The sequence below is a fragment of the Streptomyces sp. NPDC090442 genome, assembly GCF_044769405.1.
Taxonomy (GTDB): Bacteria; Actinomycetota; Actinomycetes; order Streptomycetales; family Streptomycetaceae; genus Streptomyces.
The window spans coordinates 1-115,343 of the sequence record NZ_JBIVXW010000024.1; the positions used below are offsets into that span (position 1 = coordinate 1).

Annotated in this window: 79 protein-coding genes and 2 pseudogenes (1 of these 81 running past the window's edge); 37 read left to right on the top strand and 44 right to left on the bottom strand. The window is 71.4% G+C overall.

Annotation, left to right across the window (positions count from 1 at the left end):
• The 6 genes from ACIQU6_RS18345 to ACIQU6_RS18370 form a co-directional block, all read left to right on the top strand.
• Positions 1-2,150: type I polyketide synthase (locus ACIQU6_RS18345; protein ID WP_403482656.1), on the top strand; the 2,150-nt coding region annotated here is incomplete at its 5' end.
• Between the two features lie 327 nt (positions 2,151-2,477).
• Positions 2,478-3,233: a thioesterase II family protein gene (locus ACIQU6_RS18350; protein ID WP_403482657.1), complete on the top strand. Its 756-nt coding sequence runs from the start codon at positions 2,478-2,480 to the stop codon at positions 3,231-3,233.
• A gap of 389 nt (positions 3,234-3,622) precedes the next feature.
• Complete coding sequence (locus ACIQU6_RS18355; protein ID WP_403482658.1) at positions 3,623-6,523, top strand: AAA family ATPase; 2,901 nt, start codon at positions 3,623-3,625, stop codon at positions 6,521-6,523.
• Between the two features lie 101 nt (positions 6,524-6,624).
• On the top strand, positions 6,625-9,381 hold the full coding sequence (locus ACIQU6_RS18360; protein ID WP_403482659.1) for a LuxR C-terminal-related transcriptional regulator: 2,757 nt from the start codon (positions 6,625-6,627) through the stop codon (positions 9,379-9,381).
• Entirely contained in the window at positions 9,371-12,151 is a 2,781-nt protein-coding gene (locus ACIQU6_RS18365) for an ATP-binding protein (protein ID WP_403482660.1), read from the top strand. Before ACIQU6_RS18360 ends, ACIQU6_RS18365 begins: the two co-directional genes overlap by 11 nt.
• 458 nt (positions 12,152-12,609) lie before the next feature.
• Positions 12,610-13,191 (top strand): PAS domain-containing protein, encoded by a 582-nt coding sequence (locus ACIQU6_RS18370; protein ID WP_274910675.1) that lies wholly within the window; start codon positions 12,610-12,612, stop codon positions 13,189-13,191.
• A gap of 767 nt (positions 13,192-13,958) precedes the next feature.
• On the opposite strand, the gene ACIQU6_RS18375 is transcribed toward ACIQU6_RS18370, so the two are convergent.
• Positions 13,959-15,032 carry an Lrp/AsnC family transcriptional regulator gene (locus ACIQU6_RS18375; RefSeq protein WP_403482661.1) on the bottom strand — a complete coding sequence of 358 codons (1,074 nt, stop codon included), beginning with the start codon at positions 15,030-15,032 and terminating at the stop codon, positions 13,959-13,961.
• A 122-nt stretch (positions 15,033-15,154) separates the two neighbouring features.
• Between ACIQU6_RS18375 and ACIQU6_RS18380 the strand changes: the two genes are divergently transcribed.
• Complete coding sequence (locus ACIQU6_RS18380) at positions 15,155-16,375, top strand: M20 family metallopeptidase (RefSeq protein WP_403482662.1); 1,221 nt, start codon at positions 15,155-15,157, stop codon at positions 16,373-16,375.
• A 99-nt stretch (positions 16,376-16,474) separates the two neighbouring features.
• On the opposite strand, the gene ACIQU6_RS18385 is transcribed toward ACIQU6_RS18380, so the two are convergent.
• Positions 16,475-17,128, bottom strand: coding sequence for a DUF4360 domain-containing protein (locus ACIQU6_RS18385; protein ID WP_403482663.1), 654 nt, complete (start codon positions 17,126-17,128; stop codon positions 16,475-16,477).
• Between the two features lie 277 nt (positions 17,129-17,405).
• On the opposite strand from ACIQU6_RS18385, the gene ACIQU6_RS18390 reads away from it, so the two are divergent.
• Positions 17,406-17,963 (top strand): Uma2 family endonuclease, encoded by a 558-nt coding sequence (locus ACIQU6_RS18390; RefSeq protein ID WP_403482664.1) that lies wholly within the window; start codon positions 17,406-17,408, stop codon positions 17,961-17,963.
• A 35-nt stretch (positions 17,964-17,998) separates the two neighbouring features.
• Here ACIQU6_RS18390 and def read toward each other — a convergent pair whose 3' ends face one another.
• On the bottom strand, positions 17,999-18,688 hold the full coding sequence (gene def / locus ACIQU6_RS18395) for a peptide deformylase (protein WP_403482665.1): 690 nt from the start codon (positions 18,686-18,688) through the stop codon (positions 17,999-18,001).
• A 116-nt stretch (positions 18,689-18,804) separates the two neighbouring features.
• Here def and ACIQU6_RS18400 point away from each other — a divergent pair, with 116 nt between their 5' ends.
• On the top strand, positions 18,805-19,395 hold the full coding sequence (locus tag ACIQU6_RS18400) for an ArsR/SmtB family transcription factor (RefSeq protein ID WP_403482666.1): 591 nt from the start codon (positions 18,805-18,807) through the stop codon (positions 19,393-19,395).
• Between the two features lie 30 nt (positions 19,396-19,425).
• Here ACIQU6_RS18400 and ACIQU6_RS18405 read toward each other — a convergent pair.
• From ACIQU6_RS18405 to ACIQU6_RS18420, 4 genes and pseudogenes are all read right to left on the bottom strand, one after another.
• Positions 19,426-19,971, bottom strand: a pseudogene (locus ACIQU6_RS18405) (MFS transporter); the annotation flags it as partial.
• Positions 19,972-20,010: 39 nt separating this feature from the next.
• Positions 20,011-20,841, bottom strand: a complete 831-nt coding sequence (locus tag ACIQU6_RS18410) for an NAD(P)H-binding protein (protein WP_403482667.1) — start codon at positions 20,839-20,841, stop codon at positions 20,011-20,013.
• 155 nt (positions 20,842-20,996) lie between these two features.
• Positions 20,997-22,232: an acyltransferase family protein gene (locus tag ACIQU6_RS18415; RefSeq protein ID WP_403482668.1), complete on the bottom strand. Its 1,236-nt coding sequence runs from the start codon at positions 22,230-22,232 to the stop codon at positions 20,997-20,999.
• Between the two features lie 55 nt (positions 22,233-22,287).
• Positions 22,288-22,980 (bottom strand): TetR family transcriptional regulator, encoded by a 693-nt coding sequence (locus tag ACIQU6_RS18420; protein ID WP_403482669.1) that lies wholly within the window; start codon positions 22,978-22,980, stop codon positions 22,288-22,290.
• 235 nt (positions 22,981-23,215) lie between these two features.
• On the opposite strand from ACIQU6_RS18420, the gene ACIQU6_RS18425 reads away from it, so the two are divergent.
• From ACIQU6_RS18425 to ACIQU6_RS18460, 8 genes are all read left to right on the top strand, one after another.
• Complete coding sequence (locus tag ACIQU6_RS18425) at positions 23,216-23,809, top strand: GNAT family N-acetyltransferase (protein WP_403482670.1); 594 nt, start codon at positions 23,216-23,218, stop codon at positions 23,807-23,809.
• A 1,039-nt stretch (positions 23,810-24,848) separates the two neighbouring features.
• A complete protein-coding gene (locus tag ACIQU6_RS18430) occupies positions 24,849-26,153 on the top strand; it encodes a phenylacetate--CoA ligase family protein (protein ID WP_403482671.1) in 1,305 nt (434 codons plus the stop codon).
• On the top strand, positions 26,150-27,475 hold the full coding sequence (locus tag ACIQU6_RS18435; protein WP_403482672.1) for an MFS transporter: 1,326 nt from the start codon (positions 26,150-26,152) through the stop codon (positions 27,473-27,475). The genes ACIQU6_RS18430 and ACIQU6_RS18435 overlap by 4 nt, the downstream gene beginning before the upstream one ends.
• Positions 27,472-28,674 (top strand): GNAT family N-acetyltransferase, encoded by a 1,203-nt coding sequence (locus ACIQU6_RS18440; RefSeq protein WP_403482673.1) that lies wholly within the window; start codon positions 27,472-27,474, stop codon positions 28,672-28,674. Before ACIQU6_RS18435 ends, ACIQU6_RS18440 begins: the two co-directional genes overlap by 4 nt.
• Positions 28,671-29,837, top strand: coding sequence for an acyl-protein synthase (locus ACIQU6_RS18445; protein ID WP_403482674.1), 1,167 nt, complete (start codon positions 28,671-28,673; stop codon positions 29,835-29,837). Before ACIQU6_RS18440 ends, ACIQU6_RS18445 begins: the two co-directional genes overlap by 4 nt.
• Positions 29,834-32,410, top strand: a complete 2,577-nt coding sequence (locus ACIQU6_RS18450) for an acyl-CoA reductase (RefSeq protein ID WP_403482675.1) — start codon at positions 29,834-29,836, stop codon at positions 32,408-32,410. Before ACIQU6_RS18445 ends, ACIQU6_RS18450 begins: the two co-directional genes overlap by 4 nt.
• A 137-nt stretch (positions 32,411-32,547) precedes the next feature.
• Positions 32,548-34,047: a carboxylesterase/lipase family protein gene (locus tag ACIQU6_RS18455; RefSeq protein ID WP_403482676.1), complete on the top strand. Its 1,500-nt coding sequence runs from the start codon at positions 32,548-32,550 to the stop codon at positions 34,045-34,047.
• Positions 34,048-34,179: 132 nt separating this feature from the next.
• The gene (locus tag ACIQU6_RS18460) at positions 34,180-34,821 is read left to right on the top strand and encodes a GPP34 family phosphoprotein (protein WP_403482677.1); all 642 of its coding nucleotides are present in this window, start codon (positions 34,180-34,182) and stop codon (positions 34,819-34,821) included.
• Between the two features lie 314 nt (positions 34,822-35,135).
• Here ACIQU6_RS18460 and ACIQU6_RS18465 read toward each other — a convergent pair whose 3' ends face one another.
• Positions 35,136-35,774: a TetR/AcrR family transcriptional regulator gene (locus ACIQU6_RS18465; RefSeq protein ID WP_403482678.1), complete on the bottom strand. Its 639-nt coding sequence runs from the start codon at positions 35,772-35,774 to the stop codon at positions 35,136-35,138.
• 77 nt (positions 35,775-35,851) lie between these two features.
• Between ACIQU6_RS18465 and ACIQU6_RS18470 the strand changes: the two are divergent.
• Positions 35,852-37,183: pseudogene (locus ACIQU6_RS18470) on the top strand (MBL fold metallo-hydrolase); the annotation flags it as partial.
• Between the two features lie 110 nt (positions 37,184-37,293).
• Here ACIQU6_RS18470 and ACIQU6_RS18475 read toward each other — a convergent pair.
• The 3 genes from ACIQU6_RS18475 to ACIQU6_RS18485 form a co-directional block, all read right to left on the bottom strand.
• Positions 37,294-38,265: a GNAT family N-acetyltransferase gene (locus tag ACIQU6_RS18475; RefSeq protein ID WP_403482679.1), complete on the bottom strand. Its 972-nt coding sequence runs from the start codon at positions 38,263-38,265 to the stop codon at positions 37,294-37,296.
• Positions 38,266-38,790: 525 nt separating this feature from the next.
• Positions 38,791-39,891, bottom strand: coding sequence for a barstar family protein (locus ACIQU6_RS18480; protein ID WP_403482680.1), 1,101 nt, complete (start codon positions 39,889-39,891; stop codon positions 38,791-38,793).
• A gap of 73 nt (positions 39,892-39,964) precedes the next feature.
• Positions 39,965-40,954 (bottom strand): GlxA family transcriptional regulator, encoded by a 990-nt coding sequence (locus ACIQU6_RS18485; protein WP_403482681.1) that lies wholly within the window; start codon positions 40,952-40,954, stop codon positions 39,965-39,967.
• Between the two features lie 76 nt (positions 40,955-41,030).
• Between ACIQU6_RS18485 and ACIQU6_RS18490 the strand changes: the two genes are divergently transcribed.
• On the top strand, positions 41,031-41,627 hold the full coding sequence (locus ACIQU6_RS18490) for a cysteine hydrolase family protein (protein ID WP_403482682.1): 597 nt from the start codon (positions 41,031-41,033) through the stop codon (positions 41,625-41,627).
• Positions 41,628-41,707: 80 nt separating this feature from the next.
• Here ACIQU6_RS18490 and ACIQU6_RS18495 read toward each other — a convergent pair whose 3' ends face one another.
• The 3 genes from ACIQU6_RS18495 to ACIQU6_RS18505 all read right to left on the bottom strand — a co-directional run bounded on the left by ACIQU6_RS18495 (position 41,708) and on the right by ACIQU6_RS18505 (position 46,342).
• Positions 41,708-43,822, bottom strand: a complete 2,115-nt coding sequence (locus ACIQU6_RS18495; protein ID WP_403482683.1) for an alpha/beta hydrolase — start codon at positions 43,820-43,822, stop codon at positions 41,708-41,710.
• A gap of 398 nt (positions 43,823-44,220) precedes the next feature.
• Positions 44,221-44,898, bottom strand: coding sequence for an ABC transporter ATP-binding protein (locus ACIQU6_RS18500; protein WP_403482684.1), 678 nt, complete (start codon positions 44,896-44,898; stop codon positions 44,221-44,223).
• A gap of 1 nt (position 44,899) precedes the next feature.
• Complete coding sequence (locus ACIQU6_RS18505) at positions 44,900-46,342, bottom strand: ABC transporter permease (RefSeq protein WP_403482685.1); 1,443 nt, start codon at positions 46,340-46,342, stop codon at positions 44,900-44,902.
• A 188-nt stretch (positions 46,343-46,530) separates the two neighbouring features.
• On the opposite strand from ACIQU6_RS18505, the gene ACIQU6_RS18510 reads away from it, so the two are divergent.
• The 5 genes from ACIQU6_RS18510 to ACIQU6_RS18530 all read left to right on the top strand — a co-directional run bounded on the left by ACIQU6_RS18510 (position 46,531) and on the right by ACIQU6_RS18530 (position 51,712).
• Positions 46,531-47,193 (top strand): response regulator transcription factor, encoded by a 663-nt coding sequence (locus ACIQU6_RS18510; protein ID WP_403482686.1) that lies wholly within the window; start codon positions 46,531-46,533, stop codon positions 47,191-47,193.
• Entirely contained in the window at positions 47,190-48,431 is a 1,242-nt protein-coding gene (locus ACIQU6_RS18515; RefSeq protein ID WP_403482687.1) for a sensor histidine kinase, read from the top strand. Before ACIQU6_RS18510 ends, ACIQU6_RS18515 begins: the two co-directional genes overlap by 4 nt.
• Positions 48,432-48,557: 126 nt before the next feature.
• The gene (locus ACIQU6_RS18520; protein ID WP_403482688.1) at positions 48,558-49,178 is read left to right on the top strand and encodes a PadR family transcriptional regulator; all 621 of its coding nucleotides are present in this window, start codon (positions 48,558-48,560) and stop codon (positions 49,176-49,178) included.
• The gene (locus tag ACIQU6_RS18525; RefSeq protein WP_403482689.1) at positions 49,171-50,751 is read left to right on the top strand and encodes an FAD-dependent monooxygenase; all 1,581 of its coding nucleotides are present in this window, start codon (positions 49,171-49,173) and stop codon (positions 50,749-50,751) included. The genes ACIQU6_RS18520 and ACIQU6_RS18525 overlap by 8 nt, the downstream gene beginning before the upstream one ends.
• Positions 50,732-51,712 (top strand): zinc-dependent alcohol dehydrogenase family protein, encoded by a 981-nt coding sequence (locus ACIQU6_RS18530; protein WP_403482690.1) that lies wholly within the window; start codon positions 50,732-50,734, stop codon positions 51,710-51,712. Before ACIQU6_RS18525 ends, ACIQU6_RS18530 begins: the two co-directional genes overlap by 20 nt.
• Before the next feature lie 217 nt (positions 51,713-51,929).
• Here ACIQU6_RS18530 and ACIQU6_RS18535 read toward each other — a convergent pair whose 3' ends face one another.
• Both ACIQU6_RS18535 and ACIQU6_RS18540 read right to left on the bottom strand, forming a co-directional pair.
• Complete coding sequence (locus tag ACIQU6_RS18535) at positions 51,930-52,451, bottom strand: hypothetical protein (RefSeq protein WP_403482691.1); 522 nt, start codon at positions 52,449-52,451, stop codon at positions 51,930-51,932.
• Between the two features lie 246 nt (positions 52,452-52,697).
• Positions 52,698-53,159 carry a hypothetical protein gene (locus ACIQU6_RS18540; RefSeq protein ID WP_403482692.1) on the bottom strand — a complete coding sequence of 154 codons (462 nt, stop codon included), beginning with the start codon at positions 53,157-53,159 and terminating at the stop codon, positions 52,698-52,700.
• Positions 53,160-53,469: 310 nt separating this feature from the next.
• Here ACIQU6_RS18540 and ACIQU6_RS18545 point away from each other — a divergent pair, with 310 nt between their 5' ends.
• Positions 53,470-54,753: a M20 family metallopeptidase gene (locus ACIQU6_RS18545; RefSeq protein ID WP_403482693.1), complete on the top strand. Its 1,284-nt coding sequence runs from the start codon at positions 53,470-53,472 to the stop codon at positions 54,751-54,753.
• 90 nt (positions 54,754-54,843) lie between these two features.
• On the opposite strand, the gene car is transcribed toward ACIQU6_RS18545, so the two are convergent.
• The 3 genes from car to ACIQU6_RS18560 form a co-directional block, all read right to left on the bottom strand.
• The gene (gene car, locus ACIQU6_RS18550; protein ID WP_403482694.1) at positions 54,844-58,305 is read right to left on the bottom strand and encodes a carboxylic acid reductase; all 3,462 of its coding nucleotides are present in this window, start codon (positions 58,303-58,305) and stop codon (positions 54,844-54,846) included.
• Between the two features lie 91 nt (positions 58,306-58,396).
• Positions 58,397-59,593 carry a cytochrome P450 gene (locus ACIQU6_RS18555; protein ID WP_403482695.1) on the bottom strand — a complete coding sequence of 399 codons (1,197 nt, stop codon included), beginning with the start codon at positions 59,591-59,593 and terminating at the stop codon, positions 58,397-58,399.
• A 160-nt stretch (positions 59,594-59,753) separates the two neighbouring features.
• On the bottom strand, positions 59,754-60,539 hold the full coding sequence (locus ACIQU6_RS18560) for an SDR family oxidoreductase (protein WP_403482696.1): 786 nt from the start codon (positions 60,537-60,539) through the stop codon (positions 59,754-59,756).
• A 417-nt stretch (positions 60,540-60,956) separates the two neighbouring features.
• Here ACIQU6_RS18560 and ACIQU6_RS18565 point away from each other — a divergent pair, with 417 nt between their 5' ends.
• Positions 60,957-62,045 carry an NADH:flavin oxidoreductase gene (locus ACIQU6_RS18565; RefSeq protein WP_403482697.1) on the top strand — a complete coding sequence of 363 codons (1,089 nt, stop codon included), beginning with the start codon at positions 60,957-60,959 and terminating at the stop codon, positions 62,043-62,045.
• Positions 62,046-62,119: 74 nt separating this feature from the next.
• On the opposite strand, the gene ACIQU6_RS18570 is transcribed toward ACIQU6_RS18565, so the two are convergent.
• The 6 genes from ACIQU6_RS18570 to ACIQU6_RS18595 form a co-directional block, all read right to left on the bottom strand.
• On the bottom strand, positions 62,120-81,355 hold the full coding sequence (locus tag ACIQU6_RS18570; RefSeq protein ID WP_403482698.1) for an SDR family NAD(P)-dependent oxidoreductase: 19,236 nt from the start codon (positions 81,353-81,355) through the stop codon (positions 62,120-62,122).
• Positions 81,352-83,337, bottom strand: a complete 1,986-nt coding sequence (gene asnB, locus ACIQU6_RS18575; protein ID WP_403482699.1) for an asparagine synthase (glutamine-hydrolyzing) — start codon at positions 83,335-83,337, stop codon at positions 81,352-81,354. Before asnB ends, ACIQU6_RS18570 begins: the two co-directional genes overlap by 4 nt.
• A 20-nt stretch (positions 83,338-83,357) precedes the next feature.
• Complete coding sequence (locus ACIQU6_RS18580) at positions 83,358-83,609, bottom strand: acyl carrier protein (protein WP_403482700.1); 252 nt, start codon at positions 83,607-83,609, stop codon at positions 83,358-83,360.
• Between the two features lie 3 nt (positions 83,610-83,612).
• The gene (fabD, locus tag ACIQU6_RS18585) at positions 83,613-84,458 is read right to left on the bottom strand and encodes an ACP S-malonyltransferase (RefSeq protein WP_403482701.1); all 846 of its coding nucleotides are present in this window, start codon (positions 84,456-84,458) and stop codon (positions 83,613-83,615) included.
• A 71-nt stretch (positions 84,459-84,529) separates the two neighbouring features.
• A complete protein-coding gene (locus tag ACIQU6_RS18590) occupies positions 84,530-85,459 on the bottom strand; it encodes a LysR family transcriptional regulator (protein ID WP_403482702.1) in 930 nt (309 codons plus the stop codon).
• Positions 85,456-85,581, bottom strand: a complete 126-nt coding sequence (locus ACIQU6_RS18595; RefSeq protein ID WP_403482743.1) for a transposase — start codon at positions 85,579-85,581, stop codon at positions 85,456-85,458. Before ACIQU6_RS18595 ends, ACIQU6_RS18590 begins: the two co-directional genes overlap by 4 nt.
• A gap of 795 nt (positions 85,582-86,376) precedes the next feature.
• Between ACIQU6_RS18595 and ACIQU6_RS18600 the strand changes: the two genes are divergently transcribed.
• Together ACIQU6_RS18600 and ACIQU6_RS18605 are read left to right on the top strand one after the other, a co-directional pair.
• A complete protein-coding gene (locus ACIQU6_RS18600; protein WP_403482703.1) occupies positions 86,377-86,727 on the top strand; it encodes a helix-hairpin-helix domain-containing protein in 351 nt (116 codons plus the stop codon).
• Between the two features lie 421 nt (positions 86,728-87,148).
• On the top strand, positions 87,149-87,349 hold the full coding sequence (locus ACIQU6_RS18605) for a LuxR C-terminal-related transcriptional regulator (RefSeq protein WP_403482704.1): 201 nt from the start codon (positions 87,149-87,151) through the stop codon (positions 87,347-87,349).
• A 118-nt stretch (positions 87,350-87,467) separates the two neighbouring features.
• Here the strand turns inward: ACIQU6_RS18605 and ACIQU6_RS18610 are convergent, their stop codons facing one another.
• The 8 genes from ACIQU6_RS18610 to ACIQU6_RS18645 all read right to left on the bottom strand — a co-directional run bounded on the left by ACIQU6_RS18610 (position 87,468) and on the right by ACIQU6_RS18645 (position 95,355).
• Entirely contained in the window at positions 87,468-88,439 is a 972-nt protein-coding gene (locus tag ACIQU6_RS18610) for a hypothetical protein (protein ID WP_403482705.1), read from the bottom strand.
• 392 nt (positions 88,440-88,831) lie between these two features.
• Positions 88,832-89,743, bottom strand: coding sequence for a DMT family transporter (locus tag ACIQU6_RS18615; protein ID WP_403482706.1), 912 nt, complete (start codon positions 89,741-89,743; stop codon positions 88,832-88,834).
• 2 nt (positions 89,744-89,745) lie between these two features.
• On the bottom strand, positions 89,746-90,672 hold the full coding sequence (locus tag ACIQU6_RS18620; RefSeq protein ID WP_403482707.1) for a RimK family alpha-L-glutamate ligase: 927 nt from the start codon (positions 90,670-90,672) through the stop codon (positions 89,746-89,748).
• A 72-nt stretch (positions 90,673-90,744) separates the two neighbouring features.
• On the bottom strand, positions 90,745-91,479 hold the full coding sequence (locus ACIQU6_RS18625) for an SDR family oxidoreductase (RefSeq protein ID WP_403482708.1): 735 nt from the start codon (positions 91,477-91,479) through the stop codon (positions 90,745-90,747).
• A 34-nt stretch (positions 91,480-91,513) separates the two neighbouring features.
• Positions 91,514-92,629, bottom strand: a complete 1,116-nt coding sequence (locus ACIQU6_RS18630; RefSeq protein ID WP_403482709.1) for a homoserine O-acetyltransferase — start codon at positions 92,627-92,629, stop codon at positions 91,514-91,516.
• Positions 92,630-92,685: 56 nt separating this feature from the next.
• A complete protein-coding gene (gene cysK / locus ACIQU6_RS18635; protein ID WP_403482710.1) occupies positions 92,686-93,663 on the bottom strand; it encodes a cysteine synthase A in 978 nt (325 codons plus the stop codon).
• A gap of 100 nt (positions 93,664-93,763) precedes the next feature.
• Positions 93,764-94,582, bottom strand: a complete 819-nt coding sequence (locus ACIQU6_RS18640) for an arginase family protein (protein ID WP_403482711.1) — start codon at positions 94,580-94,582, stop codon at positions 93,764-93,766.
• Positions 94,579-95,355: a YqcI/YcgG family protein gene (locus ACIQU6_RS18645; RefSeq protein WP_403482712.1), complete on the bottom strand. Its 777-nt coding sequence runs from the start codon at positions 95,353-95,355 to the stop codon at positions 94,579-94,581. The genes ACIQU6_RS18640 and ACIQU6_RS18645 overlap by 4 nt, the downstream gene beginning before the upstream one ends.
• A 317-nt stretch (positions 95,356-95,672) precedes the next feature.
• Here ACIQU6_RS18645 and ACIQU6_RS18650 point away from each other — a divergent pair, with 317 nt between their 5' ends.
• Positions 95,673-96,626 carry a UbiA family prenyltransferase gene (locus ACIQU6_RS18650; RefSeq protein ID WP_403482713.1) on the top strand — a complete coding sequence of 318 codons (954 nt, stop codon included), beginning with the start codon at positions 95,673-95,675 and terminating at the stop codon, positions 96,624-96,626.
• Here ACIQU6_RS18650 and ACIQU6_RS18655 read toward each other — a convergent pair.
• On the bottom strand, positions 96,557-97,372 hold the full coding sequence (locus ACIQU6_RS18655; RefSeq protein ID WP_403482714.1) for a LuxR C-terminal-related transcriptional regulator: 816 nt from the start codon (positions 97,370-97,372) through the stop codon (positions 96,557-96,559). The genes ACIQU6_RS18650 and ACIQU6_RS18655 overlap by 70 nt on opposite strands.
• Before the next feature lie 674 nt (positions 97,373-98,046).
• The gene (locus ACIQU6_RS18660) at positions 98,047-98,628 is read right to left on the bottom strand and encodes a helix-turn-helix domain-containing protein (protein WP_403482715.1); all 582 of its coding nucleotides are present in this window, start codon (positions 98,626-98,628) and stop codon (positions 98,047-98,049) included.
• A 37-nt stretch (positions 98,629-98,665) separates the two neighbouring features.
• On the opposite strand from ACIQU6_RS18660, the gene ACIQU6_RS18665 reads away from it, so the two are divergent.
• A complete protein-coding gene (locus tag ACIQU6_RS18665; protein ID WP_403482716.1) occupies positions 98,666-99,943 on the top strand; it encodes a serine aminopeptidase domain-containing protein in 1,278 nt (425 codons plus the stop codon).
• Between the two features lie 280 nt (positions 99,944-100,223).
• Entirely contained in the window at positions 100,224-100,712 is a 489-nt protein-coding gene (locus tag ACIQU6_RS18670) for a GNAT family N-acetyltransferase (protein WP_403482717.1), read from the top strand.
• Positions 100,713-100,731: 19 nt separating this feature from the next.
• On the opposite strand, the gene ACIQU6_RS18675 is transcribed toward ACIQU6_RS18670, so the two are convergent.
• The 3 genes from ACIQU6_RS18675 to ACIQU6_RS18685 form a co-directional block, all read right to left on the bottom strand.
• A complete protein-coding gene (locus ACIQU6_RS18675; protein WP_403482718.1) occupies positions 100,732-102,036 on the bottom strand; it encodes an APC family permease in 1,305 nt (434 codons plus the stop codon).
• Positions 102,037-102,345: 309 nt separating this feature from the next.
• A complete protein-coding gene (locus ACIQU6_RS18680; RefSeq protein ID WP_403482719.1) occupies positions 102,346-102,573 on the bottom strand; it encodes a hypothetical protein in 228 nt (75 codons plus the stop codon).
• Between the two features lie 91 nt (positions 102,574-102,664).
• Positions 102,665-102,874 (bottom strand): hypothetical protein, encoded by a 210-nt coding sequence (locus tag ACIQU6_RS18685; protein ID WP_403482720.1) that lies wholly within the window; start codon positions 102,872-102,874, stop codon positions 102,665-102,667.
• 116 nt (positions 102,875-102,990) lie between these two features.
• Here ACIQU6_RS18685 and ACIQU6_RS18690 point away from each other — a divergent pair, with 116 nt between their 5' ends.
• From ACIQU6_RS18690 to ACIQU6_RS18705, 4 genes are all read left to right on the top strand, one after another.
• The gene (locus ACIQU6_RS18690) at positions 102,991-103,830 is read left to right on the top strand and encodes a helix-turn-helix domain-containing protein (protein ID WP_403482721.1); all 840 of its coding nucleotides are present in this window, start codon (positions 102,991-102,993) and stop codon (positions 103,828-103,830) included.
• Complete coding sequence (locus tag ACIQU6_RS18695) at positions 103,827-104,015, top strand: DUF397 domain-containing protein (protein ID WP_403482722.1); 189 nt, start codon at positions 103,827-103,829, stop codon at positions 104,013-104,015. Before ACIQU6_RS18690 ends, ACIQU6_RS18695 begins: the two co-directional genes overlap by 4 nt.
• Positions 104,016-104,667: 652 nt before the next feature.
• Complete coding sequence (locus ACIQU6_RS18700; protein ID WP_403482723.1) at positions 104,668-105,441, top strand: class I SAM-dependent methyltransferase; 774 nt, start codon at positions 104,668-104,670, stop codon at positions 105,439-105,441.
• 69 nt (positions 105,442-105,510) lie between these two features.
• Entirely contained in the window at positions 105,511-105,843 is a 333-nt protein-coding gene (locus tag ACIQU6_RS18705) for an NUDIX domain-containing protein (RefSeq protein ID WP_403482724.1), read from the top strand.
• A gap of 28 nt (positions 105,844-105,871) precedes the next feature.
• On the opposite strand, the gene ACIQU6_RS18710 is transcribed toward ACIQU6_RS18705, so the two are convergent.
• The 6 genes from ACIQU6_RS18710 to ACIQU6_RS18735 all read right to left on the bottom strand — a co-directional run bounded on the left by ACIQU6_RS18710 (position 105,872) and on the right by ACIQU6_RS18735 (position 114,078).
• The gene (locus tag ACIQU6_RS18710; protein WP_403482725.1) at positions 105,872-107,437 is read right to left on the bottom strand and encodes a Na+/H+ antiporter; all 1,566 of its coding nucleotides are present in this window, start codon (positions 107,435-107,437) and stop codon (positions 105,872-105,874) included.
• Between the two features lie 332 nt (positions 107,438-107,769).
• Complete coding sequence (locus ACIQU6_RS18715; protein ID WP_403482726.1) at positions 107,770-108,579, bottom strand: SDR family NAD(P)-dependent oxidoreductase; 810 nt, start codon at positions 108,577-108,579, stop codon at positions 107,770-107,772.
• Between the two features lie 371 nt (positions 108,580-108,950).
• Positions 108,951-109,364 carry a DUF3592 domain-containing protein gene (locus ACIQU6_RS18720; RefSeq protein ID WP_403482727.1) on the bottom strand — a complete coding sequence of 138 codons (414 nt, stop codon included), beginning with the start codon at positions 109,362-109,364 and terminating at the stop codon, positions 108,951-108,953.
• Between the two features lie 61 nt (positions 109,365-109,425).
• Positions 109,426-111,966 carry an ATP-binding protein gene (locus ACIQU6_RS18725; protein WP_403482728.1) on the bottom strand — a complete coding sequence of 847 codons (2,541 nt, stop codon included), beginning with the start codon at positions 111,964-111,966 and terminating at the stop codon, positions 109,426-109,428.
• 190 nt (positions 111,967-112,156) lie between these two features.
• The gene (locus ACIQU6_RS18730; protein WP_403482729.1) at positions 112,157-113,671 is read right to left on the bottom strand and encodes an FAD-dependent monooxygenase; all 1,515 of its coding nucleotides are present in this window, start codon (positions 113,669-113,671) and stop codon (positions 112,157-112,159) included.
• Complete coding sequence (locus ACIQU6_RS18735; RefSeq protein WP_403482730.1) at positions 113,668-114,078, bottom strand: hypothetical protein; 411 nt, start codon at positions 114,076-114,078, stop codon at positions 113,668-113,670. Before ACIQU6_RS18735 ends, ACIQU6_RS18730 begins: the two co-directional genes overlap by 4 nt.
• A 132-nt stretch (positions 114,079-114,210) precedes the next feature.
• Between ACIQU6_RS18735 and ACIQU6_RS18740 the strand changes: the two genes are divergently transcribed.
• Positions 114,211-114,732: a MarR family winged helix-turn-helix transcriptional regulator gene (locus ACIQU6_RS18740; RefSeq protein WP_403482731.1), complete on the top strand. Its 522-nt coding sequence runs from the start codon at positions 114,211-114,213 to the stop codon at positions 114,730-114,732.
• A 170-nt stretch (positions 114,733-114,902) separates the two neighbouring features.
• Positions 114,903-115,343 carry the 5' portion of a GNAT family N-acetyltransferase gene (locus ACIQU6_RS18745; protein ID WP_403482732.1) on the top strand. 189 nt of this gene lie beyond the right edge of the window, so the window shows 441 of its 630 coding nt (coding positions 1-441); the start codon lies at positions 114,903-114,905; its stop codon lies beyond the right edge, outside the window.

Genomic DNA, 115,343 nt, shown 5'->3' on the forward strand with positions numbered 1-115,343 from the left:
CGCCTGCCGGTGAGGGGGCGGTGTCGGTGAGTGCGGTGGACCCGGCGGGTGAACCCGTCATCTCCATCGACTCCCTCCGCACCCGCACCGTGACCTCGGAACAACTCCGAGCCGCCGAGGGCGGAAGCGGCGCGTTCCAGGACTCCCTGTTCCACGTCGACTGGACGGAGATCCCGGCCTCGCCCGCGCCCTCGTCCCCGCCGGCGTCCGCGGCCCTCGTCGGAAGCGACCCCTTCGGTCTCGTCGAGGCGCTCGCGGACACCCTGACCATGGTCGCGGAACCCGGCGGCCTCACGGCACTTGCCGCGTCCGAGGGCCCCGTGCCGAACGTGGTCCTCGCCCCGATCACGGGCGTCTCGGCCGATGAGGGTTCCGTGGACGTGCTCGACGCCGTGCGGGAGAGCACGGCACGGGTGTTGGAGCAGATGCAGCAGTGGTTGGCGGACGACCGGTTCGCCGGGGCGCGGTTGGTGTTCGTGACCTGTGGTGCGGTGTCCGTGAACGGGAGCGGAATCACCGACCTGGCGGCCTCGGCCGTCTGGGGCCTCGTCCGCTCCGCACAGTCGGAGAACCCCGGCTGCTTCGGCCTGATCGACCTCGACCCAACGGCGCATGCGATCACAGGGACAGGCACAGTCACCGCAACCACCCCTGCCCTCCTCACCTCCGCCCTCCTCGCCACCACCACCGAACCGCAACTCGTCCTTCGCGGTGCGGCGTTGAAGGCCGCCCGGCTGGCGCGGGCCGCCGCACCGGAGGTCGTCGGCTCGTCCGGCGTCGAGGAAACGGCCGCCGACGAGTCCGCGGTCGAGACGAACCGGCGGCCCGGCACCGTGCTGATCACCGGTGGCACCGGTGGTCTGGGCGGGCTGCTCGCCCGGCATCTCGTTGCCGAGCGGGGCGTGCGGAGCCTGGTCCTCGCCAGCCGCAGCGGGCTCGCGGCCGACGGGGCCGAGAAGTTGGTGGCCGACCTGGAGGCGCTGGGTGCCGAGGTGTCCGTGCGGGCCTGCGACGTCGGCGATCGGCAGGCGGTCGCGGAGTTGGTCGCCGGCGTCCCGGAGGGGCGTCCGCTCACCGGGGTCGTGCACACGGCGGGCGTGTTGGACGACGGCGTGATCGGCTCGCTCACCGCCGAGCGGCTGGCCACCGTCCTGCGGCCGAAGGCGGACGCCGCCTGGCATCTGCACGAGGCGACCCGCGGCCTGCCGTTGGACAGCTTCGTGGTCTTCTCGTCCGCGGCCGGTGTGCTCGGCGGTGCCGGGCAGGCCAACTACGCGGCGGCGAACACGTTCCTGGACGCGTTGATGGCGCAGCGCCGCGCGGCCGGACTGCCGGGCGTATCGCTGGCGTGGGGTCCGTGGGACCGGGCCGGCGGCATGACCGGGACGCTGTCGGACGCCGAGGCCGAACGGCTCGCGCGCGCCGGCATGCCGCCGCTCGCGGTGGAGCAGGGGCTCGCGCTGTACGACGCGGCCGCGGCCGGGGAGCGGGCGCTGATGGTGCCGGTGCGGTTGGAGTTCGCCGCGTTCCGCGGGCTCGCGGAGGTCCCGGCGTTGCTGCGGGGCCTGGTCCGGGCGCCCGCCCGGCGCGCCGCGGCGGCCGGTGCGGCGCCCTCCGCCGACGCGCTCACCCGGCAACTCGCCGGGCTTGGCGCGGCGGAGCGGGACGAGGTGCTGCTCACGCTGGTGCGCGGCCAGGCCGCGGTGGTGCTCGGGCACGCCGACGGTTCGGCGGTCGGTGCGAACCGGCAGTTCCAGGAGCTGGGCTTCGACTCGCTGACCGCCGTGGAGTTCCGGAACCGCCTCAACGCGGCCACCGGACTGCGCCTGCCGGCCACCCTGATGTTCGACTACCCGACGCCGACGGACGTCGTGCGGCATCTGCGCGGCCGCCTCGTGACCGAGGAGGCGACGGGCGCGGGCTCGGTGCTCGCGGTGCTCGACAACCTGGAGGCGATCCTCGCCGGTCTGTCCCTCGACGACGAGGGGGAGCACCAGTTGGTGGCCGGCCGGCTGGAGGTCCTCAAGGCCAAGTGGGCCGAGCTGCGGCACACGGGGGCGTCCGCGGGCGGCGGCGAGGACCTCGACATCGAGGGGGCGACCGATGACGACATGTTCGCCCTGCTGGACGACGAACTCGGGCTGAACTGAGCGGTTCCGCAGCGGGAACGCCACGGCGCGGTGGCCGGATGTGAGGTTCCGGCCACCGTGCGGCCCTTGCCGGTCTGGTCCGATGCCCTCACCGGCTCTTCTCCGAAGAAAGGCAAAGAACTAGGGAATCACCCACAGTCCGATCATGTCCAATGAATTCCGCGGCTCGGAAAACCCGTTGCGGGCCGCAGAGTTACGGTGTGCTCATGCGTCCGCGCCGCAGCGGCGGTGCACCACCCGCGACGCCGCGGCAGGTCCCCGCCGCGGCGTTCGGCCGCTGTTGCCGGGAGGCGTGTGCCGCTCGGTTCGTCCCTAGGAGGTCCCCCCATGACGACGCCCACCGAGGAGAGCCTGTGGGCCCGGTGCTTCCACCCGGCGCCAAACGCCCCCACCCGGCTCTTCTGTTTCCCGCACGCGGGCGGCTCGGCCTCCTTCTACTTCCCCGTTTCCGCCCAACTCTCCTCGGTCACCGAGGTGTTCGCGATCCAGTACCCGGGGCGTCAGGACCGGCGCAAAGAGACCGGTGTCGGCGATCTCGCCACCCTGGCCGACCAGGTGTACGAGGCGCTGCGGCCGCTGCTGAAGGAGCGGCCGAGCACGTTCTTCGGGCACAGCATGGGCGCGACCCTGGCCTTCGAGGTGGCCCGCAGATTCGAGGCCGAGGGCGGTGAACTGGCCCACCTCTTCGCCTCCGGCCGCCGGGCCCCCGCGCGGGTGCGCGAGGAGGCCGTCCACCGGCGGTCCGACGACGGCATCGTCGAGGAGCTGAAGCTGCTCGCCGGGACGGACACCGCGCTGCTCGGCGACGAGGAGATCCTGCGGATGATCCTGCCCGCGATCCGCAGCGACTACCAGGCCATAGAGACCTACCGTTGCGGTCCGGACGTCACGGTCCGGGCGCCGCTGACCGCCCTCACCGGGGACCGCGACCCCAAGACCACCCTAGACGAGGCCGAGGCGTGGCGCGGCCACACCACCGGGGCCTTCGACCTCAAGGTGTACCCCGGCGGTCACTTCTTCGTCAGCTCCGCCGCCCCGGAGGTCCTCGGGCTGCTGCGCGAGCACTTCACCGCCCACGGTTAGCGGGCGGCGTTCCCCGTTCCCGGCGGTCGGCAGCGGCCGGCCCCGGGACGGATTTCACGTGTCTGGCGGGTGATGCCAGGCACCCGATGACCCGCGCCGTGTCGACCCGCGAGGATGCGGCCAGGGCGCCTGGCGCGCGGACCGATCCGTTCCGTTTACCGGGTGGACCTTCGACATTCTGTACGGAGTCCGTCAAATGTCAGACAGGTCCGGCCCGTTCATCCCTCACAGCATCATATGATCTTGTGGTGGGGCATTACCGAGCGTGCTGCCGGCACGCTCGGTGAGTGACACCCGGGCGGTCCGGCCGTGCGCGCAACCGGGGCGCCACGGACCTGGCAGTGACGGCGCGAGGTCGGCTCCTGTTCTCACCCCAGGGGGAGGAACGCGTGACGCGGAATCAGCCCGGTTCGCCCGGCTTACTGACCACGCTGGTGGGACGGGACGAGGAACTGCACACCCTCGCCCGGCACGCCGAGGCCGCCCGTGCCGGACGGGCCGGCCTGATACTGCTGCACGGTCCCGCCGGCATGGGCAAGACCAGCCTGCTGCGGGCCTTCACCGCCGGCGGCGCCTGCCGCGGCATGACCGTTCTGCACGGCACCTGCGGCGAGACCGTCGCGGGCGCCGGGTACGGCGGCGTCCGCGAACTCCTGGGCGGGCTCGGCCTCAGCGATGAGGAGGCCCGGCACTCGCCGCTGCTGACGGGGCTGGCCGCGCGCGCCCTGCCCGCCCTCACCGACGACCCCGCCGGCCACGACGTCGCCACCGCCGCCTACCCGGTACTGCACGGCCTGTACTGGCTCGCCGCCCGCCTGATGACCGAACGGCCGCTCGTCCTCGTCCTCGACGACGTGCACTGGTGCGACGAACGCTCCCTGGCCTGGATCGACTTCCTGTTGCGGCGCGCCGAGGACCTGCCCCTGCTGGTCGTCCTGGCCCTGCGCAGCGAGGCCGAGCCGGTCGCGCCCGCGGTCCTCGCCGACCTCACCGCCCAGCGCCGCCCGACCGTCCTCGGGCTGGATCCGCTCGGCCCGGACGCCGTACGGGAGTTGGTCCGCCGGGTCTTCCCCGGCCCGGCCGCCGCGTCCTTCGTCGAACGCGTCGGAGCCGTCTCCGGAGGCAACCCACTGACCCTCGCCCGCCTCCTCGACGAGCTCCGCACCGAGGGCGTCGCTCCGGACGACGCCGGGGAGCGCCGCGCCGCCGAGGTGGGCGGTCACGTCCTCGCCCGTTCCGTGCGCAGCCTGTTGGCGGGCCGACCGCCCTGGGTGCGCGACGTCGCCCGCGCGCTCGCCGTACTGGGCGAGGAGTGCACCGAGCTGCTGGCCGCCCTCGCCGGCGTCCCCGCCGCCACCGCCGACGAGGCCCTGTTAGTGCTCCGCCGGGCCGGCATCCTGGCCACCGACCGCATCGACTTCGTGCACGACGTGGTCCGCTCCGCCGTGCTCGACGACATCGCCCCGCCCGCCCTCGCCGAACTGCGCACCGGCGCCGCACTGTTGCTCAGCGACGCCGGCCGGCCCTCCGAGGAACTCGCCGGCCAACTGATGCTGCTCCCCGAGCTCGACCAGCCCTGGATGGCCGGGGTGCTGCGCGACGCCGCCGCCCAGGCCGAGAGCCGCGGCGCCCCGGAGGCCGGCGTGCGCTGCCTCTACCGGGTCCTGGAGGTGGAACCGGACAACGTCGCGGTGCGCATCCACATGGCCCGCGCGCTCGCCGAGATCAACCCGCCGGAGGCCATCCGCCTCCTCAAGGAGGCCCGTTCGCTCGCCACCGACGTGCGCACCCGCGCCCAGGTCGCCGTGCAGTACGGCTTCACCTGCCTCGCCGTGCAGGAGTCCCCGTCGGGCGCGCGCATGCTGGCGGAGGCGCTCGACGAGTTGGAGGCCGCGCTCGGCCCCGAACCGGGCCCCGCCGACCGGGAACTGCGGACCCTGGTGGAGTCCGCCCTGCTCATCGTCGGCGCCGACGAGAAGGCCACCATCGGCACCGTCCGCGAACGGGCGGCCCGGCTCACCGCGCCGCCCGGCGACACCCCCGCCGAGCGACAACTGCTGACCATGACCACCGTGTTGACCGCCATGGACGGCCGGGACGCCCGGGCCACCGCCGACCAGGCCCGGCGCGCACTGCGCGCACCCGGCGTCGAACGGGAACCCTGGTCGCTGCTCCCCGCCTCCTTCGCGCTGGCCCTCGCCGACGAGATCACCGACGCCCAGTACGCGCTGGACCTGATGCTCCAATACGGCCAGGACAACGCGGCCGTCTGGACCTATGTCCTGGCGCTCTCCACCCGTGCCCTGCTCCACCACGACGTGGGGGCCTTCCCCGACGCCCTCGCCGACGCCCAGACCGCCATGGAGATCATCGGCGAGGAACGCTGGGGCGACAGCGCCGTGTTGCCCCGCGTCGCCCTGGCCACCGCCCTCGTCGACCGCGGCGAGCCCGAGCGGGCCGAACGGGTCCTCGACGGCATCACCCGCGACCGGCTCGAACGCTTCGTCATCGAGTACCACTGGTACCTGATGGCCCGGGCCCACGCCCGCTGGGCCAGCGGCGACCTGCACGGCGCCCTCGCCCTCTTCCTCGCCTGCGGCCGGTCCCTGGAGGAGGCCCGGGTCAGCAACGCGGCGTTCGTGCCGTGGTGGGCCGAGGCCGCGGCGCTGTCGGCCGTGCTCGACCGGCACGGCCAGGCACGGGAACTGGCCGCGTTCGGCCTGGAGTCGGCCGAGCGCTGGGGCACCGCCAGCAGCCTCGGCCTGGCCCGCATGGCACAGGGCGTCGCCCGGCCCGACGGCGCCGGCATCGAGCACCTCACCGAGGCGGTCGCCCTGCTCGCCGACTCGCCGGCCCGCGGCATGGAGGCCCGCGCCGAACTCCTCCTGGGAAACGCCCACCTGCAGGCCGACGACCAGCGCGCCGCGCGCGAACACCTGCGCGCCGCCGCCGACCTGGCCCAGCGCTGCGGCGCCGTGTCCCTCGGCGACTCAGCCCGGAAGCTGCTGGTGAGCGCCGGCGGCCGGGTCCGCAGAATGGCCACCTCACCGCTGGACATGCTCACCGGGATGGAGCGCACCGTGGCGGACCTGGCGAGAACCGGGGTCAGTAACCGGGACATCGCCGAGACCCTGTTCGTCACCGTACGGACCATCGAAACGCATCTCACCAGCGTCTACCGGAAGCTGGGGGTCGCCGGCCGGACGGAGCTGTCCACCGTACTGGAGACCAGGATCACCTTCGGCCCACAGTCGCCGGCCTGGGTCTCCCAGGCGCGCGGCCGCGGTTGAGACGAACAGGACGAGAGGTAGCGGTGCACCGGAGCAAGGCGCGGAACGATCCGATCACCTGCAAGCCGCAGTGCCCACCGGACGCTCACGGCGATCCCACCATGCTGCTCGAATGCGGCCGGGAGCAGAGACTCGTCCGCGACCTCCTGCACCGCCTCGGCCAGGGCGCCGGAGGCGTCCTCACCCTCACCGGACGGCCGGGCCATGCCCAGAACGCCCTGGTCCACTGGGGCGCGTGCCGCGCCGGACACAACGGCCTGCGCGTCCTGCGGGCCCAGGCGACACCCGCCGAACGGGAGTTGCGGCACGGCGCGGTCCTGCAACTCCTGGCCGCCCTGCCCGGCCTCGACGACGTCCAGGACGCGCTGATCGACCCCGACGACCACCGACCAGCGCCCGGGATCGATCAGGTGCTGCGCGCCGCCCGCACCGCGCCCGCCCTGATCGTGATCGAGGACGTCCAGTGGCTGGACCCGGCCTCGCGGAACTGGCTCGGGGTCCTGTTGCGGCGCCTCGACCCGCAGGTCCCGCTCGCGGTGCTCGCCAGCAGTTGCGGCGCGGCCCTCGTCCCCGACGGGGACGCCGACCCGACGTCCCGCACCGCCGCCCCCGTCCAGCGCGTCGTGGTGCCGCCGCTCACCGACCGGGGGGTCGCGGCCACCGTCCGCGCCTGCTGCGGCGTCCCGGGCGACGAGGAGTTCGTGGCCGCGCTGACCTCCGCCACCGCCGGGAACCCGGCCGTCCTGCGGGACGTGCTGCGCGAGTTCACCGGCCACGGCCTGGCCCCGGTCGCCCACCGCCTGCCCGAACTGCACGCCCTGGCCGCCGGCGTCGTCGGCGACCACACCGTGCGCGCCCTCGACGGACTGCCCACCGAGGCGAGCGCCGTCCTGCGGGCCCTGGCCGTCTGCGGCGACCTGCTCGACTTCCCCCGGGTCCGCGCCCTCGCCGGCTCCCGCGCCATGCCGGAGGACCGCATCCGCACCCTGCTGGAAAACGTCGGCCTGACCGTCTCCGTAGGCGACAAGGTGCACATTCGCTTCCCCGCCTCCAAGGCGCGCGTCATCGAGGACATGCCCGCCGCCGAGCGCGCCGACCTGTACTCCCGCGCGGCCCAACTCGCCCACGGCTCCGGCGCCAACGACGAGGACATCGCCCATCTGGTGCTGCGCTCACCGCGGCTCGGGGCGCCCTGGGTCGTGTCGCTGCTGCGCCGCAGCTTCGCCGCCGCGCTGCGCAGGGAGGACCACCACCGCGCCTGCGCCTGCCTGTCCCGGGCCCTCCAAGAACCCCTCGACGCCCGCGCCCGCAGCCGGCTGACGCTGGAGCTGGCCGCGGTCGAGGCCGTCGCCCGGCCGGAAGCCAGCGACCGGCGCCTGGGCGAACTGGTCCGCAGCGCCGAGACCACCGAACTCCCGCCGCAGGACGCGGGGTTGTGCGCCCGCGCCATCGACCTGGGGTTCGCCCGGGGCAACAGCGAGTGGGCGCGCCGCACCGCGGGCGAGACCCTGCCGGGCGCCGCCCCCACCGACCGCGAGGACCTGGTCGCCCTGTTCTGGCTGGCCACCCCCCAGGACGACGACGAGCCGATGGTCCCCGAGGTGCCCCCGTTGCCCGACCGCCCGGTGTCCCCGGCCCAGGCGGGCGCCCGCGCCTGGCAGCTCGTCACGGTGGGGGAGGGCGCGGACAAGGCCCGGAAGTTGGCGCGGATCGCCCTCACCGGGGACGCCCGGGAGGCGCTGCTGATGCCGCGCCTGGCCGCCTGTGCGGCACTGCTGACTACCGACGACCACGACGAGGCGGGCGACGCCCTCGACGCGCTGCTGGCCACCGCCCGCCACGCGCACCTGCGCAGCATCGCCGCCCGCGTGCTGGCCCTACGCGCCCGACTGCACCTGTGCGCGGCCCGGCTGGAGGCCGCCGAGCGCGACCTGGACAGCGCCGAGCGCGCGCTGCCCCCGGGCAGTTGGCACTCCCGCGCGCTGCCCAACCTCATCGCGACCCGCATCGTGGTCAGCATCGAGTCCGGGCGCGCCGACCGGGCGCGTCAACTCGCCGAGACCCCCGTGCCCGCCGACGGCGAGGAAGGCGCGTGGTGGCCCTCGCTGCTCTTCGCCCGCGCCCGACTGGCCGCCGACGACGGCGACTGGGAGGAGACCCTGCGGCTGTCCCGGGAGTGCGGGCGCCGGCTGCTGCGGCGGCGGTGGACCAACCCGGCGCTGCTGGGCTGGCGCCCGTTGGCCGCCGAGGCGTGCCTGGAGACCGGCGACCGGACCGAGGCCCACCGCCTGCGCGACGAGGAACTGTCCCTCGCCGACCACTGGGGCACCGCCGCCGCCCGCGGCAGCGCCCTCCTGTGGACCCAGCGCCTCTTCGACGACGACCGCGACCGGGCCGCCCGGCGCGCCCGCGAGACCGCCGCCCTGCTGCGCGACTCGCCGGCCCGGCTGGCCTACCTCTGGAGCCGGCTGCGCCAAGTCGGCGCCGAAGCGGCCCACGGCGACAGCGCGGCGGCCGCCCGTTGCCTGGAGGAGGTCTCCCGCACGGCCGCCGTCCACCCCGCCAGTCGCCTCGCCACCGCCGTCCGCGCCCTGACCATCCCGGCCCTCGCCGTCCCCGCCGTGTCGCCCGCCGTCGTCCCACCCGGATGGCGCGCCCTGACCGAGGCGGAGAAGAGCACCGTTCTGCTCGCCGCCCGCGGCCACGGCAACCGCCAGATCGCCGAGCAACTCGCCGTCAGCAGGCGCACGGTGGAGCTCCGGCTGAGCAACGCCTACCGCAAGCTCCACATCGGCGGCCGCAAGGAGCTCTACCGACTGCTGGAGGCGTTGGAAGGGCCGGTCGCGGATGCTTCTTGAACGGGAGGACGCACTAGCCCGGTTCCGGGCCGCCCTCGACGCGGCGCAGCGGGGCGTCCCCTCGCTCCTCCTGATCACCGGCCCCCTCGGCAGCGGACGTTCGGAACTCCTGCGTCGACTGCCCGAACTCGCCGGCGACGACGCCCGCGTCCTGCGGGCCAGCGCCGCCTGGCGGGAACGCGACTACGCCTTCGGCGTCGCCCGCCAACTCCTCGACCGCCTCCCGGACACGGCCGACGACACCGGACACCCCGGATGCCTCGCCGACGCCGAGTACACCAGTCGCTCCATAGGCATCGACAACCACCTGGACACCCCCGACCCCGCGGTCTCCGAAGCCGTTCTCCAGGCCGCGCACGCGCTGCTCACCGACGCCGCCCGCAGCCGGCTGCTGTTGATCCTCGTCGACGACCTCCAGTGGGCCGACGCCCCCTCCCTGCGCTGGCTGGCCCACCTCGCCCGACGGCTGCACGGCCTGCGCGCGCTCCTCGTGTACACCCTCGCCGACGGCGACCACCGGGCCCGCCACCCCCTGGTGCGCGAGGTCGCCGGCGCCGCCCGCGCCGTACTGCGCCTGGCCCCACTGTCCCGGGACGCCACCCGCGCCCTGCTCGCCGGGCCGCACGGCCGCCCGCCGCAGGACGCCCTGGTGCGGGCCCTGCACGACGCGTCCGGCGGCAACCCACTGTTCCTCACCGCCTTCCGCAGCGCCCTGGACGCGTCCCTCCTGCCCGGCTCCCACGAACTCGCCCTCACCGTAAGGAAACTGAGCCCGCCGGCGCTGCGCGACCGGATCGCGGGTCACCTGCGGATCCAGTCGGAACCGGTCCGCGGCGTCGCCAACGCCGTTGCCGCCCTCGGCGACCACATCGACCCCGCGCTCCTCGCCCAACTCGCCGGCGTCGACGAGATCGGCTTCTCCGGTGCCCGCCGCGCCCTGGTCGAGGCCGGCCTGCTCGCCCGCGGACGGGACATCCGCTTCGTCCACGGTGTGGTCCGCGACGCCGTGGACTCCCTCCTCACCCTCGGCGAACGCGAGCGCTCCCACAACGCCGCCGCCGATCTGCTGTACCGCTGCGGGCGCCCCACCGAACAGGTCGCTTCCCATCTGCTGGCCGTGGTCCACCCCGGCCGGCCCTGGTCGGAGACCGTCCTGCGCGCCGCCGCCCTCAACGCACAGCGCGCCGGCCGCCCCGCCGACGCCGCCCGGTACCTGCGGCGGGCCCTGCTGCACCACCGCACCCAGGACGACAGCCGCGCCCGGCTCCTGATGGACCTGGCCACCGCCGAACGCGCCCTCGCCCCCGACGCCTGCGAGCGCCATGTCAGCCAGGCCGTGGCCCTGTTGGGCACCCCGCGGGACCGGGCCGTCGCCGCCCTGCACCTCCCGCCGAACCTCCTCGCCGCCCCCACCCCGTCCGCCGTGGAACTCCTGCGACGGGCCGCCGCGGCGCTCGACGGACCGGGTGGGGAAGAGGAGGAGGGCTCCGGCGACCTCGCGCTGCGCCTGGAGGCGCGGCTGCGGCACGCCGGCCACGAGAACCCCGTCGAGCTGGCCGCCTCCGTCGCACGCCTGCGGGGCATGGGGCCGACCCCACCGGTGGACACCGTCGCCGAACGGGAGCTGGTCTCCGTCCTGTTGTGCGCGGGGGCCCTGAGCGGCCGGCTCGGCGCCGAGGAGGTCTCCCGGACCGGCAACCGCATCCTCGAACGCGAACCGGCCACCGCCGCCCACGCCCACACCACCCTGCCACTGGTGATGATCGCGCTGTTCGTCGCCGAGTCCGTGCGGGGCGTCGCGTGCTGGCTGTCGAGCGAACAGCGCACCCGGCGCCTGTACTCGACCGGCGCCGACGAGGTGCTGTTGACGGCGGAGCGGGCCTTCGTCCTGATGGCACAGGGCCGACCGGCTGCCGCCCGGGAACACGTCGAACGCGCCCTCACCAAGGACGCGGACGCCTGGTCGGAACCGGCGGCGTTGCTGCACGCCTCGGTCGCCTTCGAACTGCGCGACCAGGACCTGAGCGAACGCCTCCTGGAGCGCACCCGCGAGCGCCGGCCGGCCGGGCTCGCCCTCACCGCCACCCGGGAGATCCTCCGCGCCGGCCTCGACACCCAACGTGGCCTGGGACGTGAGGCGTTGGACGGGCTGCTCGCCTGCGGTCGCCGCCTGGAGACCGCGGGCTGGTGCAACTCCGCGCTGCTGCCCTGGCGGCCGTACGCGATCGACCTGCACCAGCGGCTCGGCGAGAGCGAGGCCGCACTGCGCCTCGCCGAGGAGGAGCTGGGCTGGGCCCGGGACTGGGGCGCGCCGGCGGCCCTGGGCCGGGCGCTGCGCCTGAAGGGCTGGCTGCTCCAGGGCGACGGGCTCGACCTGCTGCGGGAGGCCGTCGCCGTGCTGCGCACCTCGCCGTACGAGGTGGAACTCGCCCGTACCCTCGTGGTGTTGGGGCGCCGATTGCGCAGCGGAACGGAGGCCGAGGCGGCGTTGCGGGAGGCCGCACGGATCGCCGCGACCTGCGGTGTGCCCTGGCTCGCCGAACGGGCCGAGCACGGCCTGGGCAGCGCCGCCACCACGCCGCCGGCCGCGGCCCTCACCCCCAGCGAGCGGCGGGTGGCCTTCCTCGTGGGCCGCGGTCTGACCAACCAGGCCATCGCCACCGAACTCGGCGTGAGTTCCCGGGCCGTGGAGAAGCACCTCACCAGTGCCTACCGGAAGCTGGGCGTCTCCGGCCGCCGTGAATTGGTGAACGCGCTGCCCGCCCGGTGATCGCCCGGCGGCTCGTTCCGTCCGTCGTCGTATACCGGTACCGCGTCCGTACGGGCATGGCGCAACCTCAGGGAAACCTCAAGCGGAAGCGGAGTGCACGCTTTCCCGCGAACGGTCATGCCCGATGTGTCGCCTTTGGTCCACCGCAGCTTCGTTCCTGCGGACCGAACCCCGAGAAGTGCGGACCACGGATTTAAGGGTGCGGAGATGCGCCACGTTGACGCGCCGAGCAGCGTCTAACTACGCTCAGTTTCAAGGAAATCGGAACTCTGCGACATGGTGCGCATCGAACTTTGAGCGAATTTCAGATTCCGTTTTCCTGGAAACGCGCAAAATGACGGGGGTTATCCGAAAGGATGGCAGTTCTCGTGACCATCGCTCACCTCACTGAATCGACTAACAGTACGAACGGCGGGGTGATATCCGCACCGGCCGGGGGGCCCGGGAGCCCGGGGCTGATGGCGTCGCTCGACCGCGACCTCACCATCAACCAGGCCAACCAGGAGTTCCGTCGCCGCTTCGGCAACTCCGCCGGTGACGTCTGCGGGCGCAGCTTCCGCGAGCTGATGCACCCCAGCGTCCAGCAGCCGCTGATGCGGCAGTTCTCCCGACTGATCGAGGGCAAGCGGCACCGCTTCGCCTCGCACGTGGTCGCCGTCGGGGCCGAGGACGCGGCCTTCGCCGGCACCCTCACCGCCTCCGCGGTCACCGGCGCCACCCCGGACGTCGCCGCGATCCTGGTGCTCATGGACTCGCCCGACGAACCGGGTTCCTCCGACGCCGGGGTCGTGACCAGCCAGAAGAAGTTCCTCACCGAGATCGACGCACGGATCCTGGAGGGCATCGCGGCCGGGCTGTCCACCATCCCGCTCGCCTCGCGGCTCTACCTCAGCCGCCAGGGCGTCGAATACCACGTGACCGGTCTGCTGCGGAAGTTGAGGGTGCCGAACCGCGCCGCTCTGGTCTCCCGCGCCTACTCGATGGGCATCCTGAACGTCGGCACCTGGCCGCCGAAGGTCGTGGACGACTTCATCAAGTGATCCCGACGGGCCCACCGCCCGCCGCACCATCCCGCCCGTGTCGTCGGACACCGCCTCTCTTGGAGCGGCGTCCGGCGACACGGGCGTGTTGTTTCCCCGGTATGCGTTTATCCATTCCCGCGTTACGTGCCCGCAATAAAGAAGCACTCTCCCCTGGGTCGCGCCGTCCGGCGCCGCCCAGGGGTGACCGTCACGCCCTTTCCGCTGACCGTTTGCGTGGCCTCCGGCACCGCCTTCGCGGCCCGATTCCCGGGTGCTGAACGCGGCCCTTGGCGCCCGCACACAAATACCCACGGTAACCCCCTTGCTTCCTGGTGCAATTCATCGCTGCGCGCATTTTTACGCACCTCTTGCACCACAGTTCGCCTTCTTTCCCTTGCGCCGCCGTGTGTTTTGTGTCGCGACGAGGCCCGGCCGGGACGCCCGAAGCGCACTCGACGGCCACCGCAGTGAAGCGGAACGCTCCGCCCGATGTCCTCACCGCCTCACCGGATGTGTACTTGGTGACCGTTTTCACCAACGGGTGCCAACTCCCCCTGCAGAGCGGCCTGTTCGGGCCAGGCGTGCACTGCTCCGGTGGGGTCGCTTGCGCCGAGCCGCCCCGTTGAATGATGTGATGCATCGTCAACAGGGCCCGGATGCCCGACAATCGCGGCGTGAGGTGTGCGCGGGTGATAGAAGCGGAGGTCAACTCGCTGCAATAGCATGGATGTTGAGGCGGCAAGCCTCATCGCCGTCCATCCCCGTCTGGGGGCCACCCCGAAGCCTCACCCGCGGCTCGGCCCGGTCGGCTCCGTCTCCTCCTCGTCCCACAGCGCCAGAGGCGTCGCTCCCACCCGGTAGCCCTCCTCGTCGAGGAGATGGCCGCTGTGCTTCATGCTCCACAGCGCGACCGCGCGGTCGGTCACGGCCAAGTCGGGTGCCCGTTCGGCGAGTCGGACCTCGAAGCGCTGGGCGTCGTCGAGCGAGCGCACCCAGGCGACCAGATGCAGGTTGTGGCGGCTGATGACGCTGGCGCACAGCCGTACCTCGCGCATGCCGGTCACCCGATGGGTCACCTCCCGCAGCTTGGCCGCCGGCACCTGACCCCACAGGGACACCGTGACCGGCCACTCCGACAGCGGGCGGGCGACCTCGCACCGGGCGTGCAACATGTCCGCCGCGAACAGCCTGTTGACATGGCGCCGCACCGTGTCGGGACCGGCACCGCACTGCTCCGCCAGCGCGCGATAGGTGGCCCGACCGTCCACCGACAGCGCGGTGACCAACCGTCGGTCGAGGCCGTCGAGGGTGAAGGCGGGGGTGTCGGTACGCGTGCGGGGCGCGGCCGCGGCGAGTCGGGCGACCTGCCCTCCGTCCAGGGCCCGCAGCCGCCAGCGACTGCCCTCGGTGTGCACCGGCCCGGCCAGGTGGGTGTGGACGCCCAGGACCCCGTCCAACGGGGCGAGACCGCGGGTCACCCAGCGGGAGAGCGCGGCCAGATCCCGGGCCATCACGTTCAGATGCAGGCTCCGGTCGCCGCTGACGTGCGAGAGCGCGGCGACGTGCGGGGCCGCGGCCAGCGCGCGGGCGACGGGGTGGAGCCGGTCGGGGGCGCAGTCGACCTCGACGAACGCCAGACACCCCTGGCCGGAGGCGGCCAGCACCGGCGCCGGATGGCAACTGATCCAGGCGGCGCCGGACTCGGTCAGCCGGTGCCAACGCCTGGCCACCGTCACGGCGTCCAGTCCGAGGACGGATCCGATCCGGGCCCAACTGGCCCGCGGCGCGATCTGCAGGGCGTGCACCAGGGCCTGATCGACATGATCCAGGGTCCGGGGTGTCCGCCCGGAATCCTGCACGATGAGCCCCTCCTTGCGTGTTTCCGGCGAATTGCGGCCGCAGGTCGGCAAAAGCCACAGCCTGGACCGGGTACGGCCGGACCGTACCAGGCAACCCCCGAGCAACAGGAATGGGAATGGGCATGTCGGCAGTGGAACGCGCCAAGGAACTGCAACCCGAACTGGAGCGGCTGCGCCGGTCGCTGCACCGGCAGCCGGAGTTGGGGCTCACGCTGCCGCGCACCCAGGAGAAGGTGCTCGCGGCCCTCGACGGCCTGCCACTGGAGATCAGCCTGGGCAGGGACCTCACCTCGGTGACCGCGGTCCTCCGGGGCGGCCGGCCCGGAGGCGCGGTGTTGCTGCGTGCCGACATGGACGCCCTCCCGGTCACCGAGGAGAGCGGGGTGCCGTACACCTCCGAGACCCCCGGCCGGATGCACGCCTGCGGACACGACCTGCACACCGCCGGACTCGTCGGCGCGGCCACGCTGCTGGCCGACCGCCGCGAACTCCTGCACGGCGACGTGGTGTTCATGTTCCAGCCCGGCGAGGAGGGCCACAACGGGGCCGGCGCGATGATCGAGGAGGGCGTCCTGGAGGCGGCCGGCAAGCCGCTCGACGCCGCGTACGCGCTGCACGTGGCGTCCAACCAGGTACCCGGCGGGGTGGTCATCACCCGCGCCGGCACCATCACCTCCGCCTCCGACCTGCTGACGGTGACGGTGCGCGGCAAGGGCGGCCACGCCTCCACGCCGGCCGCGGCCCAGGACCCCGTCCCGGCGGCCTGCGAGATGGTCACCGCGGTGCAGAGCTGGGTGACCCGCACCTTCGACATCTTCGACCCGGTCGTCGTCACCATCGGCAGCTTCCACGCCGGGACCCAGGCCAACGTCATCCCCGACACCGCCGAGTTCCACGCCACGGTGCGCAGTTACTCCGAGCGTGCCCAGGAACAGCTCGCCGCGGGGCTGCCCCGCCTGGTCCGCTCGATCGCCGCCGCCCACGGCCTGGACGCGGAGGTCGAGTACCAGCGCCACTACCCGGTCACCGTCAACGACACCGACGAGACCGCCTTCTCCCTGACCGCCGCCCGCGACCTCTTCCCGCCCCACGAGGTGTGGGAGTCCCCGCAACCCACCAACGGCTCCGAGGACTTCGCCCACGTCCTGCGGCGCGTGCCCGGCGCGATGCTGCTGGTGGGCGCCGCCCCCGAGGGGGCCGACTGGCAGCAGGCGCCGATGAACCACTCGCCGCGGGCCGTCTTCGACGACCGCGTCCTGTACCGCCAGGCGGCCCTGCTGACCGAACTCGCCGACCGCCGCCTGACGACCACGGCGGCGACCGCCGGGCCGGCCGCGGGCTGAGCCGCCAGGAGCCGTCGTCCCCTCCGCGTCGGGGCCCGCACGCCGCGGCGTACGGGCCCCTGGCCTACGACGATCGGGCCAACTTGTCGCGCATCACCGCTACTTCGACGCGGGGCACTGCTTCCACGCGAAGTGGTACAGGGTGTTGATGCTGCCGTCGGTGGAGTCCATCGCCATGTAGCTGGTGGTCTTGGGGTCCGCCGCGGACCCGTCCAGCCGCAGCTCGGTGTTGATGTTGAGGTAGCGCTCCTCGCCGCAGGGCGCGTAGACCAGGGCGTTGAGGTCGGTCTCGTCCGAGGTCTGCCAGTTGTCACCGTACGGACCGGCGAACGTGTGCGCCTTGTGGGCCGTCTCCGGCTGGCCCTGGAAGTAGTAGTTCGCCTGCTCCAGGCCCTTCGCACCCTGGGCGAGCGAGGCGTAGCCGCGGTAGTCGGCCCGCGCGATGGCGTAGGTGAAGCCCTGCGGGACGTGCACGTTGAGGGCGATCTGGCAGTTCTTGCGGGCGTCGGTCGGCTTGCTGGCGCCGCCCACCTGGGCGAGGTACTCGCTGTAGGTGACGGTGAAGGCGGTGTTGTCGGGGGCGACCGCCACGGCGGCGCTGCCGGGTCTGCATCCCGAGCCGTTGACCGTGGCCACGTCGATGGTGATGTTGCCGGTCGGCGGGTCGTCGCCGAACCGCGCCGGTGTGGTGGGGGATGCCGATCCGAGGAGCAAGGCGGCCGCTGCGGCACCGGTGCTGAGGGCGCTGAGCATGGGCTCTTCCTTCCGGTCGTCCTGGACCCGCGGTGCGGGCACACCAGGAGTGGATGACGACCGCATGCCAGCACGGGAACCTCGGCTTGCACAGCTCCGCTCCCGAGGATTGGGGCGAAACTACGCCTTGATTCGGACGTCCGGCGGGGGAGTGGGGCGCACCGGGGTGCGCGGGTTGCCGCCCAGGTGACCGCGGTGCGCCCGTCGACCCGCGCTCATCCGCGCCGGGGCGTTAGGTTGAGGGCGCAAGCCGCCTCCGCGCCCTAGGACGGTTCTGGTGAGTGACGCGCCCGTCGACTACAGCAACGGCATCGACCCCGAACGTGCCCTGAAATACGCCATCCAGCACCTCAAGGACGACCGGGCGGAGATCATCGAGGGGGTCATCGACGCCGTGCCGCCCGACTGGGACCACGAGGCCGTCGCCGACGCCCTGCGCGAGCAGATCCGCGCCCGGGCGCGGGAACTGGGCTGTGTGATCGGTTCCGGCGACCTCGACCTCCCCGGCTCGGCGAACTGGTACGTCCCCGACCTCGCCGTCGTCCCGGCCGCCGCTGCGAAGGGCGGCGCTGCGCTGCTGCCGGCCGACACCCTCCTCGTCGTCGAGGTCACCTCGGGCGCGGACGAGGACACCGACCGGGTCGTCAAGCGCCAGCGGTACGCCGAGTACGGCGCGCCGCTCTACCTCCTGGTCGACCGTCAACAGCGGTCCCTGACCCTCTACTCGGGACCGGGCCGCCTCGGCTACGCCCGGACCGACGGCCCGCACCCCTACGGGGCACCGCTCCGCATCCCGGACCCCTTCGGCATCGACCTCGACACCGGGGGTCTGTGAGCCCGTGCTGGGGAGGGGGAGAGGGCGTCGGGGCACTACCGCCCCAGGCCCGCCGCCTTGCTGGCCCGTAGAGCGAAGACCTCTTCCCGACGGGCCGTCATCTGCCGTAGTGCGTCCCTGCGTTCGCGCGCGGCGAGCCGGTCGAGATAGGTGTGCCCCATGAGGTGCTCGGTCTCGTGCTGGAGGCAGCGGGCGAAGTAGCCCGTGCCCTCGATCACCAGCGGTCGGCCGTCCTTGTCGAGACCGCGGGCCACCGCCCGGTCGGTGCGCGGGACGTCCATGGTGGCACCGGGGACGGACAGGCACCCCTCGGCGTCGTCGATGAGCCGACGCCGGCCGGGCGCGGGGAGTTCGAGGACCGGGTTGATGAGGTGCCCGACGTGCCGGGTGCCGTGGTCGTCGGGGCAGTCGTAGACGAAGAGCCGGAGGCCGACCCCGACCTGGTTGGCGGCCAGGCCGGCGCCGTCGGCGATGTGCATGGTCAGGAACATGTCGTCGATGAGCGTGGCGAGTTCGGGGGTACCGAACTCGGTCACCTCGCGGCACGGACGGCTCAGGACCCCCTCGCCCACCTCCGTGATCCGGCGTACCGACCCGCGCTCGGCCTCCGGCGGCAGGGCGGGACAGGAGTCGACCGGGGCGCCCTGCACCCGGACCCGGACGCGTCGGTCGAGGGCGCCGGACCGGTGATCGAGGGCGGTGGGTCGGTGGTCGTGGTGCGGCATGGCGGTCCCCCTGGTGTCGGGCCGTGCGGATCTCGCGTTCGGCGGTCCTCAGGTGCCGCGCGGGTGCCGAACGGCCGGGCTTGCGCGGTGCTTTGCAAAGTAGCAGACTTTGCAAAGTGACCGAAGAAGACCTGGACGCTCCGCCCGGCAGGACCTCGCCGACCGGGGAGGGATTGCCCCAACACGAGGTCCGCACGGCCCTGTTGGAGTTGCTCGCCGAGGTGGGCACCGTGACGGCCACCGAAGCGGCCGCCCGGCTCGGCTACAGCTCCGGCCTCTGCTCCTTCCACCTGCGCCAACTCGCCCGCCACGGCCGGATCGAGGAGGCCCCGCACCACGGCGGCCGCGCCCGCCCCTGGCGACTGCGGCGGTCCGCCCCCGAGGACGGCCCGGCCACGGAGGAGTTCGGCGACCTCGCCCGCGGGCTGGAGGACGAGAGTTGGCGGCGCTGGCTGGAGCGGCGCGACGAGGCGCCCGCCGCCTGGCGCCGGGACGAGTCCTTCAGTGCCATCGCCTATCTGACGCCCGAGGAGATGAGCCGGGTCGCCGACGCGGTCCACAAGGCGCTCGCCCCGTACCGCGAGCGCGAACAGCGGCCGCTGGCCCGGCCCGACGGCGCCCGCCCGGTCGCGCTGATCACGCGGCTGTTCCCGCTGTGCGACGAGGCGGCCGGGCGGCCGACGGGCGGCCCGGACGAGGACCGGTGACCGGGCCGACCGCCACGCACCGCGGGCCGCTCAGGAGTTGAGGTCCTCCAGCGTCCGCCCCTTGGTCTCGACGGCGAACAGGGCGATGACCGCCCCCACCGCGGCCACGCCCGCCAGTTGGGCGAAGACCACGGCCAGGCCGCCGCCCGCCGCCAGGATCGCCCCGACGACGATGGGCCCGAGGATGACGCCCGCCCGGTTCCACAACCCGCCGAAGGCCGCGTCCCGGGCCCGGTTGCGCGTCGGGTACAGCTCGGGGGAGTAGAGATAGAGCGCGGCGTTGATCGCGAAGACGAAGAGGGTGGTGCCGGACGCGAACACCGCGACCTGCCCGCCGGATCCGGCCCCGCTCAGCGCGAGGATCGCCAACGCCAGCGCCGCTCCGGCGAACCCGACGATCAGCGCCGCCCGCCGGCCGACCCGGTCGATCGTCAACGCGACCACCAACGTGCCGAGCAGGCCGGTGACATTGCCGATCAGCGTGTAGACCAACGCGGCGGTCAGGCCCAGGCCGAAGGTCCTGGTGTAGAGGGACGGCAGCCAGGTGGCGGAAAAGACACCCATGACGCACATGCGGACGACCCCGGCGACAACGCCCGCGCGCTGGGCCTGCCCCTACGCTCCCGCCGCCAAAAACTCGTCGAACGTGCGCGGCGCCCGCCCCGTGAGGTCCCGTACGGCCGTCGTCACCTCGGACATCCCGCCGGACGCCAGATCCGCGTAGAGCCACAGCAGGTCCTCAACGAACCAGTCAGGAAGCCCCTTTGCGCGGAGTTCCGCGGCGGCTGTCCGAGGCGGCAGATCGCGGAACGGCACCCCCAACTTCCCGGCGATCTCCTCGTGCGTCAGGGCCTCCGCACCGGTGAGCGCATACGTCGCGCCGCCCCTCGGCGGGCCCGCCAGCAGCGCGGCGGCGCAGGCGGCGACGTCATAGGCGTCGATGTACGCCACCCGCCCCGTGCCGTACGGGCCCGCCACGGCACGCCCGTGCGCGAAGCCGCCCTCGCCGGTGAAGAAGTTCTGCATATAGCCGGTGGGTTGCAGCATCGCCCACCCCAATCCGGATGCCTTGAGGTGTTCCTCGATCTCCCAGTGCGCCCGCACGGAGAGCTTGGCCGCCGGACCGGGCCGCCACGCCGACACCTTCACCACCTGCGTCACGCCGGCGGCTCGCGCCAAGTCGATGGCGGTGGTCTGCTGCCGGACCATCGGCTGCCGCCCGGCGACGGGCAGCGCACCGCCACTGTTGAGCAGCAGCCGGTCCACGCCGCGCAGCGCGGCTGCCACCGACGCCGGATCGTCAAAATCCCCGACGGCGAACTCGCAGCCCAACTCCCGCCCCTTGGCGGTGTCCCGCACCAGCGCGCGAAAGCGGGTGCCGGACTCGGCGAGCGCCCGCACGAGACGCCGGCCGATGGTGCCGGTCGCACCCGTCACGAGGATCATCCGTCCTCCAATGGCCCGAAGGAGCCCGAGAAGCCGTCATGGCCCGCGGCCCGGGCCGCGGGCCACCGACATTACCGGAGGGACCCTCCAATTGTCCGGGCTGCCGCGGATTTCCGCGGCGGGGGAGGGGCGCGGGCCGCGCGAGGCGAACCGGTCTACAACACCCGGTCCGCGCGCGGCAGGCGCCGGACGACGTACGCCAGAGCCCAGCACAGCGGGAGCGCGAGCACGGCGACGACCGCGAACTTCGCCACCGCCGGGGCGTGCAGCCAGCCGAAGGCGTGCCCGAGCACCACGAGCACCGGCGCGTGCAGGACGTACACCGCGAAGGCGTGTCGGGAGAGGAAGGCGGCCGACCGGCCCCGGCGGTTGAGGCGTTCCCGGAACACCACGGTCAGGCCCAGGACGATGCCCACCGCGAAGGCGGACTCCCAGGCGGCGCCGGCCAGCGACTGCCAGCTTCCGTGACCGTTGAGCGCCTCGGCCTTCGCCGTGGCCAGCACGGGCAGATAGGCGAGGGTCGCGACCGTCGCGACGACGAACCCCCAGCGGCCCGCCCGACGGGAGAGCGCCTGCGGCCAACCACGCCGGTACGCGAGCACGCCGAGCACGAAGAAGCTGGCGTACTGCACCGCAAAGCTGGGGGTGGGCAGTCCGAGGAAGGGGACGGTCAGGTCGTTCGGCACGAGGACGCGCCATCCGTACGTGGCGAGGGCCAGCCCGACCGTGAACAGTGCGAGGGCACGCGGCCGTGGCGCCCGAGGCGTCGACCCGTCGACCGCGGACGGCTCGACGGACGACGGCCGTCCGAACTCCGTTTCCCCTGTGGTGTGTTGCAGGCGGCGGGCGGCGCGTCGACGAACCATCACGTACACCAGGGCGAACGCCAACAGCACCTCCACGAACCACATCGGGCCCGCGTCCCAGCTCGCGAGGTAGTAGAGCCAGTAGGGGAGGGAGTCACCGCGCTGTGCGAAGACGTCCCGCAGGTGGAGATACCCGCCGAAGTCCGTGACCGGGCGTATCAACAGCAGGAAGAGGAGCAGCGGTATGCCCAGCCGCTTGAGCCGGTCGCGGAGGAACGGCCGCGGGCCCTTGCGGTCGTACGACGCCGGGGTGAAGTACCCGGCGATCATGAAGAAGAAGCCCATGAAGAACGCCTGGTTGAGGGTGACGAAGGCGTCCAGGGCCAGGCCGGTCCCGTCCTTGGCCGGCTCGGTGTAGTACCAGGCCGGGATGTTGCCGTAGGTGATGGCGACGTGGTGGAGCACCACCAGTGCCGTCAGCGCGACGCGCAGGTTGTCGACGTAGTACAGGCGTGATGGGCTGGGCGTTGCCGTGGTGTGTGCCTGGCCGGCGGGCGCCACCGCGCGCCCGACATCGTGTGCCATCGTCATCTTCCCCCGTTCCGTTTTCTGTTGTGTGTCGGTGCGTGCTGTTCTCTGTTCAGGCTTCGGTCGCGCGGTCCGCCTCGCCGGCTGCCCGACCGTCCGCCCGGGTGGCGTGCCAGAAGAGATCGATGAGCTCGTGGGCGTGCGCCATCAGGTCGTGCCCGGGATGGGTGCTCCAGTACGCGAACATGTCGTCTATCCCGGCCTGAAGGCTGACGGCCATGACGCGGACGTCGAACGGGCGGAGTTCGCCGCGCTGTTGGCCCTCGCGGAAGACGCTCTCGACGTGGGCGTACAGCGGCTCGCTGGAGGTGATGCCGTACCTCAGGTCGCCCGCTTCGGTGCGGGCGTGGGTGAAGATCTCGCCGAGCGCGGTGAGTTGGGGCCGGTGGTCGGCCATGTACGCGGCGATCGAACCGATGTAGACGCGCAGCCAGGCGTCCGTGCCGGTCTGCCCCGCGAGCCGGGAGGCGACGAAGGCCCCGAGTCCCTCGTACACCTCCTCGACGGTGCGCTCGATCAACTCCTCCTTGCCGGCGAAGTGGTACGAGATCACGCCCTTGCTCACACCGGCCCGTGCGGCGATCTGAGCCATCGAAGCCTTCGCGAACCCCCGTTCCGCAATGACTTCGATGGCAGCTTCGATGATCTGGGCCCGGCGCACCTTCTCGATGGCCGAGCGCCCCCGCTCCGCCTTTCGGCCCTGCCCGTCGTCGGGCTGGCCGTCCGGAGTAATTTCTGACCGCATGGCCAGAAATTTAGCCGCCCGGCCAACTGGTTGTCCAGTGGCCTTGATCACTCCCTGACGCGGCCGAGGGCCACTCCCTGAGGTGGTCCAACGGCCAGTCGATCAACCAGTCAGCGAACCAGTCGGCCACCCAGTCAGATAGTCGGTAGGTCGGCAGGGTCGGACGCGTAGAGTCGAGCCGGGGCCTAACCGGTAGCAGATGCAAGGGAGTTGATGGTCGTGCGACGATGCCGCGATGGTGATCTCTCTCCCTCCCGTCCCGGCGCCCGTTGTTCCCGCGGGGCAGATGGCCCGGCAGGCCCAACCGGTGCTCGGGCTGCCGTGCGGCCTGGAGTTGCGTCCCTGGCGCCTCTCCGATGCCGGCGCCCTGCTGGCCGCCAGTCGCGATCCGGCGATTCGCCAGTGGAACCGCCTTCTGGTGGAGACAACGGACCAGGCCCGCCGGCGCATCGAGACCATGCACGAGCGCTGGCGGGCGGAACTCAGCGCGATGTGGGCGATCGCGCGGCCGGACGGCGAGGCCCTCGGGTTGATCGGGTGGGGCGACATCGATCTCACGGGCGGCAGTGCCGAGATCGTCTACTGGATCCTGCCGGCCGCACGCGGTGGTGGCGTCGTGGTCGAAGCCACCGAACGTCTCACCCGATGGGCCTTGAACGACCTCGGCCTGCACCGCCTACGCCTGTGCCACTCGGTGGCCAACCCGGCTTCCTGCCGGGTCGCGGCCAAGGCCGGCTACGCCCTCGAAGGCACCATGCGCAGCGCACTGTTGCATGCGGACGGCTGGCACGACGAGCATCTGCACGCCCTCGTCCGGGGCGACGTGTGACCCCGGCGCATCCGATCTGAGCTGAGCGGTCGATCCGGCGTGACGGACCCAGTCGAGGCCAGAGTGGCTGTGCGGCCGAGATAGTTCTCGGGGGAGTAGGGAGTCCAGGCGGTATTCGGACACATTGTGGGGATGGTGTGACGATCGTCGTCACGCCATGGCCATGCTCTGGTTGATGCGCTAAGGCGGTCCGCGGCAAGGCTCCGGGCTGCGGCCGCCACCCGTGACGGCCCGGCCCGGAAACGGGAAGGCGATGGCGACGGGGTGCCCGGAGGCGGGCTGAACATCGGCTCGCCGTCGGTCAGTTGGCGACCGGAACTCTCCCTGGCGTGAGCGGTCGAGGCCCTGGTCAGTCGGCCGTGTCGGCCCGCCGTGACCCGTGGGCGGCTTCGAGACGGGGGTGCCGTTCGGCGTCGTGGGCGCTTTTCGCCCGCCGGAGAGAGGGGCGTTGAGGCCCCGACGGCGCGCGCACCCTGCTCGCCCGACAGTGCGTCGATGCCCATCTGCCGGTGCCGTCAGGCGAGTTCCCACTCATTCCCTCCAGACTGCGCGACCGTGGCGGTTTCGCGTCCTGGAGGGTTTTCCGGGGTCCCCGGATGTTGGCTGATTTTCACGGCCTGCGTACGGTCGGTGGCCCAACGCTATTTCGCGACCGAATATCCTGATGGTCGGTCGGCGGGGGTGGATCGCGTTCACTGTCGTCGCCGTGAGCGGGGGTCGCTGTGGTCGCTCAGAAAGGCGGTTACGGTTCCATAAATCGGCGGTGAGGTACGTCACCGTAAACAGGAGGAACCCGATGGATGGGTGGGCCATCCGATGTGATCTCGGTTGGTAAAAATCCCGTTTACGGTGGTGGGACTTGTCGGCTGGAACAAGCCATATGACATAGCATCACCGACGGAAGTCACCCGTGCGGAAAGGCATGTGAGGGCGGCCCGGAACGGGCCCTGCCATGCCTTCTACCGCAGAAACACGTCAAGAACTGGTGCCGCATACCCCGCGGTTCCGGGTCTTCGGAATGCCGAAAAGCAGGAATGTTATGCCCGTTCAACCATTGACGGAACTCATACGCTTCGTGCGTGCCAACTCCCCGTTCTACCGGGATCTCTACGCCGGTCTACCCGATCGCGTGAGTGAGATAACGGAGCTTCCGGTCGTTCCCCACGACGCATTCTGGCGAGCCAATACGCCACGCAACAACAGCCTTCTGACCGGACCGCTCGACGAGGCGTTGGTCTTCAAGAGCGGTGGCACGACCGGCGCGCCGAAGTTCTCCGTCTATACACGCGATGAATGGCGGGAATTCACCTCGGCGTTCGGCGTCGGACTCGTCGAGGCAGGATTGCGTCCCGGCCATCGGGTCGCCGACCTCTTCTACGCCGGCGAGCTCTACGCCAGCTTCACCTTCATCCTGGACTCCCTCCACCGGGCTCCCGTCGCCAACGTGCGACTGCCCATCGGCGGCGGCGCACCGCTCGCCTCCACCGTTCACACGCTGGAGGAATTCGACGTCGACGTCATCGCCGGCACCACGACCACGCTCTGTGGCCTGGCCGACCACCTCGTGCGCGAGGGGCGTCAACTCCCCGGCGTGGAGCTGCTGTTCTTCGGCGGCGAGGGGCTGTTCGAGGACCAACGGCCGCTGCTCCGCCGGGCGTTCCCGCGGGCGGAGGCCCGTTCCGTCGGCTACGCCGGCGTCGACTCCGGTCTCCTGGGCCAGGCGGTCCCCGGCGCGGACCCCCGCGTCCACCGTGCCTTCACGCCCCACACCCTCGTCGAGATCCTCGACGAGGAGACCGGCGAACCCCTGACCCGCGAGGGCGTTCCGGGCCGCATCGTCGTCACGGACCTGCGCCGCCGCCTGATGCCCATCATCCGCTACCCCGTGGGCGACCGGGCCGAATGGACCGACGTGGCCGGCGGAGTCTTCCGCATCCTCGGCCGGGCAGAGGAGGGCGTGCGGATGGGCGCGGTGTCCCTCTACACGCAGGACGTACACGACCTGGTGCGGGCCGCCGACCCGACCGGCCGGGTGATCGGCACCCAACTCGTGGTGCGCCGCTGGGACGGCCGGGACGGACTGGTGCTGCGGCTGGCCGTCGACGCCGGGCCTGGCACCAACGCGCCCGTTGCGGCCGGCGACAGCGGCGAACCGAGCGAACTGGCGCACCTGGCCGCCGCGATCGCCAAGGAGATCGACGCGGCCCGCCCGATGTACGCCGACGAGGTCGACGCCGGGCGCGTCCACCCGCTGGCGGTGGAATGGGTGCGGCACGACGAACTGGTCGTCAACGCGCGCACCGGCAAGCTGCTGCGGGTCATCGACGAACGGCCGCACTCATGACCGCGACCCCGACCCCGGCCCCGCGCCGACTCCCGATCGTCCTGCGCAACCGGGCCTTCGGCACCGTCTGGGCCGCACAGGTACTCACCCAGGCAGCCGGCCGGATGTTCCAGGTCGGCGTGGTGTGGTGGATCGTCGGGCACGCCGCCGCCGGCGTCAGCGACCGCGGTCTGGCCTCCGGGGTGTTCCTCGCGGTGAGCACGCTGCCCGCGGTGGCGCTTGCCCCGCTGGTGGCACGCATCATCGCCCGCTGCCCGCACCGCACGGTGATGGCGTTGGCGGCCGCCGTGGCCGGCCTGGTCGCGGCCTTCACCGCCGGATGGACGTACCTCGCACCGCCCCCGACCGTCGTCGCGTACGGCGCCGCACTGTTGCTCGCCGGTTGCCAGGCACTCTTCGACCCGTGCCTGACGACCTCCGTGCCCGAACTCGTCGACGACGCCGACATCGAGGCCGCGACCGGCTTCGAACTCGCCACCCAGTCCCTGGCCGGACTGGCCGGTGGGCTGCTCGGTCCGCTCGTGGTGGATGCCTGGGACCTGACGGGCATCGTCTCCGGATGTGCCGGCGCGTATCTGGCCGCCGCGGCGCTGGTGTTCCTCACCCGCTTCCCCCGGGCCGCCACGGCACCGGATGAGGCAGTGCCGTCCGACGACGGGTCCACATCGCGGACGCTCCGTCAGATCCTGGCCGAACATCCCTTCATCCGGCGGGTGTTGCTCTGCTTCGCCGCGGTGAACGTCTTCAGCACCGCCGTATATGTTGTCATGCCCCTGTACGCCCGGGGCGTGCTGCACGCGCAGGGGTCCACGGTGGCCGCACTGGAAACCGCACTGGGCCTCGGCGCCCTCCTGGGCTCGTTCACCGGCGCCAAGCTGCCCGGATCCCCGACCACCATCGGCGGGGCCTGTCTGGCCCTGATGGCGGTGGCCCTGGGCACCCCCGGGCTGCTCGCCGACCGGCCGGCGGCCGTGTGCGCCCTGATCGTCGCCGGCTGGTGCGTGGGCGTCATCGGCGTGCGGTTCGTCGCACTGTTCCAACGACTGGTACCGGCAGCGGACAAGCCCGGGTTCTTCGCCATGATGCAGGCCCTGCTCGGCGCGACCTTCCCGCTGTCCTCCCTGGTCTTCGGCGCCCTCGGCGACCACCTCTCACCGCAGACCCTGTGCCTGGTACAGGCCGTCGGACTGGTTCCGCTCGCCGCCGCACTGTGGTGGCTGGGCAGGCGCACGGCAACGCCACCGGACGCCACCGTTGAGGACGCCACGACCGCGCCGGCTCCGGCGGCTGTCGCCAACGCATCACTGGGGGAGGCTTCATGACGACCATTCACCCGGCGACGTCCCAGGACATCGCCGAACTCCGACAGCTCTACTTCGACGTCTACGGCCACGGCTACCCGGTACCACTGGGCAGCGATCCGGCCGTGATGTCCCGCCTGATCACCGATCCGCACTGCCACTGGCTCGTCGCGCGCACCGAGAACGGTGAACTGGCCGGCTCCGTCGTCGTCCAGACCGACCGCGGCAACCGCGTCGGCAAGCTCGTCGGCCTCGCCGTCCACCCGCGCCACCGCCAGGGCGGCCTGGCCGGCCGGCTGACCGGCGCGGTCACCGCCGACGCCCTCGCCACCGGCACGATCGACTCGCTCTACACCACCGTCCGGATGGTCACCCAGGCACCCCAACGCGTCGTCGCCCGCAACGGATACCGGCCGCTCGGCCTGTTGCCCAACGCCGCCGACGTCTCCGGTTGCGAGACCCTGGCGCTGTTCGCCTGCTACGCGGAGGGCGTCCTGGACCGCCGGGAGCAGGCGCCGGCCGTCCCCCGGGCACTGGTGCCACTGCTGCACGCGGCCGAGGAGAGCACCAGCGTCCCCTACGCCGCGGCGCACGCACCGGCCGTGGCGGACCAGGCCCCGCCACCGTTCTCCCCAGCCGGTGGCCTGGCCACGGCCACGACACCCACCGCGGTCCTGACCGCCCCCGCGGCCACCCGCACCCAGGCACCCCTGGAAGTGATCACCGCCCCGGGATTCGTCCGCCGCCGCTTCCGCGAGCTCTTCCCCGACCCGGCCGGCGCCTACTCGCCGCTGCGCGCCCCGAACACGGTGCTCACCGCGCCGGACGGCGAGTTCGAGATCTACGCCGACCTCGACCCGGCGGCCAGCAGTTGCGCCCTGGTCGCGGTGCACCCGCACCCGGCGGCCGCCACCGGCGCCCTGAACTCGCTCATGGCCACGCTCAGCCGGGCCGGCGCCGACTACGTCGAGACGCTGGTGCCGCTGTCCGACACCGAGGGCCTGCGGGCGTTCCTGGACGCCGGGTTCGTCCCCAGCGCCTGCTATCCGGCCATGCGCCGGATCGGCGACCGCTTCCACGACTACGTCGTCCTCTCCCGTACCGACCGTCAGATCGACTTCCGGACCACAGCCGTCAGCCCGCTGATCCAGCCCTACCTGAGCGCGTACCTGACGGCCTGGGCGTCCACCTATCTGCCCCAGCACGAGGTTGCCCGATGAACACCCATCTCGCCCCCGTCGAGGTCCCCGACCCGACGACCCTGGCCCACGTCCAACAGCTCTGCGACCTCCCGTCGCCCTACACCACCGGCCCCGAGGTCGACACCCTGTTCGCCGCCGCGATGGCCGAGACCAACGCCTGGCACGCGGAGCGCTCGGACCTCTTCCGGTCCCTCCTCGCCGACACCCCGGAGACCCCGGCCCCGACCGTCGGCCAGGAGACCCGCACCCCGCTGCTGCACGCCAACTTCTTCAAGCGGCACGAGGTGCTCTCCATCCCGCGCGACGAGGTCTTCCTGCACCTGACCTCCTCGGGCACCACCGGGCAGAAGTCCCAGATGTTCTACGACCAGTGGACCATCCGCTCCGCCCAACGCATGGTCGCCCGCATCTTCGACCACTACGGATGGATCACCCCCGAACAACCCGTCAACTACCTTCTCTACAGCTACGAACCGGCACCGCAGTTCCGCGTCGGCACCTCCTTCACCGACAACTACCTGTGCGACTTCGCGCCGGCGCGCCACACCACCCACGCCCTGCGCCACACCGGCAGCAGCCACGAGTTCGACGTGCACGGCTGCATCGACGCGCTGCACCGCTACGCCGAGGAGGGGCTGCCGGTGCGCATCCTCGGCTTCCCGGCGTTCTTGCACTTCACCCTGGAACGGATGCGCACCGCGGGCATCCCGCCCCTCCAACTCCCGCCCGGCTCCCTGGTGATCCTGGGCGGCGGCTGGAAGGGCCACGCCGACCGCAAGATCCCCAAGGAGGAGTTCTACGACGAGGTGACGCAGCAACTGGGCATCCCGGGGGAGCGGATCCGGGACACCTACGGCTCCGTCGAGCACTGCGTGCCGTACATCGAGTGCGACCACCACCGCCTGCACGTACCGGTCTGGTCCCGCGCCGCCGTCCGCGACACCCGGACCCTGCAACCCCTGCCGTACGACCGGCCCGGTTACCTCCACCTCGTCTCCCCGTACATCACCTCCGTCCCGGCGCAGAGCGTCGTGATGGGCGACCTGGCCTCACTGCACCCCGGGGACGCCTGCGGCTGCGCCCTGGAAACGCCCTGGTTCACCATCCACGGCCGCGCCGGGGTGAGCCGTAACCGCAGTTGCGCGGTGGCCGCCGCAGAACTCCTGAAGGGAATGTCATGACCCGTCAACTCCATTACTGGCAGGGCTCGTTCATCGACGAAGCCGAGGCGGCCGAGCGGCTCGCCGAGCTGCCGACCCTGGTCGAGGGCGTCCTGGCGGAGCCGCTGTCCACCGAGACGGTCCTGCTGGCCTGCGACACGGTCAGCCAGGCACTGCGGGAACCGGACGGCGATCTGCACGCCCGCCTCATGGCCCACCAGACCGACACCGCGGACGGACCCGACCGCGCGGAGGCCGCGGCCACCCTCGCCGAACTCGCCGACGCCCTCGCCCGCCCGGCCCTGGAACGCAAGCTGCGGCGCGAGCTCGGCGGCCCGCGCCCCGAACGGCTCACCAGGCCCGATGCCCGGGAGACCCGCTACGAGGCATGGGCGCCGGTGGGCCTGCTCGTCCACATCGCCCCGGGCAACGCCGCGGGGGTCGCCCCGTTGAGTGTCGTGGAGGGCCTGCTCACGGGTAACGTCAACGTCCTCAAGACCAGCAGCACGGACACCCCGCTCGCCCAGCACCTGCTCGCCGAGGTCGCCGCCGCCGACCCCACCGGCGCCGTCGGCCGCCGGGTCATCGCCCTGCGCTTCTCCTCCCGTCGCCAGGACCTGATGCGGTTGCTGTGCGCGCCCGCGGACGCCGTGGCCGTATGGGGCGGCGAGGACGCCGTGGCGGGCGTCGCGGCCCTCGTCCCGCCCGGCTGCCGGCTCGTCGAGTGGGGCCACAAGATCTCGTTCGGCTATCTGACCCGCGACGCCTGGACGGACCGGGCGGCCCTGATCGCGCTGGCCACGGACGTCTGCCGGCTCGAACAGCAGGCGTGCTCCAGCCCGCAGGTCATCTACCTCGACACCGACCCGGACGCCGACTCCTCCGCCCAACTCTTCGCCGCAGCGGAGGAGTTCGCCGCGGTCCTGGACGAGGTCTCGGCCAAGTTCCCCGCCCCGTCGAGCGGTTGCGGGGCAGCGGACGACGGTGCCGACCCCGCCGAGCAGGCCGAGCTCACCACCACCGAGCTGGTCGCCCGGGCCGAGCAGCACCTCGGCCTGACCAGGGTCCTCACCGCGGACGACGGGAGCTGGCGGGTCTTCGCCGACACCCGCCCCGCGCTGACCGCCTCCCCGCTGCACCGCACCGTCTGGGTCAAGCCGCTGCCCCGCCGGGACATCGTGGCCACCCTGCGCCCCATGCGCCGCTACCTCCAGACCGCCGGGGTCGGTGGCCACCGCGCGGACATCGCGCAGTTGTCCAGGACGCTGATCACCGCGGGCGTGGACCGCGTCACCCCGCTCGGCGCCATGCTCGACGGCTACCACGGCGAACCCCACGACGGCGTCTACGCCCTCCAGCGCTACAGCCGTCGGGTCAGCGTCCAGGCCCCCGAGGCGGCGTTCAGCACCACCCCGTGTCTGGACGACCTGGTCGCCCCCGCCGCGCCGCCCGCCCCGCCCACCGGCCCGCTCATGGACAAGGCGGCCGCCCAGGCCCAGATCCGCACCCTGGCGCCGGAGCACGCCCAGCTCTACTTCCACAGCGGCGGCACCACCGGCGCCCCGGCGCTGTCCGTCTTCACCTGCGACGACTACGACACGCAGATGAGCGCCTCCGGCAACGGCCTGATCGCGGGGGGCTTCGACCCGGCCCACGACCGCGCCGCCAACCTCTTCTTCTGCGGGGAGATGTACGGCAGCTTCATCAGCTTCTTCTCCATCCTGGAACGCCTGAACGCCACCCAGATCCCCATCGCCGCGGGACCCGACCACGAGGCGATAGCCAACGCCCTGGTCAACTACCGCGTGGACACCCTCTTCGGGATGCCCTCCTACCTGTGGCAGCTGTTCCACGCCCAGGGCGACCGGCTCCGCTCCTACGGCGGCATCCGCAAGGTCTTCTACGGCGGGGAACACTTCACCTCCGAGCAACGCCGCATCCTCACCGAGGAGTTCGGTGTCGAGGTCATCCGTTCCGCCGCCTACGGCAGCACGGACCTGGGCCCGCTCGGCTACCAGTGCGCCCACGCCCAGGGCACCGTCCACCACGTCCTGACCGACCTGCACACCCTGGAGATCCTCGACCCGCAACAGGACCGCCCGGCCCCCGCCGGCGAGCCCGGCCGGCTGGTCTTCACCACCCGCACCCGGGCCGGCCAGCGCCTGGAGCGCTACCAGATCGGTGACCTGGGCCGGGCCGTCGAAGGGGTCTGTCCCTGCGGCAGTCAGATCCCGCGCATCGAACTCCTGGGGCGGTACGGGGATGTGTTCCGCATGGGCACGTACCACTTCAACTACCGTCGCTTCACCCAGGTCGCCGAGGAACACCTGGGCTACCGGGGGGAGTTGCAGCTCATCCTGACCTCCCAGGCCGACCGCGAACAGCTCACCGTCCGCCTGGACGGTGCCTACGCACCGGACCCCGAAGCGGCCCGCACCGCACTGCTGGCCCACATCCCCGAACTCGGTTCGGCGGTCGGCCCGGAGGCGCTGCTCGACTGCGCGGTGGAGACCGCCACCACGTCCGCCTTCGAGCGCACGCCCACCAGCGGCAAGCTCCGCACCGTCATCGACCGCCGGACGACGGCGAATTGACGCGTAGCTGACTCGTGTGTGGGGGTGGGGCCGCGGCCCCACCCCCACACGGGTTTCCGCCCTTCCGTCTTTTTCATACGCTTGACATAATACGATTGACCGAGAACGCTGGGAGGTCTCCTCAGGAAGGAAGCCACATGCCTGAACGGCCAAGGGTGCGAACCGCCGAGGGCCTGGTGCAGGGCCGTTGGCACCAAGGTCACGCGGAATTCCGCGGCATCCCCTACGCCCAACCACCCGTCGGCGCACTCCGGTTCGCGGCGCCCGCGCGCGTCCCTCGTTGGGAAGGAGTGCGCCAGGCGACGGAGTTCGGGCCGCCGGCACCCCAGTCCGGACCGATCCGTGCGGACGTGGGGGAGGACCCGGGCTCGGACTGGCTGACGCTCAACGTCCGCACCCCCGACCTCGGTGCCGCCGGGCTGTCGGTGCTGGTGTGGATCCACGGCGGCGGCTACATCGCCGGCACCTCCAGCGATCCCATGTACGACCCGACGGCGCTGAGCGGCGCCGGACTCGTCGTCGTGAGCCTCAACTACCGTACCGGCGCGGAGGGTTTCGCCCTCCTCGAAGGGGCACCGCCCAACCGTGGCCTGCTCGACCAGATCGCGGCGCTGGAGTGGGTCCGGCGCAATATCGCCTCCTTCGGAGGGAACCCCGACCACGTCACCGTCGCCGGACAGTCCGCCGGAGCCGGCTCGATCGCCGCCCTGCTGACGATGGCATCCGCCCGCGGCCTGTTCCGACGAACCGTCACCCACTCCGTGCCGGGCAATCTCTGCACCCGCGCACTGGCCGAAGAGGTCGCCGCCGAACTGGCCGACCGCCTCGGCACCAAGCCCACCGCCGCAGCCCTCGCCACCCTCACCCCCCACCGCCTGGCCGAGGCCGTCACCTCCCTCGGCACCGACCTCCCCGCCCACCACGAACGCTGGGGCCGGCTCTCCCGCATCGGCGTCGCCACCTGCCCCGTCATCGACGGCGACGTCCTCACCGAGGCACCCTGGACCGCTCTGGCCGCCGGCCGCGCCCGCGGAACCGAACTCCTCGTCGGCCATACCCGCGACGAATTCCGGCTGTTCAGCGCGATGAGCGGACGAGTGGACGGGTTCACCGACGAGGAAGCCCGCACCGCCCTGGACCTGTTCGCCCCGGCACCGGACGGACCGGCCGCCTACCGCGCCGCCGCCCCGCACGCCACCCCCAGCCAACTCCTGGAAACCGTCTACTCCGACGCCCTCTTCCGGATGCCGTCACTGCACCTGGCCCGGGCCAACGCCGTGGCCGGCGGCACCTCGTTCCTCTTCGAACTGTGCCTGAGCGCACCGGTGTTGGGCGGCCTCTTCGGCGCCTGCCACAGCCTCGACGTGCCCCTGGCGTTCGACACGCTGGACAGCCCCAACGGGCGGGAACTCCTGGGCGATCCGCCCACCCCCGAGGCCCGCGCGGCGTCACGGGAACTCCACGGGGCCTGGATCCGCTTCGCCACCACCGGCGACCCCGGATGGGCCGCCTACCACCCGGACCACCAGCTCACCCGCGTCCTGGACGCCACCTCCACGACCGCCCGCTACCCCGAACAGGACTCCCACCACATCTGGGAGAACCACCCCCCGACCCCCTTCGATCTCTCCTCGTAGGGACTCTCGCGGCTGCGGTTCACCGGCTGGAACCGGCGGCCGCCCCGCCCATCCCCTCGGCGCGCGCGATCGGGACGCAACTGGTGTGCTGGAATGCAGGGGCCCTCGCCCCTACACCTGGGAGAGAACCGGATGAGCAGTGCATCACGGGACCTGATGATCGTCTCCGCGGACGCGGTCTCCAGCCGCTCCATGCCCCAAGGCAACCTCTCGCTCGCCCTCGCGGGCGGCGAGCTGATCGACCTCCTCGCCGCCGGGGCACTCACGGTCGACGGCGAACGCCTCGTGCCGGGCTACCGCCCCGCCATCGACGACCCGTTGCTGGACCAGGCCGCGGCGGCACTGGTGCGCCAGACACCGTACGAGACGATCAGTGACTGGCTGTGGCGCAGGGGAGACGGCCTGTACGTGACCTACCAGGCGCGCCTGGAAGCGGAAGGGCTGCTGAGCCGGGAGCGCCGCCGCGGCATCCACCTCCGGGCCGATCACGTCGTGCTCGCCGAGACACCGGACCGGCGCGCGGCGGAGAACCGCCTGGCCTCGGGCGAGCCCGTCCTCACCGCCCTCGCGACGGCCGTCGGGATCGCCGGTGACGGAGAGGCGGAGGACGGCGACAAGCACGCCCCGGACGTCTCCAACTCGCCGAGCGTGGACGACAACGGCGTGGACACCGTGCTCGCCGCGGTCCACGGCGCGCTGATGGAACTGGAGGCCCTGCGCCAACGCCGCGCCATCGAGCAGGCCGCGTTCGACAACATCTGGCGCGGCAACTGACACCGGGGAGAGGGAAGACCAGGTCCCCTCACCGGCGCATCGCCTCCTGTACCGCGCCCAGGCAGGCGGCGACGGCCGGATGAGGGGCACCCGGCCGCCGATCGTGCCGGCGCGGGCGCGCAGGCGACCGTGCGCCGTCTCGACCGCGGCCAGGATGCCCGCGGCACGCTCGACCAGCTCGCGTCCGCCGTCCGTCAGGCTCGCGCGCTGAGCGGTGCGCTCGATCGGCGCGACGCCCATTTCCCCTTCCAGCGCGCCGAGTTGCTGCAAAAGTCGTCAGCGGCCGGCCGTCGAGGCGGGCCGACGGTCGGCGATCAGGCGGTTGCGTTCCGGTCGGCGGGGGTGGTGAAGCCGGTGGTGAGGACGGTGAGCCTGGCCAACAGGGCGTCGGCGAGCGGGAAAGCGCCGTCGCTGCGCAGCCAGCGGCTCAGCGCGGTCACATACCCGTCGAAGACCATGTCGGCGAGGGCCCCGGCGTCGAGGTCGCGGCGGATCTCGCCGTGCCGTTGGCCGCGGGTGACGGCGGAGACGATCGCGGGGGGAGTGGTGGTGCCCTGACCGAAGGCGGTGTGCAGCACCCCGCCGTCGTGCAGTTCCTTGGCCAACGCGTAGTCCCGCTCGTTGAGTTCGGCCAGCGCGCGCAGCTCGTCGGCCAGCGCCTCGACGGCGGATTTCCCCGCGGTGCTCGCGTCCGCCTCGTCCTGCCGGTCCAACTGCTCGTGCCGCGCACGGACCCAGGCGGTCACGAAGTCCTCCTTGCGGCGGAAGTGGTTGAACGCGGTCTGGCGGCCCACGTCTGCCCGTTCGGCGATGTGCTCGTAGGTGGTGGCCGCATACCCCTGCGTGGCGAACAGTTCCAGGGCCGCGGTGAGCAGCCTCTCCCGCGTCGCGTTGCGGCGTCGTTCGCGACGGTCCTGCGGTGCGCCCGTGTCCTGCGGTGTTGTCGACGTCACCCCGTAAGTGTACTTGAATCCAACATGGACGTGAATATAGCTTGGTACTCAAGTACACATACTGAGGAGGTCAAGCAATGGACGTTCCCCGCGTTCCCTACGCTCCCGGTCTGCACCGCATCGCCGCCGAGACCTACGCCTACGTGCAACCCAACGGCTCCTGGGGCTGGAGCAACGCCGGACTGGTGGTCTCCGGTGACGAAGGGCTGCTGGTCGACACGTTGTTCACCGTTCCGCAGACCCGCACCATGCTCGACGCGATAACCCAGGCGCTTCCCCGACTGACGATCGGAACACTGGTCAACAGTCACAGCGACGGCGACCACTGGTGGGGCAACCAACTGCTCCCCGGCGCCACGATCGTCGCCTCCGAGGCCGCCGCAGCCGCCATGCGCCGCGACCACCTCCACGCGCTGCTCGCCGCGCCGGGCACCATCCGACTGCCGCGGATCGCCGAGGAGATGCGCCGGACCTTCGACTTCACCGGCATCACACCGACGCTGCCGACCCGGACCTTCGACGGCGAACTGGAGGTGGCCGTGGGTCGACGAACCGTCCGGCTGATCGAGGTGGGTCCGGCGCACACCACCGGGGACGTCCTGGTCCATCTCCCGGACGCGGCCGTGCTGTTCGCCGGGGACATCCTCTTCATCGGCGGCCACCCGGTGATCCACAGCGGACCGGTGGAGAACTGGATCAGTGCCTGCGACCTGATCCTCGACCTGGACGTCGAAACGATCGTCCCCGGGCACGGCCCGGTCGTCGGCAAGCCCCAAGTCCGGGACTTCCGCGACTACTTGGAGCGGGTCCACGGCCATGCCGTCCGCGCGCACCGATCGGGCCTGCCCGTGCTGCAGGCCGCCCAGGAGATGGACCTGGACGGCTTCACCGACTGGGCCGACCCCGAACGACTGGTGCTCAACATCGGCGCCATCTACCGCGAACTCAACGGCGACGGCACCCCCGACGAGGAGCGGTTGATGGGCCTTCTCGACCACTACGTCCCGTCACCCCGCGCCGACGCCGCCCCACGCATCGCGCCCCGCCCCGCCGAGGAGATCGCCGCCCTCGCCGGGCGCCTGGAGGGCCCCGCGGCCCAGGCACTCGCGAACGACGCGGGACCGCTCGCCGGCCGGCCGGTGCTCAACGTCCTGGCCACCCTCGGCAACCACCCCGACCTGCTGCTCTCCCTCGCGCCCCTGCTCGCCCAACTCGCCCAGGGACTGCTGCCACCGCGCGAACGGGAGCTGGCCATCCTCCGAACCGCCCACCGCACCGGCTCGACCTACGAATGGCACCACCACGCCCGCCTCGGCGCCACCGCCGGCCTCACCCCGCTCGAAATCGCCCGTGTCCGTCGCGGACCGGAGGCGACCGACTGGAACGGAACGGACCGGGCGCTCCTACGGGCCGTCGACGAACTCTGCGACAAGCAGAGCCTCTCGACGACCACCTGGCAGACCCTGGCCGCGCGCTACTCCGCCCCACAACTACTGGAACTGCTCACCCTGATCGGCACCTACACGCTGGTCGCCGGCATCCTCAACTCCTGCCGGGTCCCACTCGACGCCTGGCTCGCCGACCCGGCAGACCTCTCTTCCCCCTCACCGGCATCCGGTACCTCGTCGCGGGCGAAGTCGTACCCGGTGAAGTCGGCGACCGGGACGTATCCGAGGCGTTGATAGAGGGCGTTGCTGGTGGAGTTGGCCGGGTTCGTGAACAGGACGACATCCGTCGCGCCCGCCGCCAGTGCGGCTCTGCCGACCTCGACCGTCACGGCGCCCGCGTAGCCAAGGCCCCGGAGGTGGGCGGGGGTGTAGACGGGGTCCACCCGGACCATGCCGCCGATCATCGAGGTCGAACCCGCCACGGAGACCGGAGCGCCGTCCGGGGTCTCCCAGAACGTGAAGTGCTTGTCGGCGAAGCGGGAGCCGGTCCAGGAGCCGGCATCGATCAGGGGGAACTCGCCGACGTCGGCCATGAACTCGCCGCACCAGCGGATGAGTTGCCCGTGATCCCGCTCGCCGGCGAGGCGGCCCCGCCCCTCCGGGCACGGCTCCGGCGGAGCGAGCGTGCCGAGCCGGTAGAGGCGGCCCCGCCAACTGCGTACGGGCGTGGGGCCTGCGTGCCGCTGCCATGCCTCGGCGAAGGCGGTGGCGGTGTCGTGGTCCGCGGTGACGCCGGAGAGGGAGTGGCCGAGGCCGGTCAGGTGGGCGGCGAGGGCGTCGGCCTGACCGGGGGAGAGGGCGGTGAGGGTCAGGCGGTGGGACGGAACGCGGTAGCAGACGGCGTGGACCTCGCCCCCTGACTCCAGCCGGCCGAAGAAGACGCTGGTCTCGGCGCCGGATGCGGGGTCCGCCCTGCGCGTTCGCAGTTTCTCGATTGTCGTCAGTGGCGTGTTGTGCAGGGCGGGGCGCGACAGCAGGAAGTCTCCGGCTCGATCGAGGAAGCCGTCGACGTCTTCGGTGAGGTGCCAGTCAGTCGAGCGCATGCTTCATCGTCCCGCGAATCACTCGCCACGGAACTCGGTACGCGCGAGGCCCCACGTGACGCCTGCCGCGCCACCGCCGCCTGACCGGTCCGTGCCGCCCGGCCCACGGGCCGTTCTCCGGTCGCCTATTGGACTCTCCAGGGCCGTGACGATTCCGCTCGGTCTCGTCATCGCCACCGACCTGTTCGCCCTGTGGCAGGGCGTGCACTTGTACGAACTGGTCGGCCGGCTCATCGGCGACGTAACCTCCGTGCCCCTGCAAGAGGTTGAGCGTCCTCGCCATCCTCTTCGTGCGCCGCCTCACGCGCATGCAGCACGCGAGGGCCCTGAGGGGCCCGATGCCCTGACGGCAGCGGACAACAAGCCTATGCCTGCCGGGGTGTTGGCGCTGGAAGCAGCCTCAACACCCCAGCGTCCTGGTGCCCTCTGTTCGCGGGCTGAGAGGCCCCACGGCGGCCGGGGGCGGTCACCGCGCCGCCGCGTCGCCTTGCGGGGCGGGTGCTCAACCGGACGGTTGGGCGCCGCTCAGGCCAGGGTGACCCGCATTCCGCCTTCGGCCAGGGCGGCGAGGACGTCGGCGAAAAGGTCGTAGGGGTGGCCGGCCGGGGTCAGGGTTTGTGACAGGTGCGCGCGTGCGGTGGCGGCGTTCCGCCAGAGCAGGGTTGCCGGGGGGTGGTAGCCGAAGCCGCCGGCCAGGCAGTCGTCGAGGGCGGCCAGGCAGCCGCCGAAGTAGCCTCCCGGCCCGTTCACCGCTTCGCCGAGCGCCAGGTAGAGTCCCGGTTCGTCGGTGAGGTGACGGCCGTCGAACGCGTAGGCACGGCCGGCCGGTTGGCCATGGCGAGTACGTCGACAGCCTCGTCCCCGGACGAGGTCGAGCCAGGCCCACCGACGCCGGGTGTCGAGACCGACCCAGTCGCCCAGGGCGTCCGGTGCCCCGGCTTGCCACCGCTCCCAGAGAGGCCGGGCGTGCTCGGGCAGGGGCGAGAAGAGCGCTCCGTCGAGCTCCAGGTCGATGAGGTCCGGCCCGTAGGCCGACGGGTGCCAGGCACTGATCCGGGTCCACAGCGGTCGATCGGTGAGCGGTTCTCCCCGGTCGTCGCCGATCTCCAGGGTGAGCCCAGACTCCGAAAGGTCCAGTGCCCGCCGCGTGCCTTTCTGGAGTGCCGCCCGTAGCCGATCGCCTTGGGCGAGCCCTCGGAGGACGAGCGACGGCTTCGTCCCCTCGGGTGGCAGCAGGCGGGCGAATTCTCGGCACGAGCCCAGCCAGTGGCGCTGGTTGTGCAGTCGGACGGGTCCGCGGTACCCCTCGGGCGGGCCCTCGTAGTCGTCCAGACCGGTGAGCACGAACCCGTCCGTTCCGGGGTGCGGTCCGAGGCTCTCGGTGTCCTGCAACAACCAGGGGCCGAGCGTCTCGTCCTCCGGTACCAGCCACACCCGGCTGCCGACCCAACCGCGTACCTCGGCCGCTTCCGGAACCCAACCGAACAGTTCGTACGTCTCGCGCCCCGACTGCCCGTACAGCCCCTCCACCTCGGCGCAGACGCCCCAGACCCGGCCGTGGTGGTCGGTGAGGGTGTAGCGCGCGCGTCCGTGGTGGTCCTTGTTCTCCTGCACGGTGACCATCATGCCGGGCCCGGAAGCGGACGGTGGAGCGAGGGGCCGCGAGGGCTCCGGAGACGCTGTCCTGAACCGGCACCACTCAGCCGCTGCGCCGGAACCGACTCCGGTACTCCGTGGGCGTCGTGTTGAGTTTGCGGCGGAAGGCCCGGATGAGGGTGTCCGTGGTGTTGAAGCCGCAGGTGGTGGCGATGCGTTCGAGGGTGTCGTCGGTGGTTTCGAGTTGGTTGCGGGCGGCTTCGACGCGGGTCGCTTCGATGTAGGCGGCCGGGGTGGTGCCGAGTTCGGTCTTGAACAGACGGGTCAACTGGCGTTCGCCGAGGTGGAGTTGACGGGCCAGGTCGGGGACGGTGAGCGGCTCGGCGAGGTGGTGGGTGATGTGCAGTCGGAGGTCGTCCATGCGTCGGGTGGTGGAGACGGGTTCGATGGGGACGCTGAACTGGCTCTGCCCGCTCGGGCGTTTGAGGTACATGACCAGTTGGCGGGCGACGCGCAGTGCGGTGGTCTCGCCGAAGTCCTCGGCGACCAGGGCGAGGGAGAGGTCGAGGCAGGCGGTGACGCCCGCGCCGGTCCAGACATGGCCGTCACGGATGAAGATCGGGTCGGCGTCGACGTCGACGGCCGGGTGCTCGACGGCGAGTTGCTGGGCGGTGGACCAGTGGGTGGTGGCGCGCTTGCCGTCCAACAGCCCCGCAGCGGCGAGGAGGTGTGCGCCGACGCAGACGGAGGCGACGCGCCGGGATCGCGCGGCGAGCGTGGCGACCCAGCGGACGACGCCGGGGTCGGTGAGGGCATGGACGCGGCGGTCGGCGTCGACTTCGACGGAACCGGGCACCATCAGGGTGTCGATGCGTTCCGCGGCGGCCTCCGCGAAGGTGATGTCTGGCAGTACCCGGACGCCGGCCGAGGTGGTGACTGGCGCCATGGTCTCGGCGGCCAGCGCGACGCGGTAGCCGGCGGCAGCGTCGGTCTCGCGTTGCAACAGCGAGAAGACCTCCGGCGGCCCGGTGACGTCCAGCAGGTCGACCCCGTCGAAGAGCAGGACGACGAGGAACTGATTGAGGGTGCGCACCGGACCTCCCAGCGATGTCGGAATCTGCAAGTTACCTGACATTGCCGCCACGGGCGGGGGTTCATAGCGTGGGGGCATGGCAACCAAGACTCTGCGAGAGCTCAACGGACTTGATCAGACCCCGGCGAAGTTGGCCGGCGCGACCGTGATCCTGGTCGACTATCAGAACACCTACACCCGAGGTGTGCTCGAACTGGCCGGCTGGCAGGCGGCGTTGGAGCGGGCCGCGGATCTACTGGCCCGTGCCAGGCAGGCGGGCGCGAAGGTGGTCCACGTCATCCACGACGGCGGCGAGGGCACCCCGTATGACGTCCGGGCGGAGATCGGACAGATCCATCCGCGGGTGGCGCCCGCGGAGGGCGAGCCGGTCGTGGTGAAGAAGGCGCCGAACGCCTTCCTCGACACCGAACTGGCCGAGCACGTCGACGCCGCGGGCAACGAGGACGTCATCATCGCCGGCTTCATGACCCATATGTGCGTGACGTTCACCGCACAGGGCGCGTTCCTGCGCGGCAACCGTCCGACCGTCGTCGCGGACGCCTGCGCCACCCGCCCGCTCTCGCACGGCGCCCACGACGGCGAGGTCGCCGCCGGCCAGCTCCACCACAGCGCCTTGGCGACGATCGGCGACCTCTACGGTGTCGTCGTCCCGTCCGCGTCCGCGCTGGGCTGAACCGGCCCCTTCGGGAGCCAGTGGGGGACCGGCGAGCCAGTCATCCACGCGAGAGAGGACGACCTGAGGCCGCCCTCCGGTCACGGTGCGGGAAGGGTGCCGTGCAGGGGGGCGTCTCCGGCCGTCCCGGTCACCGACGCGGGGACGTGCGGGGCGAGGGTGTTCCAGGTGACGTCCATGCTGACGTCGGGGGCGGGGGAGGAGGTGGCGTTGGGGTCGGGGGTGATGCGCAGGTGCGCGGTGACGGCTCCGCTGGTCTGGTCCCAGGTCGCGGTGCCGTTGACGGTGGCGTCGGTCACCCAACGTACGTCGGTGAGGGCGAACTGTGCCTGGGGAGCGCCGGTGACGGTCCAGGTGCCGCCGCGCAGTCCGGTGTTGTGGCCGTGGGTGACGTAGTTGCTGCGGGCGATCACGTCGCCCACGGCTGACGCGCCAACTGAGGCCAGACGCAGGGCCGGTGGGCGGGCGCGGTTGCCGGACGTGGGGGTGAGGGGGACGGCGACGGCGAGGTGGTTGGGGTAGTCGGCGAGGGTGGGGATGGCGGGGGTGTGCCTGGTGCAGGAGGTGTCGAGATGCCTCAGGGCGGCGGGCGTGCGGACGAACTGGCGGTAGAGCGACTGCCCACAGGCTTCCGGGCCCGGTCGGGTGTGGTCGGCCATGGCGGTGATGTGGGTGACGTTGGGGACGGCGATGAAGCGGGCGGAGGGGCCGAGTTGGGCGGCGACGTGTCGGCCGCCGGCGGCGGGGGTGAGGGAGTCGAGGTCACCGCCGAGGACGAGGGCCGGCACGGTCCGGGGCAGCAGGGGCGGGTGGGTTGTGATGGGGGTGTGGGTGCGCTGTGGGGCGGGCCAGTCGAGGCAGCCGTCGTAGGAGTTGGTGTAGGCGTTGACGGTCGCCCACTCGGCGGCGGTGAACGGGGCGAAGGTGGCGGCGGGTTGGGCGGCGAGCCGGCGTTGGAGTTGCCGGGCGCGTTCGGCGGCGGGGCTGTCCATGGTGAACAGTTGGGGGTAGTCGGTGCAGGCGGCGGCGAAGTACAGGGCGCTGGAGAAGTCGGGGGGCGCGGGGTTGGTGCCGTCGTGCGCGGTGGTCTGTTCGGCCAGGCGGAGCAGCGGGGCGTCATCGCCCCTGCCGAGCAGGGCCCGTGTTGCGGCTTGCAGGCTGCGGTAGATGTCCGGGTCGGAACCCGCGTCGTTGACGAGGTCGACCAGGGTGGTCACGGTGACCGTGACGGCGATGGGATCTCCGTCCAGGCCGGTGGTGGTGCCCGTGAGCGGTGCGGTGCGCAGACGCTTGGCCAGGGCGGAGATGAGTGGCCACGCGCCGGTGGAGGCGTGGGCGGCGCACTGTGGTGAACGTCGGCAGACGGTGGTGAAGGCGGCGCGGGCGGTGGCGGCGCCGCTGGCGTACCACGGGTCCAGGCCGAGGACTTCGTAGGTGGCGTCCAGCGTGAGCGAACGGAGCAGGGACGGGTGGCGCGCCGCGAAGACCTGCGCGAACCAACTGCCGTAGGAGTCGCCGTAGAGGTCGACGTCGGAGAGGCCGAGTCGGGAGAGGACATCGGCGAGGTCCTGGGTGGCGTCGACGGTCCCGAAGAGCTCGGAGGCGTGGAGCCAACTGCCGTCGGGGCGCCGCCAGGTGTGGTCGAGCACGTCGCCGCAGGCGCCGACGGTCCGGGCGAAGTCGGGCCCGGACGGCTGGCCCGCGTAGCGCTCCAGGTCGGGGCAGGTCAGGGCCTGCGAGCGGCCCGTGCCGCGCAGGTCGAACAGCAGCAGGTTCCGGGTGGCGAGCAGCGGCCCGAGCATCTTCAGGTAGGACTCGCGGGAGTGGTGCGTGGCCCAGCCAGGCCCACCGTCGACCACGACGACGGTGCCCTGGGGCTGTGCGGTGGCCGGCACCCACTCGAAGCCGATGTCGATCGTCGGGCTGTCGGTGGTCCGGCGGTCCAGCGGGAGTGCGGCGCTTCCGCACCAGCCGGCGGGGTCGTCCGGGCACGGGACGAGCTGGAGCGAACCGAGTCGGAGCCCGGATCCTGCCCCGCGGGCAACGGCACGCGTCGCCGGAGTGATCACCGCGGTGAGGAGCACCATGGTCGCCAGGAGGGCGACGGCCAGGAGGCCGTGGTGGAGCCCTGCCCGGCGGACGACCGTGGAGCGCGGGCGGGGACAGTGGCTCGGAGCATCAGCAGCAACGGTCATGGCGATCCTCTGCGGCGGCCTCGGAACGGTACGAGCGGGTACTGCGCGTGGTGCCGTCGGTGGAGCACGTATTGCTGGCTCATGTATGCCCGGAGAAGCGAGGCCAACGCACGGGGAGGCGGCGGCCGGCCGCGAGGCCCGCGGAATGTTTACCGGCTGCCCCCTGGTTCCGTTGAACGGCTCCGGTCTGCCCCAAGTGGCCGTTTGCCAGCGGTGGTTGGGGGAACTGGCGTGGTCCGGGGAGCGCGGGCACGGGGCGCCCGCTCGCGATATGGGGTGCGACTCGGACAAAGTTGCCCCATTCGATGCCGCGAGACCTCGCCCCTGGCCCCGGCGGTCGGGCGTTCCGCCGGGGCCCGGCGGCCGCGTTCACGGTCCTCGCCGTGCGCGGCACGTGGTCAGTCCCGTGGCACCAGTTTTCCCCGCTTCAACTGGAGGACCTCGTCGGAGGCGTGCGCGACCTCCTTGGAGTGGGTCACCACGATGACGCACTTGCCGTCGTCGTGGGCCAACTTCCGGAAGACCTCGACGATTCCGGCGGCCGTCTCGTGGTCCAGGCTGCCGGTCGGTTCGTCGGCGAAGAGGACGTCGACCTCGCAGGCCAGCGCGCGGGCGATGGCGACGCGCTGCTGTTGGCCGCCGGAGAGTTGCAGGGTGCGTCGGGTGCGGTCGGCGGGCTCGATGCCGAGCAGTTCGAGCAGTTCGTGGGCCCGTTGCCGCTTGCGTACCCCTTTCACGCCGGTGATCTCCATGGCGGAGGTGATGTTCTGTACGGCGTTCATGTACGGGAGCAGGTTGAGGGACTGGAACACCGTGGCCGCGTGCTGGTTGCGGTAGGCGCCCAGGCCGAGCTCCGCGATGTCGCGGCCGCGGAAGCGGACGCTGCCGGAGGTGGGCGAGTCCAGGCCGCTGGCCAGGGACAACAGGGTCGTCTTGCCGGAGCCTGAGGGGCCGACGATCGCGTACATGCGGCCGGCTTCGAAGGCGTACGAGACGGAGGCGAGGACGGTGCGGCGGCGGTTGCCGTTGCTGTAGGCGCGGCTGACGCCGGTGAGTTCGAGGGTGGGGGTGGTCACGTCAGTCGCCCTTCGTGAGGATGTCGCGCGGGTTCAGGCGCAGGATGCGGGCGCCGGGGACGCAGGTGGCCAGGGCCGCGATGCCGAGGCCGGTCGCGCCGACCTTGGCGACGTCGACGGGACTGAGCCGGACGTCGATGGAGTCGATGGGCCTGGTGTCGGGTTGGTCCTTCTTGGCCGCGCCGGTGGGGTCGCTGGGGTCGGGCTGGTTGGCCTCGTTCGCGGCTGCCTGGTTGGCGGACGAGACCTCGCCGGCGAGGAGCCGGTCGCCGATGGTCTGGGAGAGGAACTGGCTGCACACGCCGGCGAGGCCGATCGCGAGCACCGCGCAGGCGACCACCTCGACGAGGTGTTGGCCGAGCAGCCTGGGCTTCTTCTCGCCGAGCGAGAGCAGGATCCCCAACTCCCCGCGGCGCTCACGCAAATTGGAGGCGACGATCAGGGCGAGGATGATGGTGCCGGCGACCGCGACCAACCACACCGTGACCGTGGCGAAGGCGGCGGTCTTGGTGATCGGCCCGACGAGGGTCCGGTACTGCTTGTCGTTGATCGACAGCGGGAAGAGCTCCAGGTCGGCGCCCGCGGCCTCGGCGTCCTTCTTGAGCCGGTCCAGGTCCTTGGGGTCGTTGAGGGTGAAGGTCGCCTGCTTGAGGACGCCGTCCTTTCCCGCGCCCTTGCCGAGGAGCGTGCTCGCGCCGTCCGTCGTGGCGTAGATCTGGTTGGCGGGATCCATCATCGCCGGAACGTAGGTGCCGGTGTCGGCGATATTGCTCCGGTAGATGCCGACGACCTTGAAAGCGTATTCCCGTTCGTCGGCCTTCTGCCCCGGTGCCGGAAGCTGACCCACCTTGAGTTTCGCCGTATCACCGACCTTGAGCCCGTTCTCCTTGGCGAGGCGTTCCTCGATGACGATCTCGTCGTGCTTGCTGTGCGGGCCGATTCCCTGCCCGGCCACCAACTTGGCGTCGCCATTGCGGAAGGCGCCGACCGCATTGAGGTCACGTATGCCGTCCACCTTGAACAGGTCGGTGCCGAGCGAGTCCTGGCCGCGGGGCGGCGGAACCGGCTGGTACAGCTTGGTGGACCTGGTGGGGAACGCGCCGCTGTCCGTCGTGTAGTTGCACTGGCTGACCACGGACGACGCGCAGATCCTGTCGACCAGCGAGCGGTGCAGATCGCCGTTGGAACCGACCGTTCCGCCCTGTTGTCCCTGGGGGTTCGTGCCGTTGTTCTTGCCCGAATTGATCAGGGCGTTCACGTCGAGCTGCATGGTGGCCACGGCCCCCACGCTCTCCTTGGCGCGGTCGGCCGCGCGGGCCGCCGCCGACTGGATCAGAAACCCGGACAACACCAGGGTGCAGATCACGAAGAACAAGCCGACCAGCATCGCCGTCTTGCCCAGATGGCCGGTGAGCCGCCACCACGCCCGTTTGAAGAGATTCATGGCCGCAACGCTAGGAAGCGCTCCTTGTGAGCGGCGTTTGCGAAAAACGGCGTCCCGCGAACCCTCATATGCGATTCACATGCGGTATCTGATAGACGTGAGAGAAACACCGGGAAAAGGGCCGGAATCACGCTCGCCCCTCCCGCCATTTTCATGTAATTCTCAGCAACACGGAAGGTCCGGCGCGCATGCGGGTTTTGGTGGTCGAGGACGAGCAGTACATGGCGCGCGTCCTGGAGCTCGGGCTGCGCCGCGAATCCATCGCCGTCGACGTCGTGCACGACGGCAACGCCGCGCTGCACCGCGTCGCCGTCTACGACTACGACGCGGTGGTGCTCGACCGCGATCTGCCCGAGGTCCACGGCGACGAGGTCTGCCGCCGCATCGTCGCCATGGGCCTGGACTGCCGCATCCTGATGCTCACCGCCGCGGGCCGACTCGGCGACAAGGTGGAGGGCCTCGGCCTGGGCGCGGACGACTACCTCGCCAAGCCCTTCGACTTCCCCGAACTCGTCGCCCGACTCAGGGCGTTGTACCGGCGCAGCCCGATGGCGCACCCGCCCGTCCTGACCTTCGCCGACCTCAGCTTCGACACCCATCGCCGCCGCGTGACGCGAGCGGGCACCGAGATCCGCCTCACGCCCAAGGAACTGGCCGTCCTGGAACTGCTGATGCGCGCCGACGGCGGGGTGCTCAGCGCCGAATACCTGCTCGACAAGGCGTGGGACGCCCACACCGACCCGCTCACCAACGCCGTGCGCCTGGTGGTGCACACGCTGCGCAGGAAGCTCGGCGAACCCCGGCTCGTGCACACCGCGATCAGCGCGGGCTACTACCTGGGGACCGAGTGAGGTTCCGCCGGGGCCGCGGCCGGCCCCGCACGCTCAGCATCCACGCCAGGCTCTTCCTCGGCTTCGGCGGGGCCCTGGCCGCCTGCTCGGCGCTGATGGTCGCCATCATCTACGTCGGCATCCGCTACCTGCCCACCTACGACCTCACCACCTCCGTCAAGGCGCCGCCCCCGACGTCCTTCACACCCGGCGCGACGCCAGGTACCCAGCCCCCCAAAACCCTGCACAAGGGCCAGCCGCTCGACACGTCCGGGCTGATCCGCGACAAGGAGGACGTCTGGTCGACGGTCCTCCTGGTCTCCGTCGGCGGGGTGCTCCTCGTCCTGGCCGTCGGCCTCGGCGCGGGATGGGTCCTCTCGCGGCGGCTGCTGGCGCCCCTGCACACCATCAACCGGGCCGCGGCCAAGGCCAGCGAAGGGGACCTGTCGTACCGCATCAACGCCGTAGGCCCGGCTGACGAGTTGAAGCAGTTGGCCGACACCTTCGACACCACCCTGGGCCGACTGGAGGAGTCCTTCGCCGCCCATCAACGGTTCGCCGCCAACGCCTCGCACGAGCTGCTCACCCCACTCGCCACGACCCGGGCGATCCTCCAGATGGCAGGGTCCGAACCGTCGCGAGACGAGTTCGCCGAGCTGGTGCCCATGCTGCGGGAGACCAACGAGCGCAACATCCGCGTGGTGCAGGAACTGCTCCAGCTCGCGGTGGCGGACCAGGCGATCCCTGACGCGGAACCGGTCGACCTGGCCGAACTCGCCGAAGGGGTGGTCAACGCCACGGCCGCCGAACAGCCGGACGGCACGGACGGGATGGACGAGGGGGAGGGGGCGGCCGGGGTCTCCGTCACCTTCGCCACCGCCTCCACCGTCGCGGCCGCCTGCCGCGTCCACGGCAGCGCCACGCTGCTACGACAACTCGTCATCAACCTCGTCGACAACGCCCGCACCCACAACGTGCCCGGCGGCACGGTGCGGGTACGGGTCGACAACCACGCCGACCAGGTCGTTCTGGAAGTCACCAACACCGGGCCGATGGTGGCCCCGGAGGTGGTGGGCCGCCTGTTCGAGCCCTTCTACCGGGCCCGCCCCCGCGTGGCCAGCGACCGCACCGGACACGGCCTGGGCCTGGCGATCGTGCGCTCCATCGTGCGCGGCCACCACGGCACCGTCACGGCCCAGGCGCAGCCGACCGGCGGGCTGCACGTACGGGTCACTCTGCCGGCGCGGCCGAGCAGTTGAGGGGAGGCCGCCGCACCTGCTCCCAGGCTCCACGCGCATGCAGCCGGTATCCCCACTCTCCTATGCTCGGATCCGAGTAGTTGGTGCCTAGTAGGCAAATCCATCAACCCGGCGCACTGGAGTTCCATGCCCGCCCGCCAACATCCCACCGCCGTCCCCAAACCCCCGAAGCGGCCCGCCAACGCCCTGGCCCTTGCCGTGCTCGGGCTGCTGCTGGAACGGCCGATGCACCCCCACGCCATGGCCAGCGCGCTCCGCGAGCGCGGTATGGAGCGCGCGTTCAAGCTGACGACCGGATCGCTCTACGACACCGTCCGCGCGCTCGCACGGGACGGATGGATCGAGGCGGACGGCACCGAGCAGGTCGGCAACCGCCCGGCCCGCACCGTCTACCGCCACACCCACGCCGGGCGGGACGGCTTCACCGACTGGCTCGACGAACTGATCCGCGAGCCCTCGCCCGAGTACCCGCGGTTCCTCTCCGCCGTCGGCTACCTCGGCGCGTTGGGCCGCGTCCGTGCCGCGGAGGCGCTGCGCGAGCGGGCCGCCACGCTGCGGGAGCGGATCGCGGAGGGCGCCACGGCCCACCGCGCGGCCCTGGAGGAGCACCACGCGCCGCGCCTGTTCGTCATCGAGGCCGAGTACGCCGAAGCCATGGCGCGGGCCGAGCTGGCCTGGGTGGAACGCACCGCCGACGAGATCGAGCACGGGACGCTGACCTGGCCGGAGGGGACGGACGGTGAGTGACACCGCGATGAGCGGCACCGCATCGCGAGACGAGATCGTCGACGTCCTGATAGTCGGCGCCGGGCCGGCCGGGCTGGCGCTCGGCGGGGAGTTGGGACGCGCGGGAGTCCGGGCACTGGTCCTGGAGCGGGACACCGAACCGCCGGGCTTCTGCCGCGGGTTCAACCTCAACGCCCGCAGCCTGGAACTGCTCGACCGCCGGGGCCTTGCCGCCCGCCTCCTGGCCGAGGGGCCGACCGTCCCGACGACGATGTTCGTCGGTGCATCCCGCCTCGACCTCGCCGCCATGCGCACCGAACACCCCTACGTCCTCGGCATCCCCCAGACCCGCGTGGAGGAACTCCTTGCCGAGTGGGCCGTGCAGTCGGGCGCGCGGCTCCTCCGTGGTCGACGCCTGACCGGGTTGCGGCAGAACGGTGACGGCGTCACGGTCGAGGTGGATGGTGCAGACAGACCGTCAACCATGCGCTGTCGATGGCTGGTTGGCTGTGACGGGGGCCGCAGCACGGTGCGGAAGGCGGCCGGGATCGGCTTCCCCGGCACGCCCGCACGGCAGTTCACCCTGCTCGGGGACGTGGTGCTCGCCGACCCGTCGACCGTTCCGTTCGGCCCCCAGACCGGGCCCGACGGCCGCTCGGTGTTCGCGATCCCACGCCCCGGCTACGTCCGTCTCCTCACCGCCGACCCGGCACCTCCCGCAGACCCGCGCGAGCCGGTCTCGCAGGACGCCTTCCAGCACGCGATCGATGCCGCGTTGGGACATCGGGCCGAGATCGCCGAGACGCGGTGGCTGACCCGGTTCGGGGACGCGGCGCGGCTCGCCGAGCGGTTCCGGGCGGGCCGGGTACTGCTGGCCGGGGACGCCGCGCACATCCACCCGCCGGCCGGCGCCATCGGCGTCAACGCGGCGATCGACGACGCCGTCAACCTGGGCTGGAAACTCGCCCTGGTGGCACGCGGCCAGGCACCGGACACGCTGCTCGACACCTACCACGACGAGCGTCACGCGGCCGGTGAGCGCCTCCTCCGCAACACCCGCGCGCAGACGGCGCTCACCCGGGTCGACGGGGACGACGACCCCTTGGCCCCCGTCCGCGACCTGCTCTCCGAACTGGCCGAATCCGCAGACACCGCAGGCCCGTTGGCCGAGACGATCACCGCTGTCGGCACCCGATACCCCGCCTCCGGAGACCCCGAACACCGCTGGGCGGGACGCATGGTGCCCGACATCCCGCTGGGCCGGGACGGCGGGGACACCCTCACGGCGCTACTGACCCGCACCGCCGGCGGCGTCCTGCTCTTCGACGACACGACGGACCGGCACGCCCTCGCCTCCGCCGCCCGCCCATGGGCGGACCGGGTCACCACCGCCCGCATCCACCCGCGTGCCCCGGAGCACGCCCGCGCGGTCCTCGTCCGCCCGGACGGGCACGCGGCGTGGATCGGGGCACCTTCGACGGCGGTGGACGGGGCCGCGGACGAGCTGCGGGAGGCCCTCGCGCGCTGGTTCGGGAACCCCGCGACTGACGCGCACACGGGTAGGGAGGCTGCTGGTGCTGGCCGCCGTCGCTGACCGGCCCGGTCGGCTGGCTGACGTCCTGACCGTCCGGGACGTGGAGGGGCCCGCTGCTCCCGGCGAGGGGGAGGTCGTGGTGCGCATGCTCGCGACGACCGTCAACCCCTCCGACGAGGTGACCGTCTCGGGCGCCTACGGCTCACGGACGTCGTTTCCGATGGTCCCCGGGTTCGAGGGCGTCGGTGTGATCGATGCCCTCGGGCCGGGGGTGCCTGCCGGGGCCTTGGGGCGGCGCGTGCTGCCCCTCGGCTCGGCCGGGAACTGGCAGCAGTACAAGCGGCTCGGCTACTCCTGGTGCGTTCCGGTGCCGGACGACGTGCCCGATGAGGTCGCCTGCTTCGCCTACGTCAACCCCCTGACGGCCACGTTGATGGTCGACCGGTTCTGCCGGTCGGGCGTGCGCAACGTCGTGGTCACGGCCGCCACTTCGGCCATCGGCCGACACCTCGCGGAACTCCTGACCGATCGCGGGATCACCCCGGTCGGGGTCGTGCGGGGAACGCCGGGACGGGCTGTGGCCGATCCGTCCCGGTGGCGGGCTGTGATCCCGACGGACGACCCAGGATGGCGCGAACGGCTGCGGGTGGCGGTCGGCCCGCGGGGCGCCGACGTCACCTTCGACTGCGTCGGTGGCGACGTGGGCGGCGAGGTGTTCGCACTGACGGCGGGCGACGGCGCGTTCGTCCACTACGGCCTGCTGTCGGGGACACCCCTGCCGGCGGAGTGCCTCACCGCCCCCGGTGGCGCCCCCGTGGAACTGTTCCGCCTGCGCGACACCGTCCACAAGGACGGCGGGCAGCATCTGCCCGAGCCGTTCGCGCCGGTTTTCGGGAACCTGCGCCGCGGCCGCCTCCACGCGCCCGTGGGGATGCGCGTCGGACTCAGCGAACTCGCCGACCACTTCAAGACCCCAACCGCCGGACGTACGGGCAAGATCCTCATCGACCCGCGGAGGTGAACAACCGCAGCCGCACCAGGCGGGGTCGTGCCCCGTGCCATGGCCTGGCCTGTTCCTGCCCACAGGGGCGGTGACGAGGGAAGTGGGGCGGGCCGATGCGGGAACGTAGGTGCCTGGATGGCGGTTTCGGTCCGTCGTCGCGATGGCGCGCCTGGCGTTGACGGCCACCTTCCACGGCCGTCAACGCCAGGCAGGGGTACCTCGTACCGGTCCGCGGTCAGCCGATTCCGACCTTCGACAGGGCGGTGGTCCAGTCGGTGGCGATGGCGCTGCGTGCGGCGTCCAGTTGGACGGTGCCGTCGCACACCGCGGTCTTGAGCTTGTTCTCCACGGAGTCCTTGTCGGCCGCCGTCTGATCGCCGTAGCGGGGCTCGGGCCACAGGTTCTTCGGGTCGCGAGGGGCACCGCCCAGTTCGAGGGGAACGAGGTGGTCCTCCTCGTAGTCGGCGGTGTCGGTGTCCGAGTAGCCGTACTCGCCGATCTGCTCGACCTTGAGGGGGTTGGTGTAGGAGACGGGCGGTCGGACGGTCTTGGTCCAGCCGGGCTCACAGATCGTCGATTCGATCGTTGACTGGGTGACGTCGGGGTTGTCGGCGCCTGGCTGGCAGATGGGGTCGGGGAGCGGCAGGTAGGACTGTGAGCAGGTGGCTGCGTGGGCGCTGCCTGTGGTGAGCGCGAGTCCGGCGACGGTGAGTGCGGTGGCCGTTATGGCGGAGGCGATGCGGTGTGTCGATCGCATGGGGGCTCCGAGTGGGGGAGAAGCCCGGCAGGTTTCCGGGCGAGTGACGCCATGGCAGCAGCCCCGTGGTCCGTGCGGGTAGACGGCGGCGGTGAACAGCAGATGTCCATGCCGTGCTCTGACCGTCGGGTGACGTGTTCTCAGCCAACTCCTGCGATATGTAAGGGGTTTCGAGCTGCTCGTCGAGTGGCTGCCGTGCCGTCGGCAGGCCGGGGAGCGGCCTGCCGACGGCTGGGGCGGCTCTGGTCAGTGGGCCGTGCCGGTGTTCCAGATGGCCTGGCTTCCGTCGTAGATCACGACGTTGCCGTCGTTTTGGACCACGAGCCGGGAGCCGGGGTGGCCGGCGGTCTGGGAGTTCCACACCGGGCGTCCGGTACGGGTGTAGACGACGAAGTTGCCGTCGGTCTGGAAGACGGCCCGCCAGCCCTGGTTGACGGTGGAGGTGGCCCAGCGGGCCCGGCCGAACTCGTCGTAGACGACGAGGTTGCCGTCGGTCTGCATGACCAGCCGGGCCGTGTCGGAAGTCCAGGACTCGCCCCGCTCCAGCGCGGCGGGTGCGTCCAGCACTTGGTCGGACGCGGGTCTGACCGTGGCCGTGGTTCTGGCCGCTTCGGCCGAGGTGCCTGTGGTGGCGGCACTGGCCTGGCCGGCGAGTGTCAGGGTGGCGAGCGTAGCAACTGCGAGGAGTGCACTGACCCTCTGCTTCATAGAGGGCCTCCTTTCGCCGAGTCGGTCGTCACACCGGCACATGCCGGGGACGGCGGACAGAGTCTGTCATCGTGTGGCAAATGCAGATTCAGTAGATATGGAGGATGGCGCATTTGCGCTGCTGAATGGCCAACTGGCCTCTGTGGATGAGGTGTTGGATCGGCGAGCAGGTGCTGTACCGCAGTCGCCGCTGCCGATCTCGGTTGGCACCCGGGGGCTTTCCCCACCCTGGAGCGGTGGGTTGCCGGATGGTCCACGGTCGTTGCCGCCAGGAAGCTGGGAGGCCACAGCGGAGGAATCGGGGGAGACCGTGAACAGTCCCAGTGCCAGTCCCAAGGGACGTGCTCTCGCGCGCCGTACGTTGCTCGGGGCCGTGGCGGCGTCGGGCGCGGGGGTTCTGTGCGGGGAGCCGGCCTTCGCCGACGCGTTGAGCCGACCGGTGGCGCGCTCGGAGGTGGCCACCGAGGTGGCCCGCCTGGAGCGTGAACTGGTCGCATTGCGGCGGGACATCCACCGGCACCCCGAGGCGCCGGGTCAGGAACGTCGTACCGCCGGCCTGGTGGCTCAGAGACTGCGGCACGCCGGACTGAGCGTGACGACAGGAGTGGGCGGTAACGGCGTGGTCGGCATCCTGCGTGGCCGTCTGCCGGGCCGGACGGTCGCCTACCGGGCCGACATGGACGCGGTGCCGCCCGAGGGCATCATCGGGGGCGGCACCGTGACGGCGCATGTCTGCGGGCATGACATCCACACCACGGTGGCCGTAGGGGTCGCGCAGGTCCTGGCCCGGATGCGGCAACGGCTCAGCGGGACGGTCGTGTTCCTCTTCCAGCCCGCCGAAGAGTCACTGGCGGGGGCCCGCAGGATGCTGGATTCCGGGGTGCTGGAGCGCACCGGGATCCAGGAGATCCATGCCCTGCACTGTGGGCCGTTTCCGGTGGGGCGGTTCGCCGTGACACCCGGCTTCGGGCTGCCCGGCCTGGACCACGGCGAGGTGGACCTCCACGGACCGGACGCGCCCGAGGCCGCGCGGCAGCTCGCCGCCGGGATCGGCGCCCTCGCCACGGTCACGCAGCCCAAGACGGCCGCGGAGTTGGCCCGGCTGGTCGCTGACCTGCAGCGGCCGGACAGCCCGCTGGCCCGGTTCGTGTTCGTCCGAGCCGGGGTCCGGGAGTCCGCGGTGAAGGTGTCCGTCCGTTGCTGGCCGCCGGAGCGGTATCGGGCGGTGCGCGAGGAGATCCGCCAGGTGGCCGGGCGGTACTCGGGGGCCGAAGTGGCCTTCCCCGCTGAGCCGTTCCCGGCCATGGTCTGCCCGGCAGCCGATGCCCGCGCCCTCGCCCGTCATCTGCGCCGCACGCTCGGCAGGGACGCGGTGACCGTGATGCGGGCCGCCATTCCCTTCAGCGGTGAGGACTTCGCCCTGTACCTGGAACGCGTCCCGGGTACGTACACCTTTCTCGGGGTCCGTCGCCCCGGTGCCTCCGTCGACACCGCCTACCCGCACTTTCCCGACTTCGCTCCGGACGAACGCGCGATCGGCCTGGGCGTGCGGGCGATGGCGGGGTGGCTCACCGAGCGGACCCGCCGCCCTTGAGGCGCGCCTCCCGTCGGCGGGAGTAGCCCGGCTCGGCGGCCCCGACCGCTGCGCGTGCGCGGGTCGGTGGGGCCGGCCGGAGCCGCCGCATCACCCGCCGGGCGGCGCCTGGATCAGGCCGATGCGGCGCAGGTCGGAGACGTACTTGCGGATGAGGTCGGCCGACAGGTGGGGAACGTCCGCGTCGGGGCCGACCGCGGCGGCTCGCACGGCGGCCCGGAACCGTTCGGCCGGGAGCGCCGAACCGGCGACGCCGTCCTCCGGTTGCGCCACGGCGTGCAGCAGGGGCAGCAGCGAGTGCTGACGCTGCTTCTCCGGCAGCGCACGGAGGGCGGCCGTGAAGCGGGCGAACCACGCGGCGTGGTCGTCGATCCGCTGGATCGGGTGGCCGGCGTCGATGAGCCAGTCGACGAAGGTGTCCAGGGAGACGCCGTCGTCGTGCGGGTTCAGCGCGTTGAACGTCCGGTGGCCCTCGGTGACTTGGGCGCCGAGGGCGGCGATGGCCCCGGCGGTGAAGTCGACCGGCAGGCCGTCGTAGTGGGCGCGTGCGCCGTCGTCGCGGTAGAACGAGGCCGGGGCGATGCCGGTGGCGATCAGGCTGAGCAGCAGGCGGGTGAACATGTCGGGCACGTTCACCTGACCGGGATACCCGCGGTGCGCGAGGACCATGTTCGACCGGAAGGTGGCTACCGGCAGGCCGCACAGGTCGTGTGCCTGGCGGAGCAGGACCTCGCCGGCCCATTTGCTGGTGGCGTACCCGTTGGCGTAGCTCTCGTCGAGGTGGCGGGTCGGGCTGGTGCTGCGGATGTCGGCGTCCTCGACAAGAGCCGCGGCCGGGGCTCCGAGGTACACGGCGACGGTGGAGACGTAGCTGATGGGCTTCATCCGGGTGGTGAGCGCCAGGCGGATCAGTTCGGCCGTGCCGACGACGTTGGGGCCGAACAACTGGCGGTACGGCAGTACGTGGTTGACGAGGGCGGCCGGGTGGACGATCAGATCCACCGATGCGGTCAGCCGGCGCCAGACATCGTCGTCCAACCCGAGGCGTGGCTCGGCGACGTCCCCCGCGAGCACCTCCAGCGTCCCGTTCGCCAACTCCCGGTAACGGGACAGCAGTTCGTCGTCACCGGTGCCGAAGGACGCGTCCAGCCGCTGCGCCGCGGCGGCCGCGTCGCTTCCCCGGACGACGCAGATCAGCTTGCCGCCCGCGGGTGCCAGGCGCTCCAACCACTCCAGGCACAGGAACCGGCCGAGGTAGCCGTTGGCCCCGGTGAGCAGGACGGTCCGGGCGGCGCCTCGGGGGCGGGCCAGCGTCGGGGCGGCGGCCAGCGTGTCCGCGTCGAGGAACTTCTCCAGGGCGAGGTCGTCGGCGTGGACCGTGGTGCTGTGTTCGCCGTGCACGGAGGCGAACGTGGGGCGTCGCGCCCCGCAACGGCGTTCCGCCTCGATGTACCCCGCCACCCGAGCGAGGTCGTTGGCCGGACTGATCACCACCCCGACCGGCACCTCGACCTCGAAGATGTCCTGGAGGAGCTGGGAGAAGGACAGGGCGGACAGGGAGTCGCCGCCCAGGTCGGTGAAGTGCGCCTCGGGGCTCGGGTCGTCGTGCGCGCCGCCCAGCAGTGCCTGGGCGGCCCGGCCGACCGTTTCCACCACGGGGCGGTCCGCGCCGGTCCGGCGCAGTACACGCAGTTGCTGGGCCTGCCCCTCGGCGAGCTCGGCGTAGAGCCGTTCCAACGCCTCGCCGTAGCGCTCCTTGAGCCTGGGGCGGAGCAGCTTGTGGCTGTCGGCGAGCAGGCCGTTCTCGGGGCTGAAGGGCTCGGGCTCGACCAGGAAGTCGCGTGGGATCTCGTACGAGTTGAGTGCGGCGTCCTTGGCGACCTGCTGGAGCGCGGCGCCGAGCAGTGACTTGAGCGAGGCGGTGTCCCCGCCGCACCTGGCGCGTGCGTCCGGGGCGGGCACCACCACCGCGAGCAGGTGGGCGCGCTCGCTGTTGCCGTACACGTAGATCTGTCGGATCAGGGGGCTGCCGAGGAAGGCGGCCTCCAGGCGGGAGACCGCCACGAACTCGCCCTGGGACAGCTTCAGGGTGTCCTTGGTGCGGTCGACGTAGACCAGTCGGTCCGGTCCGATCTCGGCCATGACGTCGCCGGTCCGGTAGTAGCCGTCCTCGTCGAAGATCTCCGCGGTGAGCTCGGGCCGCTTGTAGTAGCCGGGGATGAGGGTTTCGGACTTCAGCAGCAACTCTCCGCGCGGGTACGGAGAGTCGGTGCGGTAGTAGCCCAGTTCCGGGACGTCCGCCAGCTTGTAGTCGATCACCGGCGGGCGTTGGACCACCGAGTCCAGCAGCACCCCGCCGGCTTCGGTGGAGCCGTACCCGCTGTACAGGTGGAACCCGAGGCAGGACTCGACGAAGGCGGTCAACTCGGCCGAGAGCGGGGCGGTGCCGACGAACGCCTTGGCGACGCGTCCGCCCAGGAAGTTCTCCCGCAGGTCCGCCTTGACCGCCGCCTCGATGTCGCCGGGCTCGCCGGCCCGTCGGTCCAGTTCGCTTTGGTACTGCTGGAACAGCATGTCGCAGACGCGGGGAACCATGGTCAGCTCCGTGGGGCGGGCCAGCGCGATGTCCTCGAAGAGGGTGGACAGATCGCTCCGCGCGGTGAAGTAGCCCACGCCGCCGCGGACGAGCGAGCCCATCAGCGCGTAGCGACCGGCCAGATGGCTCTGCGGCATGTAGAGGACGCTGACCGAGGGTACGTCCGCGGATCCGTAGCTGAACCCGTACCACGCGGTGCCGACCAGCCGCTGGGTGTACATGGCGCCCTTGGGGGCCCCGGTGCTGCCGGAGGTGTAGATCAGCAGCGCCAACGGGTCGTCGCCCGGTGCGGCGGTGAACAGGGGAGGGGCCGGCAGGGCTGCGCCGTGCTCGATCACCTCCGCCAGTGACTCGACGACCACGGGATTGTCCGCCCCGGCCAGGCGCCGCCGGGCGGATGCCACGGCCGCGAACTGGTCGGCGTCCTCGGGACGGTAGTCGAACACGAGCAGGCGCCGGACCGAGGGCGCGTCGAGGGCGAGGGCGACGGCGGTGGTCAGGTGCTCGACGCTCGCCGCGAGGACGCGCGGCTCGGACTCCGCGATGATCGGCCCGAGTTGGGACGGCGGCGCGCTGTACTGCAACGGCACGGCCACGACGCCGTTGTGCAGGCAGGCCAGGTCGAGGGTGGCGTAGTCGGCGCTGGCGAAGCCCAGGGTGCACAGCCGCTCGCCAGCGCCCAACGGGTACTCCGGGTCGTGGTACCACCGGCCGGCGACCGCACGGATGCGCGCCCACAGTTCGCGGTAGCTGAGGGTGTCGAACCGCGGGAGGAGACGCCCCGTCGACGGGTCCTTGGCGCGTTCGCCTAGGGCCGGTCGGTCGCCGTGGCTCTCCATGACGGTCGCCATGACTTCGGCGAGCTGCTTGCCCGGATCGACGGCCGCCAGGGCCTGGGCGAGTCCCTCACCCGGATCGGGCACGGGCGGAGTGCTCGCCTCCAGCGGTTCGGCCATGATCAGCTCTCCCGTAGCGTTCTGGTGGTGTCGGTGCGTGGGGTGGGGCGGGGTGCCGTTGGCGGCCGAGGGGCGAGTGACCGGCGGCCCCTCACCAACTGACCGGTAGCGCGGCAACCCCGCGGATGAGGCGCTCGGTTCGCCAGGACAACTGGTCGGCCGGCACGGCCAGTCGGAGCGCGGGCAGCCGCTCGATCAGGGCTTCGAGCACCACGCGCAGTTCCAACCTGGCCAGTTGTGCGCCCAGGCAGTGGTGCACGCCGTGCCCGAAGGTGACGTGCGGGACGGTCCCGCGGTGGAAGTCGATCTCGTCGGGGCGGTCGAAGACCTTGGGGTCCCGGTTGGCCAGGCCCAACTCGGCCACCACGGCGTCGCCGGCGCGAATGGTCTGCCCGCTGAGCTCCACGTCCTCGGTGGCGATCCGGGTGAAGCCGGCGGTCGCACTGATCGGGATGAACCGGGAGAGCTCCTCGACCGCACCGGGGATGAGGGCCGGATCGGCGGCGAGTTCCTGCCAGAGGTCGGGGTGGGTCAGCAGCGTGTAGACGAAGTTGCCGATCTGGTTGGCGGTGGCCTCCTGGCCGGCGGAGAGCAGACTGACCCCGAGGCTGACCAGTTCCTCCTCGCCCAGCCGGTCCTCCTCGTCCCGCACGGCGACCAGTTCGCCGAGGAGGTCGTCGGTGGGCTGGGCACGTCGGAGCTCGACCAGGCCGGCGAGGTACTCGCAGAGGTGCTCACGGGCCTGCGCGGCCTGGGCCGGATCGGAGAGCATCAGCAGGCCGTCCACCCAGACGTTGAACCGGTCGCGGTCGGCCAGGGGCACGCCGAGCAGTTCACAGATCACCGTGATCGGCAGCGGCCAGGTCAGGGCCTGGGTGAGGTCGGCCGGCGACCCGGTGGCGATCATGGTGTCGAGCAGGCCGTGCACGATCTCCCGGACGCGCGGGCGCATCTTCTCCACCCGGCGTACGGTGAACGCGTTGGCCACCCGGCGCCGCAGCCGGCTGTGTTCCGGCGGGTCCATGCTCAGCATGGAGGTGCGCGGCAGGCCGACCGCGACCGTCCGCGGCACGTCGTCGCCGACGGCGGCGGCACGGCTGAACCGGGTGTCGGCCAGCACCGTCTTGACGTCTGCGTGGCGGGTGACCAGCCAGCCGTCGCCTCCGAAGGGCAGCGTGACGCGCAGTACCGGCTGCTCGCCGCAGATCTCGACGAGCTTCGGGTCCACGTTGAGTCGGTCGATCGGACCGAACGGGTAGGCCCGCACCCCGTTGTCTGTCGCGCTCATCGTGTCAGTCCTTCCCCTGGTGGGATGCGGTTGCCTACGGATGGTCGATGACCCACCCAACCGGCTTGCGGTCTCGGCTCGTTGACGGGCCAGGGGCCGTCGGCCGGGGGTGGGCCTGCCGGGCACGGTGCCGCCCGCGGTCAGGGGCGACCCGCACGGGTCACAGGGCCGCGCACCGCCCGCCGTCGATGACGAGCGTGCTGCCGGTGATCCACGCCGCGCGGGAGGAGACCAGGAAACTCACCGCGTCGGCGATGTCCTGTGACTGGCCCAGGCGCCCGAGCGGGATTTCGTCGGCCCAGTTCTCGGACGGCTCGATGTCGTTGCCGAGATAGTCGATGATCTGGTCGCGCGCCGCGTCCGCACCCGGGGTCGCCACGTTTCCCAGCGAGACGGCGACGACGCGGATGCCGTCCGGCGCCAACTCGGCGGTGAGCCCCTTGCTGTACGTCTCCAGCGCCGATTTGGCGGCGGCATAGTGCAGGATCATCGGGTACGACGAAATGGTGGCGATGGAGGAGACGTGGACGATGACTCCGCCGCCCTGGGTGCGCATGACCGGCACCAGTGCGGCATTGAGCCGGACCGCGGCGAGGAAGTTGATGTCGACCGTGTACTGCCAGTCGTTCTCAATCTCCAGCGCGCTTTGGAAGGCGCGGCACCCGCCGGCGTTGTTGACGATGATGTCCACGCCGCCCAGGGTGTCCAGCGCGGTGTCCGCGAACTCGCGTACCCCGTCCGGCGTGCTGAGGTCGGCCTTGACGAAGGTCGCGTCGGACGGCGTCTGGTCGGTCGAGCTGCGGGCCGAGGTGACGACGGTGGCGCCGGCGTCGAGCAGGTTCTGCGTGATCGCGGCGCCGATTCCGCGGCTGCCTCCGGTGACCACGGCCCGCTTGCCGGCCAACTCCTGAACAACCCCCGCCGTGCGGTGGTTTCGACTTTCCATGGATTCCACCCCTGATTCCACCCCCTTCGCTGCCGCGGCACCCCGGTGCGCGAAACGCAGCAGTGCGGAACTTCCCTGACGGCAGTGGGGAGTGGGAGTTTTTTCGCCGACTGATGGTGATAATGCGGAGTTGCCACGGCAACTATCCAAGACCTCGTCGACGACGGTCAAATGGAATATTCCGATGCATTGGATCGCCTTGGGCAATACAGCCGTGACGTCCGAATTCCGGTCGGTGGCACGGGCATTGCCGACTGGACGACGAGATCAACAACGCCGATAATCATGCGCTGTTGACGCGCGGCCGCCGACGTTTTTCCGCGCGGCCTGAAAAGGCCGGGTCGGGTGGGGGAGAGGGGCGCGCACAGGGGCGTCGTCATGAGCGGCGCCCGCGGTGCCGATAACTCGGGAGGAACAATGGCCAGTTTGGACGAACCCTTCGTCGTGGGCGACCTCAGGGTGCCCAACCGGATCGTGATGGCTCCGATGACCAGGACGCAGTCCCCCGGGGGCGTTCCGGGCGAGGACGTGGCGGAGTACTACGCCCGCCGGGCGGCCCACCAAGTCGGGTTGATCATCACCGAGGGCACCTACATCAACCGCCCCGCCGCCGGCGCGTACGACGACGTGCCCCAGTTCCACGGCGAGCAGCCCCTCGCCGGCTGGGCCCATGTGGTGCGACGGGTGCACGAGGAGGGCGGCAGGATCATTCCGCAGCTCTGGCACACCGGTGTCGTGCGCACCGGGGCCGAGCCGCCGGCCGACGGCCCGTCCGGGCTCGGACTGGACGGCGCCCCGGCCGGCAAGGCCATGACCCAACAGGACATCGACGCCACGGTGGCCGCCTTCGCCACGGCCGCCGCGGACGCCGAGCGACTCGGCTTCGACGGCGTCGAGTTGCACGGTGCGCACGGCTACCTCATCGACGACTTCCTGTGGAGCGCCACCAACCGGCGCAGCGACCGCTACGGCGGCGACCCGGCCTCCCGCGCCCGCTTCGGCGCCGAGATCGTGCAGGCCGTCCGTGCGGCCGTCAGCCCCGGATTCCCGATCTTCTTCCGGCTCTCCCAGTGGAAACTCGGGGCGTACGACGCACGCATCGCCACGAACCCGGACGAGCTGGCACAGCTCCTGGCACCGCTGGCCGACGCGGGCGTCGACGTGTTCCACGCCTCCACCCGCCGCTACTGGCTGCCCGAGTTCGACGACGGCACCCTCAACCTGGCCGGCTGGGTGCGCAAACTCAGCGGCAGGGCCACCGTGACGGTCGGCTCGGTCGGCATGGACAGGCAGTACGGCGAGGGCGAGTTCACCCAGGGCTTCACCCGGCAGTCCGACGTGGCCGGCATCGAGGAACTGGTGTCCCGTCTGGAGCGCGACGAGTTCGACCTGGTCGCCGTCGGCAGGGCGCTGCTGGCCAACCCGGACTGGGCGGCCCTCGCGCTCCGCGGTGAACTGGCCCGGACCGTTCCCTACGATCCGGAGGTGCTCAAGTCCCTGACCTGACAGCCCCGTTAGGCGGGTGGGCCCCGGATCCTGCACAGGATCCGGGGCCCACCCGCCTCATCGTGTGCGGCTCCCTACCGCGGACCCACCTCCCGCCGGATGACGGCGTGCCAGGCGTCCGCCATCCGGCGCGCCGTCGCCGCGTCGAAGACGTGCGTGTCGTACTTGAGGAACACCTTGTACCCGTCACCGTCGCGGTAGCACTCCGCGGACAGGGTGTACTCCCCGGCGTACGGCAGGTCGTCGAACGGGCGCAGGTCCAACTCGCCCGCCGCGGCAGGCGCGTCGTCGGTGAGCAGTGCGGCGCCTTCGAAGTTCTGGAACAGGAAGTTCGTCAGGAGCAGCGGCTCCTCGTCCGCGCCCAGCTCCCGGGCGATCTCCCGCAGCGGGAAGGCGCCGTGCTCGATACCGGCCACGACCGTGCGTTGCACGGACGCGAGCAGTTCGGGGAAGTTGCCGGTGGCCGTGCACCGCAGGGGCAGGCAGTTCGCGAACTGGCCGACCACGTCCCGGAACCGGTCCTCGTAACGCGCGGCCGCGGTCATGCCCAGGACCAGGTCGTCCTGCCCGGTCAGCTCGTGCAGGAACCGCACGAACGTCGCGAAGAGCACGGTGGCGACGCTGACCCGGTGCTCCCTCGCGGTGTCGGCGAGGGCGGCGGCCAGAGTCGGCGAGAGTCGGGTCCGCACCACGTCCACGCGGGGCATCCGCTTCGGGTCGTACGGACGGTCGTAGGGCAGTGCCAGCGTCGGGCGCGGGCCGGCCAACTCGCCGAGCCAGTAGTCCCGGTGCCCTGCGGCGCGCGGCCCGTCGAGCAGCGCCTCCTCCCAGGTGACGAAGTCGCCGTAGGTGGTGGTGCGCTCGGCGCCCGCCTCGCCCCGGTGGGCCGCCTTGAGCGTACGGATCAGGACGGCGGTCGAGGTGCCGTCCAGCAGGATGTGGTGCGCGGTGAGCATCAGCAGCCGTCGCCGTCCGGGGAGGGAGACCAGGTGGGCCCGGACCAGCGGGCCGGTCACCAGGTCGAACGGGACGTCCACCAGGTCGCGGAGCGCCGCCAGTTGGTCCTCGCGCGCGGTGGCCGCGAGGGTGATGCGGTCGAACGACGGGGTCCGGCTCGGGTCGATGTCCATGTACGGCACGCCGTCCCGCTCACCGAAGAGCGCGCTCAGCACCGGATGGGTCTGTGTCTGCGCGCGGACGGCCCGTTCCAGGGCTGACTCGTCCACGTCACCGTGCAGCTCGAACAGGAGCGGGAGGTTGTAGGCCACCGACTCCGGCCAGCGCTGCTGGTCCTGATACATGGTCAGTTGGCCGCGGGAGAGGTTCCACCGCTCGCCCGCCGGCCCCGCGAAGTGGGAGGCCAGGCCGTCGACGGACGGGACGTCGAAGAGCAGGGTGGCCGGGACGTCCGGGCCGAAGTCCTCCCGCAGGGCGTTGGTGAGTTGGAGGACGAGGATGGAGTCCAGGCCGTAGTCGGTGAGGGGTGTCGAGGGGTCGATCCGGTCGGCGGGGATGCCCAGGACGGCGGCGGCCTTGGAGCGGAGGAGCGCTACCAGGTCGGACCGCGACGGCGACGCGGGGACCGCGGTCGGTTCGGTCGGCTCGACCGTCGGGCCCGCGGCAGGGGAGCGGGGCCCGGACGTCGGGGCGGCCGCGGGAGGCGCCGTGGGGGCGTGCGGTGCGCGGTCCGCGACGGGTGCGGGCTCCGGGCGCGGTGTCGGCGCCTTCCGTTCCGTTCCACCGGCTTGGCGCGGTGTGCTCTCCGTTGCCGGGGTCCCGGTCCGTTGCCGGGCCACCCCGTCACTCTCCGCCGCGATGATCTGCTGTCCCAGGGGCAGCGCCTGAGGCAGCGGGAACGCCACGGTGCAAAAACCCTCGCCCGTCAGCACGTCCCGCCAACTCTCCGGCGAGAGCGCGGGCGAGCCCGGAATGCGCAGCGACCGGTCGTCGAACAGCCACCAGCCTTCGAGCAGCCCGAACGTGACGTGGCTGAACAGGTCGAACGCCGACAGCTCGTTCAGCAGCAGCCACCCACCGGCCCGCAGGGCGGCCTTGGCGTTGCGCAGGGTGGTGCGGGTGTCCTTGGTCGCGTGCAGCACGTTGGCGGCGATCACCAGGTCGAAACTCCCCTCGGCGATGTCCTGCCCGGCCAGCGGCTGTTCGACGTCGAACCGTCGGCAGTCCAGGTACGGCGCCTGGGGCCCGTAGGCGCTCCGCGCGTGGTTGAGGAACGCCTTGGACAGGTCCGTGTAGACGTAGGTCTCGATGCTGTCCTGGTACGGCTGGAGCGCGGCGAACATCCCGGCGCTGGTGCCGCCGGTCCCGGCACCGATCTCCAGGATCCGCAGCCGCGCACCGGGCTCTCGGCGCAGCCGCTCCGTGACGACGGTGACGGCGGCCCGGGTCATGGCGCGGTTGAACACGTCGGCGACGTGGTTGTTTCGGTAGCAGCCCTCGACCAGTTCCATGGAACCGCGCGGGAAGATGACATCGGTGGGCCGGGTCCGGCCCGTGAGGATGTCCGGCAACGCGGTGAGCGTGGCGGTGGCCAACTGCAACTCGGCCCTGCGGTCCGGGTCGGCCGACCACAGCGCGCACTGCCGGTCCCACTGCCCGAGCACGTCCTCCGCCGGCCCCGCCGTCACCCGGAGGCGCTGGGCGTGCTCCCACCAGGCGGCGTAGGCCGGCCGGATCGTCGTGGGGTCGAGCGACGCCATCTGTGCCGACAGGACCTTGGCCAGCCACGGATCGCGCTCGGTCCGGCGCCACCGCACCACCTCGTCCATGCGCGGGTCCGGGCCGTCGGACGGGGTCAGCAACCCACCGGCGATCCGGGCCCGTTCCGGCCGGTGCACGGTGACCGCGGTGGCACGGTCGAAGTTGGCCAACGTGTTGTGCTCGTTGGTCTTGACGAAGGCGAGCTGCCGCTGGTCCCCGCCGAGCAGCGCGTCCAGCGCGGCGATCCCCTCGCCCGGCTCGATCGACACCAGCCCGGCCCGGCTCATCCGGTCCCGGTAGAACGCGGACGTCACGCTCCCCAAGGTGCCCCACCAGCCCCAGTTCATGACCTTGACCGGGGTGTCCCAGTGCGCGCCGAGCGCATGCGCGTAGGCGTCGCTGAAGGCGCATCCGGCCGCGTAGTTGCCCTGGCCGGCCGCCGTGGTGAAGGACTGCATCGACGACAGCAACACGGCGAAGTCCAGCCCCTCGCCGTCGAAGCCCTCGGCCATCGCGGTCGTGACGTCGACCTTGGCCCGCAGTGCCGCGCGCAGTGCCGCCTCGTCCATCCTGGCGAACGTGCTGTCCTCCAACACGAGGGCGGCCTGCACCACTCCGTGGATCTGCGGATGCTGCCGCTTGATCTCCGCGACGGCACGGCGCAGCGCCGCCGGGTCCCCGGCGTCGGCGCTGAGGTAGCTCACCGTGCCGCGCCCCGTGACGGAGCTGAGCCGCTCTTCCACGGACGCGTCGCGCGGGCTGCGACCGATCCATGTGACGTGTGCGCCGTGGCGCTGCACCACGTGCTGGGTCCATGCCCGCCCCAGGCCGCCGGCGCCGCCGATCACGACGTAGACGCCGCCCTCGCGGTACACCGGTCGGGCCGGTGCCGCACACGGTGCCCAGCGCCGGGCGAGCCACTGCCCGGCACGCCGCACCCACGCGTCGTCAGGTGAGTGGGCCGGCAACGCCGTGAGGTCGGTGGGCCACTCGGGGGCGTCGAGGTCGACGCGGCGCACGGTCCACTGCGGGTACTCCCGCCCCAACGACCCGAACAGACCGTGCAATCCGGCGTGCGCGGGCTGGACGGTGTCCTGCGCGTGGGTGGCGAGCGCACGGGTGGTGACCAACGTGATCCCCAACGGCCGGGCGTCGTAGCCGGCGGCGATCAGCGCCTTGATCATCCGGAAGGCCGCGATGACGCCCTCGTCCTGGGCCGCCACGTACCCGGCGGCGTCGGTCGGGCTGAGGGAGGGCTCGGGCGCGGCCCACACCAGGTGGTCGATCGGCCCGAGGTCACGGAGCGCGGCGGTCACCTCCTCGACGGTGGCCGACGGCGGCAACGGCCAGGTCCGCGCGGATGCGAGGGCGCCGGGCCGACCGACGACCAGCACCCGGTCCGCCGATCCCGGTACGGGCGCGTCGGACGCGGTGATCGGGTCCCACACGGGCGCGAACAGGGCCGTGGGATCGGCCTGTTCGGCCCTCGGGGCGGTGCGACGCGCGGAGTACCCGGTCAGGCGCACGCAGACCTCGCCGTCGCCGTCGACCAGGTCGATGTCCAGCTTGCTGAGCGGTCCGGACGCGCCGCCCCGCACCACCGCCCACATCGTCGCCTGGCACGGCGCGAACAGGTCGAGCTGTTCCAGGGCGAACGGCACGGCGGTGCTCTCCAGCGCGGTGAGGTGGGCGGCGACCGACGCCTGGATCGCCGAGTCCAGCAGCGCGGGCGTCAGCACCCCCGGCTCCGCCGACTCCGGCAGCACCAGTTCGGCCAGGACGGTCCCGGCGCCGACGTGCGCCTGACGGATCGCCCGCAGGGACGGGCCGTGTTCGATGCCCTTCGCCACCAGAGCCTCGCGGATCCGGTCGGCGGACACGGTTTCCCGGCAGTCCGCGCGCAGTGCGGCGAGGTCCGAACGTGCCGGGCGCGGCGCGTCGGACGGGGCGATGCTGCCCTCGCAGCAGACGGTGTCGCCGGTGGCGATCGTGAACCGTTGGCCGGCCCGGCCGGCCTCCCGCAGGTCGACCCGCACCTCCACCGGATCGTCCGCGACCTCCAGCGGCCGCACCCACGTCACGTTGCGCAGGCGCACCGTGGTGGCACCCAGCGCCGCGCGGGCCAGTTCGAGATGGGCGACCGCGGGCAGGATGCTGCGGCCCTGCACCACGTGATCGCGCAGCAGACCGTCCGTGCGGGTCAGCGTCACCCGCGCGCCGTCGGACGCGGGCCAGTGCCGGTCGGGGGCGAAGGGATAGGTCGGCAGCGCGATCCGCCGACCCCGGGCCGGCACCGGAGTGTCATCGGGCCTGCGCGCCGGGAGCGTTCCGTCGAGGACCTGGAGCAGTTCCTCGCGATCACGGACCACACAGGCGAACCGGTGCGTGAACCGCGCCCGCCCGACGCTCAGTGTGTACGCGAGGTCACCGAGGTCGACGGCCGGCTCGGCGCGGACGTGTGCCGCCAACCGGCGCCGTTGTTCGGCGAGTTGCTGCTCGGTCCTGGCCGACAGCACCACCAGGTGTTCCGCCTGCGGTGCCGTGGCGCGCGGCACCGCCGGGGCCTCTTCGAGCACCAGGTGCGCGTTGGTCCCGCTGGCACCGAAGGAACTCACCACACCGCACCGCGGCACGCCGTGGGGGGAATCCCACTGCCGGGTGCGGGTGTTGACGTAGAACGGGCTGCCGGCGAGGCCGATCGCCTCGTTGGCGGCCTCGAAGTGCAGCGACGCGGGGATACGCCGGTGCTTGAGCGCCAGCAGCACCTTCAGCACGCCGGCGATGCCCGCCGCGAACTGGGTGTGGCCGATGTTGGTCTTCAGCGAGCCGAGCGCGCAGTACTCCGTCTTGGCGGTGCGGGCGCGAAAGGCCCGGTCGAGCGCCTGGAACTCGATCGGGTCGCCGAGCTTGGTGCCGGTGCCGTGCGCCTCGACGAGCCCGATGCGCTCCACGTCGACGCCGAACCGCTCGTACACCTCGCCGAGCAGGCTCTCCTGGGACACCGAACTCGGCGCCGTGATGCCGTTGGTGGCGCCGTCCTGGTTGACCCCGCTGGCCCTGATCACGCCGTGGACGTGGTCGCCGTCGGCCAGCGCGTCCGCCAGCCGCTTGAGCACCACGACCCCGACGCCCTCGCCGGGCACGAACCCGTCGGCGCGGTGGTCGAAGGTGTGGCAGCGGCCGGTCGGCGAGAGCATCCCGGCGCGGCCGGCGAGCCCGTACAGCCGCGGCGTGGACTGGAGGAACACCCCGCCCGCCAACGCCGTGGAGACCTCACCGGACCACAGGTCCTTGCAGGCCAGGTCGATCGCCACGAGCGAACTGGAGCAGGAGGTGTCGACGGCGATCGCCGGCCCCTTGAGGTCGAGGAAGTAGGAGACCCGGCTGGGGATGACCGACGTCATGTTGCCCCACAGGGTCTGCGCCGGCGCGTCCGGGGCCAGCAGGCCCTGGTAGTCGCCCGCCCACGCCCCGACGTAGACGCCACAGCGTCGCTGGCCCATCTGGCCGGCGTAGCCGGCGTCTTCCAGCGCCTTCCAGGACTCTTCCAGCAGCAGCCGCTGCTGGGGGTCCATCACCGCGGCCTCGGTGCCCGAGATGCCGAAGAACATCGCGTCGAACTCGTCGATGCGGCGCAGGAAGCCGCCCCGGCGGCAGGCGCCCACGCTGTCGAGGTCGAACCGGCTCGTCTCGGTGACCAGGTCCTCGCCGTCGACCAGGTGCGTCCACAGTGCGTCGAGCGAGTCGGCGCCCGCGAACCGGCCACTCATGCCGATCACCGCGATCGGTCCGCGCTCCGCATCCGGGGCCCGGTTCTCCCGAGGCGCCTCCCGTACGGGCGAGGGCACCGCGACCGGCGCGACGTCCTGCGAACCCGCCACCGTCACCGGCGCGTTGCTCCCCGGCCCCGCCACCGGCTCAGGGACGACCTGCGGTGCCGGCCGTGGCCCGGGGGTGCCTTCGGTGGGCACGATGACGTCCCGGTACGCGGCGAGCAGGTGCGCGGCCAGCCGGTCGGCGGTGCTGAAGTCGAAGACCACGCTCGTCGCCAGGTCCAGCGACAGCGCCTCGTTGAGCTGGTGCACCACGCGGACGGCCAGGATCGAGTCCAGGCCGTAGTCGGCGAAGGCCAGCCCACCGTCGATCTCGTCGACCTCCATGGCCAACGCGCGGGCGATCTTCTCCCGCACCACGGCGGGCACCAGCTCCTCCAGACTCCGGTCCGCGACCACGGGTTCGGGGGCCGCCGCCACGGTCGCGGCGACCGTCGCCGCGACCGGCGCGGGCCTCGGTCGGGTCAGGTCACCGATCCAGAACCGCTCCTTGGCGAACGGGTACGTCGGCAACGACACCACCCGACGCCGCTCCTGCTGGTGCAGGCGGGCCCAGTCCACCTCGGCACCGGCCACCCACAGCGCCGCGACCTTGGACAGCTTGCCGGCGGCGCTCCACCGCTGCATCAGCAGCTCCTGGACGTCGCCGTCGTCGGTGAGCTCGGCGAGCAGACCGCCCGCGGCGGTGCCCCGGTGTCCACGACCCGCCGTCAGACTGCTCCTCAGCTCCGCGGTCGAGGACACCGCGACCGCGAACCGCTCCGGCATCGCCTCCCGACCGACCTGGAGGGTGAAGGCCAGGTCCGCCAGGTCGGTGTCCGGGTTCCGGTCGAGGAACCCGGCCAACCGGTCGACAGATGCGGTGAGTTGCTCGGGAGTCCTCGCCGAGAGGACGACGACCTGGGCGGTGCTGCTCGGCGCACCGTCGGTGGGTTGCACGGGATACTCCTCGACGATCAGATGCGCGTTCGAGCCACCGGCACCGAAGGAGGACACCGCCGCGATCCGCGGGCCGTCGGAGTGCCACGGACTCAGCTCGCGCTGGAGGTGGAACGGGGTCGACGCGAAGTCGATGTTCGGGTTGGGTTCTTCGGCGTGCAGGCTCGGCACGAGCTGCCGGTGCCGGAGTTGGAGCAGGACCTTGGTCAGCCCGGCTATCCCGGCCGCGGCCTCCAGGTGGCCGATGCCCGACTTCACCGAGCCGATCGCGCAGAACTGCCGGTCCGCGGTGTCCCGTTCGAACGCCTTGGTCAGGCCCGTGATCTCGATCGGGTCGCCCAGTTCGGTGCCGGTGCCGTGCGCCTCGACGTAACCGACCTGCCGGGCGGAGACCCCGGCCCGGTCCAACGCCTCGCGGACCAGGGCCGCCTGGGCGACCGGGCTCGGCACCGTGTAACCGGTGCTGCGGCCGCCGTGGTTGACACTGGACCCGCGGATCACCGCGAGCACCCGGTCCCCGTCGGCCTCGGCGCGCGACAGCGGCTTGAGCAGCACACACCCGACGCCCTCACCGGGCACGAAGCCGTGGCCGCCGGCGCCGAAACTGCGGCAGCGCTCGTCCGGCGAGAGCATCCCGGAGCGACACAGCTCGACGTAGTCCAACGGGTGCGCGTAGAGGTTCACGCCGCCGGCGATCGCCACCTCGCACGCACCGCTGTGCAGGTGCTCGCACGCCTCGTGGAGGGCGGTCAGCGACGCCGAGCACATCGTGTCGAGCGTCAGGCTCGGGCCGCGCAGGTCGAGCAGGTAGGAGGCGCGGGCGCTCAGCGAGGCGAACGACAGGCCGGGCACCACGAGTTCGCCGGACGGCAGCCGACCCACGTCGTGCCGGGCGTGGCCGACCTTGGTGACGCCGGCGAACACCCCGACGCGGTGGTCGTGGCGGTCGGCGAGGCGGGACCTGGTGTAACCCGCGTCCTCCAGCACCTCCCAGGCGGCCTGCACGAAGAGCCGTTCCTGAGGGTCCATGGCGTACGCGTCGCGGGGGGCGATACCGAAGAACCTGGGGTCGAACGCCGCGAAGTCGTCCAGGAAACCACCCCACTTGCTGTAGCTGCGGCCGGTGGCGACCGCGGTGTTGCGGTCGGGCTCGAAGAAGTCGTCCAACGGCCAGCGGTCGATCTCACGGATACCGACGTGGCCCGCCTTGAGGTTCTCCCAGAACTGTTCCGGGTCGGCGGCGCCGGGGTAGCGCCCGCTCAGCCCGATGACCGCTATCGGCTCGCCGGCATGGGCCGTCGACCGGTCCGCGCGGGCGGACTGCCGCTCGGTGTCGGGAGTGCGGTGCTCGGTGCGGGGCGACCGCTGCGCGGGACCGGCCGCCGGCTCCGGTGCGGGGGCGCTCGGCGCGCCCGCGGTGCCGGACGGCCGTCCGTGCGCCGATTCCGCGCCGTGGCCGGCGAGTTGGTCGGCCACCGCCCGCAGCGTCGGCTGCTCGTAGAAGAGCGTCGACGAGAGGTGCGGATAGGTCCGGGCCAACTCCCGGTTGAGCTGGAGGACCATCACGGAGTCCAGGCCGAACTCGGGGAGCGGACGATCGGGGCCCACCGCCTCCGGCGCGAGCTTGGTCACCTCGGCGAACAGGGCGAGGAGGTGGTGCAGGGCGGTCGGGTCGGTGGCGGGTTCCACGGGCACGGCGGGCACCGCGGGGTGCGGCGCCGGCGTCCCGGTCGGCACCCGGTCGAGGTCGCCGTGGTGCACCCACACCTGGTCCGAGCCCGTGCGCCAGGCGTCGCACAGCGCGGCGAACCCGTCCTGCGTGGGCATCGGTGCGAGTCCCCGGTCCGCCCAAAGGTAGGCCCGCGTACGGTCGTTCACCTGCATGCCGCCGTCCTCCCACAGCGGCCAGGCCAGGCAGAGCGTGCGCCCGCGGCGGCGTCCGTCCGCGACCCACGTGTTGCGCACCGCGGCGAACGCGTCGAGGTAGGCGTTGGCGGTCGCGTAGTCGGACTGCCCGGGGTTCCCGGTGAGCGCGGCGCCCGAGGAGTACCCGAGCACGAACTCCAGCGGGCAGTGCGCGGTGGCCCGGTCGAGGTGGACCAGTCCGTCCACCTTGGCCGCGAGCACCTCGTCCCACTGCTCGACGGTCTTCGCCGCGAGCGGCGCGTCCCGCACCACGCCGGCGGCGTGCACGATCCCGGTGACCTCGCCGGCCTCGGCCACCAGATGCCGCACCTCCTCCCAACGGGAGACGTCCGCGCGCACGTACCGCGCCTCCGCTCCGGCCCGACGCAGGTCGGTGAGCAGGCGCTCGATCCGTTCGTCGCTCGGTGACCGGCCGGCGAGCACCAGGGTCGGGCGTCGCACGTCGGCCGCGATCCGACGGGCCGTCAGGGCACCGATGCCCCCGGCGCCGCCCGTGATCAGGTACACCCCGCCGTCCCGCCACGGTGCCTCCGGGGCCGTGCCCTCCGGCACGGCCCGGACCCAGGTCCGCGTGTGCCGGACACCGTCGCGGTACAGCACCAGGTCATCGGTGGTGCCCGCGTTCTCCGCCACGACAGCGGCCAGGTCGATGCCGTCGTCGCCTCGGACACCGTCGACGGCGATGACCTGACCGACGAGCCGTGGGTCCTCCTTGGTGACGGTTCGCAAGAGGCCGGCCAGGGCGGGGGAGTCGGTCACGACCTGGACCACGGTGGTGCCGTGCGGGCCGTCGAGGCCGCGGAGGGTCTCCGCCAGCTGCCACGACAGATCGCGGAACCGGCTCTCCGGCCGCTGCTTGGTCGTCGTCAGGACGACGGCCCCGGGCACCGCACCCTCGACCCCGCACAGGATGACGACGCGTCGCTCGTAGCGCGCGGTCGGGGCGGCGGGCGTCGGCGTCCACCGTGGTGTCAACAGGGCCGTGCCGTGCGCCTGTGCGGCGTCGGCGTCCTTCGTGCTCTCCTGCTTCGCGTTCTTCCTGCCGCTGTCGGGGAGCCAGAACCGCTCGCGGGCGAAGGGATACCCGGGCAGGTGCGCGCGTCCGGGCGTCGGGCCGTCGTGCTGCGCGCGCCAGTCGACGGTGGCGCCGTCGACCCACCGCCCGATGAGGGCGTCGCCCGCACCACGGTCGCCCGTGGTGACGAACGCCCGCAGCCGGTCGATGAGTTCGGCGCGCGACGAGACCACCCAGCCGACCCGTTCGGCCAGCTCTTCGCGGCCGACCTGCAGGCTCCACGCGACGGACCGGAGCGACACCTCGTCGGCTCCCTCCAGGAAGGCCAACAGATCCCGGGCGCGAGCGGTCAACTGCTCCGCGGTGCGGGCCGACAGCGGCACCGTCACGCTCCCGCCGCTCTCCGTGTGCGCCGCGCGCCGGCCGTGCTCGGTGCCCTCGCCGCCGGGCACGTACTCCTCGACGACGACATGGGCGTTGACGCCCCCGAACCCGAAGCTGCTCACCCCGGCCCGCCGCGGCGACGCACTGCCGGCACGGTCGCGGGGCCGCGGCCAGGACTCGTTCTCCCGCACGAGGTGGAACGGACCGCCGTCCAGCTCGATGTACGGATTGACCTGCCGGACGTGCTGGGTCGCCGGCAGCACACCGTGCCGGAGCGCGAGCAGCACCTTCAGCAGCCCGGCGATGCCCGCGGCCGACTCCAGGTGACCGATGTTAGTCTTGACCGAACCCAGCCCGCACGCGCCGTCGTCGCTGCGCCCCAGCCGGCGGAACGCGGTGCGCAGCGCGCGGACCTCCACCGGGTCGCCGAGGGCCGTGCCGGTGCCGTGCGTCTCGACGTAGCCGATGGTGTCCGGATCGAGGTCGCCGACCGCGGTCGTCACCAACTCGGCCTGGGCGTCGGCGTTGGGCGCGGTCAGCGAGTTCGCCCGGCCGCCGTGGTTGTACGCGCTTCCCCTGAGCACGCCGAGGATCGCATCACCGTCGCGCTCGGCGGCCGCCAACGACTTGAGCACCACCGCCCCGACGCCCTCGCCGCGCACGTAGCCGTTCGCGTCGGCGTCGAAGGTCTTGCACAGGCCGTCCGGGCTGAGCATGCCGGCGCGGTGCGCGCTGACGAACGTGTCGGCGCTGAGCAGCACGTTCACCCCGCCCGCTACGGCCATGTCGCAGGCGCCGGAACGGATCGCCTCCATCGCGCGGTGCACCGCCACCAGCGAGCTGGAACAGGCCGTGTCGATCGGCTCGCTCGGGCCGCGCACGTCGAGGAGGTACGAGATGCGGTTGGCGAGGATCGAGTGCGTCGTCCCGGTCGAGGTGAACGCGTCCGGTTCCGCGCCGCTCGTGGCGAGCAGCGTCGCGTAGTCGTTGCCGGTGACGCCGATGAACACACCCGTGTTGGTCGGCAGGTCGGCCGGGCGGTACGCACTGTCCTCCAGCGCCTGCCACACCGTCTCCAGCGCCAGGCGGTGCTGGGGGTCCATCAGCTCCGCCTCGCGCGGCAGGACGCGGAAGAAGCCCGCGTCGAAGGCGTCGACGTCGTCGAGGGCACCCATCCGGTGGGGGAAGTCCTGGGCCTCGATGGCCCCGCGGTCGCCCGCGTCGTACCGGTGCCAGGGGAACGCGGTGACGGAGTCCTCGCCCGCCACCAGGTTCGCCCAGAACTCGTCCAGGTTGCGGGCGCCGGGGAACCGCCCCGCCGCGCCGATGACGGCGATCGGCATGCGCGGATCGGACGCGGCCGGTACCGGCCGCGGCTGTGGCGACGCGATCCGTGCCGGGGTCGCCTCGACCTCGGCCGGGACCGGCCGGGGCGCGGCCGCCACGGTGACGCCGTGCTCGTCGGCGAGGTGGCGGCCGAGCCCCTCCAACGTCCTGACGTCGAAGAAGACCGCCGGGCTGACCTTGGCACCGAACCGCTCGTGGATCTCCTCGGCGAGGGCTACCAGCGAGATCGAGTCGAAGCCGAACGCGTCCAGGCCGGTGTGCGGATCGAGTTCCTCCGGCTCGAACTTGAGGAGGCCGGCGGCGATGGACCGCAGGGCCTCGACCAGGGCGGGCCCGGCCGGGGCGGCGGGGTGCGCACCCACCGGCCCGTGCTCGGCCGGTGCCGGGGCGGTCTGCGGCAGCGGGCGCACGGCCGGCTCCACACCACCGGTGCCCGATCGCACCCCGCGGAGCTCGCCGACGACCTCGCCCGCCGCACCGACCAGCACGATCCGGTCGTCCCCGAACACCAGGTGGGTGACGGGTTCCCCGGCCCGTACGTGGATCTCCGCGATGTGGTGGGGCGCGACCCGCGGCCAGTCCGGAACCCCGGCGCGCTTGGCCTCCCACTGCACGCCCTGCGCGAGCGCCGCGAGCACGAACGGCTCGACGGTGACGTTCCGCCGGACGTGGTCCTGTTGGAACGCGGGCCGGCCGACGCTCAGCACCGTCCGCCCGTCCGCGGTGCGGAACACGCCGTCGACCGCGCACGACGTCGGCTTGTAGTCGACCCCGCCGGCGGCCAGTTCGGCCAGGAACTCGTCCCGGGTGCGGACCGGCCGCAGCCCGGCCAGGTCGACCCGGCCGGACGGGGCCGCGCCGACCCGGACGGTGAACTCCACGGCCGCAGAACCGTCCTCGGTCCGGACGGTGCCGTGGCCGTCGGCGAACTCCGTCACGAGCCGCTTGGTCGCGGACCAGTCGATCGGCCGCAGCACGCGGAGATCGTGGACGGACGCCCGCGCGGCGAACCCGCTGACCTGGGCGGTGGCCAGGGCGAGATCCACGGCGAAGGTCGGCACCACGGCCGGGGCCTTGTCCAGGCGGTAGCCGTAGTCGAGCAGGTCGGACAGGAGGACGTCGGCACCGTAGCGCAGGCCGCGCACATCGGATTCGTTGCGTCCCAGGAACGGGTGCAACCGCTCCCGCAACGCCAACGGGGCCAGCACGGACGGTGCGCCGTCGGTCGACTCCACCCAGCACCGCACCTTCTCGAACGGGTACGCGGGCAGCGACACCCGGCGCGCCGCCGGTAACCGGTCCCAGTCGACGCTCTTGCCGGCGACCCAGGTCGTGGCGAGGTCGTGTGCGGGCAGCTCCCGTCGGCCGCCGAGGTAGCCGTCGACGGCCGCCAGCGCGGACCGCTTGTCCGCCGCCACGAACGCCCAGCGGTGCGGCAGTTCGTTCTTGCCCACCCGCAGCGTGAACGCGATGTCGGGGAGGTCGGCCTCCCGCATCCCGGCGAGGTAGTCGCGGAAGGTGGCCAGATAACGCCCGAGCGCGGCCTCGTTCATCGCCGAGAACACGAACAGCTGCTCGCCGAACGGCTCCTGACGCGCGGGAGGTTCGGGGTACTCCTCCAAGATGATGTGCGAGTTCATCCCGCCGGCGCCGATCGAGGTGAGGCCGGCCCGCCGGGGTGGGGTCACCTGCCGGCCGTCGGCCGTGGTGACCGTCGGCTTCCAGTCGGTGAGCGACTGCGGTACCCGGAACGGCGTGTCGGCGAAGTCGATGTCCGGGTTGAGCTCCGTGCTGTGCAGCGACGGGACCAGCTTGCCGTGCCGGAACTGGAGCAGCACCTTGGACAGCCCGATCATGCCGGCCGCCGCGAGGAGGTGCCCCATGTTGGCCTTGACCGAGCCGAGCGCGCAGAACTGCCTGTCCGAGGTGTGCTTCCGGTAGGCCGAGGTCAATGCCCGGACCTCGATCGGGTCGCCCAGAGCGGTGCCCGAGCCGTGTCCCTCGACGTAGCTGACCGTCCTCGGGTCGACTCCGGCGTCGTCGAGGGCCTTCTCGATGGCGCGCGCCTGCATCACCGGGTTCGGCACGGTGAAGCCGTTGCGGGTACCGGCGTTGGACAGGGCGGTGCCCCGGATCACTCCGTACACGTGGTCGCCGTCGCGCTCGGCGTCGACCAACGGCTTGAGCACGACCGCGCCGACACCCTCACCGAGGATGGTGCCGTCCACGCCGAGGCCGAAGCTGCGGATCACGTCGGAGGTGCCCGTGGTGAAGTGCTCCTGCGACGAGGTGACGAGGTTGTACGGGTGCAGCATCAGGTTGATGCCCCCGGCGACCACCATCCGGCACTCGCCGGCCCGCAGCATCTGCACGGCCTGGTGCACGCACGTCGACGAGGCCGAGCACATGGTGTCCACGAAGATCGACGGCCCGGTCAGACCGTAGAAGTAGGACAGCATGTTGGGGATCGTGCCGGTGTAGCTGCCGCTCTGCGGGGCGCCGCGGGTGAGGCTGTTCTGGAAGCCGTACAGGTTGTAGTGGTTGCTCATGGTTCCCACGAGCACGCCCACGTCACCCTGGTAGCGGCGGTGGATGGTCTCCCGCGAGTAGCCGGCGTCCTCCAGTGCCTGCACGCCGACTTGGAGGAAGAGCCGCACCTCCGGGGACATCCGCTCGGCCTCGCGCTTGGAGATGCGGAAGTAGCGCGGGTCGAACGCGTCGATGTCGCGGAGGAACGTTCCGGTCCGGATCACCGTCTTACCCGGCACGGACCGGTCGCCGTCGTAGACGGCCGCGTGGTCCCAGCGGTTGGCGGGGATCTCCTCGAAGGAGTGCCGGCCGTTCTCCAGCAACTCCCACAGCTCGTCCAGGGTGTCGGCACCCGGATAGCGCCCAGAAACGCCGACGATCGCGATGTCGTGCCGATCGTCGCGCGTGGGTTCGCGCAGCACGACGGCGGCGGAGTCCGAGCCTTCGGACTGCCCGGTGCCGGACGCCGCCTCGTGGGATTCGGCCGGCTCAGCCTCCGCCCGACGCCCGTCGCCCCGCGCGGGCGGGGCCGTTGCCGGGGCGGCCGGCGCGTCAGTGCCCGAGCCCTCCGCCAGGACGGCCGCCAACTGCTCCGGCCGGGACTCCACGAAGTGCGCCGCCACGTCCGCGATGTTGAGGTACTCGAAGAAGATCGTCTTGGACAGCGTCCCGAACAGCTTCTCCAACCGCGCGGTCACCCCCAGGATGCCCAGCGAGTCGATGCCGTACTCGATGAGGTTGGTGGTCGCGTCGAGGTCCTCGGGGGCGTGCCGGAGGACCTCGGCGACGATCCCCGTGAGCAACTCCTCGGTCCGCTCCTGCAGGTCGCCCTCGTCGATGCCGCCCGACGACACCGGGCGGGCCGGCGTCGGACGGGCCGCCGCGGGACGGCGCGACCCGGCGAGCGAGGGCTGCGCGCCGTAGGCGACCACGAGGTGCGCGGGAGCGTCGGCGCGCAGGGCCCCGCCGAAGGCGCGCAGTCCGTCCTCGGTGGGCAGCGCCTCCCAGCCGCGCTCGCGCCGCATCGTCTCCTGGGTGAGCTCGTCCGCCGTCATGCCGCCGTCGGCCCACAACGGCCAACTGACGGCCACGGTCCGGCCGTTGCGCTCACCCGCGTCGACCAGCGCCTGCCGGTGCTCGGCGAACGCGTCCAGGAACGCGTTGGCCGCCGCGTAGTCGGACTGCCCCGGGTTGCCGTAGACACCGGCGACCGAGGAGAACAACACGAAGAAGTCCAGGTCGAGATGGCGGGTGGCGGCGTCGAGATGGAGCGTGCCCTGGACCTTCGGCGCCGTCACCCGACGGACGTCGGTCAGGTCCTTGCGCAGCAGGTACTGGTCGCGCAGCACCCCGGCCGCGTGCACGACGCCGTGCAGCGCGCCGTGCACCCGCAGAATCGTCTCGACCGCGCCGCGCACGGCCCGGTCATCGGTGACGTCGACCGGCAGGTAGTGCGCATCGACCCCGTCGGCGCGCAGCGACGCCACGGAGCCGTCCGCGGACCGTCCGCTCAGGACGACCGTCGCCCCCGCGCGGCTCAGGTAGCGGGCGAGGTGCCGACCGATGCCACCCAGCCCACCGGTCACCCAATACACCCCGCCCGCCCGCAACTTCGGCTCCTGCGGGCCGGGGCCGAACGGCACGTCGACGGGCTCGCGCACCCGCCGGGTGCCGTCGGCGGTGTAGCGGACCTCGGCGTCGGCGGAGCCGTCGGCGCACTCCTCGCGCACGATCCGCGACACCTCGTCCGCCGAGGCCGCCGCCAGGCCGGGCACCCGGACCACGCGGCCCGAGACCAGCGGGTTCTCCAGCGCGACCGTGTGGAACAGGCCCACCAGCGGAGCGTGGAAGTGCGCCGGCACCCGGTCGTCGACCAGCGCCACGAACCGGTGCTCGTCCTTCGGGCCGGACGCCAGCAGCCCCTGGACCTCGGCGAATGCCCGGTCGATCGCGGCGTTGACGCCGTCGGCCGGGTGCGCCAGCGCGACCTCCGGCAGCTCCATGACGTGCGCGGTGCGGGAACCGTCGTCGGGGCTCAGCGGTCTGTCGAGCCACCGCGCGCTCGCCGCGGCCACCCGCGGGCCCGCGTCGGTGGTGCGCTGGGCGAGCCCCCGCAGACTGGCGCTGATCACGCCGTCGCCGTCGCACAGGTCGATGTCGAACGTGGCGAGCGCTCCGGAGCCCCCGCTCCGCCGGACCCACGCCCACGTCTCGGACGCGCACGGCCGGAAGACCCGGAGCTCGTCGAGGGCGAAGGCCAGCGTCGGACCGGACGCCTCGCCCATCAGGGCCACGGACGTCTGGAAGGCGGCATCCAGGACGCTCGGCGGCAGCACGTACCCCTCGGTCTCCGTGGCCCGGATGCGGGCCACGGCCTCGTCGCGCCCCACCCGGACGTCGCGGAGCGCGCGCATGGCCGGCCCGTACTCCAGGCGCTGGGCGCGGAGGTCCGCGTAGAGCGCGTCGGTGTCCCGCGGGGTGCCGCAGGACGCGCGCAGCTCGTCGAGGTCCAGCGGCGACGGTTCCGGCAGCGCGACGGCCTCGGCGCGGCCCGTGCTGTGCGTCGTCCCGCCCTGGCGGAAGGCGATGTCGACCGCGTCACCGCGCGGGGTCAACTCGATCCGCACTTCGGCGGGTTCGTCGACGACGAGCGGCCGCAGCCACGCCACGTCACGCAGTCGCACCGCCCCCTCCCGCGGCACCGCGTACTCCACGGCGGCCCGCGCCATCTCCAGGTACGCGACCGCGGGCAGCACCCGCCGGCCGTGGACCTGGTGCGCGGCCAGGAAGGGCTCGGAGCCGGTGAAGGTGGAGGCGTAGCGGTGCTGCGCCAGATCGGAGGTGTTCCGGTGGACGAGCGGGTGCAGCGACGAGGCGTCCGGCTCGTCGGCTCCCGGCGCCACGTACCAGTGCCGGTCCCGCGCGAATGGGTAGCCCGGCAACCGCACGCGGTGCGCCCCGGGCTGCTCGGGCCAGTCGGCGGTCCCGCCGCGCACCCACGCCTCCGCCGCGGCCACCACCTCGGGCTCGGCCCCCGCGGGGTTGTGCACCTCACCGTCCGCGACGGACTCCAGCGCGGCGACGAGCTGTTGGCGGTCCGCGACGACCAACGCGGCCCTGGTCCGCATCGGTTCCCGGCCGACGCGCAGCGTGTGGGCCACGTCGGCCAGCGACTGGCGCGGCCGCAGCGGGTGTTCCGGCGCCCGCAGGTGGTCCCGCAACCGCCCGGCCAGTGCGCGCAACCGCTCCGGGTTCTTCGCCGAGAGCGGGATGACATACGGTCCCGGCTGCTCGGCGACCGGCGGCACGCCCCGGCCTTCCTCCAGCAGCACATGGGCGTTGGTCCCGCCGAACCCGAACGAGCTGACGCCCGCCCGCCGCGGCGCGTCCGCACCGGCCGGCCACGGCCGGGTGTCGCCGACGATGTAGAACGGACTGCCGTCCAGGTCGATCAGCGGGTTCCGGTTGCGGTGGTTGACCGTCGCCGGCAGCACCCCGGCGGCCATCGCGCCGATCACCTTCACCACGCCCGCCACGCCGGCGGCCGACTCCAGGTGACCGATGTTGGTCTTGATCGAGCCGATGCCGGTGGTGTCCGGCAGCGGTCGGGTCCCGTCGGCGTCGTGCAGGCTCTGGAAGGCGCGCTTGAGGCCGACGATCTCGATCGGGTCACCCACCGGCGTCCCCGGCCCGTGCGCCTCGATGTAGCCCACGGTGCCGGGCGCGACGCCGGCGCGGGTGTAGACGTCCTCGATCAGCGCGGCCTGCGCGGTCGGGTTGGTCACGGTCAACGAGTTGGTCTTGCCGCCGTGGTTGGTCCCGATGCCCTTGATCACCGCGTACACGGGATCGTTGTCCGCCAACGCCTTGGCCAGCGGCTTGAGCACGAGGACCGCGCCGCCCTCCCCGCGGACGAAGCCGTTGGCGTCCTCGTCGAAGGCGTGCGAGGTGCCGGTGGGGGAGAGCATGCTGGCCTTGCTGAACGCCACGAACAGCTTCGGCGACCAGCACAGGTTCACACCACCCGCCAGCGCCAGTTCGCAGTCGCCGTTGTGCAGCGCGGTGACGGCCTCGTAGAGCGCGACCAGCGAGCTGGAGCAGGCGGTGTCGTTGGCGATGCTGGGGCCGTGGAAGTCGAAGAAGTAGGACAGGCGGTTGGCGACGATGGAGAACGCGGTGCCGGTCGGGAAGTAGCCGTCGGTCGGGACGTTGTCGCGTTCGATCAGCTCGGCGTAGTCGGCGTGGCTCACGCCCATGAACACGCCCGTGCGGCTGCCCGCGAGGTCGCTCGCCCGGTAGCCCGCGTCCTCGATGGCCTGCCACGCCAGTTCCAACGCGAACCGCTGCTGCGGGTCCATCGTCTCCGCCTCGCGCGGGGAGATGTTGAAGAAGGCCGCGTCGAAGCGGTCGGCGTCCTCGACGAACCCGGCCCAGATGCTGTTCGTCCGCTCCCCGTCCTCGCGCGGATCGCCGAAGTAACGTTCCTTCGACCACCGTTCCGTCGGCACCTCGGTGATCAGCGAGCGCCCGGCCGCGAGATGGTCGAACAGCTCGGTCAGCGAGTCGGCGCCGGGGAACCGGAGGGCAAGACCGGTGATCGCGATGTCGTCGGCACTCATCGGCTCTCCTCCGCTTGCCGCAGGGCGCGGCGGTTGTCCACGGTCACGCGCAGGTTCAGCGCGGCGGTCGACGGGCGGCCCGGCAGGTCGCCCTCCCCCCGCACGAACTGCTGGTTGAGCACGGCGGTCGTCAGCAGGTACAGGAAGGACTGGTCCTCCTTGGTGCTGATCTCCTCCGCCGGTGACGCCATGATCTTGTTGACCAGGCGCCGGGCGAACCGCTGGTCCACGCAGTCGAGCCCGGCCAACTCGCGCTCGGACAGCAGCAGTTCCAGATAGTCCGGGCGGTTCTCCTTGAACACGGTGCTGCCCGGGGCGCGGTAGGGCTGTTTGGGACGTTGGGTGGTCCACTCCGGAAGCTCGGCGCGGAACGCCTTCTTCAACAGGGCCTTCTCGACCTGACCGTCGTCGTAGCGCAGGTTCACCGACGCGGCCGCGCGCACCACGGCCGGGTCGAGGAACGGGCAGCGGTTCTCGACGCCGTGCGCCAGCGCGGCGCGCTCGCCCTGCGTGGACAGCAGGAAGCCGGGCAGCAGGGTCTTGTACTCCAGCCACTGGGCCTTGTGCACCGCGGGCATCCGCGCGTAGCCAGGGGCCTGGGACACGAGGTCGAGCAGGTCGCCGAACGGGTCACGGCCGTCGGCGAGCAGACGGTTGGCGAACAGGCCGTTCTGGTACCGCATCTCGTGCGAGAACAGGCCCGGCAGGCGCTCCACCGAGAACTGCTGGTACAGACCGAGCAGATGGGCCTGGTGGGCGGGGCCGAAGTGCGCCAACTCCGGGTGCAGGTTGGCGAGTCGGGCACGGCGCTCGTCGTCGGACAGTTCCTGCCACTGGTGACGCAAGAGCGTCTCGCGGAAGAGCGAGTAGCCGAGGAACGCCTCGTCGGCGCCCTCGCCGCTGAGGACCGTCTTGATGCCGGCGTCGCGGACGTGCCGGGACAGCAGGAACATCGGCACGAACGAGGTGCGGAAGGTGGGCACCTCGGCGTGGTAGACGGCGGACAGGAAGTTGTCGACGATGTCCGCGCCGGTGATCGGGACGCTGGAGTGCTCGGTGCCCAGATGCTCGGCGACCAGGCGCTGACTGTCGGACTCGTCGAAGGTCTTGTCCTGGAACGCCACCGAGAACGTGCGGACTTGGTGCGGGGAGAGCTGGGTGGCCAGGCGCGTCACCACCGAGGAGTCCAGTCCGCCGCTGAGGTAGACGCCGACCTCGACGTCGGACCGCAGGCGCAGCTCCACGCTGGTGCGCAGGGTCTCCCTGACGAACTCGATCGCCTCGGCCTCGGTGCCGTCGAAGCCGGCCACGTCGAAGGAGAGGTCCTCGTAGGCCCGCAGCGAGCGGCGGCCCGCGCTGAGGGTCAGCACGGAGCCCATCGGGAGCTGGCGGATACCCCGGTACGGCGTGCGGTCGGGCAGCGGGGTCCAGGTGGCGTAGATCGTGGCCAGTTCCCTCGGGTCGAGATCGAAACGGAACCCGGGGAACGCGCGGAACGCCTTCATCTCGGAGGCGAAGAGGAAGTCGCCGCCGTGGTCGGTGTAGAACAGCGGGCGCTTGCCGTAGCGGTCGCGGGCCAGGACGAGGTCGCCGGAGACCGCGTCCCTGATAGCGACCGCGAAGGCGCCGTTGAATCGGATGAAGCAGTCCGTCCCCCATTGCAGCCACGCCTGGAGCACCACTTCGGTGTCGGAGTGGTCGGTGCGGAACGGGCGGCCGAGCGTTTCCAGTTCGGCACGGAGTTCTCTGTGGTTGTACAACTCGCCGTTGAAGCAGATCCAGTAACGCTGTGACGGGTCGGACATGGGCTGCGAACCGTCGACGAGGTCAACGATCGCCAGCCGCACCGTCCCCATGGCGAAACCGTCGTCCAGGTAATAGCCCGCCTCGTCCGGTCCGCGGTGGCGGATGGTCGAGAGCATCGAGGTGATGACCTCCGCGGTGGCACCGGAGTGCACGGAGGTCGAGAGGAATCCAGCCAACCCGCACATCTTCCGTCCTTCTACTTCTCGGAGAGCTTCTTCTGGATGAATTCATCGATCGCGGTGAGCGACACGAAGACGTTGGTGAGGATGTCCTCCGTGCTGATCTTGAGCGAGAACTCGGACTCCAGGAAGCTCATCAGCTTGACGTAGCCGAACGAATCGATGACCCCTGCCTTGAAGAGGTCGGTGTCCGGATTGATCGTCTCGTCGAACTCGAAGAGGAAGCGGTCTTCGAGGTACTGGCGAATCGTTTCTGTGGTCGTTGCCATGAGTCATACTCCAGTCTTGATCTTGAACACCATTTGGGAGAGGGCGAAGCCGCCGATTTCGGCGAATTCGACCCCGTCGTTGCTGTCGAGGAGCGCGCGGATGCTGTCGGTCCAGCGCACCGGTGCCACGAGCTGCTCGGTGAGCAGGCGTGCCACCTGTCCCGGCTCGTACGGCTTGGCAGTGACGTTGGAGATCACCGGAGTCGTGGGGTCGGCAAAGCTGAACTGCTCGACGAACTCGGCGAATTGCACACGCGCCGGCTCCATGTACCGGGAGTGGAAGGGGGCGCTCACCTTGAGTGGCACGAACCGGATGTCCCGGCGTTCCAACGCGGCGTGCGCCGCGCTCAGTTGAGGTGGGGTGGCCGCGATCACCAACTGCGAGCCGGTGTTGAAGCCGGCGATGTCGACCCCGTCGACGTCGTCCTCCGAGAAAATCTCCTGCAGTTGTTCCGCGGGCGTGTTCATCACCGCGGTCATGCCGCCGTCGGATGCGGCCGCCATCAACTCGCCGCGCTTGGCGACCAGTCGCAGCCCCGTTTCGAAGTCGAAGACGCCGGCCGCGAGCAGGGCGTTGTACTCGCCCAGACTGTGCCCCAGATAGCAGTCCGCCAGTGGGTCTTCCTGATGAATTCGCTCGAAGGCGCGCAGCGCATTGACGACGTACAACGCCGGCTGGGTGTAGTCGGTACGGCTGAGCAGGTTCTCGGGGTCTTCCGTACACAGGGAAACGAGGTCGTATCCCAGGACTTCTGACGCGAACTGTACGAGGCCCGGGTAACGCCCGAAGACCTCGACTCCCATCCCTTTTGCTTGACTTCCCTGTCCAGCAAACATCAGCGCCAGCACAATACTCCTTTGGGCTGCGAGAACCGCAGTGGGGGGAACCATGGGAAAACCGCGTGGGACGCTGATGTGAGTCAGGCCATCGCGTTCGCGGTGGGGGTCGTTGCGACCGCCGATCGAAGCGCCGTCAGGAAGGCTCTGCCACGGCTGCTGACGATCAGACCCGGCATCGTGGCGACACCGAGCGAGGACGGGGGTAGGGCGTCGGCGATCTCGACTGCCGCAACGTTTCTGCCGTCCAACGTGGCCCCGCTCGCGCCGCGTTGGTACATCAACGCGAACCCGGAACCAGCGGCCACCAGACCGCGCATGGTCTCCAGGCTCGTCGTCGTGATCACCTCCGGCATATGGACGCCGGCATTGGCGAACAACTTCTCGAAGTGCCGGAGAGCGGCCGAGGTGTTCAACGCGATGAGCGGACGAGTGGCCAGTTCGGCCAGATCGACCGGTCCGGTCCTGGCCTGCGGGTCGTCGTCAGCCAAGAGCGCATGAATGGACAGGTCCACCAGGGGGAGAAACCTGGAATCGCCCGACAGGAAGTCGTATGTCACCGCCAGTTCGCAGTGACCGCCCTGGAGGGATTCCAACAGCCGATCGGCGGACTCCTCGCGGACGTTGAGCCGTAGCGCCGCGTAGCGCTCTCTGAGCAGCCGGTGGGTCAACGGCAGGAGAAACGGGGCGACCGACGCAAGGAACCCGACGTCGAGTGCCCCGGTGGTTTCGCTCGCCAGCGCGTCGCCCTGGGCCTTGAAGTTCCTGGCTTGCCCCAACAAGGCCCGCGCTTCGCGCAGTAACCGCCGGCCGCTGGGGGTGAGGGAGACGCCACGAGCATGGTGGCGGAGCAGTAACTGCACGCCGAGTTGACGTTCCAGCCGCATAACGGCCGCCGACACCGTTGATTGGGAGGCACACAGCCGCTCTGCCGCCTCCGATATGTTGCCGAGTTCGGCGGACACCACAAAATAACGCAGTTGCGTGAGGCTGAAGCCCAAGTGATCGTTCATAGCGTACTTCCAGAGCCCTTTTCCTGGAACCTAACCATTCGGATTTCGCGTTCGGCGTCGTTGTTGTCGAAGTGAACCCGGAAGTCGGTGGCGAGCCTCAGGTGGTCGGCTTGCCCATCCAGGAGATCCGGCGTGCCAGGTCATGGGGGAGTGTCGATCGGGGCCTGGCATCGGCCGGTGGTGCCGGTGGTGACCTCTGTGCCGCTCTCCTCGGTTCTGGCCGACGGAGAACAGGCGGTCCCTTGTTGCTGTTGTGGATCGGCCACCCCTGCCAGGTCGAGTAGCGCCACTCGCGCTGGCCGGACGGAGAGTGCTCGGTTGCGTTCTCGGGACCGTTACTGGTCCAGCGGGCATCTCGTAGATGAACAGGGCTTAGATGCAACGGAGTTGGCCGCTGTCGGCGAAAGGTAGGGCCGCGCTGTGCCATGCGAAGAGCGCGGAACCGCGCGGCGTACGCCTCCTGGTGAGCCCCCTCTATGACGGCGTGAGAGCAGCGCCACAAGTGTCAACCCCGACAGTCACGCCTGCTCGTGGCTGTCACCCTGGCCCTGCCCGTCGTTCTGGTGGGGACTTTTCTACCCCAGACCGCCGATGTTTTCGTACGTGCCCGAACCATTTGGACAATCATCGGACAAACAAGGTGGCCAATGATGGACGGTCGCCGAGGAGGGGCCGGATGGCCCTGGTCAGAGCGCTGCGAGAGGTATCCCGCAGGTACCCGTGTCGCACGAAGTGCGGCCTCACCACTGACGATGCCCTCACACCGCGAACGCGCCGCCATGTTCGCAGTGGCGAATCCGGGGCCCCGGTAACGGGTCGGTCGACACGTCGGTGAGCCAATCTGGCCGGTTGTGTCACATGGCTTCGGCCAAGCGGATGGCCGATTTCCGTTTGTGCTCTCGCTGCCATCCGGGCAGATGACCGAGGAACGCGACATCCCGCCCCGGCATCCGCTCGGCGCGCCTTCACGGGACCGTTCGGGCCCGATGGGCGACATCAACGGGTGCCAGCTCAACCACTGGGTGCGTCGCGCCTGGCTCTCGCGCGCACCGAAGCGGCTGGCTGCACGCATCGCCGCCGGGGATTCCGCGACGCCCGGTGCGGTCGGTGACCTGCCCAAGACCGTCGGAGTGCCCGCGACCCGTGCCCTCGCCAGCGCCGGCATCACCACGCTCGCCCAGATCGCCGAGCTGACCGACGCCGAACTGCTGGCGCTGCACGGAGTCGGGCCGAAGGCCGTGCGCATCCTCCGCGAGGCGCTGTCCTGAGGCCGATGGACAGGACCGAAGGCGTTCTGAGCGGACGCACCGAGGAGGTCCGCGACTTCTGCACCACGCACCAGGCGCAGGTCGGCCACTCCGGGAGTACCTGGGTCATCGCCCACCGCATCGAGGGCCTCATCGCCGAGAACGCGGACCAGGCCCTGCCCCACTTCACGCGAGCTGCGGAAGCCGAAGCGGCCCTGACGCCGCACCGCCCCTTCAACCTCGCCCGCGCACAACTCCTCCACGGCGAAACGCTGCGCCGACCGGGCCGGAGAAGACAAGCCCGTACCGCCCTTGAGGCGGCCCGCACGCTCTTCAACAGGCTCGGCGCCACTCCCTGGCAAACCCGGGCAGAGCGAGAACTCACCCACGTCCACCCGGTGGCCGCAAGTCCCACCGCCCGGCTCGGGCTGACCCCGCAGGAGTGGGAGGTAAGCCGCCACGCGGCCGTGGGACACACCAGCAAGGAGAGATCGCCGCCCAACTCCACCTCAGCCCCCGGACCGTGGGGTACCACCTCTCCAACGCCTACGGAACACTCGCCGTCTCCAGCCGGGCGCAGCTCCGCCACATCCCAGAACTCCTGGCACCGGAAACGGAACCTCCTGCCTCGCCCTACCGGTAGTTCGCCGAGCTCCTCGGTCCATCGGCTGCACCCGGGGCCGCTCTCGCCCCCTCATCCCACGCGCCCATCGGGCCCGGTGTTCGCGCACGCCGTGGGCAGGACGCGAGGTGTGACGTCGTCATGTCGCAGGATCGGAAGGGGAATTGGAGTCCATCACCCGACGGGCTGCGGATGCCCAGTCAATGCCTGGGAGCCGGGTGCCGGGAGCCCGGTTGCGGGCGGTGGTGAGCAGGGTCTCGACGTTGGTGCCGGCGATCTGTTCCACGCGGGTGGACAGCGTGCGTGAGGGGTTGGTGTAGCGGCGGTTGACGGCCTGCTTGGTCTGTCCCAGGTCGGTGCCGATGGTCTCCCACGGGACGCTGTGCGCGAGGGCTTCGGCTACGGCCAACGGCTCGATCAACCCTGCGATCTCCCGCAACTGCCGGCTGACGGCGAGGGCCGCCCGCGGCTGGTGGTCGGCGAGTTCGCCGAGCGCCGTGGTCAGGGCGGCCAGGCGGTCGCGGCAGCCGTCGGGGACCACGGCGGACAGGGCGGCGGTCGCATGGGACTGCCACGCCCGGTGGGCGCTGACGGCTTGTCCGTCGTGGCAGGTGCCGTCCCCGCACACTCCGCCCGCGGGGTGGTAGGGAAGATCCGCACCGCGCCACCCACAGGCACAGGCGGGGATGAGGGCGGTAGGTGCCTTGGAGGGGGCACCCTGCGCGGGGCCACTCCACGTGCCGCCCTGTCCCGTGGAGGAGTCGGCGAACTGGCGCTCGTACAGCGCGCGCCCCGAGCGGTGGGTGGGCACGGTGCCGTCGTCGAGGCGGCCGAGGACGAACCCGCCGTGCCGAGCTTCCTCGTCGCCGGGCAGGAGCCAGGTCACGACATCGGCCGTCCGCGGTGAAGTGCATGTGTCGGCCTCGGGCTCGGGAGTCGGGACGGCCACGCCGATGGCGGCCAGCGCCTCCGCCAGCGCCTGGTGTGCGGCGTCCGCACCGAGCCAACTGCCCTGACGCCGGGCCGCGGAGGCCAGGCGGCTGTACGCCTGCTCGTACTCGTCCTCGGTGAGGATCCTGGAAGGCGCTGCCGAGTCGTGGTTCCGTGACATGTCGCGACATTGTCAGTTTTCATTGCCGAAATCAAAGTTGGTCAATGATCCTTGACATGCTGCCCCTCCCAGGAGGTGTCGCCACTGGCCAGGCGTACGGTGTCCACGCAACACCAACAGCGTCGCGTCACCTGGACTGTCGTGCTCCGCGAGGCCGGAGCCGGCGGTCAGGGCAAGGACGGTCTGGCGCAGTGCGTGCTCGGACCCGCCGAAGACGGTTGCCGCACACCGAGCGCGAACGACCTTGCCGCGCTGCCCGCCGCGCACCCGCGCACGTCTGGCAATCAGGCGCTGCCCCGGCCGCGGTCCGCGTCGATCCGGTCTCCGGCCGGCTCCTGCACGGTGACGCCTCCGAGGTCCCGGTAGCGTGCGCGGCTCGGCTCGCTCCCGTCTCAGGACGTCCTGGCCCTCTGGGTGACCACGATGCACGTGAGGACGATGGCCGCGGTCACGGGGACCGCCGCGGTGAAGCTCTCACCGAGCAGTAGCACGGCCCATACCAGTGTCAACAACGGCTGTGCCAACTGGAGTTGGCTCGCCCGTGCCACGCCGATGAGGCCCATGCCCTTGTACCAGACGACGAACCCGCCGAACTGCGAGATGGCCGCGATGTAGGCCATGCCGGCTATCGCCTTGGCGGTGAGGTGCACGGGTTCGTGCGACAGCGCGAACAGGGACACGACCAGGTTGACGGGGGCCGCCAGCACCACGCCCCAGGCGATGACCCGCCAGCCAGGCATGCGTGCGCTGAGCCGCCCGCCCTGCGCGTATCCCGCCGCGCAGACCACCAGGGCGCCGAAGAGATAGAGGTCCGCGACGGTCGGTCGGCCGTGGTTCTGCGACAGCGTGTAGACGACGACGGTGGCCGCTCCGACACCGGCCGCGGCCCAGAAGACCTTCGACGGGCTGCGCCGCGTCAGCACCGCGGAGATCGCTGCCGTGGCCATCGGCAACGCGCCGATCACGACCGCCGAGTTGGCGGTGGACGAGGTCTGCAGCGCAAGCGTGGTGAGCAGCGGGAACCCGACCGCGCAGCCGCCCGCCACGACGGCGAGCGCGGGCCAGTCCGCGCGCTTCGGCAGCGGCGCCCGGGTCAGTCGGAGCGCGGTCAGCGCGATGAGGGCGGCGAGGACGCCGCGGACCCCGATAGCGCTCCAGGGCCCGAACCCGTCGAGCGCCCACACCGTTCCGGGGAAGCTGAAGGAGAAGCTGACGACGCCGAGCGCCGCGTACAGGGTGCCGCCGGTGGGCGAGGCCGTCGCGGTGCTGGCGAGCGGCGTGAGGGAATTCTGCTGCGAGGTCACTGTTATCGGGTCTTCCGCTTCAGGGAGGTTTCTTCCAGCCGCACGGAGATGGCCTGCGCGAACCGCGCGGCTGAGGCTTTCGCGAACGGCATGCTCAACGACGGTTCGCCGAGCTCCAGTTCGAGGACCAGGGGTTTGTCGTCCGCGCCGCGGACGAGGTCGACGCGGCCGTAGAGCAGCGGCTCCCGCAGCTTCAGGTGTGCGGCGGCGGCATCCAGTGCGGCCGCGGCAACGGCCCGCTCGTCCTTGGTGGCCGCCCGCGCCGCACGGGCCTGTTGCGTCGGCTCGTCGACCGTGCCGTCCGGCAGGAGCAGTGCGCGCTTGCGGATGGCGTGGCTGTAGACGCCGTCGAAGTAGATGAGATCGGTCTCGCCGGCGCGGTCGATCGCGTCCAAGTAGGGCTGCACGATGACGTGTTGGTCCTGGTCGAGCAGCTTGCCCAGGTGCGCGACCGCGCCGTCCTCGGCCGACCGGGAGAAGCGCTGTACGTCCCGCGAGTACGCGCCGACGGCCGGTTTCACCACGAACTCCTCCGCTCCGTCGTGTTCGGCGAGGAACGCCCGAAGCGCCACCACGGGATCCGCACCCGGGGGCACGAAGCGGCTCGGCACGACCGGCACGCCCGCACCGGCCAGATCCGCCAGGTAGTGCTTGTCGAGGTTCCACCGCACCACCGGCAGCGGGTTGAACAGCGACGTCACGTTGCTGACGCGTTCGCACCACTCCAGGAACTGCGGGAGGTTGTCCACATAGCGCCACGGGGAGCGCAGCAGGACGGCGTCGAAACGGTCCCATGCGATGTCGGGATCCTGCCAGGAACATATCTCGGCCTTGATGCCGACCTCCTGGCAGGCGTCGAACAGCAGGGGCATGTCGTAGTCGATCACGAGGCTGGGCATGTCGGTGACCAGGGCCAGGTGGTTGCCCATCGAGCAACTCCAATGCGGAAACGGGTGGGGGAGAGGGCGGGTTGGCGGTGCGGGAGACCGTCTCCTGGTCGGCTACCAGGGGATGGTTTCTCCTTCGTGCGTGTAGGTGCCGGTCGGGCCGTCGTGGTCGAGCAGTGCCATCGCGACGCTCGACCGCGCTCCGTCCGCGACATCGAGGTCGCCCTCGCCGTCGTTCATGCCGGTCCTGGTGTAGCCGGGGTGCACGGCGTTCACCTTGATCGGTGTCTCGCGCAGTTCGTAGGCCAGGTGCACCGTCCAGGAGTTGAGCGCGCTCTTGGCGGCGCTGTAGGCCGGGAGCGACTTGAACATGGGGCTGTACACATACGACTGCGGATCGGTGTGGGTGGTGAGCGAGCCGAGCAGGCTGGACACGTTCACGATGCGGGCGGCCGGAGACCTGCGGAGCAGCGGGAGGAAGGCCGTGGTCACCTCGACGAGCCCGAACAGGTTGGTGTCGAAGGTCTCGCGCCACCGTGCCACCGGCTGCTCGGACGGCTGCTTTCCGTACTCCTCGACGCGGATGCCGGCGTTGTTGACCAGAATGTCCAAGCGGCCGTGACCGTCCTCGACCTCCGCGGCGGCACTGCGGATGCTGGCCGGGTCCGTGACGTCGAGGACGAGGGGGGTGACCGCGAGGCCGTCGTCCTGCAGCGCCTTCGCGGCTTCGGTGACGGCTTCGCCGTCGCGGCCGGCGAGCAGCACGTGGGCGCCGGCGGCGGCGAGTTGACGCGCGGTCCCGAGGCCGATGCCCCGGTTGGCTCCGGTGACGAGGGCGAGTTTGGGCATGCGGGTTCTCCAAGGTGGGGAAAGCGGGGGGCGTTCAGAGCACGGTCAGGAACTTCGCGATGGGGGTGCCGAAGCGCGCGGTGTCGATCAGGAAGGCGTCGTGCCCCTCCAGCGAATCCAGCGACAGGAAGGTGACGTCCGTGCCGCCCGCGGCGAGGCCGTCGGCGATCTGTCGCTGTTGGCGCAGGGGGAACAGCACATCGCTCTTGACCCCGATGACCAGGGCCCTTTCCACACGGACGCGGGAGAGTGCCGCATCGGTGCTGACGCCGCTCGATTCGCCGAGGTCGAACCGGTCCATGCAGCGACTGAGACAGAGATAGCTGTTGGGGTCGAAACGACGCGCGAAGCGTCGGGCATGCGCCTCCAGGTAACCCTCCACCTGGAATTCGTGGCCGAAGGATTCGTCACCGACGTGGGCCTCCGGCGCGATGCGTGCCCGATCGAAGCGGCCGTCCCACTCCCGGGCCGACCGGTAGGTCATCATGCCGAGCTTCCGTGCGGTGAGCATGCCGCGCTCGGGATAGGCGGTGTCGTCGTAGCGGCCCCCGTTCCAGTGCGGGTCGTACCGGATCGCCTCGCGTTGCAGTGAGCGGACCGCTATCGAGAACGGCAGGGCGCGCGCTGCGCCGCAGATGTTGATGTGGCTGCGGGACAGGCCGGGGTGTCGGGCCAACAGGGACAGCGCGCTCATGCCCCCCATCGAGGTGCCGATCACACACGCGAGCCGGTCCACGCCCAGGGCGCGCACCGTGTGGGCCGCGGCGTCGGCGATGTCCTCCATCGACAGGTCCGGGAAGTCGGGACCGTAGACCCCGCCGGTGCCGGGGTCGACCGAGGCGGGCCCGGTGGACCCCTTGCAACTGCCCAGTGAATTCAGGCAGATCACGTACCAGCGATCGGTGTCGACGTGCTTCCCGGGACCCACCATCGCCTCCCACCAGCCGGGGCTGGTGTCCGCCGGGTGGGAGGCCGTGTGGGCGTCGGGCGAGAGTCCGGTGAGGACCAGGACGGCGTTGTCGCGTGCGGGGCTCAGCCGGCCCACCGTCTCGTACGCGATGCGGGCACCGTGCAGTCGTCCGCCCCGCCGCATGGCGAAACCTGAGGGGAGGCCGACGAAGCGGGCCGCGGGCGGGACGAGTTCCCTCATGTCTGTCTCCTGACGGATGTGGGTGCGCCGCGGGGCGGTGGAGTCGGGTGTCGGGATCAGGCGGTACCGTCACCGCTCTCCAGGGAGGCCAGCCACTCGTCGTCGGATCCCTCCGGCACCCCCTCCATGAGGAAGGTGGAGAGATAACGTTCTCCGGTGTCCGGGAGCATGGCGAGGAGCACCGAGCCCGCGGGCGCGGTCTCGGCGACGCGCAGCGCGGTCGCCAGGGTGGCTCCGGCCGAGATGCCGGTGAAGATGCCTTCCTCGGCGGCCAACCTGCGCGCGGTGTCGCGCCCTTCCACCTCGTTGACGGTCACCAGGTCGTCGATGACGCTGCGGTCCATCACGCCCGGCACGAAGTTGGGGGCCCAGCCCTGGATCCGGTGGACGTTCCACTCCTGTCCGGCGAGCACGGCGGCGTTCTCCGGCTCGGTGGCGACGACCCGCACGTCGGGGCGGGCGCGCTTGAGCATCTGCCCCACGCCGGTCAGGGTGCCGCTGGTGCCGAAGCCGGTGACGAAGTAGTCGAGCCGCTTTCCCGCGAAGTCGCCGAGGATCTCCGAGGCGGTGGTCTCGCGGTGGTACGCGGGGTTGGCCGGGTTCTCGAACTGGTGGGCCCGGAACCAGCCGTGCCGCTCGGCGAGTTCGTCCGCGATCTGGTTGCCCCCACTGCTGCCGAGGTGGCCGGGGAAGAGCAGCACCTTTCCGCCGTAGGCCCGGACCAGCTTGCGGCGTTCCACCGAGTAGGTGTCGCCCATCACCGCCACGAACCGGTAGCCCCGGGCCGCGGCCACCATGGCAAGGGCGATCCCGACGTTCCCGGAAGTGCACTCGACGATGGTGTCACCGGGCTTGAGCAGCCCCCTCGCCTCGGCGTCGAGGACGACGGAGAGCGCGAGGCGGTCCTTGACGGAGCCGCCGGGGTTGAACGACTCGACCTTCACATAGACCGTGGTGTGGGCGGGTGCCATGCGGTGCAGCCTGACGATCGGGGTGCGGCCGATGGTGTCGAGGATGCTGTCGTGCAGAGGCATCGGAAGTACTCCTTGCGAGCGGGGCCCGTGGCGCCGGCCACGGGAAGGGGACAGACAGGGGCCGGCGGTCGGCCCCTGTCTGCTGCGTGCAGCGGGTGGGCTAGCCCACCGGGACGTTCTCGAAGGCGGGTGCGACCATGCCCAGGATCGTCTCGATCGCGCGTGCGCTGCCGTCGTCGTCCAACGGGGCGTTGAATTCGGCCAGTTCGACGCCGCGGAGCTGCCGCGCCGGGATGGCGTCGAAGATCGCCCGGATCTGCTCGGGGAACAGGCCGTCCGGCACCGTGTAGTCGGCCGGTACGTGTCCGGGTTCGAGCACGTCCCAGTCGATGTGCACCCACACCGGGGAGTCGCCGACGGCATCCAGGATGTTCTCGGGCGTCGTCCGGGCCGGGGGGAGGACCCGGACGCCGTGCCGCGCGATCAACTCGCCCTCGGCGTCGTCGATGTCGCGCGCCCCGACCAGGACCGCCTGTGCGGGGCGGAGCCCGGCACCGTGGCCGCTGTCCCAGAGTCCGCACGCGCCGGCGAGGACCATCCCGCCCAGGTAGCCGGTGCCGGTCGTCTCCGGTGTGTTGAAGTCGCCGTGCCCGTCGATGTAGAGGACCACGGCGTCCGGGAGTTCGCGGGCCACCACCGGCAACGTGCCGAGGCTCGCCGAGCAGGTGTTGGAGATCAGGGCCGTCCGGTTGCCGTTCGCGATGCTCTCGGTGACGGCCCGGCCCAGCCCGTTCAGCGTCTCCCGGGCCTGCGGGAGGCTGACGGTCCAGTCGTCGTCGGCGGGCGGTGCCGGCTCCCCGACGAAACGGCCGGTGAGTCCGTAGCGCTTCTCCAGGGCCCGGGCGAGGTGGGCGGCGCCCTCGATCATCCGAGGCTCCCGGTCGGCCACGCGGCCCTGGGACACGATGAGTTCGATCATTCGGCCAGCAACTCCTCTTTCTCCACGGATATTCGGGGACGGAACGGGCACACATCGCTCCGCTCGATGTTCTCCTCGGTGAGCCCGTACTGGCGCCATTCGAGGGCGCCGACACCGTACGAGCCCAGTTGTGGCGAATGCGGCATGCCGTCGTACGCGCGGATGCGCTTGCGGATGTTCGCGCGGACCTTGCGACCGCTCGGGGTCTCTCCGGCGAAGAAGTCGAAGCGTTCCCGGGGATTGACGACGAGTGCGAAATGGCCGCCGAGATTACGGCTGCGACGGTTCCGGTGCGCGGGACTGCTCATGTTGCAGAACAGCGGCATGCCGTGGAAGCACATGGACCAGGTCTCGGAATCCGGGTCCGTTCCGACGCCCTCGGGCCAGGGGTCGGGATCGACGTGGTGCAGTTCCTGCAGCACGCGCCAGCCGAAGGAGTGGTACTCGGCGACGGTGCGCGCGTTCACGGCGTCCGCCGAGAACAGCACGACCAGCGGATAGGCGGTGTCCAGCCGGCCGTCCCAGTCCCGGGACAGCTCGACGTACTCGGTGAGGGCCCTCGCCAGGTGCCCGATGCCCGCACTCCCGGCACTCTCGACGAAGGCGAACTTCAACAACTGCTTGCGGAAGGCGTTCCGGGAGAAGACACAAGGGAAATCAGGATCGGTGAGAGACGCTGCGAGCTCCTCGAAGGCCACCCGATGCCACCGTTTCGCGCCTTCGAGAACCTGCGCCTGGGAGATCAGCGTTACGGTCTGCTGAGACCTTTCCAACTGAGCATCCTTTTCTGCTGTTCCTTGCTCGTTGTTCTCTTCTCTGCATGGGCGCACGGAAGTTGCCGCTCCTTGCCTGTAACTTCCCAGGATTTTTCACACGCCCGGTTCGCCGCGGTCGCGGAGTTTCCGGTGCGGGTGCCATGTGCGCCCTCGCAGCGGCGTCGGTTTCAGGTCAACCAGGCCGCGCCCCGCCCACCTTGCTGGTGCACGTCCGGCATGACAAGGAAGTGCAACCAAGGGCCCAGTGAGGATGTACGCCTTTTACGCCGATGGTTGTATGGCGAGCACGCCGGGGCCGTTTCTATGCTGCGGCCGTGACCGATTCCGCGGCTCCTGTCGCTTCTTCGCCGAATGTCGCCGGCCGGGTGGGCACGGCGGGCCCCCGACGGCGCACCGCGCTGAAGACCGCGCGGCTGTGCTGGGCGGAGGCGCGACCGTCGGTTCAACTGGTGTTCCTCCTGCGGTTCGTGGTGGGCGCGGTCTCCGCCGGGCAGTTGCCGCAGTCCCCGGGGCGGGCCGTGCTGGGACTCACCTCCTGGTGGTGTGCGGTGGCGTGCGCCTATCTGCTCAACGGCGTGACGGACGTCCGGGAGGACCGCGCGAACGGCTCCCGTCGCCCGATCGCCCGGGGAGCCCTCCCGGTCCGCACCGCCGCGGCTGTCACGGCCCTGCTGGCCGCCGCCGCGCTGGCGCTCGGCGCGACGGCCGGCGTCGGAACGTTCGGGTGGGTGGTGGCCTTCCTGCTGCTCGGCTGGGCCTACTCCGCACGCCCGGTGCAGGCGAAGCGGTCGAGCGTGCGCTGCGCGGTGGTGGTGTTCGGCCTGGGCGCGACCTCGTACGCGGCCGGGATCTCGGCGTCAGGCCACGGATGGAGCGCCACGGGCGTGGTGTTCGGCTGTGTGATGGCGGCCTGGATGGCCCTGGTCGGCTCGGTGGCCAAGGACCTGGGGGACGCCGACGGTGACGCGACCGGCGGGCGGCGCACCGTCGCGGTCGTCCACGGCCTGGCGGCGGCCCGGGCCCTGACCGTGACGTGCGCCGCGCTGGTCGGCCTGGCCGGGACGGCGGCGGCCGCTGCGTGGGCCCCGCTCGCACTGGCCGGGACGCTGCCGGTGGCGGCCGGGGCGCTGTGGGTCGTCGTCCGAGTGGTGCGGGACGCCCGGCGGGTAGGCGCCGCACGCGGCCAACGGCGCGGCGCCTACCGGGCGTTCATGGTGACGCAGTACGCCGCGAACCTGCTCGTGCTGAGCGCGCTCGGCGCCCGGTGATCCAGCGCGCGGACGGGCCGCGCGTACCGGAGGGGATCGACGCCCGCGGCGCTTGCGGGGAAAGCGGTGTTGAGGGCCTGCACCCGGGAGCTGACCCCCAACTTGCGGTACACGTTGTGCAGATGCCGCTTGACCGTCGCCTCGCTGATGTTGAACCGGCGGCTGATCAGCCGGTTCGTCAGTCCCGCGCGCACCGCTTCGAGGATCTCCCGCTCCCGCAGCGTCAGCAGGCCGAGGGCCTGTGCGTTCGTGCCGTCCGAGGACGGCGCGGGCCCCCTCCCCGGCTCCGCGGAGGCCCCCGTGCGCTGGGCCTCCTCGTACGCCCGGATCCCTTGGTACAGGCGGTACCCGACGGCGACACCGAAGGCGGTGCTCACGGTCTGCGCAACCGCGACCCGTTGCTCGGCCTCCACCCGGTCGAGCACCTTCGCCATCACGTTCTGCACGGCCTGCCAGAGCACGTCGGCCGCCCGCACCGACTCGGACACCGGTATCTGTTGGACGACGCGGAGCGCCCCGAGCAGCCGTGTGTACTCGCCAACTCCGGGCGACTCGGGGCGTTGGACACCCTCTAACGCCTGGACGCACTCGCCCATGATGCTCTGCGCCTGATGGCGGCACTGCTCCCAGACATCGTCGCGATACACCAGCGGGCTGCCGATGTCTTCCAACGCATCCCGGTACGCCTCGGTGATCTCAGGTACGGCAGCACGGAGCACCTGGGCAGCGGCCCGACGACCCGACACAGTTTCCTCCTCGGAAAACGGAGCGACGTGATCGCCCCTTCGGGCGGCGTTGTCACGAAGTCCTCTGGCCAAGCTAACATCAAACACCCGCAATGCGAGAGCAAAGTTCCGCAATTCGAAATTCACTGAGGGTGTGTATCCGCATAGCGGTCAGCCTTGGGTCGCGCCCACCAACGCGCCATGCGCTGCACCTCGCCTGGCGTGCGACCGGCACTGGACGAGAGGCGGGCCAACTCGTGCACCGCATCCTGGTGTTGGCGTTCGGAGCGTTCGCGGTCGGCCCGGACCTGTTCCCTGGGCGGGATCCTGCCCGGGATCGCGGGCTCGCTACGCGTCGGAGTCGAGGAGGCCGGCCGGTCCGTGTCCGCCTTCGCAGTCGCCTACGCCCTGGCGACCCGGACGACGGCGTATGAGCGTCATGCCGTTGCCGTTGCCACTGGTCCGCGGACGGGAGCCGGGCTCTGTTGAGGTGTCAGACCGGGCGATGGCGGACTGGTCTTGTTGCCGCCGGGAAGAGCAACGACCCGGAGTCTGGGAGGACTTCGTAGGTGGAGTGCCGGTCGGCGTAGCCGGATAGGGCCGGCAGGCGCTGCCGGTGACGACGCAGTGTCTCCGCCTCGTCATCGAGCGGTTCGAGGTGACCGGGGCCCGGCGCTACGCGCGATGACGGCCGATCATGCGCTCGACTCGTGGTCGGCTCCTGTCGCTGGTTGCTCGGCTTTCTGCTCTGGGGCTTCTACCGGGAAGTGGATGGGGCTGAGCAGGTACTGAGCTCGCTCGGGGGCCGGCTTGTTTGCCAGCCTCGGCGCGATGGCCGCACGCAACTCCGCGATCAGCTGGTCCAGTTCCGTCGGGCTGAGCCAGAGTGCATGCTGGCGGTAGCCCACCTGGTCGGCTACCGGGTCGGCCTGTTCGCGGTCGAGGTAGGTGTTGAACTCGGCGAGCAGGACGGTCATCGCGGTGGCGAATGCCCCTCGATGGTCGTCTGGGGTGAGCGAGCGGACCACCTCGGCACCGATCACGGCCCGGTCCTGGCGGAGGCCGTAGTGGCGTTGCACCGCGCCTCGTACCTTCTGCTCCTCGGCCACCTCCAGGATCCCGTTGTCCACCAGCAGATCGATGTGCCGGTAGACGGTGGCTTTGGACGCTTCGGGGATACGTGCGCAGAGCTGAGCGGTGGTCAGCAGCCGTCCACCGCCCATCGCGTGCATGATCCGCAGCCGGATGGGGTGGGCGATCAGGTCCAGGAAATCCACGCCCTGAATGTTCTCACAACTGCTACCGTTCTCAAGTATGAGAATAGATGAGGGCGGGGCATCGGGAGGCAGGGAACCGGGCGCGGCGCGGGGCCTCGCCGCGCTGTTACGGGCAGAGGACTTCGCCCAGATCGTGAAGCTGTTCGCGCCACCACTGCGTACCGCGGTCTCCGCCGAGGCGCTGCGGCTCGCGTGGGCGGCCGAGACTGCCGCGCAGGGCGGGGTTCATGCGATCGGAGAGCCGGTGAATGAGCCCAGCGCCGCTGGCTTGGTGCGCGTGCGCACCCCCGTGACCTGCGCCAACGGCAGCTTCACCGTGGTCACTTCGGTCGACGGTGAGGGACTGCTACATGGTCTGCGGCTCGCTTCGGACGACGGCGCCGAGTGGCAGCCGCCCCACTACGCGACCCCGGACCTGTTCACCGAGCGGGAAGTCCTGCTGGGCGAGGGGCCGCTCGCGGTGCCCGGCACGCTGAGCCTGCCCGTTGGCCCCGGCCCGTGGCCCGCCGCGGTACTGCTCAGCGGCGGCGGTGCGTTCGACCGAGACGAGAGCAGCGGCCCGAACAAACCACTCAAGGACCTCGCCTGGGGGCTCGCCTCTCGACAGGTGGCCGTACTCCGCTTCGACAAGATGACGTTCGCGCACCCGAACCACCTGCCACCTGACTTCACCATGGCCGACGAGTACCTGCCACACGCACTCGCCGCCGTCCAACTGCTCCGGCACCAGCCCGAAGTGGCCTCGGACCGGATCCACTTGCTCGGCCACAGTATGGGCGGCAAGGTGGCACCCCGGATCGCCGCCGCCGACCCCTCCATCGCAGGTCTGGTACTGCTCGCGGCAGACACGCAACCGATGCACCAGGCGATCGTGCGAGTGGCCCGCCACCTCGCGGCGCTCGCCCCTGGCCCGAGCACGGACGAGGCGGTGGCCGCGCTCATCCAGCAGGCCGCCGTCGTGGCAGACCCCGAACTCACCCCCGACACACCACCGGAGCTGCTGCCGCTCGGATTCTCCGCCGTCTACTGGCTTGACCAGCGCGCCTACGACCCGGTGGCAACGGCAGCCGGACTGACCTGCCCCATGCTGATCCTGCAAGGCGAGCGGGACTACCAAGTCACCGTCGCCGACGACCTGTCACGCTGGCAGGACGCCCTGGCAGACCGACCCGAGGTATCGATCCGAATCCACCAGGACGCCAACCACCTCTTCATCCCCGGCAGCGGCCCGGCCACCCCGGCCGAGTACGCACGACCGGGGCACGTCGAGCCGACCGTGATCGAGGAGATCGCAACCTGGCTGACGCAACGGTAGGGGAGACCCCCCACACGCACGTCAGCGCGGTCCATTGACGACTACGACGGCCACGTCACCCTCGGCCGCGGCGCATTGCCCGACGGTATCGCCCTCGCCGCATGTCCCATGCGCTCCCCCGGAAACACGTTGAAGTTCCCAGAAGGCCGCAGAAGTTCCCCGAATTCCCCAAGTGAAGTGCTCTCGAAACCGTCGAGAGGCGATCCGGGCCCTCGCTGAAAACCCCTTGTCGACTGGGGGCGTCCGCGCCGATCCTGATCAGCCGGAGGTGGTGAGGGCGATGGACGAGATGGTGTTGCCGCTCTCGGCGCGCGATCTTGCGGCGAATGATCTGGCGGCGTGCGGGTGGGCGGGTTCTGCCCTCCATCTTCGGTCCGTTGCCGAGCAGTTGCGAAGGGCCGAGCTCGGTGAGGTGGACTACTTGGCGGTGTGCCCGCCCTCGGGCGTGCCGGTGGCCATCGGGGGAGTGGACTACGCGATTCGGGAGGCGACCGGCACGCTGTGGCAGTTGGCGGTCCATCCCGCCTGGCAGTCGTGCGGAGTCGGCAGCTTCCTGATTCGGACGGCGGAGGAGCGGATCAGACAGCGTGGCATCCGTCGGGCCGAGCTCGCCGCGGAGGAGAGCAACCCCCGCGCACGGGCACTGTACGAGCGGCTGGGGTATGTCGCCTACGGCCGTGAGCCTGATGCCTGGGACGAACTGGCTCCGGACGGGTCGGTGCGCCGATACGAGACGGTGTGCACGTTGATGCGGAAGGAACTCCCCTGAGGACAGGGGGATTTACGACTTAGTGGCGCCGTGTGGTGATGGCCTTGCGGGTGGCGTAGGCGGCGGCGCCGACTGCCAGGACCGTGATGCCTGGGAGCACCGAGGTGAGGGGGAGGGCGCAGGCCAGTGCCAGGCAGCCGGTCGCGCCGAGGACGGGGACCGGGCGGGGTGGGCGGCCCTCGCCAGGGGGCAGGGTCCACGCGGAGGCGTTGGCGATGGCGTAGTACACCAGCACGCCGAACGAGGAGAAGCCGATGGCGCCGCGCAGGTCCGCGGTGGTGGCGAGGACGGCGACCACCGCCCCCACCGCGAGTTCGGCCCGGTGCGGGACCGCGAAGCGGGGGTGGATGGTGGCGAGGGCGTGGGGCAGATGGCGGTCCCGGGCCATCGCCAGGGTGGTGCGCGAGACGCCGAGGATCAGCGCGAGCAGCGAACCGGCCGCGGCGAGGGCCGCGCCGACTCGTACGACCGGGACCAGGGCCGGGACTTCGGACGCTCGTACCGCTTCTGCCAGCGGAGCGCTTGCGTGGGCGAGGCGTTCGGGGCCGAGGACGGAGAGGACCGCGACTGCGACGGCGCCGTAGGCGACGAGCGCGAGGGTGAGCGCGAGCGGGACGGCGCGCGGAATGGTGCGCCCAGGGTCCCGGACCTCCTCTCCCAGCGTGGCGATCCGGGCGTAGCCGGCGAACGCGAAGAACAGCAGGCCGGCGGCCTGGAGGATGCCGGTCGGGGTGGCGTCCGCCGCTACGTCCAGCCGGGAGGCGTCGGCGGTCGCGGAGGACAGGCAGGCGGTCACCACGGCGGCGAGTACCGCCAGCACCGCCGCGACGATCAACCGGGTGGCCCAGGCGGACTTCCGAACTCCCGTGTAGTTCACGGCGGTCAGCGCCACCACGGCAGCGACCGCCACGGTGTGGGCCTGGGCGGGCCACAGATAGGACCCCAGGGTCAGCGCCATCGCGGCGCAGGAGGCGGTCTTGCCGACCACGAAGGCCCAACCGGCCAGGTAGCCCCAGAAGTCCCCGAGGCGTTCCCGGCCGTAGACATAGGTTCCGCCCGAACGTGGGTACCGGGCGGCCAGCCGCGCCGAGGACGTCGCGTTGCAGAACGCCACCACCGCTGCCACCAGCAGCCCCGGCAGCAGTCCGGAGCCGGCGGCCGACGCGGCCGGCGCCAGCGCGGCGAAGATCCCCGCCCCGAGCATCGAGCCGAGCCCGATCACCACGGCGTCGAACACCCCGAGCCGGCGTGGGAGTTCGTCGGGATTGCCGGGGATGGAGGGGACGGAGGGATCGGGAGCGGCGGGGGTGGGAGGGGTGCCCATGCTTGGCTGGCTCCTCGAACGGAGGGTGGAGGGCGTGGCGCCGTGCCGTTGCCGAGTGGGGAGGGACGGCGGGGGAGAGGGAGCGACGGGTCTGACGACCGCACCATAGTGGGAGGTGCCGCCCCGGCGGGAGGAGTACCCCGCTCGTGGCGAGCTGTATCCCTCCCGGCCTCTCGCTCGTATCGCCCCCTCGCGGCGCAGAGCCGGCACGGGGACGGGCACGGAGCAACGGGCACTCCCTTGGTTTTGGGGACGAACGTGACGCCGGGGAGCACGTACGGTTCCGGGGCGCTGCCGTGCTCCTCAATCTCAGCCACGGCAGCTCGCTCCGCGTTGGTGTCGCCACATCTCCTCGCTGGCGACAGCGGCCGCCGCGTAGTCGCGGCGGGCGCGTGCCTGCTTGCGCTTCTCCGCCCAGGACAGGCACTTGTTGCAGCCGGGGGTTGGGTCCGGGTTCAAACCGGCGAGTTCGCCCAGTGTCACGGGCTCTTCCTGGGCGCGGGAGCGGTGGCGGTAGGAGTCGGCCACTGCTACCACGCCGGTTTCGTGTTCTTGCCCGCGTCGGTGGTCTTCGACGACTGCCTGTTCTTCTCGGCGTTCTTCTTGCCCACGTCCTCGGTGCCGCCGCTCACCGCTGTGCCTCCTTCTCCAGGATCTTGCACAGCGTCTCGGCCTGAGCGGTCGACAACAGCGGGGGAACGACCTGGTCCACCAGCACGCCGTCAGCGGTGAAGATCGTGGCCACGACCGGTGGTTGCAGGTCCAACTCGACGGTGCGCAAGGCTTCGTGCAGCCTTTTGCACACCTCGTTCGCCGTTCGTGCGTCTGTCACAGCCATGAAGCAGCCCTCCGTGCCTCTCCGTGGTGATTCCGTCACCGGGTCGACTCAGCGTGGCGTACAGTCGGGGAACCATTCAACGTCCCAGAAGGGGACGGAAAGTTGGTGAATGCCCTTTGAATCGCAAGGAGTTGAACCCGGACGCCTCGCCTCAGGCGGCCTTCGGGGCGCGTCTACGCAGCCTGCGGGAAGCGCGCGGCTGGACGCAGGAGGATCTTGCCGAACGCATGGGTTACTCCAGCGTCCATATCTCGGCGGTGGAAACGGGGCGGAAGTCTCCGACCCTTCGTTTTTCGCGTAGCGCCGACGCTGTGCTCGGCCTTGTAGGTACAGCAGACGCGTTCGAGCGTGAGTACCGCGAGATCAAACACGGCAGCCTGCTGGAAGGGTTTCCCGAATACGTGAGCTTCGAGGGTCGCGCCGTGGAGATCAGGCTGTATGAAGTCGGCGTGGTCCCTGGCCTGCTCCAGACGCCTGAGTACGCGGCAACTCTGGAAGCTGACGCAGTACGGCGGGAAGCCATCACACCCGAGCAAGCCGAAGAACGAGTAGAGCTGGTGACGCGAAGGCAGAGGATGTTAGTCCGCACCCCATCGCCCTTGATCCATGCGGTACTTGACGAAAGCTGCGTTCGCCGGCCGATGGGGGATGACCCCGCGGTCATGGATGCCCAGTTTGATCGGCTCCTGAAGTTCGCCGAGATGTCGAACACCGTGCTGCAGATTGCCCCGTTCAGCATGGGCGCGCGGCGACCGTTCAGCCTGCCTGTGACGGTACTGACCATGTCGGACCGCTCGATCATGTCCTACGCCGAGTCGGCGCAGCGGGGGCACCTCGAACGAGATGGGGCTTCCGTAGTGCCGATACTGTCGGCCTACCATCAGTTGCAGGCCGAAGCGCTCTCCCAAGCGGCATCTGTGGTCTTGATCGATCAGCTTCGAAAGGGTTACCAGTGAAGTCCGAATCCCCCCGCTGGTTCAAGTCCTCCTACAGTGGCAATGGCGGCCAATGCATAGAGGTCGCCACCAACTTCGGCAGTGCCGTCCCCGTTCGTGACAGTAAGGATGCTCAGGGCCCGGTTCTGAGCTTCTCTGCGTTGTCCTGGTCGGCGTTTGTGGATCAGGTGAAGCGTGAGGCGTGAGGCGGCGTCAGAGTGACGATGGCCCCCGTTCTTCCCTTCCTCCGGTGAAAGAGGGAGGGAGGAACGGGGGCCTCGCTGGCTGTCAGCCGTCCGTAGGCACCGGCGCGCCCGTTCGTGCCGACGCGTAGCCGGTCTGCACGATCTGCGGTAGGCGCAGACCGCGTGGCGGCGGAGACGTCGTGGCCGAGCGCGGCGTACTCGGCGGCGAGCTTCCTCGCCGAGTCGCTGCGGCTGTGCATGCTGACGGTGGCGTGCCCCTTCGTGCGCCGGGCGCCTTCCGGCCCGGTGGCCGAAGGAGTGTCTGCGACGTTCGGATCCCGTTAGGGAAGTGGTGCCGGTGCTCGCCCGGTGTCGATCCGGCCGCCACGGTGGACCGGGACGGAGACCGGGACCGGGCGGACCGGGACCGGATCGGGTGCAGCGCACGAGGAGGAAACCCGTGGTGGATGGTTGCGGTGGTGCGGTCGTGCCGGCGGTGAAGTGGTGAGCGCGGAGCACATCGTGGGGGTGCTGGTGGCGGTGGCGCTGGTCGGGCTGTTGGTGGCCGGCGTCAAGTTCCGGGACCGCTTCTGAATCTGACGTTGAGCGGTGGGGCGGTGCGATAGGGCCTATCCGGCGGCTCGGGTGACCAGTGACTCACTAGGCTGCCGCGATGGATCACGTAACCGATGTGCCCGAGCGCCTCGACCGGTCTGCGGATTCGGCCCGGGTGAACGACTACGACAGCTTCGCCGAGGCGTACTCGGCGGACAACGAGCGCAGCCTTGTGAACGCGTACTACGCGCGGCCCGCGATGCTGGACCTCGCCGGAGACGTGGCCGGCCGGCGAATCCTGGACGCCGGCTGCGGATCCGGGCCCCTGTCCGCAGCACTGCGGGACCGCGGCGCCGTTGTCACCGGCATCGACGCCAGCGCCGGGATGCTGACACTGGCCAGGCGACGGCTCGGTGACGACGCGGACCTGCACCAGGTCGACCTTCGCGACCGCTTGCCGTTCGGCGACGGTGCGTTCGACGACGTGGTCTCCTCGCTGGTCCTGCACTACCTGGAGGACTGGGGGCCGACCCTGGCCGAGTTGCGGCGCGTGCTCAGGCCGGGCGGCCGGCTGATCGCGTCGGTGGATCACCCGATCGTGGCCTACACGATCCAGGGACCTCGTCCCGACTACTTCGCGACCACCAGCTATACCTTCGACTGGACCTTCGGTGGGCAGACCGTCCCGATGAAGTTCTGGCGCAAGCCGTTGCACGCGATGCTCCATGCCTTCACCACCGCGGGCTTCCGCCTCACCGCCCTCAGCGAGCCGCAGCCCGACCCGGCCGCCCGCGAACTCTTCCCCGACGGCTTCCAGGAACTTTCGACCAAGCCGTGCTTCCTGTTCTTCGTTGTCGAGGTGCCGCCCACGGCCAACGGCTCGGACGTCTAGCGAGGAGCTGTCTCCTTGAACTTGGCGCATCGCTCGTGAACGCGCCGACGCGACACCTACGCTGCCGGGATGCGGGAGTTGACATTGCGTATCCGTGTCGCTGCCTACGTGCTGCGTCGGCGCGCGGGACGGCCGGTGGAATTGCCTGTGTTCGATCACGACGCGGACCTGTCGTCCGGCACGCAGGTCCCGGCGGGGGGTGGGGGTCCGCAGGAGCCGCTGGAAGAGGCGGTGTTGCGGGAAGTGGCAGAGGAGAGCGGGGTGACGTGCGTTCGGGTGCGGCGCCCGATCGCGGAGGAGACACCCCGCACCCGATCCGACGCTCTCCGCGTCACACCACGTTCTTCGAACTGGAGGTGGCCGGCGACGCGGACGTCCCGGATGCGTGGGACCACCACGTGACGGGCGCGGGACTGACCCATCGGACACGCTAGTCGTCCCCCAACCCCGCCTCTTCGAGGTCCAGGCTGCGTTGGAGTCTGCGACGCGTGGTGTCGCTGATGTGGTTGTCCGCGTACAGCCGGTGGAGTTGGGCGGATTCGGCCGCTATCACGGTGCGGCGCAGCTCGCGGTAGGTGGCGGCCGAGGTCCACTCGGTGGTGGTGGCGTCCTCCTGGTCGGCGTCGGCCTGGTCGAGCCGGGCCAGAAGGCCGCGCCGTAGTTGGTCTATGACCGGCGTGGGCGCGGCCTCGGCCGATTCGAGGTCGTCCAGGCAGCTCAGGCCCGCCTTGGCGAGACCGGCGCGGGCGCGGGCCTCCTCCCGGGCGGTGTGTTCCGGCTCCAGCGCGATCCCGGACCAGCGCACGACCGGCGCCAGGGTGAAGCCCTGGAGGACGAGGGTGAAGACGACCACGCCGGTGGTCAGGACGAGGACCAACGGGCGGTGCGGCAGCGGGCCGCCGCCGTCGGCGGTCAACGGGATGGACAGCGCGGCGGCCAGCGGCATCACGCCACGGGTGCCGGCCCAGGAGACCACCGCGGGGATGCGCCAGGTGACCGTGCCGTTGCCGCGGCGCCGCTGCATGATGACGGAGAGCGGCAGGACCCCGAGGAGCCGAACGGCGAGCACCGTGCCGGCCACCGCGAGCAGCCCCAACGGCCAGGACCGTTCGTCCGGCGTCAACTGGCGGACGAGCGGTGGCAGTTCCAGCCCGATCAGGGCGAAGACGACGCTTTCCAGGAGGAAGACCACGGTGCCGTAGACGGCGTGCACCTGGAGGCGGATGGTGGCGTTGGTGAGCTTGTGGCCGGTACTGCCGAGCACCACCCCCGCGACCACCACCGCGGTGACGCCGGAGGTGTGCAGGTCCTCGGCGAGCACGTACGCGGCGTACGGGGTGACGAGGGCGATGACCGTCTCCAGTATCGGGTCCTCGGTCCGCCGCCGGATCAGCGCGACCGCGCCCGCGACGGCGCCGCCGACCAGCGCCCCGCCCCCGCCCAACAGCAGGAACTGGCCGCCGGCCGAGGGCAGCGTGACCGCGTTCGCGGCGACCGCCGTGCCCACCGCGACCTTGAAGAGCACCAGGCTGGTGGCGTCGTTGAAGAGGCTCTCGGACTGGACCATCACCTGTATCCGCGGCGGCAGCGCGATCTTGCGGCCGAGGGCGGTCACGGCGACCGGGTCGGTACTGGCCAGCACCGCGCCCAGGACGAACGCCATGGTGGGGGAGAGCGGCGTGACCGCGGAGGCCACCACGCCCACCGCCGCCGCGCTGGCCAGCACCAGTCCGAAGGCGAGAACGGTCACCGGCCGCCACACCAGCCGCAGTTCGCGCCAGGGGATGTCCTCGGCGGACGCGTACAACAGCGGCGGCAGCACCACCACGCTGATCACTTCGGGCGCCACCTGGATGTCCCGTAGCCAGGGCAACAGGCCGATGAGCACCCCGCCGACGACCAGCAACGAGGGGGCGGGGATGCGCCAGTGGCGGGCGCCGGTGGCCACCAGGGTGGCGAATCCGACGAGGAGCAGGATGGCAGTAAGTTCGGTCACGCGCTCGTCTCTCGGTGGCTTCGGCCGTCATGGAACCGCCGCCGACCAGACTTCCCGGCACCCCGCAAGGAAACCTATCGGGTTTTATCGGGTCTCTGCCATAGTTCCTACGCGCCACGTGTCCGTATGCGCGGCCGCGATTGAGGGGGCGTCATGACGGAGCCCCGGGACGGCAACCCGCCCCGGGGCCACGCCACTTCGGCCTCAGCCCTGCCCGGCCTTGCCGCCGTGGTTGGAGTTCTTCTTGCGACGGGCTCTCTTCTTACGGGCGCGCTTGGACATCGGTACGACGGGTCCTTTCGGTGGGTCGGGGTGTGGTGCGTAAGCGGCAGTCAGGCGTGGTGGGCGACGAGCTCGTCGGCCAGCTTGTTGAGGCGCCTGACGGTGCGGTCTTCGGTGGCGACGGGCGCCGGGTCGACGCGCTGGTCGCGGTCGTAGTAGGCGCCGTTGACGATCTCGACGGCCGGGTCGCAGAGCCGGACCACATGGGCCGCGCCCTCCGCCGCCGGGCCGCCCTCGACGCCGTAGAGCGGCAGCAGGCCGGTCTCGCAGATGCCGGGGTGGACGGAGACGGCCGCGACGCGCGGGTCGGCGGCGAAGACGGTGAGGGCGAGTTGGGACTGGGCGTAGGCGGCGAGCCGGGAGTAGCGGCGGGCGCGCTGCGGGTCGCTCCACTGGATGGAGGCGGTGCGGTGCAGCGAGGAGGAGACGTTGACCACGCGGCCGCCGGGCTCGCTGGTGAGCGCCGGCTCCAGCAGGCAGGTCAGCAGGTAGTGGGCGAGGAAGTTGACCTGGAAGGCGAGTTCGTTGCCGTCGGCGGTGAGGGTGTGGCGCTCGGGCGCCGCGGTGGCCGCGTTGTTGACCAGCACGTCCAGGTGCGGGTGGTCGGCGACGACCCGTCGGGCCAGCGCCTCGACCTCCTCCAGGCGTGCGAAGTCCGCGCCGAGGCCGATCAGTCGGGCGGCGTCCAGCCCCGCCGTGGCGACGAGAGCGTCGGCCGCCGCCAGGGCCTCCTCGATGGTCCGACCGTGGAGCAGCACGGTCGCGCCGCGTTCGGCGAGCTGTCGGGCGGTCTCGTAACCGATGCCGGAGGTGGCTCCGGTGACCAGGACGGTACGGGAGGAAAGGTCGAAGACGGACATGATTCCTGTCTGGGTCGGGAGGGCGGAAGGGAAGGATGCGCCGCGCCCGGGTACGCCGGAGTCGCTGCCTCAACGGGCGACGACGTACGGGCACGGGCGTGCCGAAGCACGGAAACGGGGCGCCCGAGCGGATCGTGACGCCCCGTTAGGATCCGGAAGACGGCTCAGCGGGAGGCAGAGCCCTCCGGGCAGCGCGGCGCACGACGCGGGGCCGCCGGATGAGGCGGACGGTCGAGAAGGAGCCAGGCGCTGTTCACGCCACCATCAAATGCCGGGCCGGGCACGGCCGCAAGCACTCCCGGCTCCTCTTGACGCAGCCCTGATGACCTGCGGCGCGGCGGGCGGAGGACGCCGACCGTCCGCGGTGATGATCAGAGCGCCACGACAACCAGAAGCGCCAGCGCGAGCAGCAGGACGGTCCCGCCGGCGGCGATGAACGCGCGCTCCACGCCCAGGCGTTCCCGGTTCCGGACGACGACCGAGCGCGGATCGGCGGGGTCGTAGTGGAGGAGCACCCGGTCACCGTCGGCGAGCGGACGGCGAGGCGTCGACGCGACGGGACAGACCACCTCCATGACCCGCTCGTCGTCCGTCACGAACTGGAGCAACGGGCGCGGCCGCACCGGCTCCTCGGCACCCCGGCTCGGCGCCTGCATGACCAGGGCCGGCACGCACACTCCGGTCCGCTGCACCCGGCGCACGTGCCGCAGCCCGTACACCCCGGCGACCAGGGCGAGCGCACCGCCGAACGCGGCGAACACCGCCAGCACCGCCACCCCATCCACCGCGTACCTCCGTCCGGATTTCCCCCGCCTGGAGTTCCGTTCCCCCGCGCCCGCTCCGGGGCTAGGCGCCCCCCACCGCCCGCTCCGTCGCCTCCTCGGCGGCCGCGGCCCGCAGCGAGAGGACCATGGTGAGCCCGCCACCGGGAGTGTCCTCGGGGTCGAGTGTGCCGCCCATCGCCTCGGCCAGGCCACGGGAGAGCGCCAACCCCAGCCCCAGACCGCTGGTGTTGTCGCGGTCGCCCAGCCGCTGGAACGGCACGAAGATCCGGTCCCGGTCCTCCGGGCGCAACCCCGGCCCCTGGTCGATGACCCGCAGTTCGACCCGGGAGCCCAGCGCGCTGGCGGTGATCAACACCCGCTCCGCCGACCCGGAGTGCCGCACCGCGTTGGTGACGAGGTTGGCGAGGACCCGCTCCAACAGCGGCGGATCGGCCAGCACGTCGCGGACCTCGGCCAACCCCCGGGACTCGACCCGCACCGGCGCCGCGGCCAGCGTCGACAGCGCCAGCGGCAACACGTCGGCGAACGCGGTCGGTTGCAGGTGCAGCGTCAACGCGCCGGCACGGAGCCGGCTCATGTCCAGGAGGTTGTCGACCAGGCGGTTGAGCTCGATGAGCGACTCCTCGGCGGTGGCGAGCAACTCGTTCCGCTCCGCGTCGGAGAAGTCCACGTCCGGGCAGCGCAACGAACTGATCGCGGCCCGCCCACTGGCCAGCGGCGTCCGCAGGTCGTGACTGACCGCGGCCAGCAGCGCGGTGCGCAACCGGTCGGCCGCCTTGACCGGTTCGACCTCGGCCGCGGCCTCCATGAGGCGGGCGTGGTCGAGCGCGGCCGCGAGGTGGGCTGCGAAGGCGGTCAACACCCGGTGCTCGGAGGCCGGCAGCCGACGGCCGCGGAGGATCAGCGACCGGTCCGGCCCGGCCGGCACCTTCACCAGGTCGGTGTCCTCCGCGTCCACCTCGGTCTCCGGATCGGTGCGCGGGACGAGCTCGGCGGACTCCATGCCGAACGCCTCACGGGTACGGTCCAGCAGCACCGACACCCCCTGGTCGCCCCGCAGGATGTTCCCGGCCATCGACGAGAGGGTCTCCGCCTCCGCGGTGGCACTGGCGGCGCGCCGCGACAGCCGCAGCGAACGGTCCACCAGGGCGGCCACCGTGACGGCGACCAGCGCGAACACCACCAGTGCCAGCGCGTTGTTGGGCTCCGTGATGGTGAACTCGTCCGTCGGCGGGATGAAGTAGTAGTTCAGCAGCAGGGAGGCGGTGAGCGAGGCCAACAGCGCGGAGGCCACGCCGCCGAGGCAGGCCACGCCGACGACGCTGATCAGGAAGAGCAGCGCCTCGCTGCTGAGGTTGAGGGTGCCGCGGATGTGGGTGAGCACGACGGTCAGCAGGATGGGGAGGACCAGGCCGCCGACCGGCCCGGCGATCCGGCGGGCGTGCGGCAGCTGCCGGCCGGGGATCTTCAACCGGCGGCCGCGACCGGCCCGTTCGTGGGTGACCATGTGGACGTCGATGTCACCGGAGAGCTCGACGGTGTCCTCACCGATGCCGCGCGGCGCCACCAGGCGCGAGAACCAACTACGGCGGCTGGTGCCCAACACGAGCTGGGTGGCGTTCTCCGCACGGGCGAAGTCCAGCAGCGCGGTGGGGACATGGTCACCCACCACCGAGTGGTAGCTGCCGCCCAGCTTCTCGACCAGCGCCCGCTGCTTGGCGAGCGCGGCCGGGGAGGCATAGGCCAGCCCGTCGCTGCGGGCGACATGGACGGCCAACAGGTCACCGCCGGACGAGCGGTCCGCGATCCGCTCCGCGCGACGGATCAGCGTCTCGCCCTCCGGACCGCCGGTCAGCGCCACCACCACCCGCTCCCGGGTCTCCCAGACCGTGCCGATGCCGTGCTCGGAACGGTACTTCTGCAGCGTCTCGTCCACCCGCCCGGCGACCCACAGCAGCGCCAACTCCCGTAGGGCCGTGAGGTTCCCGATGCGGAAGTAGTGGGCGAGCGCGGCATCGACCTTCTCCGGCTGGTAGACGTTGCCGTGCGCCATGCGCCGCCGCAGCGCCTCGGCCGGCATGTCCACCAGCTCGATCTGATCGGCACGGCGGACCACCTCGTCGGGCACGGTCTCCCGCTGCGGCACGCCGGTGATCTTCTCGACCACGTCGTTCAACGACTCCAGGTGCTGGACGTTGACGGTGGTCACCACGTCGATCCCGGCGGCCAACAGCTCGTCGATGTCCTGCCAGCGCTTGGCGTTCCGGCCGCCGGGCACATTGGTGTGCGGCAACTCGTCGACCAGCGCGACCGCCGGCCGACGAGCGAGCACGGCATCGAGGTCCAACTCACTGAACGTCGAACCGCGGTAGGTGCGCCGCAGCCGCGGCACCAGCTCCAGCCCGTGGAGCATCTCCTCGGTGTGCCGCCGACCGTGGCACTCGGCGTACGCCACCACCACATCGGTGCCGCGCCTCAGGCGGCGGCGTCCCTCGTCCAACATCCGGTACGTCTTGCCGACCCCCGGCGCGGCACCGAGGAAGACCTTCAGCTTCCCCGGCCGATCGCCCGGCACCTCGGCCGCGTCCACTCTCGGCGCCACCGAACGTCCCTCCCTCGCCATTCCAGCACGGCCCCACGACGCCTGGTTCGGCGAGGGGACCTCGGGCGGCCGAGCGGACATGGGTTGCCTGTCATCGTCACACCGGGCCGGCCGAAACACGATGAAACGGCGCGATGTTGACGTTTTCCTGATCCGCTGAGGGGGCGGTGTCACCGGCTCATGCCCCGGATCACGTCACCGACGAGGTGGCCCCGGTCGCCGTGGTCCACTGGGCGAGCGCCTCCGTCAGGTCGAGGGGATCGGCGGACGAGGTGGCGTGCGCGAGATATCCGTCCGGCCGGACGAGGACGGCGCTCAGCGTGGACCACGTACCGCCCGGCGAGGGCGCCGCCCGCACTTCCACATGTGGGGTGCCGAGTTCGGCGAAGCGGCCGTCCGGTGTGAAGTCCACGAGCAGATAACGGTCATGACGCAGCGTCCGATGGAGCGACCCGCCACCGGCGAGGGGGAGGTCCGGCGCCCGGGTGCCCACCAGGGGGTGAGTGCCCTCGGGTTGCGGATACCTCACGCTGAGGCCGGAGAGCGATCCGGCCAACTCCTCGGCGGTGTCGCCGCCACGACCGATCAGACCGCTGACCAGGTCACGCAGTGCCTGCCCGGCGGCCGTGAACGTGTGCATCAACGCCCCCTGTGCCAGGGTGTTGGCCATGAGCTGCTCCGCCACGTGCCGGCGTTCGTGCTCGTAGGAACCAGCGCCGTCGACCAGATGGGCGGGAGCCCAGCCGTGGATCTCGGCCGCGAGCTTCCAGGCGAGGTTCGTGGCGTCCTGGAGCCCTACGTTGAGCCCCTGCCCGCCGGCCGGCAGATGGACGTGGGCGGCGTCTCCGGCGAGCAGGACGCGCCCGGAGCGGTACCGCGTGGCGCGGCGGGTACCGTCGGTGGCCCGGGAGATCCACGGCGCGGCGCGCAGCCCGAAGTCGGTGCCGGCGATACGACGCAAGGCGGCACGCAGTTCCTCCAGGCCGAACGGCTCGGCCTGCCGCTGCCGCACCTCCTCGGCAGTCAGCCCCGTATCACCGACCTCCGTGCCAAACACCCGCCACATGCCACCCGGCATCGGCACGGTGCTGACAAAGCCGGTGTCGTGGCGCCACAACTGCCGTGCCGTGACGGGCGGGTTGGCGAGGTCGACGTCGGCGACGAATCCCACCGCGGTCGGCGCCATGCCCGGGAACGCGATCGACGCCAGCTTGCGCACGCGGCTGTGCGCGCCGTCGGCCCCCACCAGATAGCCGGCGGTGTGAGCCCGGTCGCCAGCCCGAACACGCAGTCCGCCGTCAACCTCCTCCCACCCCTGCACCGCCTGCCCGTAGTGCACCGGGACGCCGCGCCACCGCAGGTGATCGGCGAGGAACCGCTCGGTGTCGGCCTGGGGGATCAGCAGCACCATGGGGAAGGGCGTGTCCAGGCCGGAGTAGTCGAGCCTGTCGGGCAGCACGGCGAAGTGGGCACTGGGCAGCGGCGTGCCGTGGTCGACGAGGACGTCGACCAACCGGCGCCCGCCGGCCGTCTCGACCGTGGCCAGCACCTCCAACGTGCGCGGATGCATGGTGGTGGCCTTGGAGTGCTCGCTCGGACCTTCGTTGCGCTCGAAGACCTCGACGCGCACGCCGGCGGCGTCCAGTAGGGCCGCGGTCAGCAACCCGACGGGCCCGCCGCCCGCGACGATGACCTGGGCGCTCATCGGTGCCCCGCCTTCGGGCGCAGGAGAGCGACACCCACGCCGAGCCCCGTGGTGGACGCGAGGTGGATCAGCAACGCCTTGCGGTTGGGGGCCCATACGCCCGTGGTCGGTCCACCGGACCACAGCGCGGCGCCGATCCCGGCAGCCGCGGCGGCCATGCCCCGCCACACGGCACGGCTCCTGTTCTGACCGGCCAGGGCACCCATCACGAGCACGCCGACCGAACCTGCGGAGATCAACACCTCACGCGCCATGTGGTACTGGACGTGCCCCTCTCCGTGGCGCGCTTCCGGGGCACGGTACGTCTCGTCGGTGATGTGGGTGGCCGTCTGCCACACCGAAGGCACCACGGCGGCGACCCCCGCCAGCGTGACCACGGCCCCGACCCTCTGTCGTAGCGAACTCATCAGCTTCCCGACCTTCCTGGATACGAGTTCCTGGAACTGGATGTGAGCTCCCAGATTACGAGAACGTTCATATAATGAGCCCTATTCCATCGCAGGGATACCGGATTTCGGACACCGGTCGGGAGAGGGAAGATGCGCCAGACGCCACGCACGGACTACGTCGACGACATGGTGGAGGTCCTCGCCGACACCTTCGAGCCCGACCTGCTGGAGGCCAAGGCGCTCGCCTACCGGCTCCGGCGGGTCAGCCACTGGCTGGAGACGGAGATAAAGCGCGAACTCGCCCCGCACGACATCGAGTTGTGGGAGCTGGAACTGCTGGCCTGCTTGAGCCGCGCCCCACACGGGCAGCTCACCGCGGGCGAACTGGCCCGCCAGATGCAGCTCACCTCCGGCGCCGTCAGCAACCGGGTGCGCAGACTGGAAGCGAAGGGATGGGTGTTGCGCGACTTCGCCGCCCACGACCGGCGCTCGGTGACCGTCACCCTGACCGAGGAGGGCCGCGGCCGAGCCATGCAGGTCTTCGCCACCAAGACCGAGACCGAACTACGGATGCTCTCCGCGCTCTCCCCCGCCCAGCGCCGCAGGGTCAACGCCGACCTGCGCACCGTGCTGGCGGACCTGGAAGCGGGGGAGGCGGGGCAGGCGGGCTGATGCCGTACGCGGCACTGCCGGGGGCTCCCCGCAAGGGACGTTGAGGGGGCCTTGCTGAAGAGCCCTGACCGAGCGCGATCGGACACGGTGATTCGACGTCATGGCAAGGCCCCCCGAGTTGCCGAGGAAAGCCGTTGGGCTGCCCGACCTGCGTCGGGCACGATCGACTCGTGGACACCTACCTGGAGACCGAACGCCTGGCCCTGCGCCGCTTCACTGCCGATGACGCGGACCTGCTGATCGAGCTGGACAGCGACCCGGCGGTGATGCGCTATCTGACCGGCGGCATTCCGACCGCGCCGGAGCTCGTCCGCGAGCGCTACCTGCCGAGGATCCTCGCCGGCTACGAGAAGTGGGGCGGTGACCTCGGACTGTTCGCCGCGCAGGAGAAGCACGGCGGTGCGTTCATCGGCTGGTTCATCCTGCGTCCCGAGCCGGAGGGCCCGCTGGACGAAGTCGAACTCGGCTACCGACTGCGGCAGGCGGCCTGGGGCAAGGGGTATGCCACCGAGGGCTCGCGGGCCTTGCTGGGCACGGCGTTCACCGAGCTCGGTGTGCGCGCGATCTGGGCCGAGACGATGTCCGTGAACGACGGTTCGCGCAACGTCATG

What these genes read in the sequence shown, in the direction of transcription:
- ACIQU6_RS18590 (WP_403482702.1), bottom strand. Translation starts at nt 85,459, where the DNA reads ATGAACGATCACTTGGGCTTCAGCCTCACGCAACTGCGTTATTTTGTG.
- ACIQU6_RS18475 (WP_403482679.1), bottom strand. Translation starts at nt 38,265, where the DNA reads ATGCGCTCGACTGACTGGCACCTCACCGAAGACGTCGACGGCTTCCTC.
- ACIQU6_RS18420 (WP_403482669.1), bottom strand. Translation starts at nt 22,980, where the DNA reads ATGCGGTCAGAAATTACTCCGGACGGCCAGCCCGACGACGGGCAGGGC.
- ACIQU6_RS18535 (WP_403482691.1), bottom strand. Translation starts at nt 52,451, where the DNA reads ATGCGATCGACACACCGCATCGCCTCCGCCATAACGGCCACCGCACTC.
- ACIQU6_RS18430 (WP_403482671.1), top strand. Translation starts at nt 24,849, where the DNA reads ATGCCCGTTCAACCATTGACGGAACTCATACGCTTCGTGCGTGCCAAC.
- ACIQU6_RS18380 (WP_403482662.1), top strand. Translation starts at nt 15,155, where the DNA reads ATGTCGGCAGTGGAACGCGCCAAGGAACTGCAACCCGAACTGGAGCGG.
- ACIQU6_RS18410 (WP_403482667.1), bottom strand. Translation starts at nt 20,841, where the DNA reads ATGATCCTCGTGACGGGTGCGACCGGCACCATCGGCCGGCGTCTCGTG.
- ACIQU6_RS18490 (WP_403482682.1), top strand. Translation starts at nt 41,031, where the DNA reads ATGGCAACCAAGACTCTGCGAGAGCTCAACGGACTTGATCAGACCCCG.
- ACIQU6_RS18625 (WP_403482708.1), bottom strand. Translation starts at nt 91,479, where the DNA reads ATGCCCAAACTCGCCCTCGTCACCGGAGCCAACCGGGGCATCGGCCTC.
- ACIQU6_RS18425 (WP_403482670.1), top strand. Translation starts at nt 23,216, where the DNA reads ATGGTGATCTCTCTCCCTCCCGTCCCGGCGCCCGTTGTTCCCGCGGGG.
- ACIQU6_RS18495 (WP_403482683.1), bottom strand. Translation starts at nt 43,822, where the DNA reads ATGACCGTTGCTGCTGATGCTCCGAGCCACTGTCCCCGCCCGCGCTCC.
- ACIQU6_RS18440 (WP_403482673.1), top strand. Translation starts at nt 27,472, where the DNA reads ATGACGACCATTCACCCGGCGACGTCCCAGGACATCGCCGAACTCCGA.
- ACIQU6_RS18600 (WP_403482703.1), top strand. Translation starts at nt 86,377, where the DNA reads ATGACCGAGGAACGCGACATCCCGCCCCGGCATCCGCTCGGCGCGCCT.
- ACIQU6_RS18555 (WP_403482695.1), bottom strand. Translation starts at nt 59,593, where the DNA reads ATGAGCGCGACAGACAACGGGGTGCGGGCCTACCCGTTCGGTCCGATC.
- ACIQU6_RS18620 (WP_403482707.1), bottom strand. Translation starts at nt 90,672, where the DNA reads ATGGGCAACCACCTGGCCCTGGTCACCGACATGCCCAGCCTCGTGATC.
- ACIQU6_RS18700 (WP_403482723.1), top strand. Translation starts at nt 104,668, where the DNA reads ATGGATCACGTAACCGATGTGCCCGAGCGCCTCGACCGGTCTGCGGAT.
- ACIQU6_RS18630 (WP_403482709.1), bottom strand. Translation starts at nt 92,629, where the DNA reads ATGAGGGAACTCGTCCCGCCCGCGGCCCGCTTCGTCGGCCTCCCCTCA.
- ACIQU6_RS18670 (WP_403482717.1), top strand. Translation starts at nt 100,224, where the DNA reads ATGGACGAGATGGTGTTGCCGCTCTCGGCGCGCGATCTTGCGGCGAAT.
- def (WP_403482665.1), bottom strand. Translation starts at nt 18,688, where the DNA reads ATGCCGCACCACGACCACCGACCCACCGCCCTCGATCACCGGTCCGGC.
- ACIQU6_RS18560 (WP_403482696.1), bottom strand. Translation starts at nt 60,539, where the DNA reads ATGGAAAGTCGAAACCACCGCACGGCGGGGGTTGTTCAGGAGTTGGCC.
- ACIQU6_RS18480 (WP_403482680.1), bottom strand. Translation starts at nt 39,891, where the DNA reads ATGATGGTCACCGTGCAGGAGAACAAGGACCACCACGGACGCGCGCGC.
- ACIQU6_RS18435 (WP_403482672.1), top strand. Translation starts at nt 26,150, where the DNA reads ATGACCGCGACCCCGACCCCGGCCCCGCGCCGACTCCCGATCGTCCTG.
- ACIQU6_RS18580 (WP_403482700.1), bottom strand. Translation starts at nt 83,609, where the DNA reads ATGGCAACGACCACAGAAACGATTCGCCAGTACCTCGAAGACCGCTTC.
- ACIQU6_RS18610 (WP_403482705.1), bottom strand. Translation starts at nt 88,439, where the DNA reads ATGTCACGGAACCACGACTCGGCAGCGCCTTCCAGGATCCTCACCGAG.
- ACIQU6_RS18640 (WP_403482711.1), bottom strand. Translation starts at nt 94,582, where the DNA reads ATGATCGAACTCATCGTGTCCCAGGGCCGCGTGGCCGACCGGGAGCCT.
- ACIQU6_RS18510 (WP_403482686.1), top strand. Translation starts at nt 46,531, where the DNA reads ATGCGGGTTTTGGTGGTCGAGGACGAGCAGTACATGGCGCGCGTCCTG.
- ACIQU6_RS18730 (WP_403482729.1), bottom strand. Translation starts at nt 113,671, where the DNA reads ATGAGCGCCCAGGTCATCGTCGCGGGCGGCGGGCCCGTCGGGTTGCTG.
- ACIQU6_RS18415 (WP_403482668.1), bottom strand. Translation starts at nt 22,232, where the DNA reads ATGGCACACGATGTCGGGCGCGCGGTGGCGCCCGCCGGCCAGGCACAC.
- ACIQU6_RS18455 (WP_403482676.1), top strand. Translation starts at nt 32,548, where the DNA reads ATGCCTGAACGGCCAAGGGTGCGAACCGCCGAGGGCCTGGTGCAGGGC.
- ACIQU6_RS18385 (WP_403482663.1), bottom strand. Translation starts at nt 17,128, where the DNA reads ATGCTCAGCGCCCTCAGCACCGGTGCCGCAGCGGCCGCCTTGCTCCTC.
- ACIQU6_RS18450 (WP_403482675.1), top strand. Translation starts at nt 29,834, where the DNA reads ATGACCCGTCAACTCCATTACTGGCAGGGCTCGTTCATCGACGAAGCC.
- ACIQU6_RS18565 (WP_403482697.1), top strand. Translation starts at nt 60,957, where the DNA reads ATGGCCAGTTTGGACGAACCCTTCGTCGTGGGCGACCTCAGGGTGCCC.
- ACIQU6_RS18685 (WP_403482720.1), bottom strand. Translation starts at nt 102,874, where the DNA reads ATGGCTGTGACAGACGCACGAACGGCGAACGAGGTGTGCAAAAGGCTG.
- ACIQU6_RS18350 (WP_403482657.1), top strand. Translation starts at nt 2,478, where the DNA reads ATGACGACGCCCACCGAGGAGAGCCTGTGGGCCCGGTGCTTCCACCCG.
- ACIQU6_RS18665 (WP_403482716.1), top strand. Translation starts at nt 98,666, where the DNA reads ATGAGAATAGATGAGGGCGGGGCATCGGGAGGCAGGGAACCGGGCGCG.
- ACIQU6_RS18365 (WP_403482660.1), top strand. Translation starts at nt 9,371, where the DNA reads ATGCTTCTTGAACGGGAGGACGCACTAGCCCGGTTCCGGGCCGCCCTC.
- ACIQU6_RS18520 (WP_403482688.1), top strand. Translation starts at nt 48,558, where the DNA reads ATGCCCGCCCGCCAACATCCCACCGCCGTCCCCAAACCCCCGAAGCGG.
- ACIQU6_RS18445 (WP_403482674.1), top strand. Translation starts at nt 28,671, where the DNA reads ATGAACACCCATCTCGCCCCCGTCGAGGTCCCCGACCCGACGACCCTG.
- car (WP_403482694.1), bottom strand. Translation starts at nt 58,305, where the DNA reads ATGGCCGAACCGCTGGAGGCGAGCACTCCGCCCGTGCCCGATCCGGGT.
- ACIQU6_RS18370 (WP_274910675.1), top strand. Translation starts at nt 12,610, where the DNA reads ATGGCGTCGCTCGACCGCGACCTCACCATCAACCAGGCCAACCAGGAG.
- ACIQU6_RS18675 (WP_403482718.1), bottom strand. Translation starts at nt 102,036, where the DNA reads ATGGGCACCCCTCCCACCCCCGCCGCTCCCGATCCCTCCGTCCCCTCC.
- ACIQU6_RS18505 (WP_403482685.1), bottom strand. Translation starts at nt 46,342, where the DNA reads ATGAATCTCTTCAAACGGGCGTGGTGGCGGCTCACCGGCCATCTGGGC.
- ACIQU6_RS18540 (WP_403482692.1), bottom strand. Translation starts at nt 53,159, where the DNA reads ATGAAGCAGAGGGTCAGTGCACTCCTCGCAGTTGCTACGCTCGCCACC.
- ACIQU6_RS18705 (WP_403482724.1), top strand. Translation starts at nt 105,511, where the DNA reads ATGCGGGAGTTGACATTGCGTATCCGTGTCGCTGCCTACGTGCTGCGT.
- ACIQU6_RS18360 (WP_403482659.1), top strand. Translation starts at nt 6,625, where the DNA reads ATGCTGCTCGAATGCGGCCGGGAGCAGAGACTCGTCCGCGACCTCCTG.
- ACIQU6_RS18570 (WP_403482698.1), bottom strand. Translation starts at nt 81,355, where the DNA reads ATGAGTGCCGACGACATCGCGATCACCGGTCTTGCCCTCCGGTTCCCC.
- ACIQU6_RS18740 (WP_403482731.1), top strand. Translation starts at nt 114,211, where the DNA reads ATGCGCCAGACGCCACGCACGGACTACGTCGACGACATGGTGGAGGTC.
- ACIQU6_RS18735 (WP_403482730.1), bottom strand. Translation starts at nt 114,078, where the DNA reads ATGAGTTCGCTACGACAGAGGGTCGGGGCCGTGGTCACGCTGGCGGGG.
- cysK (WP_403482710.1), bottom strand. Translation starts at nt 93,663, where the DNA reads ATGCCTCTGCACGACAGCATCCTCGACACCATCGGCCGCACCCCGATC.
- ACIQU6_RS18715 (WP_403482726.1), bottom strand. Translation starts at nt 108,579, where the DNA reads ATGTCCGTCTTCGACCTTTCCTCCCGTACCGTCCTGGTCACCGGAGCC.
- ACIQU6_RS18460 (WP_403482677.1), top strand. Translation starts at nt 34,180, where the DNA reads ATGAGCAGTGCATCACGGGACCTGATGATCGTCTCCGCGGACGCGGTC.